Raw genomic sequence first — 115343 nt, 5'->3', positions numbered from 1 at the left:
GCCTTTGCCGGCGTACTGGTCATACATCTGATAGCGCGCACCGGCCACGAAGATCCACTGGTCAGTCAGGTGAATCGCGTCCTGGAAGAACAGCGAATCGCTGCGCAGCAGGTCGGTCTGGGCGCTGTCGGCGGCACTGACGGTAGTGCCCGCGACTTCGTTGCCGTACACCGGGTTGTTGTAGTTGAAGGTGCCGCGCGAGTTCTGGCGAATCAGGTCGGCGCGGTAGATCTTGCGGTACTCGTCGTCCAGGCCGAACACCAGGTCATGCTGCATGCCCAGCACATTGACCTTGCCTTCCAGGCTGGCTGTGGCGAAACGGTCAGTGGTGATCGCGCCCTTGGTCCCGTCCATCTTGCGGGTCAGTGTGCCGTTGGTGTTCACCGCGCTGACACGCACCTGGCTGGCGTCGTAGGTTTCACGGTTCCAGCTGTAGCCGAAATGGGCTTTCCAGTCGTCGTTCAAATCGTGGTCGGCTTCAAAGCGGTACAGGTCGGAACGGCCTTCCATGTTGTTGAACGGCTCGTCCAGACGGCGAGTGGCCGGGATGTCCAGCGGGTGGTTGGACTTGTCGATGGCCGTGCCGCGGTCGAACGGCGAGAGAAATTCGCGGTGTTCGTAGGCGAACAACAACTTGGTGGTATCGCCGTACCAGGCCAGGGACGGCGCCACCAGCGACTCGCGGTGGGTGCCGAAATTGCGCCAGTAGTCTTCGTCTTCATGGTCGACGATCAGGCGATAGGCCAGGCCCGAATCACCAATCGGACCGGTGGTGTCGAGGTTGCCGCCGCTGCCGTTCTTGCCGTCGCCGAAGGTGGAGCCGCGCACGGTCAGGGACGTGGCCTGGGTCAGTTGCGGCTTTTTGCTGACGATGTTGACCACGCCGCCCGGGTCCTGGATGCCATACAGCAGCGACGACGGGCCCTTGAGCACTTCGACCCGTTCTGCGGTTGAATTCAACGCCCGGCCCTGCACCACCGGCATGCCATCGCGCATGATCGAGCCGTTACGGTTATCGCCGAAGCCGCGCAGCATCACCGCGTCCTGGGTGCTGGCCAGGGTGTTGGCCTGGGTGATGCCGCTGATATTGGCCAGGGCGTCATCCAGGTTGCGCGGGGTCTGGTCGCGCAGCACTTGGGCAGGAACCACGTTGACGGTCTGCGGGGTTTCCAGCAGCAACGCGCGGGAACGCATCACCGAGCTGGTGGGCGGGGGCTGGTAGCTGGTGCTGTCCTCGGTTTGGCCGACCCCGCTGATGGTGGTGGCGCCGAGGTTCACCGCGCCATCGGTGGGCACCGGTTCCAGAGCCAGGGTGCGGGCGTCGATCTGGCGGAAGGTAAAGCCGGAGTTGCCCAGCAGACGTTGCAGGGCCTGGGTCGCACTCATTTGCCCGCTGACCGCCGGGGCACTGAGGCCATAGGGCGCTTCATCGGTGTAGACCACGCTGATCCCGGTAACCCGGCTGAAATCGCTCAAGGCCTGGGGCAACGGTTTGGCAGCCAGGGCAAAGGTGAACTGAGCGCTTTGCTGCTCCTGCGCCTGCGCCACGCCGAGGGGCAGCAACGCCAGCCCCGACACCGCCAATACCGAGGCTCCCAGCCACTGTTTAACCCAACCGCCCGCCGTCGACTTCATGCTGTGAAAACCCGTGTAGAAAACGCTGTTAATGCGAATAGATCGCAGTTTCAAGCACTACACGGATGGGCTGACGGTTTACCTCACCTTTATTTGCAAATATTTTTATTTATTGCGCCTGAATGCAAAAACCCAAGCGTGGGAAATGCACATGCACAGTGCCGGCGCGTTCATCGGTACGGCGCAGGATCAGCTCTTCGCGCCCGGCAAACAGCAGTTCACCGGCCACGGGGTCGGTGCCGTAGTCAGTGGCCGAGATGGTCACCTGCTGGCCGGGTTTGAAGCCGTTCAAGTCCTCGAAAACCTCATCGGACAGCGCAGTGGGCGTAGCGTTACGCGCCACTTCCAGCGCTTGCTCGGCGCTGATCTCACTGGCAGTGCCATGGCCAAAGCTCAATACGCGGTCCAGCCACGCCGCGACAGCGGGATACGCATCCACCAACGGCGCAGTCACCGATGAGCCCTTGAGAAACCACAGCGGATGGGCCAGGGCAAAGTCGGCAATCGACGGCTCACCGAACAGGAAGTCCCCCGTCGGGTGCTGCAATTGCTGATCGATACGATGGATGATCGCCGGCCATTGATGCTTGGCCTGGTCCAGTTGCACGCGGGCGGCGGTGCCACCGCTGAACAATTTACTGCGGTCAGCCACCAGCACCTGGAGCATCTGTGGCGGTACCTTGGCAAATTTGACGGCTAGGGATTCAGGCTGGAACACCAGCGCCACGGCATGGGAAAACACTACCGAGTCGGCCCAGGCGGCGAAGCCTTGGGTGACCAGCTCCAGGCCTTGGGGAAACAGCGCCGGGGCGGATTTTTCCTGCTCCAGGCGTCGGGCGATCAAGGCGGTGTCACAGTAGATGTCGGCACCGACCTGCAGCACCGGCGTCTTGCGATAGCCGCCGGTCAGGGCCGTAAGGTCAGGCTTGGGCATCACCGGCGAGATGCGCACGGAGTGCCAGGACAAGCCCTTGAAGCCCAGCATCAGGCGGGCTTTTTCAGCAAAAGGGGACTGCGGGTAATGGTGGAGAATCAACTCAGACATGCCAGGCTCCGCTCGATAGGTGAGCGGCTAGCTTAGCCTGCAAAACCCCAGGCGGGGACGATGGCAACCCATCAGTCAAATCAATGAGCCGCTCGCCGCCAGGCACTCCTTGGCGCTTTTCTTCAACCTCTTGATCAAGCGCTCCTGGCGCAACGCCTCGCCTTTGCTCGCGCATTGCTCCGTGTACACCAGGGCGACCGCCGGGCTGGACAGGAAAAACCGTGCGCCCTTGCCGCTCTGATGAGCGGCAAAACGGCGCACCGGGTCATTGCTGATGCCGCAATACAGCGCGCCATTGGCAGCGCGTACCAGGTACACAAACCAGGGTTTGGGTTCAGAAGGATCAGTCACGGGTCGATTCGGCAAACCAGAAGAGCGCCAAGCTTATCAACGACCGGCCTGGAATGCCCTGAGGCCTTTGAGCGCCTGGGCACGCACGGCGTTTTTCAGGGCCGGCGACCAGCCCAGCAACAGGCCCTTGAGGCCCAGGGCCTGGCGCGACCAGCGCCACAAATCGAAGTGGTCGTGGTGTTCGCAGATCTTGCCATCGCGAAACACAAACCGCGCGCCGATATCGTTGACCACCGTGTTACCGGTGGCGCTGAACAGGTAGGTCGCGACCCAATGCGCGCTGCCGGTGGTTTCATCGCTGCGCACATGATCGAACGTCAGGGAGAAATCCTTGGCCCGGGTGGTAAGCATGCGCCACATATCGCCGGCGTCACGCCCGCGCAACTCACCGAAGGCCGGGTCGCTGAACAGCACATCCTCGGTGTAGCAGGCCGCCATGGCCGCGGCATCCAGCCGCTGGAAAGCGCTGTAGAACTCGGTGATCAGGGCGTTGTGTGCGTCGCTCATGGGCAGGTTCCAGACCAGGGGTTGTAAGCCGTCCAAGATAGTCCGGGCGCCGGTAAAACTCTATCGCCATTTACACCGGGAATGCCCCACCCGGCGCTACGGCACCATGCCGCAGCTGCGTGCGTAGGCAAACAGGTCCACATCGGTGGAGATGCACAGCCGGCTCATGGCCGTGCTTTTCTGCTTGCTGATCGTGGAAATACTGCGATTGACCCGGGCCGCAATCTGGCTGACGGTCATGCCGCTGGCCAGCATCCTGACCACTTCGCGCTCCTTGCTGGATAACTGCGGCTGTTGCAGCTGATCGCCGGTGCCCGCCTCCACCAACTGCGCGCGCAGGCATTCACTGACAAATGTCTCGCCCTTGATCACGGTACCGATGGCGGTAGGCAGCTCCCGGGCCGAGGCACTCTTGGCGACAATCGCCCGTGCCCCGTGGGCAAAGGACGCACGCAGCGTCGCCACATTGGCAAACATGGTGACCAGAATCACCGGCAATGTCGGGTACTGGCGCCGCAACAGCCCCAGCAGTCCGTAGCCGTCGGCCTGCTGGCCGCCGGGCATGGCGAAGTCAGTCACCAGCACGTCACACGCCACGCTGCCCAGCAACTTGAGCAATTCATCGGGACCGTCGGCCTCACCGACCACTGTGCATCTACCGCCCGCCTCAATCACCACCCGTTGCCCGATGCGCACAATGGGATGATCGTCGGCAATAATTACACGCAACATAAATACCCACGAATGATGGCAACTTGGAATTAGCGCAAAATACCTGTGTCCTCTTGTTTCAACAACCACTCTACACAGCCGGCTCCGGATTGCGCCCAGCGTTTGATAGATGGCAACTTTACGCCTACAAAATAAAAAGAAATTACCTACATCCAAAACTTCCAACCAAAAGTAATAACTTCCTACAAACCTTTGAGTCCCGAAGACTCATAACCGGCTCAGATAAGCAATGTATACCCGCAAGTTGCGCTGGAAGGCTTGCAACCGCGGCGTATTCGCCACCACACCATCGGCCTGGACCCGCGCAATCAACTGTTCGCCGCAATGCTCCAGGTCGACTCCGCCGACAAAGGCCAGACTGCCCACCAAACGGTGCAATCGCTCCACCAGCAAGGGCGCATCGGCGCGGGCCTGCGCCAGGTCCAGCCAGGCATCGTCCTCCCGTGCTTCCTCAATCAGGCTGGCCACCGCCCGGTTCACCATCTCATCACTGCCGAAAATTTCGATCAGGCTGGCCCGCGTCGGCCATGCGATCACGCCTGGACGACGAGCCGGCGCCTCCACCAACGGTGGCAAGGGTGAGGGTGCCAACTTCAGGACAGGTACTTGCTTGGAAAATACCCTTGTCACCATGGTCACCTCATTGCGCTTACAGTAATGGGTCAGCCCATGAGCTCATCAAAACCCAAGGCACTCACATGACTGTCTACAAGCGACCATGAATATCCTTCCGGATATAAAAGTGGCGATACAACAACTACGAAAAATCCAACTTTCCTACAAAATATGAATATAAATTCTCACGCGCTTACGCCTGAATTCTGGCCCCCTCGATTGTCGTAATAGTTGTATTTCCCCCGCAGCACCGCGCGGCTAAATTGCCGCCACTCCGCAAAGACGGAACGGGCTCGCGGCCTTCTGCGACCCCAGCCAAATACAACCCGCCGCCTTGCTCGCCGCCTTCCCGCAAAGGCCGGACGATGCTGTGCGCGCTTCTATCAGCCAGCCCTGTAGTGGAACGTATTGAAATGAGCAAGTCCCTGACCCTGTCGAGCATCGCCCTGTTACTCGCCAGTGCTGCACCCGCCTTTGCTGCCAGTAACGTTGACCTGACCGTCAAAGGCCTGATCACCCCGAATGCCTGCACCCCGACGGTCTCGGCCGGCGGTGTTGTCGACCACGGGAAGATAGCCTCCAAGGACCTGGTCCAGAACAACCCGACGACATTGCCCCGAGTGACGTTGCAGTTGAGCATTGATTGCGATGCAACCATTCCCTTCGCCATCAAGCCCATCGATAACCGCAGCGGCTCCTCAATCAGCAGCACTAATTTCGGCCTGGGCTTTGTCAATGGCAACAAGAAATTGGGCAGGTTTTACCTGACACCAAAAAACATGGTCGCCGACGGCGTCGCAGTCCAACCCATTGCCTCCAGCGACGGCGGCCGCACCTGGTATGACGAGTGGGCCTGGGAACTGCAGACTCTGTGGGGCGCAGGCGCCATGGACGACGCCACCACGCTGCTGCCGATCAAGAACCTGGTGATGGGCCTGGAGGTCGGTACCCAGATCAACCGCGCAGACCAGTTTGATTTCAGTAACGAGACGCCCATCGACGGCTCCGCAACGCTGGAAGTGGTGTACCTGTAACTCAACCCCGTCCACACGGAAGGTTCTAACCATGCATTTTGCCCACGCGATTCCACTGACGGCGTTGTTACTCGCCGCCTCGCCACTGACACTGGCCGCCAGCACCACCGACCTCGCCGTCAAAGGCACCATCACCCCCAGCGCCTGTGCGCCGCTGATCGGCGGCGGTGGCACGATCGACTTCGGAAAAATGGCAGCCAAGGATCTGGAGGCCGATCAGTACACCTCGCTGCCCCACCAAAGCCTGCAGTTGAGCGTGCGCTGTGAGTCGCCGACGTTCTTCACCCTGACCACCGTCGACAACCGCGCCGGCTCCTCGGCCAACCACGCCAACTGGCACGGCCTGGGCATGACGTCGGAAGGGGAAAAACTCGGCGGCGCCGCCTTCCACCTGTATGCCCCGGTGGCGGACGGCGTTGCCGCACGCACCATTACCTCAGTCGATGGCGGCGTTACATGGGTACCCACCAGCATGCTCACCCACACCATGCTAACGGCAATCGCGGTAGGCAACCGACTGGTCCCCATTGCCGTGCAAGACTTCGATGCGCAAATCCGCCTGTACACCCACATCGCCCCCGCCAGCAGCCTGACCCTGACCGACGAAGTCCCCGTAGACGGGCACGCCACGGTCCAAGTCAACTACCTGTGACGCCCCCCAGACTCAATTGAAAGGAACTCGCCCCCCATGAAGCCCCTGTTTAACGCATTCGCCACCGGCCTGATACTGCTCGGTTCTACCACCGCTTACGCCGCGTCCACCGTCGACCTGACCGTCAAGGGCCTGATCGTACCGAGCGCCTGCACCCCCGTGCTGTCCAGCGGTGGCGTGATCGATCACGGCAAGATTTCCGCCAAGGACCTGAACACAAACAGCAGTACGGTTATTGGGAACCACACCTTGACCATGGTCGTCAGCTGCGACAGCGCGATCACCTTTGCGCTGCACTCGGTCGACAACCGGGCCGGGTCGTCCATCGCCTACTACGGCCTGGGCCTGATCAACGGCAACCAGAAGCTCGGCTCGTTTGATTTGATGCTCACCAACCCGATCGCCGACGGTGTTGCAGTGCAGCCGATTGCGTCCTTCAACGGCCAGGACAACTGGTTCAGCGAAAAATTCTGGGACCCGGGCCTGTACATGTCGGTGGCCAGCATGGCGGACGACAGTCAACCGGTGCCGGTCAAGGACTTGTCCCTGGAGTTGGTGGTTCAAACCTCCATCGCCCGCACCGACAGCCTGGACCTGAGCAACGAGGTCACCCTCGACGGCTCGGCCACCTTGGAAGTGAAGTACCTGTAACGCCCTGGGCGCCCATGCCTGGCAATCCATCACGGGCATGGGCGCTGTTTCTGTACCGCCCGTATTCAACTCGACCCGTGGCGCTCCCCATGAACACGCTCACTCAACGCCTGGCTGTATTGCTCTTGCTGACGACGACTCCTGCGGTGTTCGCCGCCGCCTTCGTCGACCTCACGGTGACCGGGCGGCTGACGCCGGACGCCTGTCACGTCACGCTGTCAGACCAAGGCACGATCGATCACGGAAAAATCCCCTCGCACACCTTGAACGCCAAAGAATTCACGGTGTTGCCCAGCCAGTTGCTGCAACTGAATGTGCAATGCAGCAGGCCGATGCTGTTTGCCCTGGTGGGGCTCGACAACCGCGCCGAGTCGTCACTGGCCCCCGGTTTTTTCTATGGCCTGGGCAGGAACATTCATGTGCCGGCCGAGCGCCTGGGATCCGTGGCCTTGTCCTACCGCAACCCCATCGGCGATGCGCAGTCCATGCAGGTGCTGGCCTCCAGTGACAACGGTGAAACCTGGTCGCCGGAACCGAATGCCTATCCCAAATCCTATGTGGGCTTCGCCCCACCCGGTGATCGCCAGCCCGACTTCATCGGCCAGTTGAGCGCCCAACTGCGCATCGACACCTCCATCAACTTCAGCCAGTACCTGACCCTGAACCAGGAGGTGCCGCTGGACGGTTCCATCGTGCTGGACCTGCGCTATCTCTGACCTTTTCATGCTGCCCCAATGGAAAACCCCGTCATGACGACGACATTGCTCAAAACCTCAACCTGCCTCATTGCCCTGACGCTGCTGTTTGGCAAGGGAGCGCAGGCCGACGGCATGATCCCGGACACCTCCGTGGTCATCGTCTACGAAGCCGAAGGTGAAGCGGCCGTTTCGGTCACCAACACCGACAGCCAACTGGCCCTGCTCCACGTCACCCTGGAAGACATTCCCGAAGACCGCGAGCCGTTGCTCGTCGTCACCCCGCCCCTGTCGCGGGTGGAGGCGTCCAAATCGCAACTGGTGCGGTTCATCCTGCAACGCCAACAACCGCTGCAGACCCAGCGGCTCAAGCGCGCGATCTTCGAAGGCATGCCCCAGGGTCGCCCGGCCACCGAAGCCGGGCATGCCCGGGTAGGCGTGACCGTGCGCCAGAACCTACCGGTGATCATTCATCCCAAGGGCCTGGCCCTCAATCGCACGCCCTGGACCCGCCTGGCCTGGTCGCAGCACGGCAACACGCTGCAGGTGCGCAACGACAGTCCGTACGTGGTACGTCTGGCCCAGGAGTTGCGCCTGCTGCCTGGCGACGGCAAGGCCATGTTGCCGCGCACCTACGTGTTGCCGGGGGAAACCCTGAGCGTACCGGCCACCGGTGGCACCGCCAGTAAAGTCCGGCTGCAGCCGGCCACGGTGTATGGCTTTGCCGTCGCCGCCTACGAAGCCCCCCTCACCTGACCAACACGACAGGCGCCCGGCGCCTGCATAACGAAGTGACGGCTCGAAGACCGTCACCGGGCGCACAGACGCCATTATTCGAGTGCCTTTCGTGAAAACAGTATTGAACTACCGTGACGGCGATGCCCTGCCCGACATTCCTAACCGCAGCGCCCTCCCCGCGCTGCTGCTGGCGTGCAGCCTGTTGCCCGCCGAAGCCTGGGGCGCAGAACGCACAGGCTTCGATGCGACTACCCTGCACCAACGCGGCATCGACCCGCAGCTGGCCAGCCTGCTGCTGGACGCACCGCGCTTTGCCGCCGGCCGGCACGCGGTGAGCCTGCGGGTCAACGGCCTGCCCCGGGGGAGGCTGGAGGTCGGTTTCGATCAACAGGGCCAACTGTGCTTCGATCAGGCACTGCTGGACGCCGCCAACCTGATCCAGCCCGGCGACAGCGGTCCCTGCCACGACCTGCTCGCGCTGTACCCCCAAAGCCTGGTGGAGCCCGACCCGGCCAACCTCACCGTGTCGCTGGTGGTGCCCACCGAAGCCCTGCGGCCACTGCAACAGGACATCTCCGGTTATCAGACCGGGGGGGTTGCCGCCCTGCTCAATTACGACCTCACGGGTTTCTATAACCGCTTCGAGGACGACGACAGTCGTTTCGGCTCCGCCAACACCGAGGTGGGCTTCAACGCGGGCGACTGGATCGTGCGCAGCCGCCAGGTGCAGACCTGGCAGGATGGCCTGTCGCGCAGCACTCATCTTGAGGCGTATGCCCAACGCACCTTTGCCAGCCAGCAGGCGGTGCTGCAAGCCGGGCAGATCAATCTCTACAACCCGGTATTGTCCGGTGCACAGATCACCGGGGTGCAGGTACTGACCGAACAGGCCCTTCAAGAACAAGGCCAGGGCGCGACCATCGAGGGTATCGCCAACAGCCCGGCCCAGGTCGAAGTGCGGCAGAACGGAGCGTTGATTCACTCCACCGTGGTGCCAGCCGGGCCGTTTTCCCTGACCGACGTGCGACGCCTGAACTCACGCTCGGACGTCGAAGTCACGGTCAAGGAAAGCAGCGGTGGCGAGCGCCGTTTCACCGTTCCCGCCGCCATGCTCGGCCTGGGACTGGCGGCGCCGGGGTACTCGGTGGCGGCGGGCCGCGTGCGCAATATCGGCGATGCCCAGGGTAATGATCCGTGGGTGGTCAGCGCGGGCTGGACCGGCGCCGTGCACCCGCAACTGTCCCTGGGCAGCGGTGTGCTGGCGGCCAGTGAATACCGTGCGGTGGGGCTGAGCCTGGGTTGGCTGCCATGGCTGGACAGTCAGGTGCAACTGGGCACCCAGGTCGCCGATACCCAGGCACGGGACAAGGTGCGTGGCGTGCAGACCGACCTGTCATGGTCTCAGCGCCTGAATGATCAATGGTCGTTCAGTGTGGCCAACTCCTGGCGTACGCCAGGCTATCGGGAGCTGGAAGAATCCACCTACGAATCCGACTCCACCCAGCAGCGGCGCTCCCGCTATCGCGATCAACAGAGTGCCACCCTGGGCTGGTCGCACCCGTGGCTGGGAGCGTTCAGTGCGGGCGTGTCGCGCTCCAGCAATTTTGATGGCGACAGCAGCAGCCGGGGCCTGGCGTCCTGGGGCACCAGCGTCGGGGGCGTGTCGTTGTCGGCCAGTGCCGAGTGGCAAATGGGCGGACGCCAGCAACAGGACAACGCGGTGTACCTGAATGTCAGCCTGCCCCTGGGCGAGAGTCGTCGCGTGCGCGCCTGGGTGCGCAACTCGGGCGGCGAACATCGCACGGGCCTGGGGCTGAACGAACAGCTCGACGATCAATTGAGCTATCGCGTCAGCGCCGAACACGACACCCGCGACCAGCAGGTGGAAACCACCCTCGGGCTCTCGGCCCTGCCGCGCTACAGCCAGCTCGATGTCAGCTACAGCCGCTCCGATGCCGAGCGGTCGAGCTATCAAGGCAGCGCCCGGGGTGGCGTGGTAGTGCATGGCGACGGTGTCACCTTTTCGCCCTATCCGGTACGCGACACCTTCGCCGTGGTCTCGGTGGGCGATATGGGCGGCATCAAGCTGAGCACCGCCAGCGGTCCGGTATGGACCGACTGGCAAGGCCAGGCCGTGGTGCCCCAGGTGAACGCCTATGGTCGCAGCCCGGTGGAAGTGCAGACCCGCTCACTGCCGCGCAATGCCGATATCAACAACGGCCTGGCAATGATCTCGGCAGGGCGCGGTGCGGTGGATCGGGTCGAGTTCGGGGTGACGTTGACCCGCCGAGTGTTGCTCACCGCCCGCACCGAACAAGGCGCACTGCTGCCCCGTGGTGCAGCCGTGAGCACCGCCGGCGGCGAGTTCGTGACCCTGGTGCAGGACGGCGGCCAGGTGTTCCTGCCCAATGTGCTGGAGCAATCCGGATTGTGGGTCAGCGCGCCAGGCTTGACCCGCTGCCGGTTGCAGTTCGAGCTGCCGGCCAAAGGCGATCCCCAGGTGTATTTCGAAACCGCGCCTGCGCGCTGCCACCCCCTATGAGGAAGATCGCCATGCCCCTTTTCCGCGCGCCCTGGCTGACGGCTGCATTGATGAGCGTCAGCCTCGTCACAGACGTCTTGGCCAACGACGAGTGCCAGTTGAACATCAGCGAGTCGTTGCTCGATTTCGGCCTGATGAAACGTCTTGCGCAAAACGACAGTGCCCCACAGCGCCTGCTCGGTGAACGCCGCTTGAGCCTGAACCTCAACTGCCCACAACCGGCGGACATGAGTGTGTTCTACCGCGCCCTCGCGGCCAGTGCCCAACGCCTGCAACTGACCGAGCACGGCACCTACGCCCTGCAGGTCAGCGACGGCGTGCTGGATGGCCAGGCAGTAGAGTTGGGATTGCTGCCCGCAGCCGGCCAGGCACCGGCCGTCGTCGGCACGGCATTGAATTGGCGACCCGGCCATGGCGTAGCACCGGTGCAAGGCGCCAGCGTGGTGCAGGGCAAGCATTTCGCTTTGCAGGTGAGCCTGAGCGCCTGGGCCGACATCGCCGCAACCCGGGTGCGCGAGGCGACCACCTGGGAAGTGTCCGGGACGTTCGACGCCCACCAGGGCAGCCGCTCGCGGGAACTCACCCTGCGCGCCCACTTCGCCCCTGCCGCCTGCACGCCGCAGCTGTCCAATGGCGGACTGGTGGACTACGGCACCCTGCTGGCCAAGGACCTGAATGCCACCAATGAAACACCACTGCCCACCCGCACCTTGCAGCTCTCGGTGAGTTGCGATGCCGCCACGCCCTTTGCCCTGAAGATGCATGACAACCGCAGCGGCTCGGCCACCGGCGGTATCGATGAAACCGCCTACGGCCTGGACCTGGACGCCAGCCAGAACAAGATCGGGCGCTACTACCTGAACATCGACCCGGCCGAATTCAGCGCCGACGCCCTCGGCACCCTGTATCGGACCGATTCCACCAGTGGCGGCGCAGCCTGGAGCAGCTCCAGTGCCCGGCAGATCCCCATCGCCGCCAACAGCCTGATGGGGTTTACCGACAGCCTCGGCAACACCCGTGGGCCGGTGCCGATCCAGCAACTGGCCGGGACAGTGCGCATCAAGGCCTACCTGGCGCCGACCCAGTCATTGGACCTGCGCAACGTGGTGTACATCAACGGCTCGGGCACCCTTGAAATCATCTACCTCTGACCTCTGGAGTTCGCCTTATGAACACGTACCGCATTGCCGTTTGCGCCCTGGTTTTACTGACCGGTGCCCCACATACACTGGCCGCCTCCAGCGTGGACCTGAGTGTCAAAGGCCGGCTGACACCCACCGCCTGCACGCCACTGCTGTCGAGCAACGGGTTGATCGACTACGGCAAGATTTCCCAGCAGGACCTCAACCTCGAAAAAGGCACTCGATTGCCGGTCAAGCACCTGCAAGTCAGTATCGGCTGCAACGCGCCGAACCGCTTTGCCCTGCGCATGCGTGACAACCGCGACGGCACGGCCATGGTCAACAGCGAGATTTACTACGGGCTGGGACTGGACAACAGCGGCAACCGTATTGGCCTCTATTCCCTGACTTTCGACCCTCGCCAGACCCAGGCGGACAGTCTCGCGACGGCCTACGGTACCGAATCCACCACCGGCGGCCTGGCCTGGCGCACCGCCAACCTCAACCCGATCGACATCGGCGCCAACAGCTACCTGGGTTTCACCGACACCGAAGGGAGTACCACCGGCCCCACGGCGATCCAGGCGTTAACCAGCACCGTCAAGATCGAGGCGGTGATCAATGCCAAGCAGAACCTGGACCTGAGCAGCGACACCTTGCTCGACGGCTCGGCGACCCTGGAAGTGCTGTACCTCTAGACTTTCTCGCTGCTGACCTGCACATACTGCGCCCGCCCCGCCCCGAGCCCGGCAACGATGGCGCCCAGGCCGATGACCGCGAAAATCCAGCCGATGGCCGACCAGCCGCCCGTCCAGTCGTGCACCAGGCCCACCGCAAATGGGCCAATGGACGCCAGGGTATAACCGAAGCCCTGGGCCATGCTCGACAGGTTGGCCGCCACATGGGAGTCGCGCGAACGCAGCACGATCAGGGTCAGCGCCAGGCTGAACGTACCGCCCTGGCCCAGGCCGAGCAGGATCGCCCAGCCCCACAGGCCGTCCAGCGGTGCATACAGGCAACCGAACAAACCGCCGAGGGTCAGCAACATCACCACTACGATCGCCAGGCGCTGGTCTTTGCCACGGGTGGCGAGCCAGGGTGCGGCAAGGGAACTGAACAATTGCATGACGATCGAGCCGGACAACGCCAACCCGGCTTCGGTGGCGCTCAGGCCACGACCGATCAGGATCGACGGCAGCCAGCCAAACACGATGTACGACAGGGACGATTGCAGGCCCATGTACAAGGTGACTTGCCAGGCCAACGGATCACGCAGCAGGCCCTTCACTCGGTAGGCGACCTGGTGGGTGGCGTGTTTGCGGCCGACCTGCGGTAACCAGAACAACGCCGCCGCCAACGCCGGCAGAATCCAGAAGCCCAGGCCGATGGTCCAGCGGTCGCCGAAGTAATGACTCAGCGGCACCGTGGCACCGGCGGCCAACGCCGCGCCCAGGCACAGGGCCATGGTGTAGACGCCGGTCATGGCACCGGCCTGCCTGGCGAAATCACGCTTGATCAAGCCCGGCAGCAAGACGCCGATGATGCCGATGCTCGCACCGGCGATCAGGCTGCCGGCGAACAATCCCACTTCGCCGAAAGCGCTGCGCAGGATGATGCCGGCGGCCAGGGTCAGCAAAATCCCCAACACCACCCGCTCGGCGCCAAACCGTCGGGCCAGGATCGGCGCCGTGGGTGCGAACAGGCCAAGGCACAACACCGGCAGGGTGGTGAGCAAACCGGCCTTGGCCGCCGACAACCCCAGGCTGCTGGAGACGTCGGCCAGCAATGGCGCCACGCTCGACAACGCCGGACGCAGGTTCAAGGCCACCAGGATCAGGCCCAGCAGCAACAGCCAGGGGCGACTCACCACCGGGTGGCTGCTTTGCACCACTTCGTCGTCGGCCTCGGCGTCGATCAACAGTTCGTCCAACTCGCTCGTACGCTTGGTTTCAGGGTTCATTGATCAACTGCCGGCAAAGGGATTTGGCGCGTTCCGGGTCCTGGTGTTCCACGGCTTCGAGCAGGGCGATATGCAGGTCGAACACCGCCTGGCGACGCGGCGAAATGTTCAGGGTCTGGCGCAACTGCGCGCCGACGATGGCGGAAAAGTACTGGTACAGCTCGCTCAATGCCGGGTTGTGCGCGGCGTCCACCAGGCGTTTGTGGAACACCAGGTCGGCGCTGATATAGGCCTCCAGGTCACCGTGGTACAGCACGGCACTTCTTTGCAGGGCCTCATGCAACCCCTGCAAGTCTTCCTCGGTTCGGCGCAGCGCTGCCAGGCCGATCGCCTCGGCTTCAAGGATCTGCCGCGTCTCCTGCGCCTGCTCCAGGGTGCAGTGGGATAACGCGCGCATGGCCCCCAGCGGGTCGGTCATCGAGCGCAGGTAACTGCCGTCGCCCTGGCGGATCTCGATCAACCCGGAAAACGCCAGCACGCGCATGGCCTCGCGCACGGTGTTGCGGCTGATGCCCAGCTCGGCGGCCAGCTCCGGCTCGGTGGGCAGGCGTTCGCCAATGGCCCACCGGCCTTCGCTGATGCGCCAGCGCAATTGCTCAAGGGCCTGGTCCACCAGGGAGCGTTTGATCAAGGGGGCGATGTCTGTCATGGGATGCAGGCTTTCGTCCAATCATAGGATGAATTTTCCTACAGCCTATTCAGAGTTGCCTACAAAGGCAACGCACTACGGTTCTTAGGCAGCAAAAGGAGCAGTATTTTCGATTGGTAAAATTACCCTCAAAGGGTAATTATTCGGCTCAGGTGTCTTATGGAAAAGCACACACCTCATTACGATCTGGCGGTGATCAAGGCGGATGTCAGGCGGCTTGGAGGCCGGGCATTTACGCTCGCAGCAAAGCAAACAGGCGCGCGGCTCGGCCTGAATATCAAGGAGATGCAAGAGGTCGTTTTCGAACTACAAAACAGGATGTTGTACAAATCGATGACCACGTATGCCGATCACCGGGTGTGGCAGGACGTGTACCACATCAATTCATACGGTCTGGAGATTTACATCAAGGTCACTTACTGCACAGCCGGTAACCCTCCAGTGATCTCCTTCAAGAAGAAGAGCTCATGAACACTCAACATTGCTTCATTTGCGGTGCACCCGACGCCATGACGCGCTTCGAAAGCCGCAGCGAAACCCTCCGTGTCAACGGTATGGAACGGCGTGTCGACGACCTGTCTGGCTGGGAATGCCAACTGTGCGGCGACGGCATGCATGACCCTGACAGCTCCGACCGCTATAGCGCCGCCAGCGATGAACTGGTCCGCACCGCGCGGACAATGATCGGCAACGACATGAAACGCATCCGTCGCAAGCTGCACCTTACGCAGAAAGAAGCCGTACAACTGCTGTCCGGTGGCGGTCACAACGCTTTTTCACGTTATGAACGCGGTGAGCTCCTGCCACCGAAGCCACTGGTTCTGTTGATGCGACTATTGGACCGTTACCCTCACCTGCTCGCCGACGCCAGGGTATTGGCCGAAGGCGCTGACCTGCGGGGCTTCACCCATACCGCGAACACAGGGCAGGAAGCGCTCAAGGCCTCCTGAACAGACAAAAATAAACCCGGCCAGGCCGGGTCTATTTTTTCAGGCATCGATCAATGCAGGATCTGGCTCAAGAACAGCTTGGTCCGGTCATTCTGCGGGTTGTCGAAGAAGTCATTCGGCGCCGCCTGTTCGACGATCTCGCCCTTGTCCATGAAGATCACGCGGTTGGCCACGGTGCGCGCGAAGCCCATTTCGTGGGTTACGCACAACATGGTCATGCCGTCTTCGGCCAGGCCGATCATGGTGTCGAGCACTTCCTTGACCATTTCCGGATCGAGGGCCGAGGTCGGCTCGTCGAACAGCATGATTTTCGGCTTCATGCACAGGGCACGGGCAATCGCCACACGCTGTTGCTGGCCGCCGGACAACTGCCCCGGAAACTTGTGGGCCTGCTCCGGGATGCGCACACGCTCCAGGTAGTGCATGGCGATTTCCTCGGCCTTGCGCTTGGGCATCTTGCGCACCCACATCGGCGCCAGCGTGCAGTTCTGCAGGATGGTCAGGTGCGGGAACAGGTTGAAGTGCTGGAACACCATGCCGACTTCACGGCGGATCGCTTCGATCTGCTTGAGGTCGTTGGTCAGCTCCACGCCATCGACCACAATGCGGCCCTGCTGGTGCTCTTCCAGGCGGTTGAGGCAACGGATGGTGGTGGACTTGCCCGAACCCGACGGGCCGCACAGCACGATACGCTCGCCCTGCTTGACGTTGAGGTTGATGTCTTTCAACACATGGAACTGGCCATACCACTTGTTGACGCCCTGCATCTGGATAATGCCTTCAGGGCTCACAGGCTGTTTGATCGCTTCGCTCATAACATCAACTCCTAACGCTTGTGGCCTGTGTCGAGCTTGTGTTCCAAATGAATGGAATAGCGCGACATACCAAAACAGAAAATCCAGAACACCAAGGCGGCAAACACATAGCCTTCGGTGGCCATACCCAACCATTTAGGGTCGGCGGCGGCTTGCTTGACGCTGTTGAGCAGGTCGAACAGGCCGATGATGATCACCAGGCTGGTGTCCTTGAACAACGCGATAAACGTGTTGACGATGCCCGGGATCACCATCTTCAGTGCTTGCGGGAGGATCACCAGGCCCATGCTGCGCCAGTAACCCAGGCCCATCGCCGCGGCCGCTTCGTACTGACCTTTGGGAATCGCCTGCAAGCCACCGCGCACCACTTCGGCCACGTAGGCCGACTGGAACAGGATCACGCCGATCAGCGCCCGCAGCAGCTTGTCGATGCCCATGCCTTCAGGCAGGAACAACGGCAGCATCACCGAGGACATGAACAGCACGGTGATCAACGGCACGCCGCGCCAGAACTCGATGAAGGTCACGCAGACCACACGAATCGCCGGCATGTTCGAGCGCCGCCCCAGCGCCAGCACAATGCCCAGAGGCAAGGCGCCGGCGATGCCGACGGTGGCGATGACCAGGGTCAGCATCAGGCCGCCCCATTGGCTGGTCGCCACATTGGTCAGCCCGAAGATCCCGCCGTGGAGCAGGAAGTACGCGATGATCGGGTACAGCACCAGGAAGCTCAGGCCATAGATCGCCTTGCGCGGGAAACGCGAGATGAACAACGGCGCCACGCCGACGATGGCCAGCCACACGGTCAGGTCCACACGCCAGCGCAGGTCGCCGGGGTAGTAGCCGTACATGAACTGTCCGAAACGCTGTTGGATAAACACCCAGCACGCGCCTTCCTTGGTGCAGTCGGCGCGGGTGGTGCCGACCCAGTTGGCATCGAGGATGGCCCACTGCAGGATCGGCGGCACCACCAGGTAGATCAGGTAAAACGCCAACAGCGTCAGCAAGGTATTGAGCCAGCTGGAGAACAGGTTGGCGCGCATCCAGGCCATCGGTCCGAAGACTTTGCTCGGCGGCGGCATATCAGGTTTGAAAGTATGCGAACTCATGTGCGTTTCCTCACCGCTCGATCAGCGCAATGCGCTTGTTGTACCAGTTCATCAGCAGGGAAATGCTGATGCTGATCGCCAGGTACACGCTCATGGTGATGGCAATGACTTCGATGGCCTGGCCGGTCTGGTTGAGCACCGTGCCGGCAAACAACGAAACCATTTCCGGGTAACCGATACCGGCGGCCAACGACGAGTTTTTCGCCAGGTTCAGGTACTGGCTGGTCAGCGGCGGAATGATCACCCGCAGGGCTTGCGGGATGATGACCTTGCGCAGCGTCGGCCCAGGGCGCAGGCCCAGGGAGCGCGCAGCTTCGGTCTGGCCGTGGCTGACGGACTTGATGCCCGAACGCACGATCTCGGCGATAAACGCTGCCGTGTACACGGTAAGCGCCAGGGTCAGGGCCAGCAGTTCAGGGATCAATACCCAGCCGCCGACAAAGTTAAAACCTTGCAGCTTTGGCATTTCCCAGTGCAGCGGCGCGCCGAAGATCAAGGCACACAACGCCGGGATCACGATAAACAGCGCCAGGCCCGCCCAGAACTTGTGGAAGGGTACGCCGGTCGCTTCAAAACGCTTGTTGGCCCAACGCGCCATCAGCACGATTGCCACGATGGCAACCACGATACTGGCCACAAACGGCCAGAACCCGTCAGCGGCCAGCGCTGCCGGCATGTTCAGGCCACGGCTGCTGACAAAGAAGGTGTCGCCGAAGTTATGGCTGTTGCGCGGCCCCGGCATGGTGAGGAACACCGCGAAGTACCAGAACAGGATCTGCAGCAGCGGCGGAATGTTGCGGAATACTTCCACATACACGGTCGCCAGCTTGTTGATCATCCAGTTCGGTGACAGGCGCGCCACGCCGATGATGAAGCCCAGCAGGGTCGCCAGGATCACCCCGATAAAGGTCACCAGCAAAGTGTTGAGCAGCCCGATCACAAAGACACGGGCATAGCTGTCCGATTCGGTGTAGTCGATCAAATGCTGCGCGATGCCGAAGCCGGCACTGCGCTCAAGAAAGTCGAAACCCGAGGTAATGCCCCGGTGCTGAAGGTTGGTCTGGGTATTGTCGAAGAGGTACCAGCCCAGCGAGATCACCGCCACAATCGTGATGATCTGGAAGAGCCACGCACGCACTTTGGGATCGCTGAAGCTGAGCTTCCGATTTGGTGCGCCGATTTGTTTTTGCATGAAGTGCCCCGGAAAGAATGGAACAGAACATCACCCGGCGGTTGGCCCACCGGGTGACAGAACCATCAGCGATCAGCGCACAGGCGGTGCGTATTGAATGCCGCCGTTGTTCCACAGCGCGTTCAGGCCGCGGTCGATTTCCAGCGGGGTGCTCTTGCCCAGGTTGCGCTCGAACACTTCACCGTAGTTACCGACTTGCTTGACGATCTGTACGACCCAGTCTTTCTTCACTTTCAGGTCTTTGCCGTATTCGCCGTCAGCACCGAGCAGACGCGCAACGTCCGGGTTCTTGGTGGACTTGGCTTCAGCTTCAACGTTTTTGGACGTGATGCCGGCTTCTTCAGCGTTGAGCATGGCGTAGCCCACCCAGCGCACGATGGCCAGCCACTCGTCATCACCGTTACGCACGACCGGGCCCAGCGGTTCCTTGGAAATGGTTTCCGGCAGAACCACGTAGTCCTTTGGCGAGGCCAGCTTGCTGCGCTGGGCGAACAATTGGGACTTGTCGGAGGTCAGTACGTCGCAACGGCCGGATTCCAGCGACTTGGCGCTTTCATCGGAGGTGTCGAAGGTGATCGGGGTGTATTTGAGGTTGTTGCCACGGAAGTAGTCGGAAACGTTCAGCTCGGTGGTGGTACCGGCCTGGATGCAGATGGTTGCACCGTCCAGTTCCTTGGCACTTTTGACGCCCAGCTTGTTGTTAACCAGGAAGCCGATGCCGTCGTAGTAAGTGATGAAGCCCGGGAATTTCAGACCCATGCCCGCATCGCGGGAGCTGGTCATGGTGGTGTTACGCGACAGGATGTCGACTTCGCCGGATTGAAGCGCGGTGAAACGCTCCTTGGCGTTCAACTGGCTGAATTTGACCTTGGTGGCGTCGCCGAAAACGGCAGCGGCCACGGCGCGGCAAACGTCAGCATCGATCCCGAGGATCTTGCCGCTGGCATCCGGTACCGAGAAGCCCGGCAAGCCGTCACTCACGCCACATTGCACAAAGCCTTTCTTCTGCACAGCGTCCAGAGTAGCGCCGGCTTGGGCGAAACCGCTGACACCCAGTACAGCCGCCGCGCAAACGATGGCCAGGGTGGATTTCAATACCTTCATTCAAACCTCCAGTTGCTCTTGTTGTGTCGAAGCTCCAACCTCAGCGCACCCTTATGAGGCGATATCGACCCGTGTTGGCTTTTTTTAGGGTCAAGCGGCATGAGGCTTTCGCGGTAATTCCAGCGGCTATCCCAGAAGCGGCAGTCACTGATAGTGTTACCGTCCAGGGAAAGTTCTGACATCGACCTACACATAGCAAGGCGCGTACCAGAGTGGTCGCTGAGTCGTTTCAGCCCATGGTCAATAGAAAAAGATTCAACCTTGCGACATTCTCTTAACAGATCAACCTGTCGCGCACCGTTCCGACGCACCCAATCGGAGCGCACGCACATATATGGAGCAGACATGACCGAACCCTTGATTCTTCAGCCCGCCAAGCCCGCAGACGCCTGCGTCATCTGGTTGCATGGCCTGGGTGCCGATCGCTACGACTTCCTGCCGGTGGCCGAGGCATTGCAGGAAAGCTTGCTGTCCACCCGCTTTGTATTGCCCCAGGCACCGACCCGTCCGGTGACGATCAATGGTGGCTACGAGATGCCCAGCTGGTACGACATCAAGGCCATGAGCCCGGCCCGCTCGATCAGCCTGGAGGAGCTGGAAGTGTCGGCAAAAATGCTGACCGATCTGATCGAAGCACAGAAGAGAACCGGAATAGACGCCTCGCGAATTTTCCTCGCGGGCTTTTCCCAAGGTGGCGCCGTGGTCTTCCACACCGCATTCCTGAATTGGGAGGGGCCATTGGGCGGCGTCATCGCCCTCTCCACCTACGCGCCCATCTTCAGCGATGAGCTTGAATTGTCGGCCAGCCAACAACGCATTCCAACGCTATGCCTGCACGGCCAGTACGACGAGGTGGTGCAGAACGCCATGGGGCGCACGGCGTATGAGCATCTGAAGAGCCGTGGTGTCACCGTGACATGGCAGGAATACCCAATGGGCCACGAAGTGTTACCCCAGGAGATACACGATATAGGGACTTGGTTGACCGCTCGCCTGGGCTGAACCCCACGTTTATGTAGCCGTATGACAGACGCACTACGCCGCGCCCGATTCTTGCATTACACTGGCCGGCGTACATTCCTTAACCAATTAATGAGATCACCGTGCTCAAAGCACTCAAGAAGATGTTCGGCAAAAGCGAGGCTGAGCCGCTCGCGCCTGTTCCCAGTGCTCCTGTCCCCTCCTCCGGCAGCCGCAATGACGGTCAACAGCCAGGCCGGACTGCACCTGTCGCCCAGCCGAAGACGCCGACGGTGACACCGCCCGAACAGGCAAAACCCGAGACGCAAGCCGCACCCGCCCCCAAGCCTCGCCGGGAACGCGCGCCCAAACCGCCGGTGATCCCGTGGAAACTCGAGGATTTCGTCGTCGAACCCCAGGAAGGCAAGACCCGCTTCCACGATTTTGATCTGGCCCCGGAACTGATGCACGCCATCCAGGACCTGGGGTTCCCGTACTGCACGCCGATCCAGGCGCAGGTACTGGGCTTTACCCTCGCCGGCAAAGATGCCATCGGTCGTGCCCAGACCGGCACCGGCAAGACCGCCGCGTTCCTGATCTCGATCATCACCCAGCTGCTGCAAACGCCGCCGCCGAAAGAACGCTACATGGGTGAACCGCGTGCGCTGATCATCGCGCCGACCCGTGAACTGGTGGTGCAGATCGCCAAGGACGCCGCCGACCTGACCAAGTACACCGGTCTCAACGTCATGACGTTCGTGGGCGGCATGGACTTCGACAAGCAGCTCAAGCACCTCGAAGCCCGCCACTGCGACATCCTGGTGGCGACCCCCGGCCGCCTGCTGGACTTCAACCAGCGCGGCGACGTGCACCTGGACATGGTCGAAGTGATGGTGCTGGACGAAGCCGACCGCATGCTCGACATGGGTTTCATCCCACAAGTGCGTCAGATCATTCGCCAGACCCCGCCAAAGGCCGAGCGTCAGACCCTGCTGTTCTCCGCGACCTTTACCGAAGACGTGATGAACCTCGCCAAGCAGTGGACCACCGAGCCGTCCATCGTCGAGATCGAAGCGCTGAACGTCGCCAGCGAAAACGTCGAACAGCACATCTATGCCGTGGCCGGTGCCGACAAGTACAAGCTGCTCTACAACCTGGTCAACGACAACGGCTGGGAACGCGTGATGGTGTTCGCCAACCGCAAGGACGAAGTGCGCCGCATCGAGGAACGCCTGGTGCGCGATGGCGTGAATGCCGCGCAGCTGTCCGGCGATGTGCCGCAACACAAGCGCATCAAGACCCTGGAAGGCTTCCGCGAAGGCAAGATCCGCGTGCTGGTGGCCACCGACGTGGCCGGGCGCGGGATTCACATCGACGGCATCAGCCACGTGATCAACTTCACCCTGCCGGAAGTGCCGGACGACTACGTGCACCGCATCGGCCGTACCGGCCGTGCGGGGGCTGCGGGCGTGTCGATCAGCTTTGCCGGGGAGGATGACTCGTATCAGTTGCCGTCGATCGAGACCTTGCTGGGCCGCAAGATCAGCTGCGAGACTCCGCCGACGCACTTGCTGCGGGCTGTAGAGCGCAAACGCCCGTAAGCTGAAATGCGATAAAAATGTGGGAGGGGCGGTGCGACGATTCGACTTGCCCCCGATAGCAGTGGATCAGTCGATACATAAATTGACTGACACCCCGCTATCGGGGGCAAGCCCCCTCCCACATTTGGTTAAGTGTTCGGCTGGTTATTTCCAGCGATCCGCCGCAGCGTGGTCGCTGTCCCGCCCTTCCACCCAGCGCGCACCCTCACGGGTATTTTCCTTCTTCCAGAACGGCGCACGGGTTTTCAGGTAGTCCATCACAAACGCACAGGCATCAAACGCGGCCTGGCGATGGGCACTGGCGGCGGCCACGAACACTATCGGCTCGCCAGGCTCCAGCGCACCGATACGATGCAGCACTTCGAGCTTGAGCAGCGGCCAGCGTTGCTCGGCTTCGACGGCGATCTTGGCCAAGGCTTTTTCAGTCATGCCCGGATAGTGTTCGAGGAACATCCCGTATACCTCTCGGCCCTCGTTGAAATCGCGCACATAGCCGACAAAGCTCACCACCGCGCCCACGCCCACATTCGCCGCGTGCATCGCGTTGACTTCCGCGCCGGGGTCAAAAGCCTCGACCTGTACACGAATGGCCATGCTCAGCCTCCGGTCACGGGCGGGAAGAACGCGACTTCATCACCGGCCTGCAACGGCTCGTCGAGAGCGCACAACTCCTGGTTGCGAGCACACATCAAGCTGGTTTCGTTGAGCACTTCAAAGCCCGGATCAGCGGCCAGCGCCTGGCGCACGGCATCGACAGTGGCGAATTCGCCTTCCATCTCAAGTGAATCCAGGCCTATTTTTTCGCTGTAACGCGCGAAAAACAGTACGTTGATGCTCATTGTCCATCCGCCTTGAAATGCCCGCTCTTACCGCCAAGCTTTTCCAGCAGGCGAATGTTTTCGATGGTCATGCCGCGATCCACGGCCTTGCACATGTCGTAGATCGTCAGCGCCGCGACACTGGCCGCCGTCAACGCTTCCATCTCCACGCCGGTCTGCCCCGAGAGCTTGCAGCGGGCAACGATGTGGACGGTATTTTCCCCTTCGGCGGCCAGCTCGACCTTGACGCCCGTCAGCATCAGCGGATGGCACAGGGGAATCAGATCACTGGTCTTTTTGGCCGCCTGGATCCCGGCGATGCGGGCCACGGCAAACACGTCGCCCTTGGGATGGGCGCCGTCGACAATCATTTGCAGGGTCTCGGGCAGCATGCGCACCCGCGCTTCGGCCACCGCCTCCCGGAACGTCACGGACTTGTCGGTGACGTCGACCATATGGGCGCGACCTTGGGAATCGAGATGAGTCAGCACAGGGATACTCCTGATCAGGAGCGGCGATTGTAAACCCAACACGCAATAAATGTGGGAGCAGCGGTGCGACGCACCGCCGCTCCAACGGTTACAGGTGCGACTCTGCGTATTCAGCCAGAATCGAGCGAGGCACCCCTTGCAGCGCGATATGCACGCCGTTCGGGAAGTCCTTGAAGCGTTCCGTCAGGTAGGTCAGCCCGGAGCTGGTCGCGGACAGGTAAGGGGTGTCGATCTGTGCCAGGTTGCCCAGGCACACCACTTTGGAACCGGCGCCGGCACGGGTAATGATGGTTTTCATCTGGTGCGGGGTCAGGTTCTGGCATTCATCGATCAAAATCAGGCTCTGCTGGAAGCTGCGACCTCGGATGTAGTTGAGGGATTTGAACTGCAACGGCACTTTGCTGAGGATGTAGTCGACGCTGCCATGGGTGTTTTCGTCATCCATGTGCAAGGCTTCGAGGTTGTCGGTGATCGCCCCCAGCCACGGCTCCATTTTTTCCGCCTCGGTACCGGGCAAAAAGCCGATTTCCTGGTCCAGGCCCTGCACGGAGCGGGTGGCGATGATGCGGCGATAGCGCTTGGTCACCATGGTCTGCTCGATGGCGGCAGCCAGGGCGAGGATGGTTTTACCGGAACCGGCAGCGCCCGTCAGGTTGACCAGGTGGATGTCCGGGTCGAGCAGCGCATACAGCGCCAGGCTCTGGTAGATGTCACGCGGTTTCAGGCCCCAGGCTTCCTGGTGCAACAGGGGTTCCTGATGCAGGTCGAGGATCAGCAGCTTGTCGACCTGGATCTCTTTGATCCAGCCCACGAAGCCCTGTTCGTCGACGATGAATTCATTGATATGCACGGCCGGCAGGTTGTCGATCAGTTGTACCTGGTGCCAGGTACGGCCATGGTCCTGACGGGTTTCGACCTTGCTGACACGGTCCCAGAACGAGCCGGTCATCATGTGATAACCACGGGACAGCATCGACACGTCGTCGACCAGTTGGTCGGTACTGTAGTCCTCGGCAGCGATCCCACACGCTCGTGCCTTGAGGCGCATATTGATGTCTTTGGTCACCAGCACCACGCGCAGGTCCTTTTCGCGAGCGTGCAGGTCGATCAATTGGTTGATGATTTTGTTGTCGTTCAGGTTTTCGGGCAGCAGGCTGTTGGGCTCGCTGCGCTTGCTCATCAGGATCGACAGCAAGCCCTTGGGCCCGCTTTTGCCGCGCTGGATCGGCACGCCGACCTCAACGTCCTCGGGTGACGCTTCGCCCAGGGTCTTGTCGATCAGGCGGATGGCCTGGCGGCACTCGGCAGCCACGCTGTGGTGCCCGCTTTTGAGTTTGTCGAGCTCCTCAAGCACGATCATCGGGATGGCGACGTGGTGTTCTTCGAAGTTAAGCAGTGCGTTTGGATCGTGGATCAGTACATTGGTATCAAGCACATAAAGGATTGGCTGGTCGGAAGAAGGGTTACGTCCATGATCATCCATACTCGGTCACCTTTGTGGGAGCCAGTCGACGCAATACCACAACAGTGCTGCGCCTCGATTCGACCACCGACTGCACCTGAGTGACGTCAAGCGCAGTGCCCACATGAGGAGTCTTGGAAGACGCCACCTGTGTTGCAGGTTTCGGCGATCTGACTTCGTAATACCGCAAAACCCATGACAGGAAAAAGTACTTTGACGCTTTTTTGAAGTTTATTTTTCAGGATGACGAATAGCACTAGCCGAGTGCCCCATGCACCGTTAAAGTCGGAAGTCCGCCTGCATCGAAATGTCGCACAAAATCAGCGTAAAAATGCCTCGCACCCAACAGGGCCGGGCACTTCATCCTTTTAACGAAACGCCTCCCGGCAGTCCTGCCAACCCAGCCCACTTTGCGCCGTTGCCTGCAGCAACATCGGCAATGCCACCCGCGCCTTGTCCTGGGTGTCGTGAAACACAATCACGCCTTTGCGCCACAACAGCATCAACGTCAGCACCCGTTGCGCCGACTCATCGGCCTTGAGCTTACCCGGCTCGTCCTGGGAATCGATGTCCCATAACGCCACCTGCAAGCCCTGGGACTGGAAGAACCCCTGGCTGTCCGCGCGCCGCTGCCCGTAAGGCGGACGGAACAGCGGCACGTAGTTTTCCGGCATCAGGTTCTGCACCAACTGCGCGCTGCGGGTGATGGAACTCTGCCAGTCCACCCAATGGCTGTGGGAACGGTACTGCCAGCCCTGGGTGCCGACGCACTGGCCCTGGTACAACGCCTCCACCTCAGCGGCGGAACTGCGCTCCACACGGTTTTGCAGGCTGCTGCCGAGGACAAAGAAGGTGGCGTTCATCTTCTGCTTGCGCAGGTAGTCGGCGAGCCAGTCGGTGTTGCCGCTGACCGGTGCAGGACCGCCGTCGAAGGTCAGCAGGAACAGGCGGTCGTTGAACTCGTCGCCGTTGCGTTCATGGTCGCCAAAGCGCGCGACTTCGCTGCTGATCTGTGGAAACAGCGCGGCCTTGCGCAGCAGTTCGTCCAGATAACGCTCATGGAAGGCATGGCTGGGTGCGGCCCAGCCTATATAGAAGGAGTCTTCACTGATCGCCAGCTTGCCGGCCTGCTCGCGCAGGTCGTCCATGTTCTCCACGAGGTAGCAGAACGAGGCGTCGACTTCGCAGCTCTGCTGGGCGAACGTGTAGTTCTCCAGCAGGCGCTGCCAAAGCTCGCGACGCAGGTCGTCGATGGCGGCCAGGTTGATGATCTTCAAGCCCAGGCGCTGCTTGAGTGCGGTTTCATCCTGGGACTCACTGGCCAGCAGGCTGTGGGCGAACATCAGGATTTCCGCACGCGAAGCCACATCGAACAGCGCCGGGCTACTGAGTTTTTCCGGCCAGGTGCCACGGTCCAGGCTGGCTACATCCACCGGCGCCGCCTGGGCATTCAGGCACAGCAGGCACGCCGACAACAAAAGCGCTATTCGCACACAGGGTCTCCCTCTCCAGAGTCACCGGCCATCATAGCGGATCGCGCCTATCGCCATCATAGGTGGAGTCAAATCGCCCAAGCCCCTAGAATCCCCGCACGATTTACAGGAGACGACTTCATGCTGATGGTGATTTCCCCCGCCAAGACCCTCGATTTCGAGACCCCAGCGGTGACCCAGCGCTTTACCCAGCCACAGTACCTGGACCATTCCCAGGCGCTGATCGAGCAACTGCGCGAACTGAGCCCGGCGCAGATCAGCGAATTGATGCACGTGTCCGATAAGATCGGCGGCCTCAATGCCGCCCGCTTCGGCAGCTGGACCCCGGCCTTCACCCCGGAGAATGCCAAGCAGGCCTTGCTGGCGTTCAAGGGCGACGTGTACACCGGCCTCAACGCCGAGACCTTCACCGATGCCGACTTCAGCTACGCCCAGGACCACCTGCGCATGCTCTCGGGCCTGTACGGCCTGCTGCGCCCCCTGGACCTGATGATGCCGTACCGCCTGGAGATGGGCACCAAACTCGCCAACGCCCGTGGCAAGGACCTGTACGCCTTCTGGGGCACGCGCATCAGCGAATGGCTGAACGAAGCCCTGGCCGAACAAGGCGACGACGTGCTGCTCAACCTGGCCTCCAACGAGTACTTCTCGGCGGTCAAGCGCATGGCCCTGAACGCGCGGATCATCAACACCGAGTTCAAGGACCTGAAGAACGGCCAGTACAAGATCATCAGCTTCTACGCGAAAAAGGCCCGGGGCATGATGAGCCGCTTCGTGATCGAAGAGCGCATCAACGATCCGGCCAGGCTCAAGCAGTTCGATGTGCAGGGTTACCGCTTCAATGCGGAGCAGTCCAAGCCGGACAATCTGGTGTTCCTGCGCGATCACGCACCGGAATAAGGCCGTACCAACCTCTTTCAGACAATGACATCCAAATGTGGGAGGGGGCTTGCCCCCGATTGCGGTGGTTCAGTCACGAATCTATAGACTGATGCACTGCCATCGGGGACAAGCCCCCTCCCACATTTTGTCCGCGCTCCACACCAAAAATCGTCATTTATTTGACGTCAAAAAATATCCACACACATCCCTAACATTTCTTTCACTCGACATTTCCAAAATTTTTTCGTAGTGGCACCACTTTTTTAAAACACTAGTGGCACAAAACTATCCCTTCGCGCCAACTACCTGTAACTACTGGCCCAAATAGCAAGTGCTATCAATATAGTACCAGTGCCATCTTTGCCTATATTTCAAGAAATTTCGGGAAACAGGATGAGCGGCCAGGAACTTCGTCCTGAAGCGCCGCTCATACCACCGGTAACGAAATTCTCTGTTTCTGTAGGAGATGACTTACAAGGCGGACCAACGGAAGTAGCGAAGTTGTCATATTGAACTTTGACTCAGTGGTCACATTACCAACCGATTAGTTGAGAGCGGCGATAAGGATCCATTGCCACGAACTATAAGGCCAAGGCTGTGCTTACCCTAATGGGTCAGTGAGACAACCCAAGGCATTGATATGTAAAGGCTTACAGCCTCTATCAAGGCCCTGCGGCACTGGCGCCAGGCCCTTCTCCCAGGAAGGCTGGCTGCATTTCAGGGCAGGCCCCAATAACAAGGCCAAGTTGCGCACAACTTGAGTGCAATAGTTAGTCACTCGTTATTCAACATGCCTGTACGCGGTAAGTCGGCGTCTATTCGCCCAACTTTCGCGGCATTTGTGACGCTTGCAAACATGAACTCCGGCCATCTAATGGCATGATTTAAATACAGAGGTAATTGCGATGCGCATCAGCATATTTGGTTTGGGTTACGTTGGCGCAGTGTGTGCCGGTTGCCTGTCTGCCCGTGGCCACGAAGTGGTCGGCGTAGACATCTCCAAGGAAAAGATCGACCTGATCAACGCCGGCAAATCGCCGATCGTCGAGCCGGGTCTGGGCGAACTGTTGAGCCAGGGCATCGCAAACGGTCGACTGCGCGGCACCACCAACTTCGCCGAAGCCATCCGTGATACCGACCTGTCGATGATTTGCGTCGGTACGCCGAGCAAGAAGAACGGCGACCTGGAACTCAATTACATCGAATCGGTATGCCGCGAGATCGGTTTTGTCCTGCGTGACAAGACCACCCGCCACACCATCGTGGTACGCAGCACCGTGTTGCCGGGCACCGTCGCCAACGTGGTGATCCCAATCCTCGAGGACTGCTCCGGCAAGAAAGCCGGCGTCGACTTCGGTGTTGCGGTCAACCCGGAATTCCTGCGCGAATCCACCGCCATCGCCGACTACGACCTGCCACCGATGACCGTCATCGGCGAATTCGACAAAGCCTCCGGCGATGTCCTGCAGTCGCTGTACGAAGAACTCGACGCCCCGATCATCCGCAAGGACATCGCCGTAGCCGAGATGATCAAGTACACCTGCAACGTGTGGCACGCCACCAAGGTCACCTTCGCCAACGAGATCGGCAACATCGCCAAGGCGGTCGGCGTCGACGGTCGCGAAGTGATGGAAGTGGTCTGCCAGGACAAAACCCTCAACCTGTCCCAGTACTACATGCGCCCAGGCTTCGCGTTCGGCGGCTCCTGCCTGCCTAAAGACGTGCGCGCCCTGACGTACCGCGCCGGCTCCCTGGACGTGGAAGCACCGCTGCTCAACTCGCTGATGCGCAGCAACGAGTCCCAGGTGCAGAACGCCTTCGACATCGTCGCCGGCCACGACAAACGCAAAGTTGCCCTGCTGGGCCTGAGCTTCAAGGCCGGTACCGACGACCTGCGCGAAAGCCCGCTGGTCGAGCTGGCGGAAATGCTGATCGGCAAGGGCTACGACCTGAGCATCTACGACAGCAACGTCGAGTACGCCCGTGTCCACGGTGCGAACAAGGACTACATCGAAGGCAAGATCCCCCACGTGTCGTCCCTGCTCAACTCGGACTTCGATGATGTGATCAACAACTCCGACGTGATCATCCTCGGCAACCGCGACGAGAAGTTCCGTGCCCTGGCGCAGAACGCGCCGCACGGCAAGCAAGTGATCGACCTGGTGGGCTTCATGTCCAAGGCCACCAGTACGACAGGCCGTACCGAAGGCATTTGCTGGTAACAGCAACGGTAAGTTTCGAGCTGCAGGCGTACCAATCCCCAGCGCTTGCAGCTCGAAGCCTTCTTCACCTTCGGATGACGCTTATGTCCAAGTTAAAACACGTACTGCTCCAATCCGCCGGCTGGCTGTTCTTTCTGAGCCTGCTGATGGGTCTCGCCCTGCTGTTGCCGGCGAGTACGTTCGACTCCGAGTCGAAGAATTTTATTTTCCTGATTGGCGCCGTCGGTATCTGGCGCTACTCGATGGGTGCTACGCATTTCTTTCGCGGCATGCTGTTCCTGTACGTGGTCTACCCGCACCTGCGCCGTAAAGTGCGCAAGCTGGGCAAGGCTGCCGACCCGTCCCACGTGTTCCTGATGGTTACCAGCTTCCGTATCGATGCGCTGACCACCGCGCAGGTCTACAGCTCGGTGATTCGCGAGGCCATCGAATGCGGCTTCCCCACCACCGTGGTCTGTTCACTGGTGGAAATGTCCGATGAGCTGCTGGTCAAGAGCCTCTGGGAACGCATGAACCCGCCGGATCACGTCAAGCTCGACTTCGTGCGTATCGCCGGTACCGGCAAGCGCGACGGCCTGGCCTTCGGTTTCCGCGCCATCTCCCGCCACCTGCCGGACGACCGCGCCGTGGTTGCCGTGATCGATGGCGACACCGTGCTCGCCGAAGGCGTGGTGCGCAAGACCGTGCCGTGGTTCCAGCTGTTCGGCAACGTCGGCGGCCTGACCACCAACGAATTCTGCGAAGTGCGCGGCGGCTACATCATGAGCGAGTGGCACAAGCTGCGCTTCGCCCAACGCCACATCAACATGTGCTCCATGGCCCTGTCCAAGCGCGTGCTGACCATGACCGGCCGCATGTCGGTGTTCCGCGCCAACGTCGTGACTGACCCGGGCTTTATCGCCGACGTGGAAAGCGACTCGCTGCAACACTGGCGCCTTGGCCGCTTCAAGTTCCTCACCGGTGACGACAAGTCCAGCTGGTTCAGCCTGATGCGCCTGGGCTACGACACCTTCTACGTGCCCGACGCCGCGATCCACACCGTGGAACACCCACCGGAAAAGAGCTTTATCAAGGCCAGCCGCAAACTGATGTTTCGCTGGTACGGCAACAACCTGCGCCAGAACTCCCGAGCCCTGGGCCTGGGTGTGCGTCGGCTGGGCCTGTTCACCAGCATCGTGTTGTTCGACCAGCGTGTGTCGATGTGGACCTCCCTGCTCGGCCTGACCGTGGCAATCATCGCCACCTTCAAGTACGGCGGCGCGTTCATCCTCGCGTACCTGCTGTGGATCGGCATCACCCGCCTGATCCTGACGCTGCTGCTGTCGTGCTCCGGCCACAAGATCGGCCCGGCTTACCCGGCGATTCTCTATTACAACCAGATCATGGGCGCGTTGGTGAAGATCTACGTGTTCTTCCGCCTTGATCAACAGTCCTGGACCCGCCAGGACACCAAACTGACCCGCGATTTGGCCAGCTTTCAACGTTGGTTCAACACCTGGTCGTCTCGGACCATGACCTTCTCCGCCGGCAGCATCTTCGTTGCCGTGTTGCTGATGATGGTCTGACCCTGCCAAGCCTGAATTAACCAAGGAATTACACCGTCATGAACAGCCAAGTAAACGCCAACGTTGTCCACGAGTCCGAAGCCCAGCGCCAACATGCCCGGGTCAAAATCCCGGCCAAGCTGCGCTTCTTCAACACTGACCGCACCCAGACCGAAGCGCGGGTGATCGACCTGTCCGCCGGCGGCCTGGCGTTCACCGCCACCCAGCCGTTGACCGTGGGTGAAGTGCACAAGGGTCGCCTGCAGTTCGTCATCGATAACCTCGGCCTGGCCATGGACGTAGAGCTGCAGATCCGCTCCTACGACCGCCAGACCGGCCGCACCGGTTGCCAGTTCCAGAACCTCGACGCCCAGGATATTTCCACCCTGCGCCACCTGATCACCTCGCACCTGTCCGGCGACATCGTGACCATGGGTGACGTGCTGGCGACCCTGCAACGCGACAACTTCACCAAGGCGCGCAAGGTCAAGGACAGCGGCAGCAACATGAGCGCCTTCGGTCGCCTGCGCGCCGTGACGTTCAGCCTGGCGATCTTCCTCGTCGGCCTGGCAGCCTTCGGTTTCGTGTTCAAATCGGTGTACGGCATGTACTTCGTCAGCCACGCCCAGGCGGGCCTGGTCAGCGTGCCCGGCATGAACGTGACCATGCCCCGCGACGGCACCGTGCAAAGCCTGCTCAAAGGTGACGCGGTGGCGGCCAAAGGTGCACCACTGGCGACCTTCAGCACCAGCATGCTGGATGTGCTCAAGGGCCACCTGGACGAAGACCAGCTGCAGCCGGCCAAGGTCGAAGAGCTGTTCGGCAAGCAAATGACCGGCACTCTCACCTCGCCGTGCGATTGCGTGGTCGCCCAGCAACTGGTCGCCGACGGCCAATACGCCAGCAAAGGCGACGTGATCTTCCAACTGGTGCCACGCGGCAGCCAGGCTAACGTCGAAGCTCGCTTTACCTATCGCCAGTTCGGTGACGTGCGCCCAGGCACCCCGGTGAGCTTCCAGGTGGCCGACGAAGAACAGACCCGCACCGGCACCATCGTCAGCAGCACCAGCCTGAACAGCGCCGACCTGTCCTCCGACATCCGCGTACAGATCAAGCCTGACGCCCCGCTGGACAGCGCCTACGCCGGCCGCCCGGTGGAAGTGACCAGCGACCGTGGCCCATCCCTGAACTGGCTGATCGATAAAGCCATGGCTGCGGGTCTTTAATCATGAGCGCCCTTCGAACCCTGCCGGTGCCCCTGGCGCTGGCCATCGCCCTCGCCGGTTGTGCCGGCCTGCCCGACCAACGCCTGGCCAATGAAGCGCTCAAGCGTGGCGACACCGTCACCGCGCAGCAGAATTACCAGCAACTGGCAGAACTGGGTTACAGCGAGGCCCAAGTGGGCCTGGCCGATATCCAGGTAGGCACCCGCGATCCGGCGCAAATCAAACAGGCCGAGGCCACTTACCGTGCCGCGGCGGATACCTCGCCGCGCGCCCAGGCCCGCCTCGGTCGCCTGCTGGTGGCCAAGCCAGGCTCCACCGAAGCCGAACACCATGAAGCCGAAGGCCTGTTGAAAAAAGCCTTTGCCAATGGCGAAGGCAACACCCTGATCCCGCTGGCGATGCTGTACCTGCAATACCCCCACAGCTTCCCCAACGTGAATGCCCAGCAGCAGATCAGCAAGTGGCAGGCCGCCGGTTACCCGGAAGCCGGCCTGGCCCAAGTCCTGCTGTATCGCACCCAGGGCACCTACGACCAGCATCTGGATGATGTGGAGCGCATCTGCAAGGCCGCGCTGAACACCACCGATATCTGCTATGTCGAGCTGGCCACGGTCTACCAGAAAAAAGCCCAGCCGGAAAAACAGGCCGAACTGCTCAAGCAGATGGAAGCCGGCTACAGCCGCGGCACCGTCACCGCCCAACGCGTCGACAGCGTCGCCCGCGTATTGGGCGACGCCACGCTGGGCAAGACCGATGAGAAAACCGCCCAGGCCCTGCTGGAAAAAATCGCCCCCGGCTACCCGGCTTCCTGGGTCAGCCTGGCGCAACTGCTCTACGACTTCCCAGAACTGGGCGACGTCGACCAGATGATGAAGTACCTGGACAACGGCCGCGCCGCCGATCAGCCGCGCGCCGAGCTGTTGCTGGGCAAGCTCTACTACGAAGGCAAGTGGGTGCCGGCGGACGCCAAGGCGGCTGAAGCGCACTTCCAGAAAGCCGTGGGCCGCGAAGTGGCTGCCGACTACTACCTCGGTCAGATCTACCGCCGTGGTTACCTGGGCCAGGTCTATTCGCAAAAAGCCCTGGACCACCTGCTGACCGCTGCGCGCAACGGCCAGAACAGCGCCGACTTCGCCATCGCCCAATTGTTTTCCCAAGGCAAGGGCACCAAGCCCGACCCATTGAATGCCTATGTCTTCAGCCAATTGGCCAAAGCCCAGGGCACGCCAGAGGCCAATGACCTGGCCACGCAGCTCGAAGCCCCGCTCACACCGGAACAACGCGCCCAAGGCCAACGCCTGGTGCAACAGGAACTGGCCGCCCGCGGCACCCTGGCCCAGAGCACGCTGCAACTGCACGCCCTGGAAGAAGAAGACGGCGAGGAATCCCTATGAAGCTCAATCCATTCGTGCAGGCCGGCATCGGCCTGACCTTCGCCCTGCTGTGGTCGTGCCCGACCCTGGCCGCGCTGACCGAAGCCAAGAATTTCGGCCTGGAAGTCAAAGTCACCGGCCAGTCCGAAGATGACCGCGACCTCGGCACCCAGAAAGGCGGCGACGTCAACGGTATCGGCCTCGACCTGCGCCCGTGGATCTACGGCGAAAGCGGCAACTGGAGCGCCTACGCCATGGGCCAGGCGGTTGCTTCGAGCGACATCATCGAGACCGACACCCTGCAACAGTCGGCGGATGACGAAAACCAGCAAACCACCAACAACGACCGCAAGACCAAGAAAAACTACCTGGCCATGCGCGAGTTCTGGGTCGGCTACAGCGGCTTCACGCCCTACCCCGGCGAGATCCTCAAACTTGGTCGCCAACGCCTGCGCAACGACGACGGCCAATGGCGCGACACCAACATCGAAGCGCTGAACTGGACCTTCGACACCACCCTGCTCAAGGCCAACGTCGGCGTCGCCGAACGTTTCAGCGAATACCGTACCGACCTCAAGGAACTGTCGCCCAAGGATAAGGACCGTCAGCACCTCTACGCCGACGCGTCCTACCAGTGGACGCCGGGCCAGTGGATCGGCCTGCGTGGCCACCACACCCATGACAACGGCAAGCTCGACTACCCGGAACCGGGCGTCGCCACCGACTCCCTGGACAAGCGCGAGAACGGCGACCTGACCTGGCTCGGCATCGAAGCCAACAGCGACGCCTACAACTGGCGCAACACCAACACCGTCAACTACTGGGCCAGCGTCACCGGCATGAAAGGCGACCGCGACTCGGTCAATGCCTTGAACGCCGACGGCACCCGCCCGACAGAGGCCAAGCGCAGCGATGACGTGAGTGGCTGGGCGACCGACCTGGGCATCCGCCTGCGCCTCGACCCGCAGTGGCAAGTGGGCGCGGCCTACTCCCGCGCCAGTGCCGAGTACGAGCAGAACGGCCTGCAAAGCAACCGTTCGAACTGGACCGGTACCCAGTCCCGCGTGCACCGTTTCGGCGAAGCGTTTCGCGGCGAGATGAACAACATGCAGTCCATGAGCCTGTTCGGTTCCTGGCAGCTGCGTGAGGACTACGACGCCAGCCTGGTGTACCACAAGTTCTGGCGCGTCGACGGCAACAAGCCAGTCGGCAGCAACGGCATCGACGCCGTGCAGAACAACACCGATGACGTCACCGGCGCGATCCTGTCCAGCACTTCCCTGCCCCTTGAAGACGGCAAGAAAGACCTGGGCCAGGAGATGGACCTTGTAGTCACCAAGTACTTCAAGACCGGCCTGCTGCCGGCCGCGCTCAGCCAGTCGGTTGACGAGCCATCAGCCCTGGTGCGGTTCCGTGCCGGTGTGTTCAAGCCAGGTGATGCCTATGGCAGCCAGGTCGACTCGTACATGCATCGCGCGTTTGTCGACGTGATCTGGAAATTCTGATGGGAGCCTGCGCAATGAATGCTCAAAGCCTACTCGTCGCGGCAATGCTGATGGCCAGTGCCACAGCGTTTGCCGATACGGCGGCCAAGGCGCCGACCATCGCCAAGGAACTGCAACAGGCCAAGACCTACACCATTTCCAGCCCGCCGACCGCGCCGCTGGAAATGGCCAAGCCTGCCCTGCCTGACCTGTCGGGTTATACCGCCGCAGCGATGGAAAAGAAGATCGTACGCACCAGGCCCGGCAAGATCAGCATCCGCCGCATGATGCAGGAAGACGCCCTCAAGGACTTTATCGGTGGCGACAACAAGATGGCCGAATGGGTGGTGCGCCAGCACGGCATTCCCCAGGCGATCTTTGTCGACGACGGCTACATGAACCTCAAGGACCTGCTCGGCAAAGTGCCCAAGCAGTACTTCAGCGAAACTTCGTCGGGCGTGTTCCTGGCCAAGTTGCCGATCGTGGTCGGGCGCAAGGGCATCCTGGACATCGATAAAAACACCCAGGAGCTGCGGCTGTCCCAGGAAGGCGGTTCGTTCCTGATCAACGACGGTCAACTGTTCGTGCGTGACACCAAAATCACCGGTTGGAGCGAAAAGGCCAATGGCCCGGCGCTGTTCAAGTCGCCCAAGGAATTCCGCCCGTTCCTGCTGGCCTGGGGCGGCACCGAGACTTACGTCTCCAAGACCAAGATGGCCAGTTTCGGCTATGCCAACAGTAAATCGTACGGGGTGAGTATTTCCCAGTACACGCCGAACATGGCCAAGGTGCTCAAGCGCCCCGAGCCGACCGGCTGGATCATCGATTCCGAGTTCTCGGACATGTGGTACGGCTTCTACTGCTACGAGACCACGGGCTTCGTGATCAAGGGCAATACCTACAAAGACAACATCGTCTACGGCATTGACCCCCATGACCGTTCCCACGGCCTGATCATCGCGGACAACACCGTCTACGGCACCAAGAAGAAGCACGGCATCATCATTTCCCGTGAGGTGAACGACAGCTTCATCTTCAACAACCGCAGCTACGACAACAAGCTGTCGGGCCTGGTGATCGACCGTAACAGCGTGAACAACCTGATCGCCGACAACGAGATCTACCGCAACCACACCGACGGCATCACCCTCTATGAGAGCGGCGACAACCTGCTGTGGGGCAACAAGGTGATCAGCAACCGTCGCCACGGCATCCGCGTGCGTAACAGCGTGAATATCAAGCTGTACGAAAACACCTCGATGGCCAACGGCCTGACCGGCGTGTACGGCCACATCAAGGACTTGACCGACACCGACCGCGACATCGCCCTCGACCCGTTCGACGCCAAGGTCTCGCTGATCGTGGTCGGCGGTGAACTGGCGGGTAACGGCAGCGGGCCGTTGTCCATCGACTCGCCACTGAGTATCGAGCTGTACCGCGTATCGATGCTGGCGCCGACCAAATCCAGCGGCATCAGCTTTTCCGGCGTGCTGGGCGATCGCCAGGAAGAAATTCTCGACCTGCTGGTGCGCCAGCAGAAAGCCGTGCTGATCGACCCTGTCGAACGCCAGACCGAAATGCAGGACTGAGGATGACCCTTATGCACCCACACATGATCAAACTGCTGAGCCTCTCGGGTCTGACCCTCGGCCTGCTCGCGGCCAGCCAGGGCGTGCGCGCCGACGAAATCAAGGCGCCGACCTTCACCGCCGAGCCCTGCTGCAGCCTGTGCCCGGCCGCCCATGACGCGAAGAACTACACCACGCGCTACCAGCAGAACTTCACCACCCTGGTGCAAGCCCAGGGCGACTGGCTGTTCCGTACCCAGGAAGACCTGCGCACCGAATTCGACACCAGCCCGGCCGGCTACAAGCGCATGCAACAACTGCACGACGCGTTCAAGGCCAAGGGCGTGGAACTGGTGGTGGTCTACCAGCCGACCCGTGGCCTGGTGAACCGCAACAAACTCAACCCCGCGGAAAAAGCCTCGTTCGATTTCGACAAGGCCCTGGGCAACTACAAGACCATGCTCGGCCGTTTCGCCAAGATGGGCTACGTGGTACCGGACCTGTCGCCGTTGACCAACGAGCAACTGCCGGACGAACTGCCGGCCCATGATTTCTACTTCCGCGGTGACCAACACTGGACCCCGTACGGCGCCCAGCGCACGGCGAAAATCGTCGCGGCCAAGGTTAAGCAGATGCCTGAATATGCCGAGATTCCCAAGCGCGAATTCGAGACCAAGCGCTCCGGGCGCATGGGCAAGACCGGCACCCTGCATAACATGGCCGGGCAATTGTGCGGCACCAGCTACGCCATCCAGTACATGGACCAGTTCACCACCGAGCCGAAAGGCGAAGCCGGCGACGGCGACCTGTTCGGCGATTCGGGCAACCCGCAGATCACCCTGGTGGGCACCAGCCACAGCGGCAAGAACTACAACTTTGCCGGGTTCCTGGAAGAAGAAATCGGCGCCGATATCCTCAACGTCGCCTTCCCCGGCGGTGGCCTGGAAGGCTCGATGATCCAGTACCTGGGCAGCGACGAATTCCAGAAGAGCCCGCCGAAAATCCTGATCTGGGAATTCTCGCCGCTGTATCGCCTGGACCAGGAGACCATCTACCGCCAGATGATGGCGCTGCTCGACAACGGCTGCGAAGGCAAGACCGCCCAGATGAGTGCCAGCACCTCGTTGAAACCCGGCAAGAACGAATTGCTGGTCAACAGTTCGAATAAAGACCTGCGCAACGCCAACCATCAGGTTGATATCCGCTTCGCCGATCCGTCGGTGAAAACCTTGCAAGCCACCCTCTGGTACATGAACGGGCGCCACGAGGACATCAAGATCGAGAAACCCGAAACATCCGAAACAGACGGGCGTTTCGCCTTTGAACTGCGCACCGATGAAGACTGGGCCTCGCAGAACTTGCTGGCCGTGGAAGTGCAGGGCCCCGAAGCGGGCGCTGCCGCGCAGAAGGTCGAAGCGAAAATTTGCACACGCAACGTATTCCCAGCGGGTGGTCAACAGACTGCCTCGACAGGGCAATGAGGTTACTTATGCAGAAGTTATGGATTCCATCGTTGCTGGGCCTGGCGATCTTCGCCGGTTCGGTCAACGCCGCCGCCCCGCTGCGTCCGCCCCAGGGCTACTTCGCACCGATTGAAGCGTTCAAGACCGGCGACTTCAAGGAAAACTGCGACACCATGCCGACGCCCTACACCGGGCCTCTGCAATTTCGCAGCAAGTACGAAGGTTCCGACAAAGCCCGTTCGACCCTGAACGTGCAGTCGGAAAAAGCCTTTCGCGACAGCACCGCCGACATCACCAAGCTGGAAAAAGACACCAGCAAGCGCGTGATGCAATTCATGCGCGACGGTCGCCCGGAACAGCTCGAATGCACCCTGAACTGGCTGGTGTCGTGGGCCAAGGCCGATGCGTTGATGTCCAAGGACTTCAACCACACCGGCAAGTCCATGCGCAAATGGGCCTTGGGCAGCATGGCGTCGGCCTATGTACGCCTGAAGTTCTCCGACTCGCACCCGTTGGCCAATCACCCGCAGGAATCGCAGCTGATCGAAGCCTGGTTCAACAAACTGGCCGATCAGGTGGTGAGCGACTGGGACAACCTGCCGCTGGAAAAAACCAACAACCACTCCTACTGGGCCGCCTGGTCGGTGATGGCAACGTCTGTCGCCACCAACCGGCGCGACCTGTTTGACTGGGCCGTCAAGGAATACAAGGTTGGCGTCAACCAGGTCGACGACCAAGGCTTCCTGCCCAACGAGTTGAAGCGTCAGCAGCGTGCCTTGTCGTACCACAACTACGCGTTGCCGCCGCTGTCGATGATCGCCAGTTTTGCCCTGGTCAACGGTGTCGACCTGCGCCAGGAAAACAACAGCGCGCTCAAGCGCCTGGGCGACAAAGTGCTGGCCGGGGTCAAGGACCCGGAGATCTTCGAACAGAAGAACGGCAAGGAGCAGGACATGAAGGACCTGAAGCAGGACATGAAATTCGCCTGGCTCGAACCCTTCTGCACCCTCTACACCTGCGCGCCGGATGTGATCGAACGCAAGCACGGGATGCAGCCGTTCAAGACCTTCCGCCTGGGGGGTGACCTGACCAAGGTCTACGACCCGACGCATGAAAAAGGCAACAAAGGTTCCTGAGCAAACTCGGTAAAAAATGTGGGAGGGGGCTTGCCCCCGATAGCAGGGTGTCATTCAACACAGATGGCGACTGTTACACCGCCATCGGGGGCAAGCCCCCTCCCACATTTTTGAGCCGGTTTCGTCAGTAGGAATGTTGTACCGCCCTCCCCGTTTTTTCGTGGGGGGTTTGGGGGGCTCTGGCCCTTGACTGTTGGTTAAACATGGAGAGATCGGGATGGTTTTCTCGTCCAATGTGTTCCTGTTTCTGTTCTTGCCGATCTTTCTCGGCTTGTACTACTTGAGCGGGCAACGCTATCGCAATCTGCTGCTGCTGATTGCCAGCTACGTGTTCTACGCCTGGTGGCGAGTGGACTTCCTGGCGCTGTTCGCCGCCGTCACGCTGTGGAACTACTGGATCGGCCTCAAGGTCGGTGCCGCCGGCGTGCGCACCAAGCCGGCCCAACGCTGGCTACTGCTGGGCGTGGCGGTCGACCTGTGCATTCTCGGCTACTTCAAGTACGCCAACTTCGGCGTCGACAGCATCAACGTCATGATGAAGTCGGCCGGCCTGGAGCCGTTCATCCTCACCCATGTGCTGCTGCCGATCGGGATCTCGTTCTACATCTTCGAGTCCATCAGCTACATCATCGACGTATACCGTGGCGATACCCCGGCGACCCGCAACCTCATCGACTTCGCGGCGTTCGTGGCGATCTTCCCGCACCTGATCGCCGGCCCGGTGTTGCGTTTCCGCGACCTGGCCGACCAGTTCAATAACCGCACCCACACCCTCGACAAGTTCTCCGAGGGCTGCACGCGGTTCATGCAGGGTTTCATCAAGAAGGTCTTCATCGCCGACACCCTGGCGGTGGTGGCCGACCATTGCTTCGCCCTGCAAAACCCCACCACCGGCGATGCCTGGCTCGGCGCGCTGGCCTACACCGCGCAGCTGTACTTCGACTTCTCCGGCTACAGCGACATGGCCATCGGCCTCGGCTTGATGATGGGTTTCCGCTTCATGGAAAACTTCAAGCAGCCGTACATCAGCCAGTCGATCACCGAGTTCTGGCGGCGCTGGCACATCAGCCTGTCCACCTGGCTGCGTGACTACCTGTACATCACCCTGGGCGGCAACCGTAAAGGCACGCTGACCACCTACCGCAACCTGTTCCTGACCATGCTGCTCGGTGGCCTGTGGCACGGCGCGAACATCACCTACATCGTGTGGGGTGCCTGGCACGGCATGTGGCTGGCGATTGAAAAAGCCATCGGCCTCAACACCGCACCGCGCAGTTTCAATGTCCTGCGCTGGGCCTTCACCTTCCTGCTGGTGGTGATGGGCTGGGTGATCTTCCGCGCCGAGAACCTCCACGTCGCCGGCCGTATGTACGGTGCGATGTTCAGCTTCGGCGAGTGGTCGCTGTCGGAACTCAACCGCGCCAACCTCACCGGCCTGCAAGTGGCAACCCTGGTGGTGGCGTACGCAACATTGGCGTTCTTCGGCCTGCGCGACTTCTACACCAACCGCCCTGCCGAGAAAACCAAGCCGGCCGACCCGAGCCTGATCAAGGCCGTGCCGGGCGACAACCCGGGCAGCATCCACGAGCCAGGTTTCACCGTTGGCCGTGACGCTGCCGTGCAACCGGCCTACTGGACCGCTGACTGGCCACGCTACGCCATGCGCGCTGCGGTGCTGCTGCTGTTCGTGGCGTCGATTCTCAAACTGTCGGCGCAGAGTTTCTCGCCGTTCCTTTACTTCCAATTCTGAGGGAGCCGACCATGACCCGTTCATTACGCGTCCTCTATATCGGCCTGTTCCTGGTGCTGCTGCTGGCCCTGGGCGCCTGGTCGCTGCGCAGCTTCCTGGGCTTCAGCACCAACGCCGACGCGACCGTGCTCAACGGTCGCTGGACCAAGGCCGTCGAGACCCATTACGACGAGGAGTTCCCGATCAAGCGATTGGGCACCAACCTCTGGGCCGCGCTGGACTACAAGCTGTTCAATGAAGGCCGACCTGGGGTGGTGCTGGGCCGCGATCACTGGTTGTACAGCGACGAGGAGTTCAACCCCGCCGTCAACGAAGACCAGAACCTTCAAGGCAACTACGCGCTGGTCGAAGGCGTACGCCAGAAGCTCAAGGCCCAGGGCATCCAACTGGTGATGGCGATCGTGCCGGCCAAGGTGCGCCTGTACCCGGAACACCTGGGTGAAGTGAAACCGGCGAGCATCCACGCCAACCTGTACCAGGACTTCCACGCCCGTGTGGCCGCCGACAAGATCATCGCCCCGGACCTGCTCGGCCCGCTGCAACAGGCCAAGCTGGGCGGCAAGCAGGTGTTCCTGCGCACCGACACTCACTGGACCCCGGACGGCGCCGAAATCGCCGCCAAGCAGTTGGCTAAAACCATCGCCGACAAGACCCCGCTCCACGGCGAGCCGCAGCGTTTTGTCACCGAGGCCGAGAAGACCGAGCCGCATAAAGGCGACCTGCGTCTGTTCCTGCCCCTGGACCCGCTGTTCGAAAACCTGATGCCACCGAAAGAGCCGCTGGAAAAACGCGTCACGCACCTGGCCGAAACCAAAGGCGACGACGCACTGTTCAGCGACAGCGAAACCCCGGTGGCCCTGGTGGGCACCAGCTACAGCGCCAACCCCAACTGGAACTTCGTCGGCGCCCTCAAGCAAGCCCTGGGCAGCGATGTGGTCAGCTACGCCGAAGACGGCCACGGCCCGATCCTGCCGATGCTCAGCTACCTGAAAAGTGACGACTTCAAGAACAGCCCGCCACAGGTGCTGATCTGGGAGTTCCCTGAACGCTATCTGCCCGTGAACAACGAAATCGGTGATGCCGACCCATCGTGGGTTGCGCAACTTAAACAAGCCGGTTCGCGCCAACAAAACATGGCACTGAACACCCCAGCTAAAAACCCAAAATCCGAGACGCCCGACCGGGCGCAAAACTGAAAGAGAGGTAACTCACATGACTTTCACTACTACTCCGCGTCGTCTCGCTAAGACTCTGGCCCTGGCTGCCGGTATGAGCTTGGTATCCCTGTCCGCCTTCGCCGGTGACGCTGCCTTGTACGGCCCAGTCGCACCGAAAGGCTCAAGCTTCGTGCGGATCTACAACGCCTCCAACCAGGAAGTCAGCGCCACTGTCGGCAGCACCAACCTCAGCGACGTGGCCCCGCTGGCCAGCAGCGACTTCAGCTTCATGCCCGGCGGCGACTACAGCGCCAAGGTCGGCAGCCAGACCGTGCCGGTCAAGCTCGCCCCGGACCACTACTACACCCTGGTCAACAACAACAGCGGCCAGCCGCAGCTGATCGAAGAGCCACCGTTCAAGAACAAGCAGAAATCCCTGGTGCGCGTGCAGAACCTCAGCGACAAGGCCCTGACCCTGAAAACCGCCGACGGCAAGACCGACGTGGTCAAGTCGGTGGCCGCCAAAGGCCGTGGCGAACGTGAGATCAACCCGGTGAAGGTGAGCCTGGCGCTGTATGACGGCGACAAGAAAGTCGGCGACGTGAAGCCAGTGGCCCTGGAGCGCGGTGAAGCAGCGGTGCTGTACGTCACCGGTTCGGGTTCGAGCATTTCGCCAGTCTGGGTAAAACGCCCGGTGTCGACCCGCTGAATGAATTTTCCGGGTCGGCTGCGGCCGGCCCGGACACGAGACAAAAACAAGAGTGAAACGACAAACCTTCGTAGCTCTGACCCAAATTGATTCAAGGAGAAACACATGATCCCAGTAATCCTTTCCGGTGGTAGCGGCTCACGTCTTTGGCCGCTTTCCCGCAAACAGTTCCCCAAACAATTCCTGGCCCTGACCGGCGAGCACACGCTGTTCCAGCAAACCCTGGAACGCCTGGTGTTCGAAGGCATGGACTCCCCGATCGTGGTCTGCAACAAGGACCATCGCTTCATCGTCAACGAGCAACTGGCCAACCGTAAACTGGAGTGCCAACGCATCCTGATGGAACCCTTCGGCCGCAACACCGCGCCGGCCGTGGCCCTCACCGCGATGATGCTGGTCAACGAAGGCCGTGACGAACTGATGCTGGTGCTGCCGGCCGACCACGTGATCGACGACCAGAAAGCCCTGCAACGCGCCCTGGCCCTGGCCACCGTGGCCGCCGAGCGTGGCGAGATGGTGCTGTTCGGCGTGCCGGCCACCCGTCCGGAAACCGGTTATGGCTACATCAAGTCCACCAACGATTCGCTGCTGCCCGAAGGCGTGAGCCGCGTACAGCAGTTCGTGGAAAAACCCGATGAAAAACGCGCCGTCGAGTTCGTCAAAAGCGGCGGTTACTTCTGGAACAGCGGCATGTTCCTGTTCCGCGCCAGCCGCTTCCTGGAAGAGCTGAAAAAGCACGATCCGGACATCTACGACACCTGCGTGCTGACCCTGGAGCGCAGCCAGCAAGACGCCGATACCGTGACCTTCGACGAAGCCACCTTCGCCTGCTGCCCGGACAACTCCATCGACTACGCCGTGATGGAAAAAACCCAGCGCGCTTGCGTGGTCCCCCTGAGTGCGGGCTGGAGCGACGTGGGTTGCTGGGCTTCGCTGTGGGCGGTCAACGATAAAGACGCCAACGGCAACGTCACCAAGGGCGACGTGGTGATCCAGGACAGCAAGAACTGCATGATCCACGGCAACGGCAAGCTGGTGTCGGTGATCGGCCTGGAAAACATCGTGGTGGTGGAAACCAAGGACGCGATGATGATTGCCCACAAGGACAAGGTCCAGGGCGTCAAGCAGATGGTCAACACCCTCAACGAACAGGGCCGCAGCGAAACCCAGAACCACTGCGAAGTCTATCGTCCGTGGGGCTCCTACGACTCGGTGGACATGGGCGGCCGCTTCCAGGTCAAGCACATCTCGGTCAAGCCGGGCGCGTGCCTGTCGCTGCAGATGCACCACCACCGCGCCGAACACTGGATCGTGGTCAGCGGCACCGCCGAAGTCACCTGTGACGAGAACGTGTTCCTGCTCTGCGAGAACCAGTCCACCTACATCCCGATCGCCTCGGTGCACCGCCTGCGCAACCCGGGCAAGATCCCGTTGGAGATCATCGAAGTGCAATCGGGCAGCTACCTGGGCGAAGACGATATCGAGCGGTTTGAGGATATCTACGGGCGCTCGACCCCGGTTGAACGTGGCGTGTCGGTGAAAACTATCGCGCAGTAAAACAGTCGTACAAGAAGCCCTCACCCAGCCCATTGCGTCCCCTATCCGCAGTGGGTTGGGTGGGGGCTTTTTCGTTCAATACCCGTCAAGGCGTACCGACGAACCAAGGCATGCTCTCATGCCTGGTTCTTAACGAGCCCAGTTACGCGGAGCAAAGGCGTTATAGTTGCCATGTTCTTTGGGCTCAGCATTTTTGTACGTGTTCTTGCCAATTTTCTCGGCAGCTTTGCCCCCCACATAAGAGCCGAACCGGCCACTTTCGAGGTAAGGCCGCCCGAGCCTGCCAGTTGCTTACCGGCCACTTTTGCCGCCGCCCCACCCACCGTCAACACGGCCCCAAAAGCTTTATTTTTAGTCGAGTCATTCATGTGAAGCGCCATGGATGGCAAAAAATGCGAACGGACTTGATCATTGATCCCTTGCAGTACAGTTTGCTTCAAGCTCGTGAGCCCCAGACTTTGCATTCGAGGTCCCGAGCGCGATTCGCCGGGGTCGGCCCCCGTTTGAGTGGCGCTTGCTGAGTGACTGGGCGCCGCAGAGGAAGCGGATACATTGAGAGGGGTGGACAGGCTTAAAGCAGCGTCTGAAACGTTCATAAAATAGTTCACCTGATATAAGTGTGAAGTGAGTTCCCTCTTGGACCAGCCAGACCTCCTTGCACAAACTCTGTGGAAAATTATTCAAGTCAGTTCCCAGTATCATCGGATGTAAATACCTGACCACGAGGAAAAAGCCCCCCCACGATAGGCAATCGGGTGAGCCCGCGAGTAGGATGTTTTATCCCTGTGCGAGGTTGTTGTTATGTTCTTCGGTGTTTTGCTGATCATCACCTGGCTGATCCTCCTGCTGCGCTACCCGGCCAAGGCCCTTCCAGTTTCCCTTGCTGCCTTGGCAGGCCTGGGTTGCGTGGCCGTCTGGGTGGTCTGGCTGGACAGCCGCGAAGCCTCGCAATTGGCGCGCCTGGAACTGCGCATCACCTACGCCCCGCAGGAGTGCCCGGCCGACCGCCCGCTCAAGCTGACCCTGAACAACGGCAACGACGTACCCCTCACCGAACTGCGCTGGCGCGTCGCCGCCTATGCGCCGGGCGATACGGTCAACCTGGCCGACAACGTCTACGCCGCCCCGCGCTATCGTGGCCCCGGCGAGTTGCAGGCCGGCGCCACTTGGGACGACTGCCTGCCCACCCCGCCCCTGCGCCCCGGCTACCGCGCGCAAACCCTGGAATTTCGCGCCGAGCACCTGCAAGGCAGCTTCTCGGACTGACAAAGGACTGATCCATGCCCAACGTACTCATCACCGGTTGCTCCAGCGGTATTGGCCGCGCCCTGGCCGAGGCCTTCAAATCCGCCGGTTTCAACGTGTGGGCCAGCGCCCGCCGCCCGCAAGACGTCACCGCCCTCGCCGCCGCGGGTTTCAATGCCGTCGAACTCGACGTCAACGACAGTGCCGCTTTACAGCGCCTGGCCGAACAGCTGGGCGAGCTGGATGTACTGATCAACAACGCCGGCTACGGCGCCATGGGCCCGCTGCTCGATGGCGGTGCCGAGGCGATGCAGCGCCAGTTCGAGACCAACGTATTTTCCATCGTCGGCGTGACCCAGGCGCTGTTCCCGGCCCTGCGCAAGCGCAAAGGGCTGGTGGTGAATATCGGCAGCGTTTCCGGCGTGCTGGTCACGCCGTTTGCCGGCGCCTACTGCGCGTCCAAGGCGGCGGTGCATGCGTTGAGTGATGCACTGCGCATGGAGCTGGCGCCGTTTGGCATCCGAGTGATGGAGGTGCAGCCAGGCGCCATCAATACAAGCTTCGCAAAAAACGCCGGCGCCCAGGCCGAACTGTTAATCAACGAAAAATCGCCGTGGTGGCCGTTGCGCGAGGGCATTCGCGCACGCAGCCAGGCCTCTCAGGACAAGCCCACCCCGGCCAGCGTGTTTGCAGCAGATGTGCTCAAGGCGGTGCAACAACCACAGCCACCGCGCCTGTTGCGTTCGGGCAATGGCAGCCGGGCGTTGCCGTTGATGGCTGCGTTGTTGCCCAAGGGATTATTGGAAGCCGTGTTGAAAAAACGCTTTGGTTTGAATGGGAGTTTGTAAATGATCGACTACAGCGATTTTTTTGAAGAAGTGATCCAGACCCACGTCGAGATCGAGCAATGGTTTGCCGGGGTTGCGCCAGAAGGCACCCTGCAAAGCCTGCTTGCGCGCTTCTCGCCCGAGTTCAGCATGATCGCCCCCGCCACCGGCACACGCGTCAATGCAGCCGGGGTCAACGCGCTGTTCACCCGCCTGGGCGGCATGCGCCCGGGGTTGAAAATCACCTTGAGTGAAATGACCGGGATTGACCGCCATGCGCGCGGGGCCACGGTGACTTATCGCGAACATCAGATCGATGCCAGCGGCACGCAGACGGATCGTCGCGCCACGGTGGTGTTTGAAAAGCAGGCCAGCGGCGCGTTGCTGTGGCGTCATCTGCATGAGACTTTTGTGCCTCAGGCTCGCAGCCAATAATGGCCAACTAGCACCTGTCAGATCTGACAGTAGACGCGGTATCACACCAAGACCAGACTGAAAACGTCGCCCGATTTGAACACTCAAGGTATCCACGCGGCAGACTTTCCTCTCCAACCAAAGAAGGAACGCGTTGATGCGTACGTCCAAAAAAACCTCAAAGACGCAACCCGGCACGCTGGATCCCGACTTCGGTATTGGAGGGGTGCAAGCCCTGGAAAAAATTCTCGAAGATCATGGTGATCTGAACGTTCGCTTTCGCTTCGGAGGACTTGCAACCGCGAAGGATGGCAAGCTTTTGTTCAGCGCCAGCGTGTATAGAAACCACGACGACCAGTACCTATACGGCTTGGGCCGCCTGAGCGCCGACGGCAGCCTGGATAAATCGTTTGGAACGAACGGGCTGGTCACCGGTGATTTTTTACCCTCGCTACCGGCCGGTGGTTCAAGGCTGACCGTACAATCGGCCGGCAACATCCTGATGCTGGGCTGGACATGGCGCAGTGCATCCAATGGCTGGGCGAACTTGGTGATTGCACGTTTCAACAGCGAAGGTAAGCCCGACACGAATTTTGCCGAGCAAGGGCGGCGCATTCTGCCCACCAAGGACTACGAAGAACTCATAGGAGAATCAGCGACAGTACACGTCCAGAGTGACGGACGTATTTTAGTGAGCGCCAACTATGTAGCCCACGACAATCCGGACCAGACAGTGGGTGTGCTGTTTCGCCTGCTGCCCAATGGTGCACTGGACGAAAGCTTCAACAAAACTGGCAGGCTGGAGTTCAAACTTGCCGGCTCCAATGTGGCCACGGCGGTCAACGCGTGTATCAGCCAGGGCAGTGATCACAAAATAGTGTTTGTTGGACATGCCCGGTTTATCCCCACCCTCAAGACCGCCCTGTTTGCCCGCCTCAACCCTGACGGCAGCCCGGACGCCGGCTTTGGCAGTCCCAAGACGCCGGGGTTTCATCCCATGGACAGTATCAAGGATCACACCACCTTCAACGCTCTGATCGAACGTGCGGAGGACAACAGCCTTGTTGGCGCCGGTCAAATTGGGCAGGGCGGCGCCGAAAGCACAAAAGGTCTCATGCAGGCCATTACCCCAAACGGCGCGGTGCACCAACTGTTCAATAACGGTAAACCCCTGATCAGCCATTTTGATGGCAGCCACGACAATGGCTGGCAATGCATCATGCAAACCAGCACAGGCAACCTGGTGACGGCCTCAACCGGCAACTGGATCTTCATCGCTCGATTCAAAACCCACGGCGTGCTGGACCTGGCCTTCAACAACCGGGGTTACAACGACATGCAGTCCGAACCCAGATCCCCCCCTGTGCTGCTGACCGAACGGGGTGACCAGCGAATCATTGCCGGTGCGAACGTCTTGGGTATCGATGAAAAGGGTGTAGGCCAGCTAAGGTGCTTATTCGGCTAAGGCACGCTATCGACAATCACCGTGCAGGTAATCCCCGCCGCCAACAACACCCCCTGCGGCACTTCATCAATATGAATCCGCACCGGCACGCGCTGGGCCAGGCGCACCCAGTTGAAGGTCGGGTTCACATCGGCGATCAGTTCGCGGCTCTCGGGGTTGTCGCGGTCGTAGATGCCGCGGGAGATGCTTTCTACGTGCCCCTTCAACGTCTCGCCGCTCATCAGCTGCATGTCGGCTTTGTCGCCGACTTTCACATGGGGCAACTTGGTTTCTTCGAAGAAGCCATAGACCCAGAACGAGTTCATATCCACCACGGCCATCTTGGCTTCGCCGATGCGCGCGTAGTCGCCGCGATGCACGTTGAGGTTGGTGACGTAGCCGTCCACCGCCGCCACGACCTGGGTGCGTTTCAAGTTGAGTTCGGCCGCTTCGAGTTGCGCCAGGGCGTGCTGGTAATCCGCCAGGGCCGAGTCGGCGATGTTGCTGGCGTCGTCGCGGTTTTCCCTGGAGATCACCAGGGCATCGAGATCGGCGCGGCGGTGGGCGTTGACCTTGCGCATTTCCCAGGTGGCCTTGCGCGAGGCGACCAGGGACTGCGCCTGCTTGACCGCGATGCGGTAGTGCTCGGGGTCGATCTGCATCAGCAGGTCGCCCTTTTTCACCAACTGGTTATCGCGCACCGGCACGTCGACCACTTCGCCGGTGACGTCGGCGGCGACGTTGATGATGTCGGCACGCACGCGGCCGTCGCGGGTCCACGGGGTTTGCATGTAGTGCACCCACAACGTGCGGCCAATCCAGATCGCCAAAGCCAGTACCAGCAAGGTCGCGAGCAGGCTGAAAAACTTTTTCATCGGGGCATTCTCAACGGTAGACGGTCAGCGCCAGGGCGCCGAACAGGCAAACGAACAGGCTCAGACGCAGCAGCGCCGGGTGCCAGAAAAACCGGTACAGGTCGAAGCCAGCCAGGAAGCGGTCCAGGGCCCAGGCCAACGCGGCCGCGATCAGGAACATCAGGGTCATGGTCGGCATGTAGATGCCGTGGAATGCTATTTCACGAGGCATTCGGGGTTCCTTTTAGGGCCGCCAGCGGTGATTGCGGGTCCAGCAACGAGGTGCGGATAAAGTGCAGGTAGCTTTTCACCCGGCGCAGGGCCGAGGTGTCGAAGTGCGGGGCAAAGGGTTCGTCGGTGGCCTGCACGCGGCTGATCGCGTGGTCGACGGCGATCAGGCCACGCTCCAGGTTACTGGCGCTGGGTTGCAGGAACAGGCGCACCAACGAACGCCCCATGACCCGGATCGCCTGGCGCCACGGCTGGGATTCGGCATAGGCCGGGTGCACCGGCAGGATCGCCTGTTCCTTGCGCAACTCGATGATCGCGTGACCGACCTCCAGCACCACGAACATCCAGCGCAGCAGGTCGCGTTGCACTTGCGGCTGGCCGACAGCGAGGCCATAGGCCTGGTGCAGCAGGTCTCGGGTGCGACTTTCGAAACTCGACGCCAACCCCTTGAGCTTGCCGCTGATGGCATACACCACCTGCTCGCGCAGGTCCTGCTCCAGGCGGCGCCACAGCCAGCGGCTGTTGGGCGGCAGGATGATCGCCCCCGCCGCCGCGCACACCAGCATGCCAATGATCATGGCGATGTAGTCGTTGATAAAGGTGTAGGGGTTGTAGACCGTGAGGTTGTCCGGCACCGAACCGGTGCTGAAGAAAATCAGCAGGCCCACGCCCACACCGGCGTATCGCGGGCGTGAGGCGAGGAACGCGCCGAGGATGATCACCGGGGCGAGCATCACGCACAACAGCGGGAAGCCGTCGATCCACGGGAACACGAAGAACATTTCCACAAAGCCCACCAACGCGCCGATCAAGGTGCCGCAGGCCATCTGGAACGCCATGCGCTTGGGGTTGGGCGTGGCGGCGGACAGGCCGACGGTGGCAGCGGCGATCAGGGTCATGGTGGCACCGCTGGGCCAGGCCGTGGCCACCCAATAACTGCCCAGCACAATCAGGATGAACGACGCGCGAATCCCCGAAGCGGCGCAGGCCAGCCAGTTGGTTTTCGGGCTGAAGGTTTCGTCCCATTGCTCCCGTGCATGGCTGTGATCGGCCAGGGAGGCATGGGTTTGCGCGTAGTTGTGCAGGTCATCGACGAAGCGGTAGAGCAGTTCATAAGCGGTGTGAAAATCCAGCTGTTCGGCCTCACTCGGGTTGCCCTCCTGGAAGGTCGCGCGCAGGCTGCGGACTTTGGCGGGCAGGCTGTCCTTGTAGGCGCTGAGTTGGCTGACCAGGCGCCCGGCGTCGGGGCTGGTGAGGGCGCGGCCGGAGAAGCCGTCAAGGACTTCGGCGAGGTCCTGCAGGCCCGGTTTGATCGCCGCCACCACGTGATCCGCGGCGTCCGTGCGCAGGCGTTCGAGCAACTGGTGCAAGGCATTGAAGCGGGTGGTGATGCTCATGAACTCGCTGTTGAGGCGACTGAGCCGACCATTGCGCCGGCGCATATGCGGGTCTTCGAACACCGTGAGGCTGCGCAGCCCTTCCAGGCCCACGGCCTCGGCGATAAAGCGCACATTGCTGGCCTCGAACCCCTCACGCTGGCTGCGCCCGCGCAGGCCATCGGTGACGAAAAGCGCGAACACGCCAAAGCGCTGATAGAGCGCGTTGCGCATCGCGGCACTGGAGGTCTGCGGCAGGATCGCCGCGCTGACCAGGGTGGAACACAGGATCCCCAGGGAGATTTCCAGCACCCGCCACACCGCCGCCATAAAGGCGCCGTCCGGATGGGCCAGGGCCGGCAGGCCGACCATCGCTGCCGTGTAACCGGCCAGCACGAAGCCGTAGGCGCGAAAGTTACGGTTGCGTGTCGCGCCAGCGGTGCAAATGCCGACCCAGATGGCCAGTGCCCCCAGGAACAACTCGGTGTTCTGCGCAAACAGCGCGATCAACACCACCATCACCGCCGACCCCGCCAGGGTGCCGAGGAAACGATAGAAGCTCTTGGCGAACACCTGGCCGCTCTGGGGTTGCATCACGATAAATACGGTGATCATAGCGGTGCGCGGTTGCGGCAGTTCCAGGCGCATGGCCAGCCACAGCGTGAGGAACGCCGCGATCAGCACCTTGAAGATGTACACCCAGGTCACGCCGTCGCTGCGTGCCCAGTCGAAAAAACCACGGCGCCACTCAAGGGAATGCAGCCAGCGCAGCGGTGCAGGCATTGGAGTCATTAAATCCTACTCAGTGACCAAACTATTCAGTGATCAAACATGGCAAGCGCCGCCGGGGTCTTGCTCGGGAGGGTCTTGGCGTCCTGCGGTAGGTCTTTGCCGGCGTCGAGACCGCCACCCAGTGCGGTCACCAGTTCGGCATGGGCGCCAAGCCGCGCAGCCTGGACCTGCTGCTCAATCTGTTGTTGGCGAAACAGCAGGGTCTGCGCGTTGAGCACATTGAGGTAATCGGTCAGGCCGCGCTGGTAGGCGATCATCGCGATATCGTAGGTCTTCTGCGCCGAGGCCACCGACTGCGCCGCAAATGCTGCTTGTTTGTCCATGGATTCACGGCGAATCAACTGGTCGCTGATGCCCTTGAGCGCATTCACCAGGGTCTGGTTGTAGCGCGCCACGGCGATGTCATAGCCGGCGCTGGCCTCACCCAGCTCCGCCCGCAGGCGGCCGCCGTCGAAGATCGGCAAGGTGATGGCCGGGCCGACGTTGTAGTTGAATTTCTTGCCGGCGAGAAACGCCAGCATGCCGCCGCCGGTGGCCATGTAGCCGAGGCTGCCGACCAGGTCGACGTTGGGGTAGAAACCGGCGTGGGCCACATCGATGCCACGGGCTTGCGCCGCGACCTGCCAACGGCTGGCGACCACATCCGGGCGCTGGCCGAGCAATTGCACGGGCAGGCTCGAGGGCAGTTTCAGTGGTGCGGCAAGGGACAGCGTCGGACGCTGCAACGTGGCCCCCTCCCCCGGACCTTTACCGGCAAGCGCCGCCAGTTGGTTACGGCTCAGGGCGATTTCTTCGTCCAGGGCATCCAATTGACGATGGGTTTCCGGCAGCGGCGTTTCGGCCTGGCTCACGTCGAAATGGGTGCCGATCCCGGCATCCAGGCGTTTGTTGGCCAGGTCGAGGATCTGCTGTTGCTGGGCCAGGGTCGCCGCGACGATATCGCGGTTGGCGTAATGCAACGACAGCTGGATATAGGCGCGCACCACGTTGTTCTGCAGTTCAAGCTGGGCCTGGCGGGCTTCGGCCGCGCTCATGTGGGCCAGGTCGACGGCACGCTCAGTGGCGTTGCTTTCGCGGCCCCACAGGTCGAGGGCGTAGCTCAGACCCAAGGACGCATTGTTGTCCCAGGTGTTGGCACCGCTCAACTCACCCGGGCCGTAGAACTGATCCTTGGGCCAATTGTGGCGTTTGAGGGTGGTATCAGCGTTGATCTGCAGCGACTCGGCCGACTCGGCAACCCCGGCCATGGCCCGCGCCTCCCGCACCCGCGCGGCCGCCATGGCCATGCTCGGGCTGCTTTGGGTGGCGAGGTCGACCCAGCGGTTGAGCTGGGGGTCGCCATAGGCCTGCCACCATTGTGCGGTGGGCCAATGGGCGTCCTGGGCGGCGCTGCGGATCGCTTCGTCGGTGGCCAGGGTAGTGGCATTGAGCGCCTGGCCTTGGGGGGCGATTCCTCCGGTTCCGATGCAGCCGCTGATTGCTAACGATAAAGCACAAACACTGAGAGCCTTCAGCCCTCTGTTAATGAGAGTCTTCAGCTCTCTGCTGATGCGACGCGGCACGGCGAACGAATTCCTGAGGTGGTGTTGCGGGGAGAAGTGGCGCAATTCTAGGCGGCGGCACGGAGCGCGATAAGCAGGTGTTCCTGTGAATCTTTATTACCGTTCCAGCGACAATCCCGGTTCGACGGGCGTGAGGTTCGGATATTTATCCCGGCATCTGCATCCTTGCCCTACATCGATCCGCGTAACCGGGCACCAGAGTAGTCAGCCGACTGCCCCCGGAGAGCGCCTCATGCTTTCAGCCCTCAATACGCGGTTGCCGACACAAGAGAGCGTCGATGCTCTGCGCAGGCAGCTGCACCTCGACCCTGTGGCTCTGCGTCCTGGGATGCGGCCTCTACAAAGGGATGTGCTCTGGATCGCCGACAGGGTCCTGGAAAAGCTGAGCCCTCTTGCAGGCGACCCTCGCGACCAGTTGGCAATAGAGGCACTCCACCACAGACTGTCCAACGGCCCACCAAGCCTGGAAGTGTCGGTTGAGGCGTTACCTGACTTGTACGCGTTTTTCAAAAAAGCCGAACACATGCTCAGCCGCCATCGATCACCTCAAAACCCGGACATCGAGGCCGATTACACACTGTGTCGTGCGCTCAAATGGCAGTTTCGCGCAGCCGTCAGCGAGGGAAACCACCAGCGCCTGACGCACAATCTGCTGCAGTCGCTGAGCTATATCCGCGATGGCGGCGAACGGATCAACCATCGTCATATCGGCTACGACATTGCCCTGGAATCGACGCGACAGATCAGTATCGGGCCACATCTGGCTGCCGACTCTCGCTTGGCAACCACGGCAGATCAGCGGATCAAGAGCACGCGCATCATTGCCCTGCAGGGCAAATTCAAATCAACGCTGTCACAACCGAGCGAGTCCCGGTCTCGTGCCCAACTTGGCCTCGGCTATGTATCGTCTCGTGAGTACTCGAGCCTGGAGCACTACGCCGATGCCCGCAGCCATTCTGTACGCACGTCGCTGAGCGAGAGCATCGGGCGCACCGCCAATAACTTGCGCAACCTGGTGAGTGACAGCTGCAATCTGCACAGGCACCGCGCTTACTCAACACAGAGCCAACCTTATGTCAGGGACACCCTTGCCCGCGCAGGCCTGGTCGACGTTGAACTGCCCTGCCTGCATAGTCCCTCCCAACCCATCATGACCGAAAGGGGCATCGCACTGACCATGCGAGGCAAGGTGGCGGTCGACTTCTTCAATTTCCTGAATGTGCACACCACGATCGAACTTACTTTGCAGCGCACCCGGCAACATAAAGCCCTGGATATTCTCGGCTTGCACGAAATGTCCCCGGCGCTGGCGAAGCAGCAAATGATCGCGCTCAAGCATCCCGATGACAGCCCCACGGCACTGTTGAATGACATGAAAAACCATGTCATTTCCAGCAGCCGGCAATTCACCCGGAGCGTCAGCAAGCCCGTGCCGGCGTCCGAGTTGAACGCCACCCTGCACACCAGCAACCGACAGGCAAGGTCACTGCTGGAGCGATATGTACTGCTCAAGACCGACTCACGCCTGGAGACGCACCTGGACAGCGAAATACGCGCGCTGATCGAGCGCAACCCTGCGCTGCTTCGCCCCGAAGCGTTAAGGACCTACACGCTGACAGCCCAGGCGCAAACACTGTCAGGCTCAGCCGGGGTCACGGCTTCGTCACGGGCCGAGGCAGGCGGTAAAGGGGTGTCCATCGAGTTCAGCCACCGCAAGAGTGATGATCCGCATCTGAGTGGCGATTACCTGACGATCGACATCGCAGCGCTCAAGTCCGTGGCGGTGGTACAAAAAACGCTGCGGCACGCATTGTCATCCATCGGAGACCAGGCGTTCGACTGGGAAAAGCTGGTCCGTTCGATCAGTGAATCGCTGCTCGACCCGGCCAGACCTTCGTCTACCCAGGTGCTGGTAAAGATCAAGCACGGCGAACCCGTGGTATTACTCACGCGCCATACGATGAACAAAGCGCGCAACCTGGGGCTGCCCAAGCCCGTTGAACAGTTCAGCGGCATTGATGTCCAGTCTTTGCGCACACGGCAAACCTTGCGCACAGAACGGTTGGGCACCGATTCGCTGGACCATCTTTTGCCAATCGCTCGCCGCTACCTGGGAAGCCCTGGTGAGCAGTCGGGTTGGGACGACTACATACAGCACCACGTCGATGACATTCATGCACTACTCGACGCCCTCGGCCGGCAGACACACGGTACGACACTGGCGGCCGATCTCGACGCGATCAAACGCATCAGCCCGGCACTCGAACGGGCGGCTGAGGACCTGACCCGGCAGGCCAACACCGCCCTTGAAGCGCCGACCGCCGAACACCGCGCCAGCGCACGGGAGGCATTCAATCACCTGCTGCGGGAATACCTGCCGCACTACCAGGCCAAAGTCAGCCAGGCTTGGACCTTGTCCTGAGCCTACGCCATCAATGTCCAGGCGGAGCGCGCCCAGCGGATACACACCTGCGCGCAACTTCATGTCACAATTTGGCATCTCCCCTGAGAACTCTCCATGGACACTTTGCAAAACATGCGCGCCTTCAGTTGCGTGGCCGAAGCCGGCAGCTTCACCGCCGCCGCCGCGCAACTGGACACAACCACTGCCAACGTCTCGCGCGCGGTCTCCAATCTTGAGGCCCATCTGCAAACCCGCTTGCTCAACCGCACCACCCGCCGCATTGCCCTCACCGAGGCAGGTAAACGCTACCTGCTGCGCTGCGAGCAGATCCTGGCCTACGTCGAAGAAGCCGAAGCCGAAGCCAGCGACGCCCACGCGCGCCCCGCCGGGCAGCTGAAAGTGCACACCATGACCGGTATCGGCCAGCATTTCGTCATCGACGCGATTGCCCGCTACCGCCGCACCCACCCGGACGTGACCTTCGACCTGACCCTGGCCAACCGCGTGCCGGACCTGCTGGACGAGGGCTACGACGTGTCCATCGTGCTGGCCAGCGAGCTGCCGGACTCGGGCTTCGTGTCCCAACGCCTGGGCATCACCTACAGCATCGCCTGCGCCTCGCCGGACTACGTCAAGGCCAAGGGCTGCGCGCAACGGCCCCAGGATTTGCTCAACCACGCCTGCCTGCGCCTGGTCAGCCCGGTGATCCAGCTGGACAAATGGACCTTCAACGGCCCAGAAGGCCAGGAAAGCGTGGCGATCAATACGTCGCCGTTCCTGGTCAACTCCGCCGACGCGATGAAAACCGCGATCACCAGCGGCATGGGCGTCGGCCTGCTGCCGGTGTATGCAGCCATCGAAGGCCTGCGCAACGGCACATTGGTGCGGGTCATGCCCACCTATCGCTCCCAGGAGCTGAACCTGTACGCCATCTACCCCTCGCGCCAGTACCTGGATGCGAAGATCAAGACCTGGGTGGAATACCTGCGCGGCTCGTTGCCGGAGATCCTGGCGGCGCACCAGGCGGAGCTGGTGGCGTATGAGTTGAGCGGCAGCCTCAGCGGTGCACGGCTGGCGAACTGATTTCTACCAGGCGATACAAGTCTTTAAATGTGGGAGGGGCGGTGTCCTGACAATTGCCGGCAGGAATGTTAGCGTGCTTGGCATTCTTCCGTAGTCGATGAGCCCGCCTGCAATGAAAAAGACCGTCCTCGCCTTCAGCCGTGTCACCCCGCAAATGATCGAACGCCTGCAACAGGATTTCGAGGTGATTGCGCCCAACCCCAAGCTGGGCGATATCAACGCTCAATTCAATGAAGCCCTGCCCCACGCCCACGGTTTGATCGGCGTGGGTCGCAAGCTGGGCCGCGCGCAGCTCGAAGGCGCGGGCAAGCTGGAGGTGGTGTCCAGCGTGTCGGTGGGCTACGACAACTACGATGTGCCGTACTTCAACGAGCGCGGGATCATGCTCACCAACACCCCCGACGTACTGACCGAAAGCACCGCCGACCTGGCCTTCGCCCTGCTGATGAGCAGCGCGCGCCGGGTGGCCGAGCTGGACGCCTGGACCAAGGCTGGCCAGTGGAAAGCCAGCGTCGGCGCGCCGCTGTTTGGCTGTGACGTGCATGGCAAGACCCTCGGTATCGTTGGCATGGGCAATATCGGCGCGGCCGTGGCCCGGCGTGGGCGCCTGGGCTTCAATATGCCGATCCTGTACAGCGGCAACAGCCGCAAGACCGCGCTGGAACAGGAACTGGGCGCGCAATTCCGCAGCCTCGACCAGTTGCTGGCCGAGGCGGATTTCGTCTGCCTGGTGGTGCCGTTGAGCGACAAGACCCGCCACCTGATCAGCACCCGCGAATTGGGGCTGATGAAGTCCAGCGCAATCCTGATCAATATTTCCCGCGGCCCGGTGGTGGACGAACCGGCGCTGATCCAGGCCCTGCAAAACCAGACCATTCGCGGCGCCGGGCTGGATGTGTATGAGCAGGAGCCGTTGGCCGAATCGCCACTGTTCCAGTTGAGCAATGCGGTGACCCTGCCGCACATCGGCTCGGCGACTCATGAAACCCGCGAAGCCATGGCCAACCGCGCGTTGGACAACCTGCGCAGCGCCCTGCTCGGCCAGCGTCCGCAGGATCTGGTGAACCCGCAGGTGTGGAAGGGCTGACACGGGCCCAGTCCGATACAAAATCGGGTTAAAGCCTGGCTCTCCCGAGTCGATAACCTTCAATAGAAGTTCGTCATCCCTGATCCACAGAAGGTTTTTATGTCCACCACCAAAGCCCGCGCAGACTCACTCTCGCTTCTGCTCTTTACCTTGCGCAGCGGTAAGCTGATGGCCATCAACCTGCTGAAAGTCAGCGAGATCATCCCTTGCCCGCCGCTGACCAAGCTGCCGGAGTCTCATCCCCACGTCAAAGGCATCGCCACCCTGCGCGGCAATTCATTGGCGGTGATCGACCTGAGCCGCGCCCTGGGGGAAATGCCCCTGGAAGACCCGAACGGCGGCTGCCTGATCGTCACCGACGTGAGCCGTTCCAAGCAGGGCCTGCATGTGCAGGCCGTGAGCAAGATCGTGCACTGCCTGACCACCGATATTCGCCCACCGCCCTACGGCTCCGGCGGCAACCGTGCGTTCATCACCGGGGTGACCCAGGTGGAAGGCGGCCTGGTGCAGGTGCTGGACATCGAAAAAGTCATCCATGGCATCGCCCCGGCGCCGATTGAGGCGGCGCCTACCGACCTGACCATGGAAGAGGCGGAAGTGCTCGGCAATGCGCGGATCCTGGTGGTGGATGACAGCCAAGTCGCCCTGCAGCAGTCGGTACACACCCTGCGCAACCTTGGCCTGACCTGCCACACCGCGCGCAGCGCCAAGGAAGCCATCGATGTGCTGCTGGAGCTGCAAGGCACCGCCGCGCAGATCAATGTGGTGGTGTCGGACATCGAGATGTCCGAAATGGACGGTTATGCCCTGACCCGCACCCTGCGTGAAACCCCGGACTTCCAGGATCTCTACGTGCTGCTGCATACCTCCCTGGACAGCGCGATGAACAGCGAAAAGGCGCGTCTGGCCGGTGCCAACGCGGTGCTGACCAAGTTCTCCTCGCCCGAACTGACCAAGTGCCTGGTGGTCGCCGCCCAGACCGTGGCGCAACAGGGGCTGTAACCGGTGGCGGAGCATTTCCAGCTGCTGCGCCGCGACCTCACCGGCAGCCTGCCTGCACCGCAATGGCCGGCCCATACGCAGTTGGATCATTACCGCGACGAGCTGGCCCCGGCGATCCATGCGGTGCTGCGCATGACCCAGGAGCAAGGGGGAGGCCGCGTTCCTCATCTGCACGCCTGGCAGCATCTGTTCGTCAGCGATGCCGAATTCGATCCCACGCTGTGTCTGGTGGTCAGCAACGGCGATGGCATTCTCGGCGTGGCGCAGTGCTGGACCAGCGCGTTTATCAAGAACCTGTCCGTGCATCCTTGCGCTCAAGGCCAAGGCTTGGGCCGCGCGTTGCTGCTGCACTGCTTCCAGGTGTTCAAGCAGCGTGGCGAACCCTATGTCGACCTCAAGGTGCTGGAGAGCAACCGGCGCGCCCGACAACTGTACGAAAGCGCGGGCATGGTCTTTGTGTTGCGGGATGTGGTCGCCGACGACTGACAGGCGCTGGCGCATAACTTGCTTCCAGAGCAGCACAACGGTGGATAGAGGTAAAAACCCGTCACTGTTCCTGCGTGCCCTCTGACCTAGCCTGGTGACAGATCCGCCATGAACACCCATTTTTCCTGCGTCGGTTGCGGCAAATGCTGCAGCGATCATCACGTACCCCTGACCCTCCAGGAAGCCCGCCAATGGGCGGCTGACGGCGGTAACGTCATCGTTCTGGTGGAGGGTTTCCTGAGCAATGGCCTGGGCCTGCCTCAACTGCAGCGCGAACATGCCGAGCGGCGTTCGGTGGTGGTGCCCAGCGGCAGCACCGAGGCGTTTGTGGCAATCACCTTTGCCGCCTACAACGCCGGGCGCTGCCGGAATCTTGACGCCGACAACCTATGCCGCATCTACGAGCGCCGCCCGTTGGTGTGCCGCATCTACCCGATGGAGATCAACCCGCATATCCCGCTCAACCCCGCCGCCAAGGATTGCCCGCCGGAATCCTGGGAACAGGGCCCGGTGTTGATCTTCGGGGGTGAATTGATGGACCCGGAGCTGGTGGAACTGATCCAACGCTCGCGCCAGGCCGACCGAGACGACGTGCAGACCAAGGAGGCGGTGTGCGCCTTGCTGGGCATTCGCACCACGGCGCTCAAGGGTGATGGGTTTACCGCGTACCTGCCGGACATGGGCGCGTTTGCCCAGGCGATTGAGCTGGCGGTGGACCGGCCGGCCGTGGCCAATGAGTGGGTGTTTCATGTGTCGGGGATGGACATCGCCGAACAGTTGCTGGATGCCGGCGCGCAGATTGCCACCGAGGTGCCGGCCAACTATGCGTTTATCTCGCTGCGGGCAGCGTAGACCTTGAAGGCCGCCGATCAGTGCTCGGCAGGAACGGCGTCAAGGCGGTAGGGCTGGATGATCCGCTGGTACTCGCCGCTCTGCTTCAGTTGTTCAAGGGCGCAGTTGAGTTCGTTGCGCAATGCGGTGTCAGGTTTGCGCACTGCGATGGCCACACCGTCGCCCAAAAGCTCGGACGAAATGGCAGGGCCGACGAAGTCGAAATCGTGGCCGTCTTCGGTGTCGAGCAAGGCTTCACGAATTTCTACCGTGCCTTGCAGGGTCGCATCAATCTCGCCGGCCTTAAGGCTGCTGACTAATTCATTGTTGAGCCAGAAACTCTTGACGATGACGCCATTTGGCGCCCACATCGAGCGGGCAAAAGCCTCACGATTACTTCCCAGCAACACGCCGACTCGCTTGCCCTTGAGCGACTTTACCCGCGGCTGCAAGTTGGACATCCGGCGCGCCACCAGGCGCGTGGTGAAGGGGTAGAGGTTATCGGTGAAGCCCACCCAACGTTGCCGCTGCGAGGTCGGCGCCATCCCCATGATCGCGTCGAATTTCCTGGCTTCAAGGGAGATGAAATCTTCGACAAGCACCTGGTCGACCCAGATGCAGCGTGCATTCAACTGCACGCACAGGGCGTTGCCCAACTCGATATTCAAGCCGACCAACTGCCCTTGCGGGTCGCGGCTCTGGAACGGGGGGAATTGTGCAGCAACGGCGAAACGGATTTCACGCTGCGGTGGATCATCGGCCGCAGAGGCATCCGCCGCAAGCAACAGGGCAAGCACTACACAGATGTGTATCAGAGCCAAGGGAGACGTCCTTTTCCGGAAAGACCAGCATCGCCCTGCTCCCCCCTGAAATCACAGGGGCAGAGCAAAGGCTGTGCAAGCTTTCAAGAAACGGTCGCAGGCCTACAATCAGAAATTTCAGCAGAGGCTGTAGGCAATAATCGACACGGTGTGCGACTTGTTAGTCTCAGCGTTTACCCATCGAACGACGAGTCCCCGGCGGAGCCATGCCTGGCGACTTGGTATGGCCGTTCTTGGCGCCGTTTTTGTACCACGGTTGGGCCGCATTCCTGGCCCCAGCCAGCTCACCCGGCTTGAACGGAAACTTGAACGCCGGGATCTCGGCTTTTTCAACGCCTTCGGCGCTGGCCGGATCGACGATGTCGGTCGCTTCAACAGGGGGTTGTGTCGGGGAAGTCATGAAAGCTCCGGGGCGTGCAAAAAATGATGCGGGGCCGGCTTGCGGGCCACACTGGCGCGCAGTATACCTGCGAGCTTCAGATCTTTAACCACCACCGGTACGAATGGTCGGAGTTTGCTGACAGCGCTGTCAGTTAGCCGTCACCGTGCTGACCGGGTTGAAGGGCTATAAAGGCCGCTCACTCTCCCCATCCTTTGCCCCGGCGCCTCCCCCATGCACATTCAACGAAAAACTGCCCTGATCGTGGGTGTCCTCGTGGTCGTGGCGGTTGCAGCCTGGGCGCTGACCCGCCCAGCCAAGGCCAGACTGGCAGCACCCACCGCGATCCCGGTGCGGGTGGTGAGCGTAGCGCAGCAGGACATTCCACGCTTTGTCAGCGGCATCGGTACGGTGTTGTCCCTGCACAGCGTGGTCATTCGCCCGCAGGTCGACGGCATTCTCACCCAATTGCAGGTCAAGGAAGGCCAGTGGGTCAAGGCCGGCGACCTACTGGCCAGAATCGATGATCGCTCGATCCGCGCCAGTCTCGACCAGGCCAGGGCGCAACTGGGCGAGAGCCAGGCGCAGTTGCAGGTGGCACTGGTCAACCTCAAGCGCTACAAGGAATTGAGCGTCGACGACGGCGTGTCCAAGCAGACCTACGACCAGCAACAAGCCCTGGTCAACCAGCTCAAGGCCACCGTCCAAGGTAACCAGGCCGCCATCGATGCAGCCCAGGTCCAGCTGTCCTACACCCAGATTCGCTCACCGGTCAGTGGCCGCGTCGGTATTCGCAATGTGGATGAAGGCAACTTCCTGCGCACCAGCGATACCCAGGGCCTGTTCTCCGTGACCCAGATCGACCCGATTGCCGTTGAGTTCTCTCTGCCGCAACAGATGCTGCCGACCCTGCAAGGCCTGATCGCCGCGCCTGCCAAGGCCAGCGTCGACGCCTACCTGGGTGCCGACACCGACGGCCAGACCGGCGACTTGCTCGGCGAAGGCCACTTGAGCCTGATCGACAACCAGATCAGCTCCACCACCGGCACCGTGCGCGCCAAGGCCGAGTTCAACAACGCCTCGCAACGCCTGTGGCCGGGGCAGTTGGTGACCATCAAGATCCAGACCGCCCTCGACAAAAATGCCTTGGTGGTGCCGCCGACCGTGGTGCAACGCGGCCTGGATTCGCACTTCGTGTACCGGGTCAGTGGCGACAAAGTGGAGGTGGTGCCGGTGCAGGTGACGTACCAGGACAGCGACGTCAACATCATCAAGGGCGTACAGGCCGGCGATGTGCTGGTCAGTGACGGCCAGTCGCGGCTCAAGGCCGGTGCCCAGGTGGAGGTGCTCAAGGAGCCACCGCAGGTGGTCCAGACCGTCGACGCCAAGGTGCAGCCATGAACGGCAGCCGTTCGCCCTCGGCCTGGTGCGTCGACCACCCGGTCGCCACCCTGTTGTTGACCTTCGCCCTGGTGCTGCTCGGGATCATTGCCTTCCCGCGCCTGGCCATCGCGCCACTGCCGGAGGCGGAATTTCCGACGATCCAGGTCACCGCACAATTGCCCGGCGCCAGCCCGGACACCATGGCCTCCTCGGTGGCGACGCCGCTGGAAGTGCAGTTCAGCGCCATCCCCGGCATGACCCAGATGACCTCCAGCAGTGCCTTGGGCTCAAGCCTGTTGACCCTGCAATTCACCCTCGACAAGAGCATCGACACCGCCGCGCAGGAAGTGCAGGCAGCGATCAACACCGCATCCGGCAAGCTGCCCAGCGACATGCCGAGCCTGCCCACCTGGAAGAAGGTCAACCCGGCGGACAGCCCGGTGCTGATCCTCAGTGTCAGCTCCGACAGCATGCCCAGCACCGAGTTGAGCGACTATGTGGAAACCCTGCTGGCGCGGCAGATCAGCCAGATCGACGGCGTCGGCCAGATCAACATCACCGGCCAGCAACGCCCGGCGATCCGCGTGCAGGCGTCCCCCGACAAACTCGCGGCCATCGGCCTGACCCTGGCCGATATTCGCCTGGCCATCCAGCAATCGAGCCTTAACCTGGCCAAGGGTGCGATCTACGGCGAGAACAGCGTGTCGACCCTGTCGACCAACGACCAACTGTTTCACCCGGAGGACTATGCCCAACTGATCGTGTCCTACAAGGATGGCGCCCCCGTTCAACTGCGCGATATCGCCAACGTCATCAACGGTTCGGAAAACGCCTACGTGCAGGCCTGGTCCGGCGACACTCCGGGGGTCAACCTGGTGATCTCGCGCCAGCCCGGCGCCAACATTGTCGAGACGGTGGACCGCATCCAGGCCGAACTGCCGCGCCTGCAAGGCATGCTGCCGGCTTCGGTGCAGGTCAGCGTGTTGACCGACCGCACCAAGACCATCCGCGCGTCCCTGCATGAAGTGGAAGTCACCCTGCTGATCGCCATCCTGCTGGTGGTGGCGGTGATGGCGCTGTTCCTGCGCCAGTTGTCGGCGACGCTGATTGTGTCCAGCGTGCTCGGCGTGTCGCTGGTCGCCAGTTTTGCGTTGATGTACCTGATGGGCTTCAGCCTGAACAACCTCACCCTGGTGGCAATCGTGATCGCCGTGGGCTTTGTGGTCGACGATGCCATCGTGGTGGTGGAGAACATTCACCGCCACCTCGAAGCGGGGCTCGACAAACGCGAAGCGGCGATCAAGGGCGCCGGCGAGATTGGTTTTACCGTGGTGTCCATCAGCTTCTCGTTGGTGGCGGCGTTTATTCCGCTGCTGTTCATGGGTGGCGTGGTCGGACGGCTGTTCAAGGAATTCGCGCTGACGGCCACCTCGACCATCCTGATTTCGGTGGTGGTCTCCTTGACCCTGGCACCGACATTGGCCGCGCTGTTCATGCGCGCCCCGACCCATCCGGCCCACGACAAACCGGGCTTCAGCGAACGCCTGCTGGCCGGCTACGCGCGCAACCTGCGTCGCGCGCTGGCCCATCAGCGCAGTATGGCCGCGCTATTCGTGGTGACCCTGGCCCTGGCCGTGGCCGGCTACGTGTTTATCCCCAAGGGCTTCTTTCCGGTACAGGACACCGGTTTTGTGCTCGGCACCAGCGAGGCGGCGGCCGACGTGTCATACCCGGACATGGTCGCCAAGCACAAGGCCCTGGCTGAGATCGTCAAGGATGATCCGGCGGTGCAGGCGTTTTCCCATTCGGTGGGCGTGACCGGCAGCAACCAGACCATCGCTAACGGGCGCTTCTGGATCGCCTTGAAAGACCGCGGTGATCGCGACGTGTCCGCCAGCCAGTTCATCGACCGCATCCGGCCCAAGCTCGCGAAAGTGCCGGGCATCGTGCTGTACCTGCGCGCGGGCCAGGACATCAACCTCAGCTCCGGCCCCAGCCGTGCCCAGTACCAGTACGTACTCAAGAGCAACGACGGCCCGACACTCAACACCTGGACCCAGCGTCTGACCGAAAAACTGCGCGCCAACCCGGCCTTTCGCGACCTGTCCAACGACCTGCAACTGGGCGGCAGCATCACCCATATCAGCATTGATCGCCAGGCCGCCGCGCGCTTTGGCCTGACCGCCACCGATGTCGACCAGGCGCTCTACGACGCCTTCGGCCAGCGCCAGATCAACGAGTTCCAGACCGAGATCAACCAGTACCAGGTGGTGCTGGAGCTGGACAGCCAACAGCGCGGCAAGGCCGAAAGCCTGAACTACTTCTACCTGCGATCAAAGCTGACCAATGAGATGGTGCCGTTGTCGGCAGTGGCCAAGGTCGACCCACCGACCCTGGGGCCTCTGTCCATCAGCCATGACGGCATGTTCCCCGCCGCCAACCTGTCGTTCAACCTGGCACCCGGTGTGGCGCTGGGCGACGCAGTGATCATGCTCAACCAGGCCAAGAATGAAATCGGCATGCCGACCACCATCATCGGCAACTTCCAGGGCGCGGCCCAGGCGTTCCAGAGTTCGCTGGCCAGCCAGCCGTGGCTGATCCTCGCAGCGCTGGTGGCGGTCTACATCATTCTGGGTGTGTTGTATGAGAGCTTCGTGCACCCGCTGACGATTATCTCCACCTTGCCCTCGGCGGGGCTGGGCGCGCTGATCATGCTGTCGCTGATGGGCCAGGACTTCTCGATCATGGCGCTGATCGGCCTGGTGCTGTTGATCGGGATCGTGAAGAAGAACGGCATCCTAATGATCGACTTCGCCCTGGAAGCCCAGCGCGTCAGAGGTATGTCACCGGAGGATGCGATCTACGAAGCCTGCGTGACACGGTTCCGCCCGATCATCATGACCACCCTCGCCGCCCTGCTCGGCGCGGTACCGTTGATGCTCGGCGCAGGCCCGGGTGCGGAAATGCGCCAGCCCCTGGGCATCGCGGTAGTCGGCGGCTTGCTGGTGAGCCAGGCGCTGACGCTGTTCACCACACCGGTCATATACTTGTACCTTGAGAAATTCTTCCACCGGCCCAAACCAGCGGCTGAGCTGGCGACCACACACTGAGGCCAAGGCACCGCCCTGGAGCAAAAGGCTCATGCGCGTACTGATTGTTGAAGATGAAGAAAAAACCGCCGACTACCTGCACCGTGGCCTGACGGAGCAAGGCTACGCCGTCGATGTGGCGCGCGAGGGTGTCGAGGGCCTGCACCTGGCGCTGGAAAACGATTACGCGGTAATCGTGCTCGACGTGATGCTGCCCGGCCTCGATGGCTTTGGCGTGCTGCGGGCGTTACGTGCGCGCAAGCAGACGCCGGTGATCATGCTCACCGCCCGCGAGCGCGTGGAAGACCGTATCCGCGGCCTGCGCGAAGGCGCCGACGATTATCTTGGCAAACCGTTTTCCTTCCTCGAACTGGTGGCGCGCCTGCAAGCCCTGACCCGCCGCAGCGGCGGCCACGAGCCGGTGCAAGTGACCGTCGCCGACCTGTGGATCGACCTGATCAGCCGCAAGGCCAGCCGCAATGGCGTGCGCCTGGACCTGACCGCCAAGGAGTTCTCGCTGCTCAGCGTATTGGCGCGGCGCCAGGGCGAAATCCTCTCCAAGACCTCGATTGCGGAAATGGTCTGGGACATCAATTTCGACAGCGACGCCAACGTGGTCGAGGTGGCGATCAAGCGCCTGCGCGCCAAGCTTGACGGGCCGTTCGAACACAAGCTGCTGCACACCATTCGCGGCATGGGTTATGTGCTGGAGAATCGCAGTGTCGGCTAACTCCATTGCCCTGCGCCTCAGCAGCATGTTCACCCTGGTGGCGGCGCTGATATTCCTGTTGATCGGCGGCGCGCTGTATCAGCAGGTGGACCGCAGCCTGGGCTTGCTGCCAGGGGCGGAGCTGGATGCGCGCTACAGCGTGTTGGAATCCTCTGTGAACCGCTTCGGCACACCGGACCATTGGGTAAAGATTCAAGCCAAGCTCAAATTACTCGGCGAGGAAGACAAGCGCATCCGCTTCTGGGTCGTCAGCAGCGATCCGACGTACGAGTACGGCAACCCCGATGCGCAGATCCGCGCCTTCGCCGAGGGCCCGACGGGCAAACGGGATCTGCGCCTGCCGGGGCGCGAGTACCCGTTCAAGGTGCTGGTCAGCCAGTTCCCGGCCAAGGACCAACGCCCGCCGCTGCGCTTCATGATCGCCATCGACACCGAAAACTTCCGCGCCACCCAACACCACCTGCTGGTGGCGCTGGTCAGCCTGGCGCTGGTCGGCGTGGTGCTGGCGGCGCTGCTGGGGTTCTGGGTGTCGCGCATTGGCCTCAAGCCGCTGGGCAAACTCTCGGATGAAGCACAGAAGCTGGCGCCGCCGAAGCTCTCCGGGCGCCTGCAACTGTCGCCGCTGCCGCCGGAGCTGAGTCAGTTCGTCAACTCGTTCAACTCCACCCTGGACCGCGTGGAACAGGCCTACTCGCGCCTGGAGTCGTTCAACGCCGACGTCGCCCACGAACTGCGCTCGCCGCTGACCAACCTGATCGGCCAGACCCAAGTTGCCCTGACACGCGGGCGCTCGGCCGAGCACTACTTCGAGGTGCTGCAATCCAACCTCGAGGAATTGGAACGCCTGCGTTCGATCATCAACGACATGCTGTTCCTCGCCAGCGCCGACCAGGGCAGCAAGGCCACCAAGCTGAGCGAAAGCTCCCTGGCCGATGAAGTGGCGACCACTCTCGACTACCTGGACTTCATCCTTGAAGACGCCCAGGTTCAGGTACGCGTGCACGGCGACGCCCGGGTGCAGATCGAAAAAGCCCACTTGCGCCGCGCCCTGATCAACCTGCTGAGCAATGCGGTGCAGCACACCGCGCCCGGGCAGGTGATCGACGTGAACATCGACATGCTGGAGCATCAGGTAGCAATCGGCGTGACCAACCCTGGTGACGTGATTGCCAGCGAACACCTGCCCCGGCTGTTCGAACGCTTCTATCGGGTGGATGCGTCACGCAGCAACAGCGGGGCGAATCACGGTTTGGGGCTGGCCATCGTCAAGGCGATAGCCTTGATGCACGGCGGTGATGTGTTCGTGCGCAGCGATGTGAGTGGCAATACCTTTGGCATTACCCTGCCGGTCTAGACATCTCCCCCATGGCCCCTGCATCACTGTTGCTGTTTTGGCAACAGTCATTATCTTGTTACACTCTGTATCGCAGCGCTCGCCTGCGTTAATTTGACGCATCGATGAGCGCGACGGCAAAGGCAGCTGACCCGCTTACCCGAATTTCCCTCGACTTATTTCCAGGGCTCTACACTGGGAATCTGTCTTAAAGCCGCTGACTTCAGCGGCTTTTTTTTGCGGTAAAAAAAGGCCAGGCACACCCCCACGACACTGGCCGTTTTCGATTGACCAAAGGAGCTCCACCGGTGAAGAACTCGCTGACGTTCACCCCGTTATTCCTCGCGATTGCAGCAACGATCGTTCCCCTTGCCCACGCGGCAGACACCACCCCCGCCGACGGATTCGTCGAAGGCTCGCACCTCGACATCAACACCCGCAACTACTACATGAACCGCGACCGGCGCGACCTCCACACCGATGACAGCAAGGAATGGGGCCAAGGTTTTATTGGCACCTTCGAATCCGGCTACACCGAGGGCACCGTCGGCTTCGGCCTGGACGCCCACGCGATGCTTGGCCTCAAGCTCGACGGCGGTGGCGGCACCGACGGTTCCAGCATCCTTCCCTACGGCAGTGCTGACGGCAGCGGCAAAGCGCCCGGTTCGTTTTCCACCGCAGGGGGCACCTTGAAGATGCGCGCCTTCGACACCGAGTTGAAGGCCGGTGACCTGTTCCTCAACAACCCGGTGATCGCTGGCGGCATGACGCGCATGCTGCCGCAGACTTTCCGTGGCGTGAGCCTGAGCAACCACAGTTTCGACGGCTGGATGCTCGAAGGCGGCCAGGCCAGCTTCACCAAGCTCTACAACCAGAGTGGCCACCGACGCATCGGCACCAGCTATGGCGCATTGCCCAGCAACGCTGACAGCCAGCACATGAATTGGGCGGGCGTGTCGTTCAGCGGCATCCCGGGAGTGACCAGCAACCTGTACGCCTCCGAACTCAAGGACGTGTGGCACCAGTACTACTACGACCTGGACTACACCTACGCGCTGAACGACCTGGTCAGCCTCAACCCGGGCCTGCACTACTACCACACCCAGGACACCGGCCAGTCGCTGCTCGGGGATATCGACAACAACACCTACAGCCTGCACTTCACCGTCGGCGTGGGCCACCACAGCGTCACCGCCGCCTACCAGCGGGTCAACGGCAACACACCGTTCGACTACATCAGCCAGGGCGACAGCGTGTACCTGGACAACTCCCAGCAATACTCGGACTTCAACGGCCCTAATGAGCGCTCATGGAAGCTCAAGTACGCCTACGACTTCGCCGGCCTCGGCATGCCCGGCCTCACCTCGGCGGTGTCCTACATCAGCGGCAAGACCGACCTGACCAAGGTCGACCCGCAAAGCCGTGGCTACAGTGCCTGGTACAGCGCCGATGGCAAGGACGCCAGACACTGGGAGCGGGATATCGATGTGAAGTATGTGGTGCAGGGCGGCAAGGCCAAGGATCTGGCGGTGCGCCTGCAATGGGCGACCAATCGTGGCAGTCATGGCTACTCGGCGGTGGACCGGGATGTGGATGAGTACCGAGTGATCGTCGACTACCCGGTCAACGTGTTCTAACGCGCAAATCTTTCTTTTTAACCGAGTATTTAATTTTCATCGGGTAGAACTAAACTGCCAGCATCCACATCGCTGAAGTCTGCCCGATGAGTCAACGCCGTGTCCTTACCCTGGCCGCACGCCCAGAACTGTTAATGGTTCTGGGCAGCGGTATCACTGTTGTCTTGATCGTGGTCATCGTCGCCGCGTTGCTGATCCGCGAACACGCCAGCACCCTGCAGGCCGCTACGCGCTCAACCACCAATATTGCGCAGTTGATCAATGCCGACGTGCTGCGCAACGTCGAACTCTACGACCTGGCCCTCAAGGGGTTGATTGCTGCCAGACAACGCGATGACCTGTCCCAGGTTTCCGCGAATATCCAGCACCTGGTGCAGTTTGACCTCTCCACCGCCGCGCCTTTCAAAGGTGAAGTGCTGTTGTTGGATGCCAATGGCGCGGTGATCGCTGACTCTTCGACCCTGCAGCCGACCCCGCGTAATTTTGCCAACCGCGATTACTTCCAGGTGCATGCCAAGGACGCCCAGGCCGGCTTGTTTATCAGCCGGCCGTTCAAGATTCATTGCAACTGCGAGCAGGTCTGGCGCATGGCATTCAGTCGGCGAGTGTCGGGGCCCAATGGTGAGTTTGCTGGCGTTGCGGTCGCGACCATGCGCCTGGCGTATTTCGACCAGTTGTTCAACACCGTGACCATCGGCAACGGCAGCAGCGTCAACCTGCTTAATAACCAAGGCTTTTTATTGGCCCAACAGCCGCTGCTCGAAAGCGACATGATCGACAAGGACCTGAGCGAGCGACCGAATTTCAAGAGAATACTGCGTGAAGGCAGTGGCACCTTCCAGGCCATCTCCGCCATCAGCGGCAAGGAGCGCCTGTACACCTTCACCAATGTCGGGGACCTGCCGCTGATTGTGGTGGTGGCCCTGTCCAGTGAGGATGTGTTCGCCCCCTGGAAGCGCGCCGCACTGCTGACCAGTGGCGCCACGGGCATCCTGTGTATCGGCTTGTTATGGCTGACCTGGATGCTGCGCCGGGAACTGCGCCGCCGTTATCGCGCAGAGCGCGTCCTGTCAGAACTGGCAGCCACCGACGCCCTGACCGGCCTGGCCAACCGCCGCATCCTCGACGAACGCCTGCGCCTTGAATGGGACCGGGCGCAACGTTCGCTCGAACCACTGACTGTGCTGATGATCGACGTGGACCACTTCAAGGCCTTCAACGACCGCCACGGCCATCATGGTGGCGATGCAGCACTGCGCACGGTGGCCCAGGTGATCAACAGCAATATCCGCCGCCCTGCCGACCTCGCGGCACGTTACGGCGGCGAGGAGTTCGCGGTTGTACTGCCCAATACGGACGCCAAGGGCGCGCGGGTCATCGCCGAGCATATCCGCAGCAGCATCGAACATTTGCCGCGGGTGGCGGGGGATGAGCGGCCGATCACGGCGAGCATCGGCATGAGCACCCGGGACAAGCGCAGTCGGATGTCCCTGGAGGCTTTGCTGCTCAGCGCGGACCGGGCGTTGTATGAGGCCAAGCACACGGGGCGCAATCGGATTGTGGATGCCAGTGAGGGTTCATGATCGATTCGACGCTGCGCGTGGGAACGAGGGACGCGCATCACAGGCACATAAAAAAAGGCCACCCGAAGGCAGCCTTTAAAAACTAAAGAAAGAGAGTTGTTACTTACACCGCCGCAACGGGACGCATGTAAGAGATCGGTGCGGTGCTGGCATCTTCGAAGGTCACGACTTCCCAAGCGTCTGTCTGCTCAATCAACTTGCGCAGCAGCTGGTTGTTAAGGGCGTGGCCCGACTTGAAGCCTTTGAACTCGCCTATCAGGCTATTGCCCAGCAGGTAGAGGTCACCGATTGCATCGAGGATCTTGTGCTTCACGAATTCGTCTTCATAGCGAAGGCCGTCTTCGTTCAGTACACCATCCGCGTCGACCACAATGGCGTTTTCAACGCTGCCGCCGAGTGCGAGGTTGTGCTTGCGCAGGTACTCGATGTCACTCATGAAACCAAAGGTACGGGCGCGGCTGACTTCTTTTACGAACGAAGTGCTGGAAAAATCCACGCTTGCACTTTGGGTGCGGTCACGGAATACCGGGTGATCGAAATCGATCTCAAAGCTCACTTTAAAGCCTTCGAACGGGACGAAGGTGGCGCGCTTGTCGCCGTCTTCTACTGTCACTTCCCGCAGAATGCGTATGAACTTCTTGGCTGCGTCCTGTTCTTCCAGGCCGGCAGATTGAATCAAGAATACGAAGGGTCCAGCGCTGCCATCCATGATCGGGACTTCGGACGCGGAGAGCTCGACGTAGGCGTTATCGATGCCCAAACCGGCCATGGCCGAGAGCAAGTGCTCCACCGTGTCCACTTTGACGTCACCGTTGACCAACGTGGTCGACATCGTGGTTTCGCCAACATTTTCCGCGCGAGCAGGAATCTGCACCACAGGGTCCAGGTCGGCACGCACAAACACGATGCCGGTGTCGACAGGTGCAGGCTTGAGGGTCAGGTATACCTTCTCCCCGGAGTGCAGACCTACACCTGTGGCACGAATAATATTCTTCAGGGTGCGTTGTTTAATCATGGCTTGGACCGCTTCAGCGCAAATTGCGAACTGGTATCAACAAAGGCTGGCGATAATAGCAGACCAGACCTTTGCTGAACACCAATCACCTTCATAGCCCTGATACATTCCATTAATCGGCCTGACGACGCAGGAATGCCGGGATGTCCAGGTAGTCCAGATCATCTTGCGGATTCGGGCTACGGGATGCCGCAGCACCGGCCTGAGCCTGGTTGCGCATCACGGTCGGACGATCCAGGTCACGGTAGTTCACCGACGGCAGTTCCTGGCGCGAAGGCGCAGGAGCGGCAGCCGCTTGGCTCGCGTGGCTGGCCTGGCTGTTATGCAGGGTGTTGTCGATGACCTTCACAGGCTTCTCGATTTTCGCGCCCAGGCCGGTGGCAACCACGGTCACGTGCAGCTCGTCGCGCATGTCCGGGTCGATAACGGTACCGACCTTGACCATGGCGTGCTCGGAAGCGAAGGCTTCGATGATGCTACCCACGTCGGAGTACTCACCCAGGGACAGGTCAGGACCGGCGGTGATATTCACCAGGATGCCGCGTGCGCCTTGCAGGTTCACGTCTTCCAGCAACGGGTTGCGGATGGCCGCTTCGGTGGCTTCGCGTGCACGGTTCGGACCGCTGGCGCAGCCAGTGCCCATCATCGCCATGCCCATTTCGCTCATGACGGTACGGACGTCGGCAAAGTCGACGTTGATCATGCCCGGGCGCTTGATGATGTCGGAGATACCGCGAACGGCACCGGCCAGTACATCGTCAGCCTTGGCGAATGCGGACAGCAGGCTCGCGTCCTTGCCCAGGATGGTCAGCAGCTTCTCGTTGGGAATGGTGATCAACGAGTCGACGCTTTCAGACAGCAGACGGATACCTTCGTCGGCGATCTGCATGCGCTTGCGGCCTTCGAACGGGAACGGACGGGTCACGACCGCAACCGTCAGAATCCCCATTTCCTTGGCCACTTCGGCAATGATCGGCGCTGCACCGGTACCGGTACCGCCGCCCATGCCCGTGGTGATGAACACCATGTTGGTGCCCTGCAGCACTTCGGCGATACGCTCGCGGTCTTCCAGGGCGGCTTGACGGCCGACTTCCGGATTGGCGCCGGCGCCGAGGCCCTTGGTCACGGCTGTGCCCAATTGCAGGATGGTCCGCGCGCCGATGCTTTTCAGCGCCTGGGCGTCAGTGTTGGCGCAGATGAATTCAACGCCTTCAATGTTGCTCTTGACCATATGGTTGACAGCGTTGCCGCCGCCACCGCCGACACCGATCACTTTGATGACCGGGCTGGCGGGGATGTTGTCTACGAGTTCGAACATGTTCCCTCTCCTTTCGTTTTCTCTAGTTTTTTCGCCTACTACTTGTTTCGGTGCTGCGGTGTTGCGGTAAATCTTTAGAAATTGCCTTTGACCCACGCCTGCAGCCGCTCGAACAACGGCGCCTTGGCCTCGTCGTCGCTGCGGTAGCTGTCACGGTTGCTCGGGCCCGACAGGGAAATGCCGTCGGTCTGCTTTTGCAGCCCGTACAACAGCAAGCCCACACCGGTGGAATAAATCGGGTTGCGCACCACGTCGCCCAGGCCTTTGACGCCATGGGGAACACCCAGGCGGACCGGCATGTGGAAGATTTCCTCGGCCAGTTCGACCGCGCCTTCCATCTTCGAGGTGCCACCGGTCAGCACGATGCCGGCCGGGATCAAATCTTCGTAGCCGCTGCGGCGCAGTTCAGCCTGGATCAGGGTGAACAGCTCGTCGTAGCGCGGCTCGACCACTTCGGCCAGGGCCTGGCGCGACAACTCACGCGGTGGACGGTCGCCCACGCTTGGCACCTTGATGGTTTCACCGGCACCGGCCAGCTTGGCCAGGGCGCAGGCGTAGCGGATCTTGATTTCTTCGGCGTACTGGGTCGGTGTACGCAGCGCCATGGCGATGTCGTTGGTCACCTGGTCGCCGGCAATCGGGATCACGGCGGTGTGACGGATCGCACCCTCGGTGAAGATCGCGATGTCGGTGGTGCCGCCGCCGATGTCCACCAGGCATACGCCAAGCTCTTTTTCGTCGTCGGTCAGTACCGAATACGCGGAAGCAAGCTGCTCGAGAATGATGTCGTCGATTTCCAGGCCGCAGCGGCGCACGCATTTTTCAATGTTCTGCGCGGCGTTGACGGCACAGGTCACCACGTGGACCTTGGCTTCCAGACGTACGCCCGACATGCCCAGGGGCTCGCGGACGCCTTCCTGGTTATCGATCACGTAGTCCTGCGGCAGGGTATGCAGCACGCGCTGGTCAGCCGGGATCGCCACGGCCTGGGCGGCGTCGAGGACGCGCTCAAGGTCGGCGGCGCTGACTTCGCGGTCGCGAATCGCCACGATGCCGTGGGAGTTCAGGCTGCGGATATGGTTGCCCGCCACGCCGACGAACGCCGAGTGAATCCGGCAACCGGCCATCAGCTGCGCTTCTTCGATGGCGCGCTGGATCGATTGCACGGTGGACTCGATGTTGACCACCACGCCCTTCTTCAGGCCACGGGACGGATGCGTGCCAATACCGACGATTTCGATCGTGCCGTCTTCCCCGACCTCGCCCACCAGCGCCACCACCTTGGAGGTGCCGATATCGAGACCGACGATCATTTTGCCGCTTTGCACGTTTGCCATGGGTCCTGCCTCTTCTTAATTCTTCGCGACAGCGGGTTGCGCTGCCGTGGGCGCAGCCGGTTCACGCCAGCCGACGGCAAGGCCGTTGGCGTAACGCAGGTCGACGCTCGCAATGTTCGTAATCTGTTCTTTCAAGGTCTTGTCATAGATGGCGATGAAACGGCGCATCTTTTCCACCAGGCGGTCGCGTCCCAGCAACAACTGGATGCCCGGGCCGGAACTGCCTGCCCCGGTCGTCAAAAACCAGCTGCCCCGTTCACGCAGTTCCAGGCGTGCAATGGAGAAGCCCATTGGCCGCAGCATCTGGCTCAGGGCCTGGTACTGCTGCATCACTTGCTGCTGCGCCCGCTGCGGCCCGAACAACTGCGGCAGGTGCTCGTAGTTGGCCAGCTCACGCGGGGTGAACGCCTGACCCTGGTTGTTCAACAGCGCCTCATCGCCCCAACGGGCCACGGGCAGTTGCTCTTCCAGGCGGATCGTCACCTGGTCCGGCCAGACGCGGCGGACTTCGGCGTGGGCGATCCACGGCATCTGCTCCAGCTCCCGACGCATACCGGCCAGGTCAATGGTGAAGAAGCTCGCGGCCAGGAACGGGCCGATACGCTGCTGCACCGCTTGCTGGCTGATGTAGCTCAGGTCGCCCTGCACGCTGATCTTGGTGATCGGCCGGTCGGCGTACGGCAATAGACGCTGCGCGCCCTCGTAAGTGCCGAAGCCCAACACCACCAGCATCACCGGCCAGAACAGCGCCTTGAGGAAACCAAAGTTGGCTTTCGGCAGGCGCGCCGACATCGGCTCTTTAGCCACCATTCGACTGGCACCCCGTGGCACCGGCTTGCGGCTCGGTGCTTGTGGGGGCTGATGACGAAGCGATGCGCCTTTCATGTCCTTAGCCTCTTGGCTCGATGCTGGCGGCCAGAATCGCCAGCACCAACTGCTGGAAATCCAGGCCGGCTGCGCGAGCGGCCATCGGTACCAGGCTGTGGTCGGTCATGCCCGGTGCGGTGTTGACTTCCAGGAACCAGAAATTCCCTTGGTCATCCTGCATCACGTCTGCCCGTGCCCAACCGGCGATACCCAACGCCTCACAGGCTTTCGCCGTGAGGTCCATCAATTCCTGTTCTTTGGTTGCGTCAAGGCCGCACGGGATCCGGTACTGGGTATCGGAGGCCAGGTACTTGGCGTCGTAGTCGTAAAAGGTGTGGGGCGTGCCCAATGCGATGGGCGGCAATACCTGGCCACGCAGGGTGGCGATGGTGTACTCGGGACCCTGGATCCACTGTTCCACCAACACTTGCGAATCGTAGGTACTTGCCGCTTTCCATGCGTCGATCAATTCGGCGGCCGAGTTCACTTTAGCCATGCCGATACTGGAGCCTTCATGGGCAGGTTTGACGATCAAAGGCAGGCCCAGTTCCTTGGCTGCAGAAATACAATCGTCTTCGCTGCACAGAACACTGTGACGCGGGGTTGGAATACCCAGGCTGTGCCACACCTGCTTGGTGCGCAACTTGTCCATGGCCAGTGCCGAAGCGAGGATGCCGCTGCCGGTGTAAGGGATACCGGCACACTCCAACAGGCCCTGCATGCTGCCGTCTTCACCGCCACGGCCGTGCAGGATGATGAAGGCACGGTCGATCTTCTCGGCCTGCAGGCGGGCGAGGAAGTCATCGCCCACGTCGATCCCGAACGCATGCACGCCGGCACTTTGCAGCGCTTCGAGCACGGCGTTGCCGGACTTGAGCGACACTTCGCGCTCGGCGCTCTTGCCGCCGAACAGCACGGCCACGCGGCCGAAGTCGGCTGGCGCGATTGTCGAAAACAGGGAGCCGTAGTCAGCAGTCATTTCGACGCCCCCTTCTTGGCGGCCGCAAACAGCGGGCTCGCCAGCAACTTAGGCGCAAGGCCGCCGATATCACCGGCGCCCTGGCACAGCAGGATGTCGCCGGCGCGCAGCAGCGGCTTGACGATCGGCGCCAGGTCCACACCGCGCTCGATGTAGATCGGGTCCAACTGGCCGCGCTGGCGGATGCTGTTGCACAGCTTGCGGCTGTCGGCGCCGGGGATCGGCTCTTCACCGGCCGGGTAGACTTCCATCAGCAGCAGCACGTTGGCATCGGCCAATACATTGACGAAATCGTCGTACAAATCGCGGGTGCGGCTGTAGCGGTGCGGCTGGTAGACCATCACCAGGCGACGCTCCGGCCAGCCACCGCGCACGGCCTTGATCACCGCGGCGACTTCGGTCGGGTGGTGACCATAGTCGTCCACCAGCATCACGTCACCGCCTTCCACCGGCAGTTGGCCGTAGACCTGGAAGCGCCGGCCAACACCGGCAAAGCGCGACAGGCCCTCGACGATGGCTTCATCGCTGACACCCTCGTCGGAGGCGATGCAGATGGTCGCTAGGGAATTCAATACGTTGTGGTTGCCCGGCATGTTCACCGACACATCCAGCGGCTCGCGGTCGGGACGCAGCACGGTGAAGTAGGTCTGCATGCCTTCCTGGCGCACATTGATCGCGCGCACGTCGGCGTCTTCGCTGAAGCCGTAGGTCACGGTCGGACGCTTGACCTGGGGCAGGATTTCACGCACCACCGGGTCGTCCAGGCAAAGCACGGCCAGACCGTAGAACGGCAGGTTGTGCAGGAACTCGACGAAGGTTTTCTTCAACTTGTTGAAGTCCCCGTCGTAGGTGGCCATGTGATCTTCGTCGATGTTGGTGACCACAGCGACCAGCGGTTGCAGGTGCAGGAAACTGGCGTCGCTTTCGTCGGCTTCGGCGATCAGGTAGCGGCTGGTACCGAGCTGGGCATTGGTACCCGCTGCATTCAGGCGGCCACCGATGACGAAGGTCGGGTCCAGGCCACCGGCGGCGAACACCGAGGCGATCAGGCTGGTGGTGGTGGTCTTGCCATGGGTACCGGCGACTGCGATGCCGTGGCGATAGCGCATCAACTCGGCGAGCATCTCGGCGCGAGGTACCACGGGAATGCGGCGCTCAAGGGCAGTGGCCACTTCCGGGTTGGAGGTGTTCACGGCGCTGGACACCACCAGCACGTCAGCCTCGGCAGCGTTCTCGGCGCGGTGACCGATAAAGATCTGCGCGCCAAAGGACTTAAGGCGCTCGGTGACCGGCGACTCTTTCAAGTCCGAGCCGGACACCTGGTAGCCCAGGTTCAGCAACACTTCGGCGATGCCGCACATGCCCACTCCGCCGATACCGACGAAGTGGATGCGACGGATGCGGCGCATTTCCGGTTGTGGCATGGCTTTCTGATTCTCAACCATGGGCCACCTCCAGGCAGATATCGACCACGGTGCGGGTTGCGTCAGGTTTGGCCAGGCGGCTTGCGGTGCTCGCCATGTTGTTGAGTCGTTCCGGTTGCATCAAAACCTCAGTCAGGCGTGCGGCCAAATCGGCGGCGCCAGTCGTTCTTTGCGGCAGCAGGAAGGCAGCGCCCTCCCCGGCCAAATATTCGGCGTTGCGGGTCTGGTGATCGTCGATGGCGTGGGGCAAGGGCACCAGCAAGGACGGCAGACCGGCAGCAGCCAGTTCACTGACGGTCAGCGCACCCGCGCGACAGACCACCAGGTCGGCCCAGCCATAGGCATGGGCCATGTCTTTGATAAAGGGCTGCACATTGGCCGCCACACCGGCGTCGCGATAACGCGTGGCGGTGACTTCATCGTGGTTCTTGCCGGCCTGGTGGAAGATCTCCGGGCGCAATTCCACAGGGAGTTGCGCCACGGCTTCCGGCAGCAATTTATTCAGTGGCTCGGCGCCCAGGCTTCCGCCCAGGATCAGCAGGTGCGCCTTGCGCCCTGCGAGTGCTTCACGGGCGATGTCCATAAACAGCTCGGTGCGCACCGGGTTGCCGGTGGTACGGCGCTTATCCGAGACGCTGAAGGTGTTGGGAAACGCTTCGCACACCCGCGCAGCCAACGGCACCAGCAAACGGTTGGCGGTACCGGCCACGGCGTTCTGCTCGTGCACGATCACCGGCACGCCGGCAAGTCTGGCGGCGACGCCACCGGGGCCGGTCACATATCCGCCAAAACCGAGCACACACACCGGCTGCAATTCACGGATGACCTTGCGCGCCTGCCACACCGCCTTGAGCAACACGAACGGTGCCTTGAGCAGGGACAACTTGCCCTTGCCGCGCAGGCCCGTGACGTTGATCAGGTGCAACGGCAAGCCGGCATTCGGCACCAACTCGTTTTCGATGCCGCGCGGTGTACCCAGCCAGTGCACGGTGTAGCCACGGTTCTGGAATTCCCGCGCGCACGCCAGGGCCGGGAACACATGGCCCCCGGTGCCGCCGGCCATGATCAGCACGTTAGCGCCCATGGGTCGGCTCCTCGGCGAAGTCGCTTTCGCTGAACTCCATCTCTTCGCTGCCCAGGTGGGTTCGACTCTCCCACTCGATGCGCAGCAACAAGCCAAGACAGGCGCAGCAGATCACCAACGAACTGCCGCCATAGCTGAGGAACGGCAAGGTCAGGCCCTTGGTCGGCAGCAGGCCGACGTTCACCCCGATGTTGATCAGGAACTGGCCGATCCACAGGAACGACAAGCCGTAGGCCACATAGGCGGCGAAATACTGCTTGGCCTTCTCGGCCCACAGGCCGATGTACATGCCGCGTACACACACGAACACGAACAGGGCGACGGTGCACAGCGAGCCGACCACGCCGAGTTCTTCGGCGAGTACGGAGAACACGAAGTCGGTGTGCGCTTCCGGCAGGTAGAACTGCTTCTGCACGCTGTTGCCCAGGCCCACGCCCAGCCATTCGCCACGACCGAAGGCGATCAAGGCCTGGGTCAATTGGTAGCCGGAACCGAACTGGTCGGACCAGGGGTCGGTAAAGGTGATCAGACGCGCCATCCGGTACGGTTGTGCCTGTACCAGGATGGTCACCGCCGCCACCGCCAGTACCACCATCAAGCTGAAGCGGAACAAGCCCACGCCGCCGAGGAACAGCATCGCCGCCGCCGCGCCCATCATCACCACAGTGGCGCCGAAGTCAGGCTCCATCAGCAACAGGCCGGCCATGGGCAACAGCACGATGAATGGCTTGAAGAAGCCCATCCAGCTTTCGCGCACTTCCTTCTGGCGACGCACCAGGTAACCGGCCAGGTAGATCACCACGAACACCTTGGCGATTTCCGACGGCTGCACGTTGAACGCACCGAAGCCGATCCAGCGCATCGAGCCGTTCACCTCGCGGCCGATGCCGGGCAGGATCACCATGATCAGCAAGCCGAACGCGCCGATCAGCATCAGCCAGCCCAGGCGCTGCCAGGTAGCGATGGGAATCATCATGGTGACGATGCACGCGCCCAGGCCGATGATCAGGTACACCAGGTGACGGATCATCATGTACAGGGTATTGCCCGATTGCACGGCGGCCACTTCGGAAGAAGCCGAGGTGATCATCACCAGGCCCAGGCCCAGCAGCGCGAGGCAACCGGCGAGCATCGGGAAATCAAGGTCGATGCCACGCCCGGTGATGATCGGCGACGGGTACGGCTTGATGATGTTTCTGAAATCAATGCTCATGCCAAGCCCTCCACGGCGCGGGCGAACAACTGGCCGCGCTCTTCGTAGTTCTTGAACATGTCGAAACTGGCGCACGCCGGCGACAGCAGTACCGCATCGCCTGGTTGGGCCAGGGCTTGGCACTGGGCAATGGCGTCGTCCAGGGAGGTGGCACGCACCTGTGGCACGGCATCGCCAAGCGCGGCGGCGATCAAATCGGCGTCGCGGCCCATCAACACCACGGCGCGGCAATGAGCAGCCACCGGTGCCTTGAGGTCCTTGAAATCTGCACCCTTGCCGTCGCCACCGGCGATCAGCACCAGCTTGCCTTCGATATCGGCGCCCAGGCCTTCGATGGCGGCCAATGCGGCCCCCACGTTGGTGGCCTTGGAGTCGTTGTAGTAACTCACACCATTAAGGTCGCGGACCCACTGGCAGCGATGTTCAAGGCCGCCGAAGGTGCGCAGGCTCGACAGCATAGCGTCGAACGGCAAACCCACGGCGTGTCCCAACGCCAACGCGGCCAACGCGTTGGATTGGTTATGGGCGCCGCGGATTTTCAGCTCGCGCACCGGCATCAGGTTCTGGAATTCGAAGGCCAAGTATTTCTCGCCATTCTCTTCACGAATGCCGAAGGCCTTGAAGTCGGGTTTGCCCAGGCCGAAGGTCCAGCACGGCATGCCCTCGCCCATCAGCGGACGGCTCAGCGCATCCTGGCGATTGACCACAAATTGCCTGGCACCGCGGAAAATCCGGTGCTTGGCCAGGTGGTACGCCGGCAGGCCGCTGTAGCGGTCCATGTGGTCTTCGCTGACGTTCAACACGGTGGCCACTTCAGCACCCAGGTCGTGGGTGGTTTCCAGCTGGAAGCTCGACAGTTCCATCACGTACAGCTCGACATCGTCGCTGAGCAGGTCCAGCGCCGGCGTGCCGAGGTTGCCGCCCACGGCCACGCGCTTGCCGGCCGCCATGGCCATCTCGCCGACCAGGGTGGTCACGGTGCTTTTCGCGTTGGAACCGCTGATGGCCACGATCGGCGCCTTCGCATTGCGTGCAAACAGGTCGATGTCGCCGGACAGCTTCACGCCACGGGCCGCTGCGGCTTGCAGGGCCGGTGTCGCCAGGGCCAGGCCGGGGCTCACGTAGAGCTCATCGGCGCGGCACAGAAACTCGACATCCAGCTCGCCACAACGCACTTCCACGTGCGGGTAGTCACGGCGCAGCGTGACCAGCTCCGGTGGATTTTCCCGCGTATCGGCCACGGCAAACGACGTGCCCCGGTTCGCCAGGAAGCGAACCAGGGACATGCCGCTCTTGCCGAGGCCGACAACGATGCGGAAGTGGTCTGAAGCGATCAGGGACACTCGTTTCTACCTCAGTTTCAGGGTGGCAAGGCCGACCAGGACCAGAATCACGGTGATGATCCAGAAACGGACAATCACACGCGGCTCAGGCCAGCCCTTGAGTTCAAAGTGGTGGTGAATCGGCGCCATGCGGAACACGCGGCGCCCGGTCAACTTGAAGGACGCCACCTGGATGACCACCGACAGGGTTTCCATCACGAACACACCGCCCATGATGAACAACACGATTTCCTGGCGAACGATCACCGCGATGGTGCCCAGGGCCGCGCCCAGCGCGAGTGCGCCGACGTCGCCCATGAAGACTTGTGCGGGGTAGGTGTTGAACCACAGGAACCCCAGGCCGGCACCGATCAAGGCACCGCAGAACACGATCAGCTCACCCGCGCCCGGTACGTAGGGGATCAGCAGGTATTCAGCGAATTTCACGTTACCCGACAGGTAGCAGAAGATACCCAGGGCGCCGCCTACCATTACCGTAGGCATGATCGCCAGGCCGTCGAGGCCGTCGGTCAGGTTCACCGCGTTGCTGGAGCCGACGATCACGAAGTAGGTCAGCACCACGAAGCCGATGCCCAACGGGATGCTGGCATCCTTGAGCATCGGGATGATCAAGGTGGTTTCCACCGCGCTTGGCGCCGTGGTGTAGAGGAAGATCGCGGCGGCAAGGCCGAACACCGACTGCCAGAAATACTTCCAGCGGCTTGGCAGCCCCTTGGAGTTTTTCTCGATCACTTTGCGGTAGTCATCGACCCAGCCGATGGCGCCGAACAGCAGGGTCACCAGCAGCACCACCCATACGTAGCGGTTGTGCAGGTCGGCCCACAGCAAGGTGCTGATACCGATGGACGACAGGATCAGCGCGCCGCCCATGGTGGGGGTGCCGGACTTGGACAGGTGCGACTGCGGGCCGTCATTACGAACCGATTGACCAATTTGCAGGTTCTGCAGGGTGCGGATCATCCACGGCCCTAAAAACAGCGACAAAGACAGCGCGGTCAGCACACCCAGGATCCCGCGCAGGGTCAGGTACTGAAAGACCGCGAAGCCTTTGTGGAACTGTTGCAGATACTCAGCCAGCAGCAGCAGCATTAATGTTTCTCCGTACTTGAGCCACACAAGGCCGCGACGACGTTTTCCATCACCGCGCTGCGCGATCCCTTGATCAAAATGGTTGTGTGTTTGTCTTGTTCTGCCACGCCCAGCGCCTGGATCAACTCGGCCTGGGTGGCGAAATGTCGCGCACCGGGGCCGAAGGCAGCCACGGCATGGGCCATGTTCGGGCCGACGGCGTAGAGGGCGTCGACTTTGCCTGCGGCATACGCACCGACTTCGCGATGACCTTGTTCGGCCCAGTCGCCCAACTCGCCGATATCGCCCAACACCAGCACCTTGCGCCCATCGAAACCTTTGAGCAGGTCGACAGCGGCGTTGACGGACGACGGGTTGGCGTTATAGGTGTCATCGATCACACGCATGCCGTTGCTCGCCAGTTGCGCAACAGTACGGCCCTTGACCGGCTGCACCGCGCCCAGGCCCGTAGCGATACCGAACAGCGACACGCCCAAGGCGCCAGCCGCAGCCGCAGCGGCCAGGGCATTGGCGACGTTATGGTTGCCGAGCAAATTCAGTTGCACGTGCTCGCTACCTTGCGGGGTATGCAACGTGAAGGACGGGCAGCCACGAGCATCGACGGTGATGTCGGAGGCATGGAAATCAGCCGCAGCGTTAAGCACGGCAAACGTCAGGACCTTGCGACCGGCGGCGCGTACACGCCAGGTATCGAAGGCCTTGTCGTCCAGGTTCAAGACTGCAGTGCCCGATGCAGCGAGGCCCTCAAGGATTTCCCCCTTGGCCTCGACGATTTTTTCCGGGCCACCGAACTCGCCGACGTGGGCCGTACCGGCGTTATTGATAATGGCGACGTGGGGCTTGGTCAGCGCCACGGTGTAGGCGATTTCGCCGATGCGCGAGGCACCCAGTTCGATTACCGCCGCCGTGTGTTCCGGGGCGAGTTCGAGCAGGGTCAGCGGAGCGCCGAAATCATTGTTCAGGTTGCCACGGGTGGCCAGCACGGGGCCGCGCGTACGCAGGATACCGGCAAGCAGTTCCTTGACCGTGGTCTTGCCGCTGGAGCCGGTGATGGCGGCAACGGGCTTGTCGAACGCGGCGCGGTTCAGCGCACCCAATTGACCGAGGGCCAGGCGGGTATCGGCGACCAGCAGTTGCGGCAAGGTGGAATCAGCCACTTCGCGCTGCACCAAGGCACCTGCGGCGCCTTTGGCGGCGACTTCGTTCAGGTAGTCGTGACCGTCGAAACGCGGGCCGGCCAGGGCGACAAACAGTTGCCCCGGCTGGATCGCGCGGCTGTCGATGCTCACGCCGCTGAAGCTGCAATCGCTCGACAGTACGCGTGCCGACAGGGCCTGGGTCAGTTCGCTGAACGTCATCGCCTTAAGCATGGGCAACCTCCCAGGCGGTCAAGGCATGATCGGCCTCGACCAGATCGGAGAAGGCATGACGCTCGCCGTTGATTTCCTGGTAATCCTCATGCCCCTTACCGGCCAGCACAACCACGTCGTCAGCACTGGCGCTGGCGATCAACCGGGCGATTGCCGCGCCGCGACCGGCGACGAAGGTGGCCTTGGATGCATCTTTGAAGCCGGTGCGAATGTCATCGAAAATCCGGCTTGGGTCTTCGCTGCGCGGGTTGTCGTCGGTGACGAGCACACCATCGGCCAGGCGTTCGACGATCTCGGCCATCAACGGCCGCTTGCCGCGATCACGATCACCGCCACAGCCGAACAGGCAGAGCAACTTGCCCTTGGCGTGAGGGCGCAAGGCTTCGAGGACTTTTTCCAGCGCATCCGGGGTATGGGCGTAGTCAACCACCACCAGCGGCTGCGTACCGCCACCCAGGCGCTGCATGCGACCGGCCGGGCCTTCCAGCTTCGGCAGCACCTTGAGAATCTCGTCCAGTGCGTAATCCAGGCCGAGCAGTGCGCCGATGGCGGCAAGTACATTACTCAGGTTGAAACGCCCGAGCAGGGTGCTGCGCAAGTGGTGCTCGCCCTGAGGCGTGACCAGTGTGGCGCGCACGCCTTCGTCATTGAACTGGGCTTCGCGGCAATACAGGTAAGCGCCGGCGTCTTCCAGGCTGTAGGTGATCAGGCGCGCTTCGCTGTCTTGGGCCGCCAGTTGGCGACCAAAAGCGTCGTCCAGGTTGATCACCCGGCACTTGAGGTCATTCCAGGCAAACAGCTTGGCCTTGGCGGCGGCGTACGCCTCCATGGTGCCGTGATAATCCAGGTGATCGCGGGACAGGTTGGTCATCACTGCCACATCAAAGGCCAGGGCGGTGACGCGGCCCTGGTCCAGACCGTGGGACGACACTTCCATGGCAATCGCCTTGGCACCGGCCTTTTTCAGGTCGGCCAGGGTCGCTTGCACGGCGATGGGGTTCGGCGTGGTGTGCAGGCCGCTTTGCAGCGCACCATAAAAACCGGTACCCAGGGTGCCGACGATGCCGCAGTGCTGGCCCAGCAGGTCAAGGGCCTGGGCGACCAATTGGGTCACGCTGGTCTTGCCGTTAGTGCCCGTCACGCCCACCAGATTGAGGTGGCGGCTCGGGTCGCCGTAAAAACGCCCGGCAATATCGGACAGTTGCTTGGCCAGCCCCTTGACCGGGATCAGCGGCACGTCGGTGATCGGCAGCACCGTGGCGCCTTCGACTTCATAGGCCACGGCAGCCGCGCCGCGCTGCAACGCGTCGGCGATGTGCGCACGGCCATCGAACTTGCCGCCCGGCACTGCCAGGAACAGGTCGCCAGCGCGCACGTTACGGCTGTCCAGGGTCAACTCGCGAATCAGCAGATCGCGGCCGGCGTGGGCAAAAATCTTGTTCAGGCTAAGAGACATCAGCCGCGCCCTCCATTGGCTTTTACTGCTGCGGCCGGTGGTCCGGCATTCGCTTGTTGGGTCGGCGGCAGGTTATCCGGGGTGATGTTCATCAGGCGCAGGGTGCCGGACATCACTTTGCTGAACACCGGCGCCGATACCAGGCCACCGAAGTAACCGGCTTTGCTCGGCTCATCGATCACAACGACGATGGCGTAGCGTGGATCGCTCATCGGGCCGAAGCCGGCGAACAGCGAGCGGTAGGAGTTTTCGGCGTAGCCCTTGGTGCCGACCGACGTCTTACGTGCGGTACCGGACTTGCCGGCCACGTGATACGCCGGCACCTGGGCACGGAATACGCCGCGCGGTGCTTCGATCACTTGTTGCAGCATGCCCTGCATGGTCTTGGCGACGTTTTCCGGGATCACCTGGGTGGCTTTCGGCGCTTCGTCGACGTGGATCAGGCTCAGCGGCACCATGCGCCCGTTATTGGCCAGCACGGAGAAGGCATGGGCCAGCTGGATGGCGGTCACCGACAGGCCGTAGCCGTAGGAAAGCGTGGCGGTCTCGGCTTTTTTCCAGTCGCGGTAGTTAGGCAGGTTGCCGACGCGCTCACCCGGGAAGTCCAGGCCGGTGGGTTGCCCCAGGCCGATTTTCTGCGCCAGGTGGTAGATGGTTTCACCACCGATATCGAAGGCGACCTTACTCATGCCCACGTTACTGGAGTTGATCAGGATACCTGTCAAATCCAGCACCGGACCTTCTGTACGGGACACGTCGCGAATGGTGTATTTACCCAGCTGCAAGGTACCCGGATACACCTCGACCTTGTCGCTGGGCTTCCAGCGTCCGGTTTCCAGGGCGGCACTCATGGAGATGGCTTTCATGGTCGAGCCCGGCTCGAACACGTCGATCATTGCGCGGTTACGCATCATCGCCGGTTGCAGGTTGCGACGGTTATTCGGGTTGTAGGTCGGCTGGTTGACCATGGCGAGGATCTCGCCGGTCTTCACGTCCATGATCACCAGGCTGCCGGCCTTGGCGCCGTTCTCGATGATCGCGTTACGCAGCTCGCGGTTCGCCAGGTATTGCAGGCGCAGGTCAATCGACAACGCCAAGGGCTTTCCGGCCTTGGCGTTTTTGGTGACTTGGACATCCTTGATCAACCTGCCGCGCCGATCCTTGATGACCTGTCGTTTTCCCGGTACCCCGGCCAACCATTCATCGTAGGCGAGTTCCACACCTTCACGACCATGATCGTCAATGTCGGTAAAGCCGACCATATGGGCAGTGGTTTCACCGGCCGGGTAGAAACGACGGAACTCCTCGATGCCGTAGACACCGGGGACTTTAAGGTCGAGCACCTGCTGGCCTTGTTCGGGGGTAAGGCCGCGAACGAGGTAGATAAATTCTTTATTTGCCTGGGCCTCGAGGCGCTCAGCCAAGGCTTTCGGATCCTGGCCCAGGGCGGCAGCCAGTTGCGGCCACTTGTCCTTGGCAACCTGCAATTCCTTGGCGTTGGCCCACAGGGTGGTCACCGGCGTACTCACCGCCAACGGCTCGCCGTTACGGTCGGTGATCAGGCCACGGTGCGCAGGGATCTGGATGTGACGCAGGCTACGGGCATCGCCCTGGCCGATCAGGAAGTCACGGTCGACCACTTGCAGGTCGATGATCCGCCAGGCAATCGCACCCACCATCAATGCCAGCAAGCCGAGCATCAGGCGGAAGCGCCATGGGTAGAGTGCGCCTTCGAGTTTCATCATGGCGCCACCATGCGCACTTCGGCCGCGCCCGGGATGTGCATTTTCAGCTGTTCGGTGGCCAGCACTTCGATACGGCTATGGGCCGTCCAGGTGCTTTGCTCGAGGATCAACCGGCCCCACTCCGCCTGCGCCTTGTCACGCACGCTCAATTCCCCATAGAGGGTATTGAGCAGTTGGCGGTTGTAATGGGCGCTGTAGGACACCGCAATTGCGGACACCAGCACGCCGACAAACAGCAGCAACATAAAGAAGCTGCCGCCCGGGAGGGGCTTGGCGAAAAGCTTGCTCACCGCAGCTTCTCCGCGACGCGCATGACGGCGCTACGGGAACGTGGGTTGGCCTTGAGTTCGGCTTCGGAAGCGAACTGCGCTTTGCCATGGATTTTGATTTTCGGCACAAAGGCTTCGAAACGTACCGGCAGGTTGCGCGGCAGGTTGTCGGACTCGCCCTTGACCAGGCGGCGCATGAACAGCTTGACGATGCGATCTTCCAGGGAATGGAAGCTGATCACCACCAGGCGACCACCCACTTCCAGCGCCTCGAGGGCAGCCTCGAGGCCAGCCTCCAGGTCGCCCAATTCGTTGTTGACGTGGATACGCAGGCCCTGGAACGCGCGGGTCGCCGGGTTCTTGCCCTTTTCCCACGCGGGGTTGGCGACTTTCAGCACTTCGGCCAGGTCGGCGGTGCGCTCGAACGGCTGGATTTCGCGACGCTCCACCACGGCACGGGCCATGCGGCCGGCGAAGCGCTCTTCACCGTATTCCTTGAACACACGGGCGATTTCTTCCACCGGCGCGGTGGCAATGAACTGCGCGGCACTGACGCCACGGGTAGGGTCCATGCGCATGTCGAGGGGGCCGTCGTTCATGAAGCTGAAGCCGCGCTCCGGGTCATCGAGCTGCGGCGAAGACACGCCCAGGTCGAGCAAAACCCCGGCCACCTTGCCCGCCATGCCGCGCTCGGCGACTTCGGCACCCAGCTCGGCAAAGCTGCGCTGCACAACGACAAAGCGGCCGTCTTCGGCCGCTAGCGCTTGCCCGGTGGCAATCGCTTGGGGGTCTTTGTCGAACCCGAGGAGTTTGCCGTCGGGCCCGAGCTGACTGAGGATCAACCGGCTATGCCCGCCCCTGCCAAAGGTACCGTCCAGATAGCAGCCATCCGCACGTACGGCGAGAGCCTCGACGGCTTCGTCAAGCAGTACGGTGATGTGGTTAAAGCCGCTATCAATAGTCACAGGATCAAATCACGCAGTTCATCAGGCATGGCGCCCGGTTGTTGAATAGCAGCCAGGTCAGCTGCAGAAACAGCATCCCAGGCATCTTCGTCCCACAATTGGAACTTGTTCAGTTGGCCGACCAACATTGCGCGCTTATCCAGCTTGGCGTACTCGCGCAAACGCGGGGGCACCAGGAAACGACCACTGCCATCGAGCTCGAGGTCGACGGCATTACCAATCAGCAAACGCTGCAGACGGCGGTTTTCTTCACGCAATGAAGGCAAGGCACGCAACTTGGTCTCAATCAACTCCCACTCATCGAGGGGGTAAACACATAAACAAGGGTCAACGGCATCGATTGTGATGATCAACTGTCCGGAACTTCGCGAAATCAGCTCGTCACGATACCGGCTCGGCATGGCGAGACGGCCTTTTGCATCGAGACTGATAGCGTTAGCTCCGCGAAACACAGATGCGTTTCTCCAAATTTTAGCGTTTTACGTTCAAAAAACCCACTTTGTGCCACTTTCCGCCACTTGCGCACACTATAGGAATGCGCCCACCACACCGTCAAGGCGCGGATTCAAGGAAAAGCCTTACAGATCGGAGATTTAGGAGCGTAAAAGGAGGAGAAACCAGAGTTCGGCGGTGTTTTTGGCTCGACAAGCACAAATAGCTCAATGAGCTACAGATCAAAGTTAAAGTGATTTATTAAGAGTAAGATTTTTTTGGTATTACGAAGATGCATCTGCCAATGATTTGGCAGGGAGGGATTCTTGCGTTACTACCGGTTTTCTGCCCGAGATTCAGACAGAAGGAAAAAGGTGGAGAGTCGATCTGTAAGCCGGGTTCTGTCTTGAACAGTCATTCGTCTACGATGGCCATCACTGGACATCTTTAGCAACCTACCCGGTCCCAGCGCGGGCCACGCCTTGGGACCCTATTTGGTCTTGCTCCAAGTGGGGTTTACCTAGCCACGAACTGTTGCCAGTCGTGCGGTGCGCTCTTACCGCACCTTTTCACCCTTACCGGCACCGAAGTGCTTAGGCGGTTATTTTCTGTGGCACTTTCCGTAGGCTCACGCCTCCCAGGCATTACCTGGCACTTCGCCCTATGGAGCCCGGACTTTCCTCCCCCCCCTAATTTTCATAGAGGGCAGCGACTGTCCAATCGACTCTCCGCCGCGCAGGTTAACGGCACGACGGCCTCAGGACAAGTATTAAAAGTGCAGCATTGCCATCACGTTCGGACGGAATACCGGTTTACCCCCGGAACTATTCGGCTTTCTGTTTATCCAGCGCGACTTGATACAACACATTCTTGCGTACCCCGGTGATTTCCGCCGCCAACGCCGCAGCGCGCTTGAGGGGCATCTCCTTGAGCAGCAGATCGAGGATACGCATGGCCTCGCTGCCGACGGCCTCTTCATTTTCCGGCGCGGTCCAGCCCGCCACCAACACCACACACTCGCCGCGCTGCTGATTACTGTCGCCCTCGACGAACGCGCGCAGCGCTTCCAGCGGCAGGCCCTTGAGGGTTTCGAAGGTTTTGGTCAGCTCACGGGCCAGCAGGGCCAGGCGCTCGCCGCCGAACACCAGTTCCATATCCTGCAGGCATTCAAGAATACGATGAGGCGCTTCGTAGAAGATCAGCGTGCGCGGTTCCTCTTTCAATGCCTGTAGACGCGCACGACGCCCCACGGCCTTGGCCGGCAGGAAACCTTCGAAAATAAAACGGTCCGACGGCAGGCCTGCCGCCGACAATGCAGCGATCAGCGCGCACGCGCCTGGAACAGGCACTACATTAATACCTGCGGCACGTGCCTGGCGGACCAGATGGTATCCAGGGTCGGAGATCAGCGGCGTACCCGCGTCCGAGATCAGTGCCACATCGTCGCCCGCCAACAACCGCACGATAAAGCGGCTGCCTTCTTCGCGCTCGTTATGCTCGTGACAAGCCGCCAATGGCGTGCTGATACCAAAATGCTGCATCAAACGCTGGGAGTGTCGAGTGTCTTCCGCCGCAATCAATTTAACCTCGCGCAACACTTTCAGCGCCCGGGCACTGATGTCGTCCAGGTTGCCAATGGGCGTCGCCACGACAAAAAGCGAGCCTGCAGTGGAATTCAAAGGACCTGGAGCAGTCAAAACGCACACCTCGATGGTTGGCAAAAGCCATAGTGTAGCGCGTAGGCGCCCCGGAAATATGCCATCACGGCCGATGGCTTTTCAGCCGTCCCTGGCTGATCGCAACATTTGCACGACCTAAATCGACGGTTTCACGCCAGTAACATCGCGCCTGGGCCAGTGCTTGGGTACAATTCCACGCTAATTTGATCGGTATCAGGAACACTTACATGATCGCTTGCCTGCGGCTGCTCTCCGCCCTCTGCCTCGCTGCCTTACTGGCCGCTTGCGCCAGCTCGCCCTCGTCCAGCCTTGGCGACCTTCCACGGACCCCGGACGCCAGTATCGAGCAACTGCTCGAACAGGCCACCACCGCCAAGACACCAGAAAAGGCCGCGTTGCTGCGCCTGAGTGCGGCAGACATGGCCTACCGCCAGAACAACCCTGGCCGCTCGTCGCAGATTCTTGCGCAAGTGTCCCTGGATGTCCTCAAGCCAGCCGCGCAAGTCTTTGCCAGCACCCTGGCTGCCGAATTGGCCATGACGCGCAACCAGCCCAAGGCCGCGTTGACCGCCTTGAACCATCCGAGCCTGCAAAGCCTGAAGGAGCTGCCGACCGAACAGCAGATCCGCACTGGCACCGTGCACGCCCGCGCTTATGAAGCCGATGGCCAGACCCTGGCCGCTGCTCGCGAGCGCGTTGCCATGGCGCCATTGCTCAGCGGCGATGCCGCCAAAAGCAATCACGAAGCCATCTGGACCTTGATTGCCGCACTGCCTGCAGAACAACTGCAAGCCAGCGGCAACCCGACCCTGGACGGCTGGATCACCCTGGCCCAAGCCGTCAAGGGCGCCGGTACGCTTGAGCAACAGCAGGCCGCTATCGACACCTGGCGCGCACAAAACCCGGGCCACCCGGCCGCCGTGCAACTGCCAACCCCGCTGACCAAGCTCAAGGAGCTGGCCAGCCAGCCCCTGAACAAGATTGCCCTGCTGCTGCCCCAGGATGGCCCGCTGGCCTCCGTCGGCAAGGCCCTGCGCGAAGGTTTCATGGCGGCGCACTACCAGGCTGAACAAGCCGGGCAGAAGCCACCGGTCATCGAGTTCTATGACAGCTCTCGTCTGGCCTCCATCGACGACTTCTATGCCAAGGCCCAGGCTGCAGGCGTGCAACTGGTGGTTGGCCCGCTGGAGAAGCCATTGGTCAAGCAGCTCAGCACGCGTCCTCAGCTCCCCATCACCACGCTGGCGTTGAACTACAGCGAAACCGATCAGGGTCCGGCGCAATTGTTCCAGTTCGGCCTGGCCGCTGAAGACGAAGCCCGGGAAGTGTCGCGCCGCGCCCGTGCCGATGGCCTGCACCGCGCCGCTGCCATGGTGCCCCGTGGCGAGTGGGGCGAGCGTGTCTACAAGGCCTTCCGCCAGGATTGGGAAGCCAACGGTGGCACGGTTGTCGGTGTCGAGTATGTCGACCAGCCGGTCGCCCTCGCCCAGCAAATTGCCGACCTGTTCCAACTGCGTAAAAGCGAAGGTCGCGCCAAGAGCCTGCAAAGCACAGTGGGCACAGACGTAGCGGCACAGCCGTCACGTCGCCAGGACATCGAGTTCATCTTCCTGGCCGTTACCCCGCAACTGGCCCAGCAGATCAAGCCGACCCTGAACTTCCAGTACGCCGGTGATGTGCCGGTGTACGCCACGTCCCACGTATTCAGCGCCAGCGGCGACAAGAACCAGTATCTGGACATGACCAACGTGATGTTCTGCGAAACCCCTTGGCTGCTCAACACCACCGACCCGCTGCGTAACCAGGTTGCTGCACAATGGCCGCAAGCCAATGGCAGCCTTGGCCGCCTGTATGCGATGGGCGTCGACGCCTACCGCCTGGCCCCGCGCCTGGGCCAGTTGAAGGCACTGCCGGATACACGGATTGACGGCCTCTCGGGCAACCTGGGCATCAGCACCAACCAGCGCGTCGATCGCCAGATGCCATGGGCGAAGTTCGTCGGTGGCGAGATCCAGCGCCTGCCGGACACCCCGCGCTGATGCCGGAGCGGTCTACTGCACAAAGCGGCAAGGATGCCGAACTTCGAGCATTGAAACACTTGCAACAACAGGGTCTGCGCCTGCTGGCGCAGAACTGGTTGTGTAAACGCGGCGAGCTTGATCTGGTCATGCTTGACGGCGATACAGTAGTATTCGTCGAAGTCCGCTACAGAAAACACGCACAATGGGGTGGCGCGCTCGCCAGTATCGACGGGCGCAAGCGTCAGAAGCTGATACTCGCTGCGCAGTTTTTCCTGCAAGAAGAGCATCGCTGGGCCGACGCCCCCTGCCGTTTCGATGTGGTTGCCATGGAAAGCACCCCGTCTGGTCAGGTTGATCTGAACTGGCTGCAAAATGCCTTCGACAACTGATTCACCGGACATCTTCACCACACACTTTTGCTCTTTGCTTTGCGGGCTGCACATTCCTGTGCCAAACAGCCGCGCTACTTAAGGTCACACAGATGGACATGCAATCCAGAATTCGCCAGCTTTTCCAGGCCAGCATCGACACCAAGCAACAGGCGATGGACGTACTTGCACCGCACATCGAGCAAGCCAGTCAGGTCATGGTCAATGCCTTGCTCAACGAAGGCAAAATGCTTTCGTGCGGCAACGGCGGTTCGGCCGGCGATGCCCAGCATTTTTCGTCCGAACTGCTCAACCGCTTCGAACGTGAGCGCCCGAGCCTGCCGGCCATCGCCTTGACCACCGATTCGTCGACGATCACCTCGATCGCCAACGACTACAGCTACAACGAAATCTTCTCCAAGCAGATCCGCGCCCTGGGCCAACCAGGCGATGTGCTGCTGGCGATCTCCACCAGCGGCAACTCGGCGAATATTATTCAAGCGATCCAGGCCGCACATGATCGCGAAATGATTGTCGTAGCATTGACCGGACGCGACGGCGGCGGCATGGCCTCGCTGCTGCTGCCCGAAGATGTGGAGATTCGCGTCCCGGCCAATGTCACCGCACGTATTCAGGAAGTCCACCTGCTGGCGATCCATTGCCTGTGCGATCTGATCGACAGCCAACTGTTTGGGAGTGAAGAATGACCGTTAACCGCCTCGGCCTTTTGGCCATTACGTTGTGCCTCGGCATCAGCGGCTGCAGCACGGCAATCACTGCGACACGTGACACCCCTATTCAGGATGACAAGGGCACCCGCACCTTCGGCAGCAAGATTGATGACTCGCTGATCGAAACCAAGGTCGAAGTCAACATTGCCAAAGCCGCCACGGACCTGGGCAACGGTGCTTCACGCATCGTCGTGACCAGCTTCAACGGCGTGGTACTGCTCGCAGGCCAAACGCCACGCGCCGACCTCAAGGCCCAGGCCGAACAGGCGGCATCGGCCGTACAGCGGGTCAAGAAGGTCCACAACGAATTGCAGGTCATGGACCCGATCACCCTGCTGGCCATCAGCAACGATGCCCTGCTGACGACCAAGATCAAGGCGCAGATGCTGACCGACAACGCGATTCCCGGCTCGCGGATCAAAGTGGTCACCGATAACGGCATCGTCTACCTGATGGGCCTGCTGACCCAGGCGGAAGCCACGCGCGCAGCCAACCTGGTGCAGGGCGTGTCCGGCGTACAGAAGATCGTCAAGGTGTTCGAGTACATCGATTGATGTAAGCGACAGCCATAAAAAAGGGCGCCATGCATTCACTGCATGGCGCCCTTTTTAGTGGTCAGCGTTTATTGGTATTGCTGGTACGGGTTGCCCTGGAACTGGTTGTTCTGCTGCGGCGCTTGCTGCTGCGCGCCAGGTTGGCCGTACTGCTGGCCGGGGATCGGGCCGAGGTTAACTTCAACGCGACGGTTCTGCGCACGACCGTTCACGTCGGCGTTGCTGGCAATCGGGTTATCCGGGCCGGCACCGCGTGCGCTGAGGTTCGCACCGTTGACGCCTTGGGACGTCAGGTAGTTGGCCACGCTCTGGGCACGGCGCTGGGACAGGTCCATGTTCAACTGGCGGCTGCCGGTACTGTCGGTGTAGCCGACGATCTGGATAGTGTTCTGGTTGAACTGCTTGAGGGAGTTGGCCAGGTTGTTCAGCGGCTGGTAGAAGCTGCTGGAGATCGCGTCGGAGTTGGTGGCGAAGGTGATGTTACCCGGCATGATCAGCTTGATCTGGTCGCCCTGGCGCTGAACTTCAACCCCGGTGTTGGCCATGCTCTCACGCAGTTTCTTTTCCTGCTGGTCGGCGTAGTAGCCGTAACCCGCGGCGCCGGCACCCGCAACCACTGCGCCGATCAGCGCGCCCTTGCCACGGTTGTTATGGTCGATGGCAGCACCCGCCAGTGCACCGGCCAGGGCACCCAGGCCACCGTACTTGGCGGTCTTGCTCATACCGCTGGATTCATTATTCGCCTGTCCCTGGCTGCCACCGCCATAAGGATTAGGTGAAGCGCAGCCGGACAACAGGGCTACGGCGGTAGCGACAACAAGCAGACGACGCGGAGTGAACATGAAGGGAGCTCCTACTTTTGCATTCTGTGGTGCAAAGGACATTGGCAATGGACCCGTGCCGAGTTTGGAACGCGACAAACGGTAAAAATTCCGTGGGCGCGCCCCGAGCTGTAACAAAACATTCGGGGCTTGCGTTGCTACATAAACCGTAGCAGACACATGCTGAACGCGGCCTGAGTTTTTGCTACAGCGGATTGCCGTTCGAACCATTGCTTCACGCCCGCACAAACGGGTTTTCACGCATCTCGTCACCCAGGCGCGTGTCCGGGCCATGGCCGGTCACCACCGTCGCGCCCTCGTCCAGCGTGTAGAGCCGTTGCTTGATCGAACGCACGATCGTCGCCTGGTCCCCGCCCCACAAGTCCGTACGTCCAACACCGCGCCGAAACAGCGTGTCCCCGGCAATCAGCAGCTTGGCATCGGCAAACCAGAAGCTCATCGAGCCTGGCGTGTGCCCCGGTGTATGCAGCGCCACACCGCACCCACAGGCCAACTCCTCATCATCGGCCAGCCAGCGATCCGGCGACGGCACCGGCGTGTAGGGCACACCAAACATCTGGCACTGCATCTCCAGGTTGTCCCAGAGAAACTGGTCTTCCTTGTGCAGGTGCAGGGTTGCACCGGTCTTTTCCTTCAATTGCCCCGAGGCCAGGAAGTGATCGAGATGGGCATGGGTGTGGATGATGCTCACCACTTTCAGGCCCAGGGCATCGAGGCGCGCCAGGATCAGTTCATGGTTGCCACCCGGGTCGACCACGATGGCCTTTTTGGTGATGGGGTCGCCAATGATCGTGCAGTTGCACTGCAACGGGCCGACCGGGAAGGTTTCGCGGATCAGCGTGGGCTTTTCGGCTTCCATGGGTGCTCCTGTAAAGTTAATGGCACATTTTTGGCACTGTGTGAAAAGCGATGACGAGTGATGTCAGCTGCTTTGTAAGCATTGAGCGCATGCCCGAGGAATGCGTTCATGTGCTCGCGGTCATGATCGTTGGCTGACAGTTTTTCAGAATGTGTTCCTATTGGATTGGCTACTGTAAGCCGAAGCTCAATGTAAGACGCTCGATATAGTCCCCCATGGCGCCTTTCAGTCCGATGGCCTTGAGATCGATCTCTTCGTTCGCCAAGAGCGCCAGAAACGCCCTCATGTCGGCCTGAATGCTTTCTGGCAGGTCGACGGGGTCATCCGTCAATTGGCCGCTCAGATTCAGTACATCATTTCGATGTTTTTTGAGGTTCTTGCTATCGACCTGTTCGCCAGCCTCCTTTCGCGCTGACAAATTGAGCCAAGCGTGCGCCTTGAGTGGGATCAGCCGGTCGGCACCGATGAAGGTCAGAACGTCATTGCGCTGCCGGCCCTCAAGGAGGAAATGATAGTAGGGGTCATCGAGCAAGATGGCGGACAGGCTTGATACCGATTCGTCTGTAGGAATAGGGGTCAGCGTGGCGTCCGCTGGGAGCGCGACACCCTCGGGAGCACGCGAGAACAATTCGATCTGGACGGGATAGGCCTCGTCCTCGGGGTGCTGGAACCGATAGAAAACAGGCCGCTGACCGTCAATCCCACCAACCTGCCGGATGGCGTACCGTCCGGCACGTATGAAAGCCCAGAACGCCCCGGCAAACTCGGCATTGAGCGCTTCGATAACCAGCACGATATCGAGATCCTTGGTTGCGCGGAACGATTGACCCGCCGCATCCATCGTGAGCCAGGAGGCAACACCGCCAATCAGCACATACTGATCACGAAAATCGCTGAAGTGTTGTCCGAATACATCTAGTCCTCTGATTTCAGCCAAGTCACTGCCTCCTTAAGTTCGTCTAAAGCCAACTGGACACGTTCGTCCGGGACGTTTTCCAAGCTCAGAAGCAATGACGCCTCATCTGCGATGTTTTTTCCTTCCTTTAGGCTTCGATAAGACCATATCTCCACCCATGCCCGGATCTCATCAACCGAGTCGGTTACCTTGAATGCCAGTTCCTGGACCATGTCGTCGAACTGCTTTTTGGTCATTCCAAAAACCGGTTGTATGGGACCCGCCAGCATCGTGCATTTGGCCAGAGCGGTCTCGCCGGCGAGAAATACGCCGCCGCCTGTGTGAAGCACTCGGTCGATCGCAACCTTCCGTTTAACGGGAGAGCGCATAAAGGGGCGAACATTTTTGAAGACACTGGCCGGAGGTGCAGCGAACGAATAGCAATTTTTGAACCCCTGACTTTGTGCAGGATGGACGATACCCAGCTTCAGTAACTGATCGATCACTTTGGCAAGTGTGACGCGGCTGTATTTGAAACCGTTCATGATGCCGTTGGAGTTGAAGATCGTATCGCTGTCCCATCCCTCATACAGGCGAGCCAAGACCATCGCTTGTGCAGCAGGAAGCAGGGCTGAAACGTCTTCCTCGTTTCGGCGCGTCCGAACGCTCTCGCGCAGGTCCATCGCCAACTCCGGGATGAACATCTGATAGCCAGGCTGGATGAAATTGATGTGGTTGGCGATCAGGCTACGCCGCTCCGGCACCGACAGTGACTGGCATACGTACACAACCACCTTGTCCGTGTTTTTTTGTACCTGAGCGATGTGCTTCCCAAGCGTTACGGCTCCCGGGTACTTATTTTCCACTGGAAGCAGTAGGAGCATCGGGAGCGTTTGTTTCGCCTTCGGCCCGACCACAAGGGCCAGATAGACGAGTTTGTAGGCATCGTTGATATGAAAGGGAACCTTCAGGCCTGAGGCTGCTTGAAGGTGCACCTCCAAGCCCACAGTGGATTCGAGGTAACCCTTAATATCATCCAGTAAAACCGGCATTTCACGCCACCTTGTTAACCACTTTTTCACACCGTAAACCATGACGATTAACAAGTCAAAAAAGTGGTTAACACTGCAGGAGGATTACCCACCCGGTCCTCTGTAGATCAACGTGAAGGCCAGTCACTCGTCATTGCAGTTGCACTGCAACGGGCCGACCGGGAAGGTTTCGCGGATCAGCGTGGCTTTTTCAATATTCATCGATGCTCCTGCGGGCGCTATGGCATATTCCACACAGTATGGTTGACGCGGTGCCAGACCTGAAGAGCAGCGACTGCTAAGCTTGCCCACGCCATCGAAAAACAACCCAGGCCCCCGCCACCGTGCCGCGTTGGAGCGATCCCCATGGCGAATCAACTGATCATCTGCGAGCACTGCGACTGCGTGTACGAAAAAGTCACGCTCGCCAGACATCAAAAAGCCCACTGCATACGTTGCGCAGGCGTGCTCCAGCGCTACAACGGCCTGACCGTGCAACAGCGTCTCGCCCTGACGCTGACGGCGGCGGTGCTGTGGACGTTCGCCAATTTCTATCCCGTGATGAGTATCAGCCTGCAAGGCCTGAAAAGCAGCGCCACGCTATGGGACTCGGTGGTAGCGCTGAGCCTGGGGCCGATCACGTTTATCGCGTTGGTGGCGGCCATTTCCATCATCATCGCGCCGGTGTTCCAGTTGCTGCTGCTGATGTGGGTCTTGAGTTTCGCCCTCGCGGGCAAGCGCTCACCGGCGTTCCGATTGTGCATGCGTTGGCTGGAGGCACTCAGGCCCTGGAGCATGCTGGAGGTGTGCCTGCTCGGGGCAATGGTGGCGGTGTTCAAGCTGGCCGGCATGCTTGATGTGATCCCCGGCACCGGCCTGTTTGCCCTGGCCGTGCTCAGCCTGTTGCTGATCCGCATTGCCGGGCGTGATGTGCGCGACCTGTGGGACAGCGTATGAGCACACCGCCGACGGCCAGCGAGCTCGGCCTGTGCCTCTGTCACAGTTGCGGATTGTCCTGCGACCTGCGCGCCGGGCCGACCGAATGCGAGCGCTGCGGCGCGCCCTTGCACCGGCGCAAGGTCAGTTCCCTGACACGCACCTGGGCCTACATGCTCACCGCGCTGGCGTTCTATGTGCCGGCCAATCTCCTGCCGGTGATGAACACCACCATGCTCGGCTCGGGGGCGGACAGCACCATCATGAGCGGGGTGCTGGAGTTCTGGCAGCACGGCGCGTGGGACATCGCGCTGATTATTTTCATCGCCAGCATCGCAGTGCCCGGCATCAAGTTTGTGTCCCTGGCCCTGCTGCTGGTCACCGTGCAGCGCAATAGCCTTTGGGCACGCAAGGAACGTTCGAAGCTGTTCCGCTTCGTCGAACTGATTGGCTACTGGTCGATGCTGGATGTCATCGTGGTCGCGCTGGTGGCCGCACTGGTGAAGTTCCAGGCCCTGGGCACCATCGAGCCGCGCCTGGGTATCCTGTTTTTCGGCCTGGTGGTGGTGTTTACCATGCTGGCCGCCATGAGCTTCGACCCGAGGCTGATCTGGGAAACCCCACACAACAAGGAGACCGCGGATGCCGTCACATCCCACTGACACCCCGCAACCCCCAGGATCGCCTGCGATCAAGACACGGCGCTTCAGCGTTTCGCTGGTGTGGATCGTGCCGATCGTCGCGGTGTTGGTGGGGATTTCGCTGGTGGTACACAGCGTCCTCCAGCAGGGCCCGACCATCACCCTCAATTTCAAGACCGGCAGCGGTCTGACCGCGAACAAAACCGAGGTCAAGTACCGCAACGTGGTGATCGGCCAGGTGACCGACGTCGCCTTGAGTGACGACCAGAAGAGCGTCAACGCCACGGTTCAACTGGCCAAGCAGGCCGAAAGTTTCACCCGCGCCGATTCGCAGTTCTGGGTGGTGCGCCCGCGTATCGGCGCCGGCGGCGTATCCGGCATCGACACCCTGCTCTCCGGCGACTACATCGGTGCCGACATCGGCCAATCGGAGACCCGTGCCAAGCAGTTTAAAGGCCTGGAAAACCCGCCGCCCATCACCTACGGCGAGCCTGGCAAGCGTTTCACGCTGCACACGCAGACCCTTGGTTCGCTGGATATCGGCTCACCGGTGTACTACCGCAAAATCGAGGTCGGCCAGGTGGTGGCCTACGAGTTGGATGCCGAAGGCAAGGGTGTCAATGTCGAGGTGTTCGTGCATGCGCCCAATGATGCCTATGTCACCGAAAACACGCGTTTCTGGAATGCCAGCGGGGTTGACCTGAGCGTCGGCGCCAATGGCTTCGCGCTGAAGACCGAATCGCTTTCGTCCATGCTGGTCGGCGGCATCGCCTTTCGGGCGCCGCCGTACAGCCCCAACGACAAACCGGCCGACGAAGCACGTACCTTTGAGCTCTTCGACGACCAGGACAGCGCCCTCGCCCCACCCAATGGCGAGGGGCAATACATGGCCCTGCGATTCGACCAGGCATTGCGCGGGCTCAAGGTCGGGGCGCCGGTGGAGTTCCTCGGCGTCGAGTTTGGCAAGGTGGTGTCGATCAACCTGGACTTCGATGCCAGTAAACGCAGCTTCCCACTCAACGTCGGTATCGTGATCTATCCACAGTTGCTCGGGCAGGCCCACACCAAACTGCTCAAGGTCATGAACCATGACCCCAACGATGAGGCCGCCGGCGTACGGCTGATCGGCTCGTTCATCGAAAATGGCCTGCGCGCCCAGGCACGCAGTGGCAACTTGCTAACCGGCCAGTTATACATCGCGCTGGACTTCTACCCGAAAGCCGAGAAGGTCAAATTTGACCCCAGCCTGCGCCCGGTCAGCATTCCAACCATTCCCGGCAACCTCGAGCAGCTGCAGGAAAAACTCGAGAGCATCGTCAACAAGATCAACCAACTGCCGATCGAACGCATTGCCGGCAACCTCGACAGCAACCTGGTCGAGCTGCGCAAAGGCCTGACCCAATTCAATGCCAAGACCCTGCCCGGCGTGCAAAACACCCTCGCTGACGTGAGCAAGACGCTGCAATCGGCCAGTTCGACCCTGGCCGAGGATTCACCGCAGCGCGAGCAACTGACCCAGACCCTGGATGAACTGGGGCGCATGTCGCGTTCCCTGCGCGAACTGTCGGACTACCTGGGCCGTCACCCGGAATCGCTGATTCGCGGCCGCCCCGACAACGCCGCGCCCCTGGACCTGCAAGGACCACCGCGCAAATGACCCCTGGAGCAAACGCCATGACGTTTCCGTTGAAAATCACAGTGGTCGGTATGCTGCTGTTGCTGGCGGCGTGCAGCAGTACGCCGATTACCTTTCATACGCTGACACCGGCGCACTGGAATACGGCCACGGGAGCCGACGCAGGCAGCATCCGGATTGAAAGCATCACCGTTCCCCCCCAGGTCGACCGACCGCAGATTGTGATCCGCCAGGGCGATAGTGGCGTGGCGATCCTGGAAACCCAGTGGTGGGCCGCGAGCCTCGCGGATGAGCTGAGGAGTGCGCTGGTGGACCAACTGGCCAGCAGCAACCCTCGACAATCGATGTTGTTGCGTCTTGAAGTGCAGCGCTTTGACTCCGTGCCCGGCCAATACGCATTGCTCGACGTCAAATGGCGCCTGCGCCCGGCCGGTGGCACCGAGCGCCCACCGCTGACCTGCCGGACCACGTTGCAGTCGCCCGCCGGGCCGAGCATCGACAACGTGGTGCTCGCCCATCAAAACAATCTCAAGCGCTTTGCCGCGCAGGTCAGCCAGGTGGTCGACCGGTCAGCCGGCCAGTGCCCGACAGCACCGTAAACCGACCGGCACTTACGCCAGCAAGCCCATGGCCTTGGCGCGCGCCACGGCTTGGGTGCGTCGCTCCACCCCAAGTTTGCTGTTGATGTGGCTGGCGTGGGTCTTGACGGTGTGCAGGGAGATAAACAGCTGGTTGCTGATTTCCTGGTTGGAGCAGCCTTGGGCGATCAGTTGCAGGACCGCCAGCTCGCGCGTGCTCAGGGTTTCGTGGCCAGTCGTGACCTCGGGCGTCACGACCGCCGGGAGAAGCGCGAGCAGGCTCTGGTGCAACACACCTTGCGGGTCTTTGCCCAATTGCTCACGCATCCAGTCCGGATGCCCGTCCAACAAGCGCTGGAACGGCTGTAACGCGCCCCCGGCGCCCGCCTCAAGCGCCTGGGCCAGCACCGGCCGCGCCCTGGCTTCCTGGCCGCACTCGAGCAGCAACTGGGCCTGCTGGGTCAGCGCCATCAGGGCAATCATCTGGCGCCCGCTGTTGCGGGCCTGTTGCGCCAGTGCTTCGAGCCGCTCCAGCGCCGCCTGGGGCTGATGGCGCACGGCATCGAGGGCGGCTTGTTGCAGCCCGATATGTTGCGGCAAGTGCAGGTGGAATTCCGGTGCAGCGGCGGCCTGTTCCCCGTGGTAAGTCTGCCCCAGGCGCGTCAGCCAGGCATCCGCGAGATCGGTGCGCCCCTGGGCCAGCCACAGTTCGCATTTGATCAGGGTAATCATCGCCAGGTAGTAGATCGGCGGCACATCCCAGATATGCATCAGGCGCTCGGCTTCGGCGAGTTCGGCGAAGGCTTTGGGAAAGTCATGGCGCCGCCCTTCGAAGCTGGCAATCACGCAATGGCCGATCAGCACGCTGATATCGCGGCAGGCCCGCGCCTCGGCCAGGCCTGCGCGCAGGAGGGCAATGCCGGCTTCGGGCTGGTTGCGCATCAACAGCAAATAGCCTTCGTAGAGCGACAGTCGCGCACGCACCGCATACAGTCGTTGCGGTGCCAGGCCGTGCAGGCGCTGCTGGCCCTGGCGCACCTCGTCGAGGGCGCGCAGGATTTCGCCACGGGCCTGCAGCACCCGTGCACGGTCGTAATGGGCCAGGGCTTCGAACAGCGGGTTGCCGACGCGCTGCGCCAGTTCCAGGGATTCGCGGTTCAGGCCACGGGCGCGCCACAAATCGCCATCGGCAATGGCCAGGTTGGACAGGGTCGACAGGCACACCAGGCGCTGGCCGTAACGCCGTTGCGGCAGGCTGTCCAACGCCTCGCTGCAATAGCGCTGCGTCAATTCACGGTCGCCGCGACCGCGGGCGATAATCCCGCTCAGCGCCAGCCATTGGGCCAGCATCGACTTTTGCGCGGTGGCAGACGGCGCCGGCAGGAAGCGACTGAGGTACGCGGACAGCTCCTGCGCCGCATCCAACTGGCAGGCCAGTGCCAATGCCCAGCTGTACAGCACAATCAGGCGCGGCGTACTGATCAGCAGGCTGTCGGGCAAGTCCATTTTCCAGCGCAGCAACATGCCGACATTCTGCTCGGCCAGCAGTTGTTCTTCGGACAGGTTCTGCACCAGGTTGGCCGCCACGTCGAGGTGCCCGGCGCGCAATGCCTGCTCCACCGCCTCGTCGATCAAACCCTGGGCGTTGAACCAACGGCACGCGCGCAGATGCAGGCTGGCGGCCGGCAATACATTGCTGCTCGCGCGGCGGGTGCGCAGCAGGTCGGAGAACAAATGGTGATAACGGTACCAGTGCCCCTGCTCATCCAAGGGCACCAGGAACACCTGATGGGCTTGCAGGTAACGCAGGATCTCGGCGCTGTCATGGGCTTCGCGCACGGCATCGCACAACTCACTGCAAAAACGCTCCTGGGGCGCGGTGTCGAACAGGAACGCCTGCACTTCGGGTGGCAGGCAGTCGATCACTTCTTCCAGCAGGTAGTCGCGGATCAGCCCTTCCCCACCGTGCAGGCTTTGCGGCAAGGCGTCCTCGCTGCCGGCTTCGGAAGCCGCCAGCAGCCAAAAGCGCAGGCCGGCCACCCAGCCTTCGCTGCGGCGGATGAGGTTGTCGAGGGCTTCACCACTCAAGGAACTGCTGTGGCGATCCAGTAACGCCTGGGATTCGGCATGGGTCAGGCGCAGGTCTTGCTCGTGCAACTCCAGCAAATGCCGTGACAACCGCAATCGCGCCAGATGCCAGTCCGGGCGCTGGCGGCTGGTGACCAGCACCACCAGGCCATCGGGCAAATGGTTGAGGAAGAATTGCAGGCAACGGTCCAGCACCGGTCCCTGGGCCAGATGGTAGTCATCCAGCACCAGCAACAATGGCGCACGGGTGGACAGGTGAACGGTCAGCTCATCGAGCAGGCCGTCGAGCCACTCTTCAAACGCAAAGGGTTGGTGACGCTGGCGCATTTTCAGCAAGCCCAGGGATTGGGCGCCGAGTGCCGGGAAGTAGTGCTGCAACCCTTCGAGCAGGCGCTCAAGAAAACGCCCCGGGTCGCTGTCTCGTGGGCTCAGGCCCAGCCACAGGCTGTGCCAGTGAGCCGGCAGGCCCTGGCAGAACTCCACCGCCAACGAACTCTTGCCGAACCCGGCCGGTGCGCAGACCAGCAGCAACCGCCCCTCCAGGCCGGCGCCCAGCCGTTCACACAGGCGCGGGCGCAGCACGTAGCCATCAGGCAGCGGAGGCCTGTAGAAGCGACCTTCCAGGGTCGGGATTACCCGGCTGGCAGGCCCTTGGATTCGGGACAGATCAGTCATCGCCGGGCTCTTGTAGAAGGCTGTTGTCGGCATTGCAGATGTCCGCAGACTAGCGGTAAAAGCGGTGGGTTTGTAGATCTTTGCAACATTTGCCTGAAAAAGAACTGAGACAAGAAATATCGCTGCAAACAAAAAGTGGAAGGGGGCTTGCTCCCGATAGAGGCGGATCAGTCAATGCTGCGCTGACTGTCACATCGCTATCGGGGGCAAGCCCCCTCCCACCTTGAGTTACTCGTGCAGCTTAGCGAACACCGTCCTGGCGCAGGGCCGCCGGGGTGAAGTCGCTGGTAGTGGCGGTGAAGCCGAAGTCATAGGCCTGCTTTTCTTCGTTCTTCATGCCCAGGGCCAGGTAGCGGCCGGACTGGAGGTCGTAGAGGGTTTCCAGGGCGTACCACGGCACTTGCTTGTCGTAGTAGTTCTCGGCATGGGCTTCGGCGACACGCCACAGTTGGCCACGGCCGTCGTAGTGGTCGATCACTGCGGCTTGCCAGGTGTCTTCGTCGATGTAGAAGTCACGCTTGGCGTAGATGTGGCGCTGGCCTTCCTTCAAGGTCGCGACCACGTGCCAGACACGGCGCAGCTCGTAGCGTGCCAGGTCCTGGTTGATGTGGCCGGCCTTGATGATGTCGGCGTACTTGAGCTTCGGATCGTCGATCTTGTAGCTGTTGGAGGCGATGTAGATTTCCTTCTTGCCTTCCAGTTTCCAGTCGTAGCGGTCCGGCGCACCGTTGTACATGTCGAGGTTGTCGGAGGTACGCAAGCCGTCGGCGGCGGTACCCGGCCCGTCATAGGACACTTGCGGTGCCCGGCGCACGCGGCGCTGGCCGGCGTTGTAGACCCACGCCGAACGCGGCTCCTTCACCTGGTCCAGGGTTTCGTGCACCAGCAGCACACCACCGGCCAGACGTGCCGGGGCGGTCACTTGCTGCTTGAAGTAGAACAGCACGTTACCCGGGTTCTTCGGGTCGAAGTCCTTCATCTTGTCGCGGAACACGAACTGATCGCGGAAGTACACCAGGCTGTAGGAGCCGTTGGTTTGCGGCGTGGCCTGGGTCACCAGGCGGGTCACGCTGCCACCGCGATAACGGGTGATGTGGTTCCAGATGACTTCCACGCCGCTTTTCGGGATCGGGAACGGTATGGCGGTTTCGAAGTTTTCCAGGCCGTTGCCGCCAGACACCAGGTTGGTGGTGGTGGCGTTCTTCTTGATGGAGGCGAACACATCGGCCGGTACGGTAGCGCCGCGATGGGTCGGATAGACCGGCATCTTGAAGGTTTCCGGGTAACGCTTGAACATCGCGTACTGCCCCGGTGCCAGCTTGTCCTTGTACTGCTCGACGTTCTGCGCGGTGATGGTGAACTGCGGTTGTTCGCTGGCGTACGGGTTGGCTAGGAACCCACGGGCGTCGACGGCACCGGCGTTGGTAGGCATTGGCGACCATTTCGGGATGGTGCCGGCCGCATTACCGGCCATTTCCGCACCCATCGGCGTCAGCGTCGTGCCCAGCTTGGCGGCTTCATCCGCCGACACTGCCGCCATGACATTGCTCGCCAGGATCGACAGCCCAAGCACACCCACGTGCAACAGACTTTTGGTTATTTTCATGTTCTGGTCTTCCTGAAAATACAGTGTGCTTAGAAGTTGGCGCCGAAGCTCAGGGCGACGAAGTCGCGGTCATTCACCGTAGTGAACTCGCCACCAAAGAAGTTGGTGTAAGCCAGGCTGGCGGTGTAGGTGTTCTGGTATTCGGCATCCAGACCCAGGCTGACGGCTTTACGGCCCTCTTCGAAGTTGGCGCCAGGGCCAGGAGCATAGCCCTTGACGTCATGGGACCAGGCCACGTTTGGCTTGAGGTTCACACCCGCGAAGACGTCCGGGTACTCCCAGATAGCCCGACCGCGATAGCCCCAGGAAGTGGCAGTGGTGAAACCATCATTGTTGCAGTTGGTGCTCAGGCCGTTGGCGTTGGCCAGCCCGGCCCCTTGTGCGGTTGAGGTGTTCAATGCGTTACAGGCATTGTTCGGCAGCGTGCCTGGACCAAAAACAGGGTCACGGCCATAGCGCACGTCCGACTTGCTTTCCAGGCCTCCCACGTGGGTCACGCCGACTTCGCCCACCAGCGTCAGACGGCTGGCGCCCATGACCTGGTCGAAGAAATGGGTAAACGTGGTTTGGAACTGGCTGACTTCCTTACGACGATAGCCATGCAAATCCTGGCCTGGAGCCCCGTTAAGCAACGAGGCATTTCCCAGCACCGGACCACCAAGAGGCTTCACGCCTGCAAACAGAATGTCGGTGGAGTTCAACTGCACAGGAGCGTTCGGGCGATAGCTCAACTCACCGCTCCAGGCCGTCCCTGTAGGCAAGGTGGTGGAAAAGCTCAAACCATACAGACGGATATCTTCCGGGTATTCGATGAAGTAGTTGGAGTTACCTGCTACTACCAACGGCGCCAATTGCCCGACTTGCGCCGCACTGGCGAATGCAGCCCGAGAAGCACCCTGCGCGCTGAAAATCGGCGCTCGACTATGGTAGTTCATGAAATACGCGCCGAACTCGGTGTCGAGCGGCTCGAAGTTGTAGTGCATCGCTGCACCCCATTGACCGCTGTCACGCGCGTCACGATCAGGGCCGCGTTTTACCAGGACACCTTCATTGTTGATATCAACTCCACGGGCTGCCAACGCGGGCAAGAACTGCGCCGGCACAGCGGAGCGTTTATTCAACACCCTCAAGTTGTCTTTGCAGCCATCGGACACGATATCTGGCTGCGAGAAGAACGTCCCACAGTTGTCCGTGACGGTCTGGTCCCATTCCAGTTGATAGAACGCTTCTGCCGACAGGTTATCGGTCAAGGTTTGCGACACATAGAACATGTTGACCGGAATCAAGCCTTCCTTGATTTCCGCACCCGGACGACGAAACGCAGACACGTCAATCGGGTTGATGGAGTTGATACCACCGCCGATGAAGGTACTTTCGCCCCAACTCACCACCTGCTTACCGAACCGCACGCTGCCCGGCTGATCGGCAATGGCATAGTTGTGATAGACGAAGGCGTCGAGAATCTGCCCGCCGGAAGACTTGGCGCCTTCCTTGCGATTGTTATCGCTGATGTCCTTGAACTCACGGCTTTCGTCCTTGAGTTCGAAGTCATACCAGTACTTGCCGCGCACGAATACGCCGGTGTCGCCGTATTTCAATTCCAGGTCATGGATGCCCTTGAAGATCTTCGAGAACGTTTCACCGCGCTTGAAGTTCAAGTGCCCATCATCGGAGGTCTGGGACAGACCTTTGCCACCGTTGTTGGCACCGATCAGATCCTGGTTCGGCTTGGCCGTCGACCAGCTCGCCCCCACAGACAGCGACGAGTCAAAACTCCCTTCGATTTCACCGATATTGAAACTGACGCCGAATGCGGGCCCGGCGAGCGTAGAAGCGAGACTGACGGCCAGGGGCAGTCTTGCCCGGCGCCAGAACTGGTTTACTGAGGTCATCGACGCTACTCCATGTGCATTATTGTTATGGCAGTGAGTTTGTTCTGTGATGCTTGTAACGGCCGGAATACAACGATTCCAATGCCGCCTGGCAACTGAACCTCCATGGCCCGAAGCGATGCATCCTTGAAAAACTCTGGGTGGGACTATAGCCAGCAGGGGGTACCGCTTGATCCCTCTAAAGTGTGATTTGCATCACCAACCCGTCTGCCACAGCCCTTTCGCCATGTCGGCGAAGGCCGACGCGGCAAGAATGGCTGAAAATTGGCAAATCACAAGTGAAGGCGCGAGATAGAGCATCGCCGTGCCACAAGGGCACGGCAAATCAGCTCAGAGGGTGGACAGGAAGGTGCTGTTGTTGGCCTGCCATTCAATGATGTCAATACGGATACGTTTTTTGTCGAGCTTGCCGACACTGGTCTTGGGAATTTCCGTAACAACGGCGATCTGGCTCGGAATCGCCCACTTGCTCAAATGGCCCAGTTCGACAAAAGGCTTGAGGTGTTCCTTGAGCTCGCGGGCCCCAATCTCATGGCCATCACGCACCACCAGCAACGCAAACGGGCGCTCGCCCCACTGCGGGTCGGCGATGCCCACCACCGCTACTTCGCGTACCGCCGGGTGACGGCTGACCAGGTCTTCGAGGGCCAGGGAGGAGATCCACTCGCCGCCGGTCTTGATCACGTCCTTGATGCGATCGCGGATATCGATCACCCCAAATGCATCGAGGGTGGCCACGTCGCCGGTGTGCATCCAGCCACCCGCCCACAGCTCGGCGCCCTTCTGCGGCTCGTTGTAATACCCCTCGGTCAGCCACGGCGCGCGCAGCACCAACTCACCCTGGGACTCGCCGTCGGCAGGCAGGAAATTGCCCTCGGAGTCCATGATCGCCGCTTCCACCAACGGCCCGGGCACGCCGGCCTTGATGCGGTAGCTGATGCGCTCGTCCTCGGTGCCGGCCATCAGCTCCTCGTTGAGGTGGGCGCAGGACACCAGCGGGCCGGTCTCGGACATGCCGTACGCGGCGGTGAGCTGAATCCCACGGGCCTTTGCCGCCTCATACAGCGTGCGGTTGAGCGCACTGCCGCCGATGACGATTTTCCAGCCGCCAAAATCGACGCCTTGGGCAGCCTTGGCGTTGAGCACCATTTGCAGGATGGTCGGCACGCAGTGGGAAAAGGTGACCTTCTCCTTGCGCCACAGCTCCACCAGGTATTCCGGGTCGTAGCGGCCGGGGTAGACCTGCTTCAGGCCAAGCATGGTCGCCACATACGGCAGGCCCCAGGCATGCACGTGGAACATCGGCGTGATCGGCATGTACACGTCGTTGGTGCCCAGCAGGCGCACACTATCGACGCTGCCCATGATGGTCGCCACGCCGATGGTGTGCAGCACCAGCTGGCGATGGGTGAAGTACACGCCCTTGGGGTTGCCGGTGGTACCGGTGGTGTAGAAGGTGGTGGCGACGGAGTGTTCGTCGAAGTCCTGGAAATCGTACTTCGGGCTGGCGGCGGCCAGCAGGGTTTCATACTCACCGACCAGGTTGGGCAACTCGGCGGTCTTGGCTTCGCCGTCGGTGAGCAGCAGCGTCTTGTCGACGGTGGTGAGCTGCCCGGCAATGGCCTGGTAGAGCCCCACGAACTCGCTGTTGACCAGCACGAAGCGGTCCTCGGCGTGGTTCATGGTGTAGAGAATCTGTTCCGGCGACAGGCGCACATTGATGGTGTGGATCACCGCACCGATCATCGGGATGGCGAACATGCATTCCAGGTAACGATGACTGTCCCAATCCATCACCGCCACGGTGTCACCGGCCTTGACCCCGGCTGCGGTGAGCACGTTGGCCAGGCGCGCAACGCGCTCGATCAAGGTCGGGTAGGTGTAGCGCAGCTTGTCGCGGTAGACGATTTCCCGGGTCTTCTCGTAACGGGTACCGGACATCAACAGGCGCTTGATCAACAGCGGGTATTGATACGCACCTTCGGCGGGCGGAATAACACGGGTCTGCAACATACGAATCCCTTTTATGACTGCACGGTCTTGGCTTGAAGACCTGCACTGTAGAGACGTTATGTGTCAGACAAATCAGCCAAAGGAATGATTTGCAGAGGCTGGGGAATGCTAGCTTTGAGCCATTATTCAGGGACAATGGAGGTCAAATGTGGGAGGGGGCTTGCTCCCTCCCACACTGGATTGTGTTTACTTGAGAACAGCGTTTATTTCGCGCTGGTAAACGCCAACTTCACCCCAATCGCAATCAACACCGCTCCCATGGTCCGATCAAACCAATGCCCCATCCGCGCAAACCCGGCGCGCACGCGCTGCTGGCTGAACAACATCGCCACCAGGCAGAACCACAACGCCGTCGCCACCGCCAGGTACACGCCGTAGCCGGCCTGGATCGCCAGCGGTGTGTGCGGGTTGATCACCACGGTGAACAGCGACAGGAAGAACAACGTCGCCTTGGGGTTCAGGCCGTTGGTGACGAAGCCTGCGGTAAACGCGCCGCGCGGGGTGCGCTCGCCCGCTTCGCGGTGCAACTCGCCCTCGACGGCAGGCTTGGCCGGTTTGGCGCGCAGGGCCTTGAAGCCGATGTACAGCAGGTAGGCGGCGGCGGCCCATTTCAGTGCGTTGAACAACACGATGGACTGGGACACGATCAGGCCGATGCCGAGCAACGAATAGCCCACGTGCAGGAAAATCGCCGAGCCCACGCCCAACGCGGTCCAGGTTCCAGCGCGGCGGCCGTGGGTCACGCTCTCGCGCACCACCACCGCGAAATCCGGGCCGGGGCTGGCCACCGCCAACAGGTGAATCAGGGCTACGGTCAAAAACTCGGCGGCGTACATACTCACTCCATTAAGTAACGGATTATTTCATCTGATAGGCTCGGCAGATTACGCCTTCGAACCCTGTCGCAAAAGGTACAGTTGATGACGAACAATCGCCGCGCCGTCTTCCTTGATCACCCGTCCCTGGATCTGGGCGACCTCGACCTCAGCGAGTTGCACGGCCGCTTCAGCGACTTGCAGTTGTTGACGGGCACCACACCGCAGAATGTGGTCGAGCGCCTGCAAGGCGCGCAGGTGGCGATCAGTAACAAAATCCCGCTCAACAGCGAGACCCTGGGGGCCTGCCCGGAACTCAAGTTGATCCTGGTATCGGCCACCGGCACCAACAACATTGACCTGGAAGCCGCCCGCGCCCATGGCATCACCGTGAGCAACTGCCAGGGCTACGGCACACCGTCGGTGGCGCAGCACACGATCATGCTGTTGCTCAACCTGGCGACGCGTTTGAAGGACTATCAACGCGATGTGAGCGCCGGCAAATGGCAAGAGGCCAAGCAGTTCTGCCTGCTGGACCACCCGATTGTCGAGCTGGAAGGCAAGACCCTCGGCCTGCTGGGCCATGGCGAGTTGGGCAGTGCCGTGGCGCGCCTGGCCGAAGCCTTCGGCATGCGCGTGCTACTCGGCGCGATCCCCGGGCGCCCTGCCCGTACCAACCGCGTGCCCCTGGATGAACTGCTGGCGCAGGTGGACGCACTCACCTTGCACTGCCCGCTCAATGAACACACCCGTGACTTTATCGGCGCCCGTGAATTGGCGCTGCTCAAGCCCGGCGCGTTTATCGTCAACACCGCGCGCGGTGGCTTGATCAACGAGCAGGCCCTGGCCGATGCCTTGCGCGGCGGCCACCTGGGCGGCGCGGCGACCGATGTGCTGAGTGTTGAGCCCCCGGTCAATGGCAACCCATTGCTGGCCGGCGATATTCCTCGACTGATCGTCACACCCCACAACGCCTGGGGCAGTCGCGAAGCGCGGCAGCGTATCGTCGGCCAACTGGCGGAAAACGCCCGGGGCTTTTTCAGCGGCGCCCCGCTGCGCGTCGTCAGTTGATAAACTGCGCCCCTTTTCAAGGAGCAGACCATGGATCCGCGCAGTGAAGTACTGCTTCGTCAGGCCGAACTTTTTCAAGGCAACCTGCTGCTGGTGGGCCTGCCCGCCGACGACCTGCTGGGTCGCCTGCCCAACGCCCACGGCTGGTGCTGGCATGCCGGCGACCAGGCGGCGCTCGACGCGCGCTTCCCGGAGCGCAGCCACTTTGGGGTGAATGCGCCCGAGCGCGGGTTCGATGCGGCGGTGATCTTCCTGCCCAAATCCAAGGACCTCACCGATTACCTCCTCAATGCCGTGGCAGCGCGACTGCCCGACGCCGAACTATTCCTGGTGGGGGAGAAAAAAGGCGGTATCGAAAGCGCCGCCAAGCAGATGGCGCCGTATGGCAAACCGCGCAAGCTCGACAACGCGCGGCATTGCCAACTGTGGCAAATCACCGTGGCCAACGCCCCGCAAGCGGTCGAGCTGGAAAGCCTGGCGCAGGTGTTCGATGTGCCGCTGGCCGAAGGCCCGCTCAAGGTGGTGAGCCTGCCGGGTGTATTCAGCCACGGCCGTCTGGATCGCGGTACCGAGCTGTTGCTGGAGCACTTGGACAAATTGCCGAGCGGCCATTTGCTCGACTTCGGTTGCGGCGCCGGTGTGTTGGGGGCGGCGGTCAAACGTCGCTACCCGCACAACAGCGTAACGATGCTGGACGTGGACGCCTTCGCCGCCGCCAGCAGCCGCCTGACCCTGGCCGCCAACGGGCTGGAAGCCGAGGTACTGACCGGTGACGGCATCGACGCCGCGCCGATGGGTTTGAACGCGATTTTGAGCAACCCGCCGTTCCATGTCGGCGTGCACACCGACTATTTCGCCACAGAGAACCTGCTGCGAAAAGCAGCGAAACACCTGGCAAAAGGTGGCGAACTTCGCCTGGTGGCTAACAGCTTCCTGAAGTACCAGCCGTTGATCGAAGAGCATCTGGGCGTGTGTGCGGTCAAGGCCGAAGGCAATGGTTTTCGCATCTACCGTGCCAAGCGCGGCTGATGGCCGTTTGAAAAAGAACGCTTGCCGAATGGATTTTGCCTAGGCAGAATCCGCTCCGTCCTAGGGGAGTAGTCTCCCACGAGCGCCACGCTCGTCCGGCATACGTCAACATACTTGGTCAACAGGCCATGGCGTATGCGACCCAGGAGTCCGCACAGACGGACCGGGGTTTGACAAGACCTATGACACGCACACCTTACCCGGGGCGGGAAGGCTGTACGTGTCATAGCCGTGTCGACCCGCCCCTGGAAACCTACCTGATGCTGGATTCATTGCTCGTTCCTACCGCAATCGTTGCCTTGGCCGAAATCGGCGACAAGACGCAACTGCTCGCGCTCATCCTTGCCGCACGCTTTCGCAAACCCTGGCCGATCATCGCCGGCATCGTCGCTGCGACCCTGGCCAACCATGCGGCCGCCGGTGCCGTGGGGGCCTGGTTCGGGAGTTTCTTCTCGGATGCGGTATTGCACTGGATTCTCGCGGCCAGCTTCTGCGCCACCGCGCTGTGGACCCTGGTGCCAGACAAACTCGACGATGACGAAGCCAGCACGACCCGCAAGTTCGGGCCGTTCCTGACCACGCTGATTGCCTTCTTCCTCGCGGAAATCGGGGACAAGACCCAGATCGCCACGGTGATGCTGGCGGCGCAATACCCGGAACTGTGGCTGGTGATTATCGGCACCACCCTGGGCATGTTGATTGCCAACGTACCGGTGGTTCTGGCGGGGAATTTCGCGGCGGAGAAATTGCCACTGACGTTGATTCGCCGATTGGCGGCAACGGCGTTCTTTGTCCTGGCGATTGTGGCGGTGTACAAGGCCATGCAGAGCAGTGGCTGGATCTAGCTGCAAGCTTCAAGTTGCAGGAAAAAGCAGTGCTTTTTCCTGCAGCTTGAAGCTTGCTACTTGTCGTTGAAGTCTTAGGACTTCTTGGCCTGCTGGTAGAGCGGCATCACCTTCGGAATCGCCGCCTGCAACGAGGCGATCCGGCTGTCGGAGGCCGGGTGAGTGCTCATGAACTCCGGCGGCGCGCCTTCCGAAGCCTTGGCCATCTTGTTCCACAGCGTGATCGCCGCGTTCGGGTTGTAGCCGGCGCGGGCCGCCAGTTCCAGGCCGATCAGGTCCGCTTCGTTTTCATTGCTGCGGCTGTTGGGCAAGGTCATGCCGTAGTTGGCCACGGTATCGGCCAGCGCCAGGCCGTCCTGGCCCAGGCCGAACAACGCGCCGGCGCCCTGCTTGGCCATCTCGATGCCGTAGGCCTTGGACATGGCTTCGCGGCCGTGCTCACGCAAGGCGTGGGCGATTTCATGGCCCATCACCGCGGCGAGTTCATCATCGGTGAGCTTGAGGTTGTCGATCAACGCGCTGTACACGAAGATCTTGCCGCCAGGCCCGCAGTTGGCGTTCATCTCATCGCTCTTGATCAGGTTCACTTCCCACTTCCACTGCGCCGCATCCGGGCGGAAGGTCGGCGCCTGGGCGATCAGTCGATTGGCGATCGCCTGCACACGCTTGGCATTGGCACTGGTCTTGTCCAACTGGCCTTTGCTGCTGGCCTCGCCCAGGGTCTGCTGGTAGGACTGGGCGTACATCTGGTCGACTTCCTGGCTCGACAGCATGCTGAACATATATTGCTTGCGCTCAACCCCAACGGCGCCGCCGCTGGTGGTGTTGACCGACTGACACCCGGCCAGCAACACGCCTGCCGCCAATACACTTACGACCAATGATTTCTTCATCAATACACTCTCCCTGAAAAGACGCCCTGAAAACATGGCGCGTATCGTAGGCGCTCATTTGTATCGGCGCCAGATACAACAGACGTGTAACCGATGAATTTCGGACACATCTCACACGCCCGGCAACTTCAGTGAGCAACCGGCCTCAGGCTC

The 115343-nt window shown here is 61.4% G+C and carries 104 protein-coding genes, 1 other RNA gene and 1 riboswitch (2 of these 106 cut by a window edge); of the genes, 52 read left to right on the top strand and 53 right to left on the bottom strand.

Translation table 11 applies throughout. The features are described 5' to 3' along the window. From NIBR502773_RS20690 to NIBR502773_RS20665, 6 genes are all read right to left on the bottom strand, one after another. Positions 1 to 1635, bottom strand: the 5' portion of a protein-coding gene (locus NIBR502773_RS20690) for a TonB-dependent receptor (RefSeq protein ID WP_141156821.1). Its footprint begins 783 nt before the window's first position; 1635 of the gene's 2418 nt are visible here — the first part of the coding sequence; it begins with the start codon at positions 1633 to 1635; the stop codon falls past the left edge of the window. 109 nt (positions 1636 to 1744) lie between these two features. Next, positions 1745 to 2680: a glutathione S-transferase family protein gene (locus NIBR502773_RS20685; RefSeq protein WP_141156820.1), complete on the bottom strand. Its 936-nt coding sequence runs from the start codon at positions 2678 to 2680 to the stop codon at positions 1745 to 1747. Positions 2681 to 2755: 75 nt separating this feature from the next. After that, positions 2756 to 3031, bottom strand: a complete 276-nt coding sequence (locus tag NIBR502773_RS20680; RefSeq protein WP_141156819.1) for a GIY-YIG nuclease family protein — start codon at positions 3029 to 3031, stop codon at positions 2756 to 2758. 36 nt (positions 3032 to 3067) lie between these two features. Beyond that, a complete protein-coding gene (locus tag NIBR502773_RS20675; protein WP_141156818.1) occupies positions 3068 to 3538 on the bottom strand; it encodes a nuclear transport factor 2 family protein in 471 nt (156 codons plus the stop codon). Between the two features lie 96 nt (positions 3539 to 3634). Beyond that, positions 3635 to 4270: a response regulator transcription factor gene (locus NIBR502773_RS20670; protein ID WP_065938609.1), complete on the bottom strand. Its 636-nt coding sequence runs from the start codon at positions 4268 to 4270 to the stop codon at positions 3635 to 3637. A 207-nt stretch (positions 4271 to 4477) separates the two neighbouring features. Next, entirely contained in the window at positions 4478 to 4903 is a 426-nt protein-coding gene (locus NIBR502773_RS20665; protein WP_141156817.1) for a hypothetical protein, read from the bottom strand. A gap of 395 nt (positions 4904 to 5298) precedes the next feature. On the opposite strand from NIBR502773_RS20665, the gene NIBR502773_RS20660 reads away from it, so the two are divergent. The 8 genes from NIBR502773_RS20660 to NIBR502773_RS20625 all read left to right on the top strand — a co-directional run bounded on the left by NIBR502773_RS20660 (position 5299) and on the right by NIBR502773_RS20625 (position 13016). Continuing rightward, a complete protein-coding gene (locus NIBR502773_RS20660; protein ID WP_065938607.1) occupies positions 5299 to 5919 on the top strand; it encodes a DUF1120 domain-containing protein in 621 nt (206 codons plus the stop codon). Positions 5920 to 5950: 31 nt separating this feature from the next. Next, positions 5951 to 6571: a DUF1120 domain-containing protein gene (locus NIBR502773_RS20655; protein ID WP_141156816.1), complete on the top strand. Its 621-nt coding sequence runs from the start codon at positions 5951 to 5953 to the stop codon at positions 6569 to 6571. Between the two features lie 36 nt (positions 6572 to 6607). Beyond that, positions 6608 to 7222, top strand: coding sequence for a DUF1120 domain-containing protein (locus NIBR502773_RS20650; RefSeq protein WP_141156815.1), 615 nt, complete (start codon positions 6608 to 6610; stop codon positions 7220 to 7222). A gap of 89 nt (positions 7223 to 7311) precedes the next feature. Continuing rightward, positions 7312 to 7938, top strand: coding sequence for a DUF1120 domain-containing protein (locus tag NIBR502773_RS20645; RefSeq protein WP_141156814.1), 627 nt, complete (start codon positions 7312 to 7314; stop codon positions 7936 to 7938). Positions 7939 to 7971: 33 nt separating this feature from the next. Further along, positions 7972 to 8673, top strand: a complete 702-nt coding sequence (locus NIBR502773_RS20640) for a fimbria/pilus chaperone family protein (protein WP_141156813.1) — start codon at positions 7972 to 7974, stop codon at positions 8671 to 8673. Between the two features lie 91 nt (positions 8674 to 8764). Next, positions 8765 to 11197 carry a fimbria/pilus outer membrane usher protein gene (locus NIBR502773_RS20635; RefSeq protein WP_257228035.1) on the top strand — a complete coding sequence of 811 codons (2433 nt, stop codon included), beginning with the start codon at positions 8765 to 8767 and terminating at the stop codon, positions 11195 to 11197. A 50-nt stretch (positions 11198 to 11247) separates the two neighbouring features. After that, complete coding sequence (locus NIBR502773_RS20630) at positions 11248 to 12348, top strand: DUF1120 domain-containing protein (protein WP_257228300.1); 1101 nt, start codon at positions 11248 to 11250, stop codon at positions 12346 to 12348. A 17-nt stretch (positions 12349 to 12365) separates the two neighbouring features. Next, positions 12366 to 13016 (top strand): DUF1120 domain-containing protein, encoded by a 651-nt coding sequence (locus NIBR502773_RS20625; RefSeq protein WP_141156811.1) that lies wholly within the window; start codon positions 12366 to 12368, stop codon positions 13014 to 13016. On the opposite strand, the gene NIBR502773_RS20620 is transcribed toward NIBR502773_RS20625, so the two are convergent. Both NIBR502773_RS20620 and NIBR502773_RS20615 read right to left on the bottom strand, forming a co-directional pair. Next, on the bottom strand, positions 13013 to 14278 hold the full coding sequence (locus NIBR502773_RS20620; protein ID WP_141156810.1) for a CynX/NimT family MFS transporter: 1266 nt from the start codon (positions 14276 to 14278) through the stop codon (positions 13013 to 13015). The genes NIBR502773_RS20625 and NIBR502773_RS20620 overlap by 4 nt on opposite strands. Beyond that, positions 14268 to 14927 (bottom strand): FadR/GntR family transcriptional regulator, encoded by a 660-nt coding sequence (locus NIBR502773_RS20615; RefSeq protein WP_141156809.1) that lies wholly within the window; start codon positions 14925 to 14927, stop codon positions 14268 to 14270. Before NIBR502773_RS20615 ends, NIBR502773_RS20620 begins: the two co-directional genes overlap by 11 nt. A 159-nt stretch (positions 14928 to 15086) precedes the next feature. Here NIBR502773_RS20615 and NIBR502773_RS20610 point away from each other — a divergent pair, with 159 nt between their 5' ends. Beyond that, positions 15087 to 15398, top strand: coding sequence for a type II toxin-antitoxin system MqsR family toxin (locus NIBR502773_RS20610; RefSeq protein WP_141156808.1), 312 nt, complete (start codon positions 15087 to 15089; stop codon positions 15396 to 15398). Beyond that, entirely contained in the window at positions 15395 to 15877 is a 483-nt protein-coding gene (locus NIBR502773_RS20605) for a type II toxin-antitoxin system MqsA family antitoxin (RefSeq protein WP_141156807.1), read from the top strand. Before NIBR502773_RS20610 ends, NIBR502773_RS20605 begins: the two co-directional genes overlap by 4 nt. Before the next feature lie 50 nt (positions 15878 to 15927). Here NIBR502773_RS20605 and NIBR502773_RS20600 read toward each other — a convergent pair whose 3' ends face one another. The 4 genes from NIBR502773_RS20600 to NIBR502773_RS20585 form a co-directional block, all read right to left on the bottom strand. Beyond that, positions 15928 to 16692 (bottom strand): amino acid ABC transporter ATP-binding protein, encoded by a 765-nt coding sequence (locus tag NIBR502773_RS20600; protein WP_003171943.1) that lies wholly within the window; start codon positions 16690 to 16692, stop codon positions 15928 to 15930. Positions 16693 to 16703: 11 nt separating this feature from the next. Beyond that, positions 16704 to 17801, bottom strand: coding sequence for an amino acid ABC transporter permease (locus NIBR502773_RS20595; RefSeq protein ID WP_065938599.1), 1098 nt, complete (start codon positions 17799 to 17801; stop codon positions 16704 to 16706). Between the two features lie 10 nt (positions 17802 to 17811). Further along, entirely contained in the window at positions 17812 to 18993 is a 1182-nt protein-coding gene (locus NIBR502773_RS20590) for an amino acid ABC transporter permease (protein ID WP_092487160.1), read from the bottom strand. 72 nt (positions 18994 to 19065) lie between these two features. Then, positions 19066 to 20097, bottom strand: a complete 1032-nt coding sequence (locus tag NIBR502773_RS20585) for an amino acid ABC transporter substrate-binding protein (RefSeq protein ID WP_092487157.1) — start codon at positions 20095 to 20097, stop codon at positions 19066 to 19068. A gap of 345 nt (positions 20098 to 20442) precedes the next feature. Here NIBR502773_RS20585 and NIBR502773_RS20580 point away from each other — a divergent pair, with 345 nt between their 5' ends. Both NIBR502773_RS20580 and rhlB read left to right on the top strand, forming a co-directional pair. Continuing rightward, positions 20443 to 21099 (top strand): alpha/beta hydrolase, encoded by a 657-nt coding sequence (locus NIBR502773_RS20580; protein WP_141156806.1) that lies wholly within the window; start codon positions 20443 to 20445, stop codon positions 21097 to 21099. Positions 21100 to 21194: 95 nt separating this feature from the next. Beyond that, a complete protein-coding gene (gene rhlB, locus NIBR502773_RS20575) occupies positions 21195 to 22658 on the top strand; it encodes an ATP-dependent RNA helicase RhlB (RefSeq protein WP_168209044.1) in 1464 nt (487 codons plus the stop codon). Between the two features lie 144 nt (positions 22659 to 22802). Here the strand turns inward: rhlB and moaE are convergent, their stop codons facing one another. From moaE to NIBR502773_RS20550, 5 genes are all read right to left on the bottom strand, one after another. Continuing rightward, complete coding sequence (moaE, locus tag NIBR502773_RS20570) at positions 22803 to 23252, bottom strand: molybdopterin synthase catalytic subunit MoaE (protein ID WP_141156804.1); 450 nt, start codon at positions 23250 to 23252, stop codon at positions 22803 to 22805. A gap of 2 nt (positions 23253 to 23254) precedes the next feature. Then, positions 23255 to 23497, bottom strand: coding sequence for a molybdopterin converting factor subunit 1 (gene moaD / locus NIBR502773_RS20565; protein WP_027604720.1), 243 nt, complete (start codon positions 23495 to 23497; stop codon positions 23255 to 23257). Further along, positions 23494 to 23967 (bottom strand): cyclic pyranopterin monophosphate synthase MoaC, encoded by a 474-nt coding sequence (gene moaC / locus NIBR502773_RS20560; protein ID WP_141156803.1) that lies wholly within the window; start codon positions 23965 to 23967, stop codon positions 23494 to 23496. Before moaC ends, moaD begins: the two co-directional genes overlap by 4 nt. Positions 23968 to 24055: 88 nt before the next feature. Continuing rightward, on the bottom strand, positions 24056 to 25450 hold the full coding sequence (locus NIBR502773_RS20555; RefSeq protein WP_115486687.1) for a PhoH family protein: 1395 nt from the start codon (positions 25448 to 25450) through the stop codon (positions 24056 to 24058). A 347-nt stretch (positions 25451 to 25797) separates the two neighbouring features. Further along, positions 25798 to 26922, bottom strand: coding sequence for a polysaccharide deacetylase family protein (locus tag NIBR502773_RS20550; RefSeq protein ID WP_141156802.1), 1125 nt, complete (start codon positions 26920 to 26922; stop codon positions 25798 to 25800). A gap of 120 nt (positions 26923 to 27042) precedes the next feature. On the opposite strand from NIBR502773_RS20550, the gene yaaA reads away from it, so the two are divergent. The 13 genes from yaaA to NIBR502773_RS20480 all read left to right on the top strand — a co-directional run bounded on the left by yaaA (position 27043) and on the right by NIBR502773_RS20480 (position 44993). Beyond that, a complete protein-coding gene (yaaA, locus tag NIBR502773_RS20545; RefSeq protein WP_141156801.1) occupies positions 27043 to 27822 on the top strand; it encodes a peroxide stress protein YaaA in 780 nt (259 codons plus the stop codon). Between the two features lie 887 nt (positions 27823 to 28709). After that, positions 28710 to 30026, top strand: a complete 1317-nt coding sequence (locus NIBR502773_RS20540) for a nucleotide sugar dehydrogenase (RefSeq protein ID WP_065924229.1) — start codon at positions 28710 to 28712, stop codon at positions 30024 to 30026. An 83-nt stretch (positions 30027 to 30109) separates the two neighbouring features. Next, a complete protein-coding gene (alg8, locus tag NIBR502773_RS20535) occupies positions 30110 to 31591 on the top strand; it encodes a mannuronan synthase (RefSeq protein ID WP_161985711.1) in 1482 nt (493 codons plus the stop codon). Positions 31592 to 31629: 38 nt separating this feature from the next. Beyond that, positions 31630 to 32796 carry an alginate biosynthesis protein Alg44 gene (locus tag NIBR502773_RS20525; RefSeq protein ID WP_027604726.1) on the top strand — a complete coding sequence of 389 codons (1167 nt, stop codon included), beginning with the start codon at positions 31630 to 31632 and terminating at the stop codon, positions 32794 to 32796. A gap of 2 nt (positions 32797 to 32798) precedes the next feature. After that, entirely contained in the window at positions 32799 to 34190 is a 1392-nt protein-coding gene (gene algK, locus NIBR502773_RS20520) for an alginate biosynthesis TPR repeat lipoprotein AlgK (RefSeq protein ID WP_141156800.1), read from the top strand. Beyond that, positions 34187 to 35674: an alginate export family protein gene (locus NIBR502773_RS20515; RefSeq protein WP_141156799.1), complete on the top strand. Its 1488-nt coding sequence runs from the start codon at positions 34187 to 34189 to the stop codon at positions 35672 to 35674. The genes algK and NIBR502773_RS20515 overlap by 4 nt, the downstream gene beginning before the upstream one ends. Continuing rightward, positions 35674 to 37242 (top strand): mannuronan 5-epimerase AlgG, encoded by a 1569-nt coding sequence (algG, locus tag NIBR502773_RS20510; protein ID WP_141156798.1) that lies wholly within the window; start codon positions 35674 to 35676, stop codon positions 37240 to 37242. Before NIBR502773_RS20515 ends, algG begins: the two co-directional genes overlap by 1 nt. Before the next feature lie 11 nt (positions 37243 to 37253). Continuing rightward, complete coding sequence (locus NIBR502773_RS20505; RefSeq protein ID WP_141157858.1) at positions 37254 to 38702, top strand: alginate O-acetyltransferase; 1449 nt, start codon at positions 37254 to 37256, stop codon at positions 38700 to 38702. 8 nt (positions 38703 to 38710) lie between these two features. Next, a complete protein-coding gene (locus NIBR502773_RS20500) occupies positions 38711 to 39820 on the top strand; it encodes a mannuronate-specific alginate lyase (RefSeq protein WP_141156797.1) in 1110 nt (369 codons plus the stop codon). A gap of 217 nt (positions 39821 to 40037) precedes the next feature. Further along, positions 40038 to 41570, top strand: coding sequence for an MBOAT family protein (locus NIBR502773_RS20495; protein WP_141156796.1), 1533 nt, complete (start codon positions 40038 to 40040; stop codon positions 41568 to 41570). An 11-nt stretch (positions 41571 to 41581) separates the two neighbouring features. After that, the gene (locus NIBR502773_RS20490; protein WP_027604733.1) at positions 41582 to 42766 is read left to right on the top strand and encodes an alginate O-acetyltransferase; all 1185 of its coding nucleotides are present in this window, start codon (positions 41582 to 41584) and stop codon (positions 42764 to 42766) included. A gap of 16 nt (positions 42767 to 42782) precedes the next feature. Then, complete coding sequence (locus NIBR502773_RS20485) at positions 42783 to 43436, top strand: alginate O-acetyltransferase AlgF (RefSeq protein ID WP_027604734.1); 654 nt, start codon at positions 42783 to 42785, stop codon at positions 43434 to 43436. Positions 43437 to 43541: 105 nt separating this feature from the next. After that, on the top strand, positions 43542 to 44993 hold the full coding sequence (locus tag NIBR502773_RS20480) for a mannose-1-phosphate guanylyltransferase/mannose-6-phosphate isomerase (protein ID WP_027604735.1): 1452 nt from the start codon (positions 43542 to 43544) through the stop codon (positions 44991 to 44993). 116 nt (positions 44994 to 45109) lie between these two features. On the opposite strand, the gene NIBR502773_RS20475 is transcribed toward NIBR502773_RS20480, so the two are convergent. Continuing rightward, positions 45110 to 45433: a hypothetical protein gene (locus NIBR502773_RS20475; RefSeq protein WP_141156795.1), complete on the bottom strand. Its 324-nt coding sequence runs from the start codon at positions 45431 to 45433 to the stop codon at positions 45110 to 45112. Positions 45434 to 45794: 361 nt separating this feature from the next. On the opposite strand from NIBR502773_RS20475, the gene NIBR502773_RS20470 reads away from it, so the two are divergent. The 4 genes from NIBR502773_RS20470 (at position 45795) to NIBR502773_RS20455 (ending at position 48944) form a co-directional block, all read left to right on the top strand. Continuing rightward, on the top strand, positions 45795 to 46259 hold the full coding sequence (locus NIBR502773_RS20470) for a multidrug transporter (protein WP_115486682.1): 465 nt from the start codon (positions 45795 to 45797) through the stop codon (positions 46257 to 46259). A gap of 14 nt (positions 46260 to 46273) precedes the next feature. Then, positions 46274 to 47086: an SDR family oxidoreductase gene (locus NIBR502773_RS20465; RefSeq protein ID WP_141156794.1), complete on the top strand. Its 813-nt coding sequence runs from the start codon at positions 46274 to 46276 to the stop codon at positions 47084 to 47086. Continuing rightward, positions 47087 to 47500 carry a DUF4440 domain-containing protein gene (locus NIBR502773_RS20460; RefSeq protein WP_141156793.1) on the top strand — a complete coding sequence of 138 codons (414 nt, stop codon included), beginning with the start codon at positions 47087 to 47089 and terminating at the stop codon, positions 47498 to 47500. Between the two features lie 136 nt (positions 47501 to 47636). Next, the gene (locus NIBR502773_RS20455) at positions 47637 to 48944 is read left to right on the top strand and encodes a hypothetical protein (RefSeq protein ID WP_141156792.1); all 1308 of its coding nucleotides are present in this window, start codon (positions 47637 to 47639) and stop codon (positions 48942 to 48944) included. Here the strand turns inward: NIBR502773_RS20455 and NIBR502773_RS20450 are convergent. From NIBR502773_RS20450 to NIBR502773_RS20435, 4 genes are read right to left on the bottom strand one after another with little or no spacing between them, the layout of a single operon-like run. Beyond that, positions 48941 to 49798 (bottom strand): HlyD family secretion protein, encoded by an 858-nt coding sequence (locus tag NIBR502773_RS20450; RefSeq protein ID WP_141156791.1) that lies wholly within the window; start codon positions 49796 to 49798, stop codon positions 48941 to 48943. The two genes, NIBR502773_RS20455 and NIBR502773_RS20450, sit on opposite strands and share 4 nt — an antisense overlap. A 10-nt stretch (positions 49799 to 49808) precedes the next feature. Then, complete coding sequence (locus NIBR502773_RS20445) at positions 49809 to 50009, bottom strand: DUF1656 domain-containing protein (protein WP_027604741.1); 201 nt, start codon at positions 50007 to 50009, stop codon at positions 49809 to 49811. After that, positions 49999 to 52176, bottom strand: a complete 2178-nt coding sequence (locus NIBR502773_RS20440) for an FUSC family protein (protein ID WP_141156790.1) — start codon at positions 52174 to 52176, stop codon at positions 49999 to 50001. Before NIBR502773_RS20440 ends, NIBR502773_RS20445 begins: the two co-directional genes overlap by 11 nt. Positions 52177 to 52202: 26 nt before the next feature. After that, on the bottom strand, positions 52203 to 53738 hold the full coding sequence (locus NIBR502773_RS20435) for an efflux transporter outer membrane subunit (RefSeq protein ID WP_141156789.1): 1536 nt from the start codon (positions 53736 to 53738) through the stop codon (positions 52203 to 52205). A gap of 232 nt (positions 53739 to 53970) precedes the next feature. On the opposite strand from NIBR502773_RS20435, the gene NIBR502773_RS20430 reads away from it, so the two are divergent. From NIBR502773_RS20430 to NIBR502773_RS20405, 6 genes are all read left to right on the top strand, one after another. Further along, on the top strand, positions 53971 to 56160 hold the full coding sequence (locus NIBR502773_RS20430; RefSeq protein ID WP_141156788.1) for a hypothetical protein: 2190 nt from the start codon (positions 53971 to 53973) through the stop codon (positions 56158 to 56160). Positions 56161 to 56256: 96 nt separating this feature from the next. Next, a complete protein-coding gene (locus NIBR502773_RS20425) occupies positions 56257 to 57225 on the top strand; it encodes a LysR family transcriptional regulator (protein WP_027604744.1) in 969 nt (322 codons plus the stop codon). Between the two features lie 112 nt (positions 57226 to 57337). After that, positions 57338 to 58312, top strand: coding sequence for a D-glycerate dehydrogenase (locus NIBR502773_RS20420; RefSeq protein ID WP_141156787.1), 975 nt, complete (start codon positions 57338 to 57340; stop codon positions 58310 to 58312). Between the two features lie 99 nt (positions 58313 to 58411). Then, a complete protein-coding gene (locus tag NIBR502773_RS20415) occupies positions 58412 to 59314 on the top strand; it encodes a chemotaxis protein CheV (protein WP_027604746.1) in 903 nt (300 codons plus the stop codon). Positions 59315 to 59317: 3 nt separating this feature from the next. After that, complete coding sequence (locus NIBR502773_RS20410) at positions 59318 to 59800, top strand: N-acetyltransferase (protein WP_141156786.1); 483 nt, start codon at positions 59318 to 59320, stop codon at positions 59798 to 59800. A gap of 108 nt (positions 59801 to 59908) precedes the next feature. Further along, the gene (locus NIBR502773_RS20405) at positions 59909 to 60652 is read left to right on the top strand and encodes a YkgJ family cysteine cluster protein (protein ID WP_141156785.1); all 744 of its coding nucleotides are present in this window, start codon (positions 59909 to 59911) and stop codon (positions 60650 to 60652) included. Between the two features lie 17 nt (positions 60653 to 60669). Here the strand turns inward: NIBR502773_RS20405 and NIBR502773_RS20400 are convergent, their stop codons facing one another. Further along, on the bottom strand, positions 60670 to 61452 hold the full coding sequence (locus NIBR502773_RS20400) for a transporter substrate-binding domain-containing protein (RefSeq protein WP_141156784.1): 783 nt from the start codon (positions 61450 to 61452) through the stop codon (positions 60670 to 60672). Between the two features lie 166 nt (positions 61453 to 61618). Continuing rightward, entirely contained in the window at positions 61619 to 61852 is a 234-nt protein-coding gene (locus tag NIBR502773_RS20395) for a hypothetical protein (protein WP_027604750.1), read from the bottom strand. A 213-nt stretch (positions 61853 to 62065) separates the two neighbouring features. On the opposite strand from NIBR502773_RS20395, the gene NIBR502773_RS20390 reads away from it, so the two are divergent. The 6 genes from NIBR502773_RS20390 (at position 62066) to NIBR502773_RS20365 (ending at position 71586) form a co-directional block, all read left to right on the top strand. Further along, positions 62066 to 63232, top strand: coding sequence for an efflux RND transporter periplasmic adaptor subunit (locus NIBR502773_RS20390; RefSeq protein ID WP_141156783.1), 1167 nt, complete (start codon positions 62066 to 62068; stop codon positions 63230 to 63232). Continuing rightward, positions 63229 to 66324: a multidrug efflux RND transporter permease subunit gene (locus NIBR502773_RS20385; protein WP_141156782.1), complete on the top strand. Its 3096-nt coding sequence runs from the start codon at positions 63229 to 63231 to the stop codon at positions 66322 to 66324. The genes NIBR502773_RS20390 and NIBR502773_RS20385 overlap by 4 nt, the downstream gene beginning before the upstream one ends. 31 nt (positions 66325 to 66355) lie before the next feature. Next, entirely contained in the window at positions 66356 to 67033 is a 678-nt protein-coding gene (locus NIBR502773_RS20380; RefSeq protein ID WP_027604753.1) for a heavy metal response regulator transcription factor, read from the top strand. Next, positions 67023 to 68387 (top strand): heavy metal sensor histidine kinase, encoded by a 1365-nt coding sequence (locus NIBR502773_RS20375; RefSeq protein WP_141156781.1) that lies wholly within the window; start codon positions 67023 to 67025, stop codon positions 68385 to 68387. The genes NIBR502773_RS20380 and NIBR502773_RS20375 overlap by 11 nt, the downstream gene beginning before the upstream one ends. A gap of 287 nt (positions 68388 to 68674) precedes the next feature. Beyond that, positions 68675 to 70003 (top strand): OprD family porin, encoded by a 1329-nt coding sequence (locus tag NIBR502773_RS20370; protein ID WP_115486668.1) that lies wholly within the window; start codon positions 68675 to 68677, stop codon positions 70001 to 70003. An 86-nt stretch (positions 70004 to 70089) separates the two neighbouring features. After that, a complete protein-coding gene (locus NIBR502773_RS20365) occupies positions 70090 to 71586 on the top strand; it encodes a sensor domain-containing diguanylate cyclase (RefSeq protein WP_141156780.1) in 1497 nt (498 codons plus the stop codon). 103 nt (positions 71587 to 71689) lie between these two features. Here the strand turns inward: NIBR502773_RS20365 and lpxC are convergent, their stop codons facing one another. The 18 genes from lpxC to rsmI form a co-directional block, all read right to left on the bottom strand. Beyond that, positions 71690 to 72601: a UDP-3-O-acyl-N-acetylglucosamine deacetylase gene (lpxC, locus tag NIBR502773_RS20360; RefSeq protein ID WP_003171886.1), complete on the bottom strand. Its 912-nt coding sequence runs from the start codon at positions 72599 to 72601 to the stop codon at positions 71690 to 71692. A 112-nt stretch (positions 72602 to 72713) separates the two neighbouring features. After that, positions 72714 to 73919 (bottom strand): cell division protein FtsZ, encoded by a 1206-nt coding sequence (gene ftsZ, locus NIBR502773_RS20355; RefSeq protein WP_017526184.1) that lies wholly within the window; start codon positions 73917 to 73919, stop codon positions 72714 to 72716. A gap of 74 nt (positions 73920 to 73993) precedes the next feature. Further along, complete coding sequence (ftsA, locus tag NIBR502773_RS20350) at positions 73994 to 75256, bottom strand: cell division protein FtsA (RefSeq protein WP_027604757.1); 1263 nt, start codon at positions 75254 to 75256, stop codon at positions 73994 to 73996. Between the two features lie 15 nt (positions 75257 to 75271). After that, a complete protein-coding gene (locus tag NIBR502773_RS20345; RefSeq protein WP_027604758.1) occupies positions 75272 to 76141 on the bottom strand; it encodes a cell division protein FtsQ/DivIB in 870 nt (289 codons plus the stop codon). Positions 76142 to 76145: 4 nt separating this feature from the next. Further along, the gene (locus NIBR502773_RS20340) at positions 76146 to 77102 is read right to left on the bottom strand and encodes a D-alanine--D-alanine ligase (protein ID WP_141156779.1); all 957 of its coding nucleotides are present in this window, start codon (positions 77100 to 77102) and stop codon (positions 76146 to 76148) included. Further along, positions 77099 to 78547: a UDP-N-acetylmuramate--L-alanine ligase gene (murC, locus tag NIBR502773_RS20335; RefSeq protein ID WP_027604760.1), complete on the bottom strand. Its 1449-nt coding sequence runs from the start codon at positions 78545 to 78547 to the stop codon at positions 77099 to 77101. The genes NIBR502773_RS20340 and murC overlap by 4 nt, the downstream gene beginning before the upstream one ends. Beyond that, entirely contained in the window at positions 78540 to 79610 is a 1071-nt protein-coding gene (gene murG / locus NIBR502773_RS20330) for an undecaprenyldiphospho-muramoylpentapeptide beta-N-acetylglucosaminyltransferase (protein ID WP_065949002.1), read from the bottom strand. The genes murC and murG overlap by 8 nt, the downstream gene beginning before the upstream one ends. Next, entirely contained in the window at positions 79600 to 80823 is a 1224-nt protein-coding gene (gene ftsW / locus NIBR502773_RS20325; RefSeq protein ID WP_065924256.1) for a putative lipid II flippase FtsW, read from the bottom strand. Before ftsW ends, murG begins: the two co-directional genes overlap by 11 nt. Beyond that, positions 80820 to 82166 carry a UDP-N-acetylmuramoyl-L-alanine--D-glutamate ligase gene (gene murD, locus NIBR502773_RS20320; protein ID WP_115486664.1) on the bottom strand — a complete coding sequence of 449 codons (1347 nt, stop codon included), beginning with the start codon at positions 82164 to 82166 and terminating at the stop codon, positions 80820 to 80822. The genes ftsW and murD overlap by 4 nt, the downstream gene beginning before the upstream one ends. A 6-nt stretch (positions 82167 to 82172) precedes the next feature. Next, positions 82173 to 83255 (bottom strand): phospho-N-acetylmuramoyl-pentapeptide-transferase, encoded by a 1083-nt coding sequence (mraY, locus tag NIBR502773_RS20315; RefSeq protein ID WP_003171875.1) that lies wholly within the window; start codon positions 83253 to 83255, stop codon positions 82173 to 82175. Beyond that, positions 83255 to 84625 (bottom strand): UDP-N-acetylmuramoyl-tripeptide--D-alanyl-D-alanine ligase, encoded by a 1371-nt coding sequence (murF, locus tag NIBR502773_RS20310; protein ID WP_141156778.1) that lies wholly within the window; start codon positions 84623 to 84625, stop codon positions 83255 to 83257. Before murF ends, mraY begins: the two co-directional genes overlap by 1 nt. Further along, entirely contained in the window at positions 84618 to 86081 is a 1464-nt protein-coding gene (locus NIBR502773_RS20305; protein WP_141156777.1) for a UDP-N-acetylmuramoyl-L-alanyl-D-glutamate--2,6-diaminopimelate ligase, read from the bottom strand. The genes murF and NIBR502773_RS20305 overlap by 8 nt, the downstream gene beginning before the upstream one ends. After that, a complete protein-coding gene (locus tag NIBR502773_RS20300) occupies positions 86081 to 87823 on the bottom strand; it encodes a penicillin-binding protein 2 (RefSeq protein ID WP_162844256.1) in 1743 nt (580 codons plus the stop codon). Before NIBR502773_RS20300 ends, NIBR502773_RS20305 begins: the two co-directional genes overlap by 1 nt. Further along, positions 87823 to 88116: a cell division protein FtsL gene (gene ftsL, locus NIBR502773_RS20295; RefSeq protein WP_003216203.1), complete on the bottom strand. Its 294-nt coding sequence runs from the start codon at positions 88114 to 88116 to the stop codon at positions 87823 to 87825. Before ftsL ends, NIBR502773_RS20300 begins: the two co-directional genes overlap by 1 nt. After that, positions 88113 to 89060 (bottom strand): 16S rRNA (cytosine(1402)-N(4))-methyltransferase RsmH, encoded by a 948-nt coding sequence (rsmH, locus tag NIBR502773_RS20290; RefSeq protein ID WP_010213048.1) that lies wholly within the window; start codon positions 89058 to 89060, stop codon positions 88113 to 88115. The genes ftsL and rsmH overlap by 4 nt, the downstream gene beginning before the upstream one ends. Then, positions 89057 to 89512, bottom strand: coding sequence for a division/cell wall cluster transcriptional repressor MraZ (gene mraZ / locus NIBR502773_RS20285; protein ID WP_003171868.1), 456 nt, complete (start codon positions 89510 to 89512; stop codon positions 89057 to 89059). The genes rsmH and mraZ overlap by 4 nt, the downstream gene beginning before the upstream one ends. Before the next feature lie 354 nt (positions 89513 to 89866). Then, an RNA gene (rnpB, locus tag NIBR502773_RS20280) (RNase P RNA component class A) lies at positions 89867 to 90220 on the bottom strand. Between the two features lie 96 nt (positions 90221 to 90316). Continuing rightward, on the bottom strand, positions 90317 to 91189 hold the full coding sequence (rsmI, locus tag NIBR502773_RS20275) for a 16S rRNA (cytidine(1402)-2'-O)-methyltransferase (protein WP_027604767.1): 873 nt from the start codon (positions 91187 to 91189) through the stop codon (positions 90317 to 90319). 209 nt (positions 91190 to 91398) lie between these two features. Between rsmI and NIBR502773_RS20270 the strand changes: the two genes are divergently transcribed. From NIBR502773_RS20270 to NIBR502773_RS20255, 4 genes are all read left to right on the top strand, one after another. Continuing rightward, entirely contained in the window at positions 91399 to 93210 is a 1812-nt protein-coding gene (locus NIBR502773_RS20270) for a penicillin-binding protein activator (protein ID WP_065938555.1), read from the top strand. Further along, a complete protein-coding gene (locus tag NIBR502773_RS20265) occupies positions 93210 to 93581 on the top strand; it encodes a YraN family protein (RefSeq protein ID WP_141157857.1) in 372 nt (123 codons plus the stop codon). The genes NIBR502773_RS20270 and NIBR502773_RS20265 overlap by 1 nt, the downstream gene beginning before the upstream one ends. 92 nt (positions 93582 to 93673) lie before the next feature. Then, entirely contained in the window at positions 93674 to 94267 is a 594-nt protein-coding gene (locus NIBR502773_RS20260; RefSeq protein WP_007904374.1) for a phosphoheptose isomerase, read from the top strand. After that, positions 94264 to 94845, top strand: coding sequence for a BON domain-containing protein (locus tag NIBR502773_RS20255; protein WP_027604770.1), 582 nt, complete (start codon positions 94264 to 94266; stop codon positions 94843 to 94845). The genes NIBR502773_RS20260 and NIBR502773_RS20255 overlap by 4 nt, the downstream gene beginning before the upstream one ends. A gap of 68 nt (positions 94846 to 94913) precedes the next feature. Here NIBR502773_RS20255 and NIBR502773_RS20250 read toward each other — a convergent pair whose 3' ends face one another. The 4 genes from NIBR502773_RS20250 to NIBR502773_RS20235 all read right to left on the bottom strand — a co-directional run bounded on the left by NIBR502773_RS20250 (position 94914) and on the right by NIBR502773_RS20235 (position 98493). Next, entirely contained in the window at positions 94914 to 95687 is a 774-nt protein-coding gene (locus NIBR502773_RS20250; protein WP_027604771.1) for an OmpA family lipoprotein, read from the bottom strand. Positions 95688 to 95901: 214 nt separating this feature from the next. After that, positions 95902 to 96546: an MBL fold metallo-hydrolase gene (locus tag NIBR502773_RS20245; protein ID WP_141156776.1), complete on the bottom strand. Its 645-nt coding sequence runs from the start codon at positions 96544 to 96546 to the stop codon at positions 95902 to 95904. A 169-nt stretch (positions 96547 to 96715) separates the two neighbouring features. Beyond that, positions 96716 to 97483 carry a hypothetical protein gene (locus NIBR502773_RS20240; RefSeq protein ID WP_115486659.1) on the bottom strand — a complete coding sequence of 256 codons (768 nt, stop codon included), beginning with the start codon at positions 97481 to 97483 and terminating at the stop codon, positions 96716 to 96718. Beyond that, positions 97462 to 98493 (bottom strand): hypothetical protein, encoded by a 1032-nt coding sequence (locus NIBR502773_RS20235; protein ID WP_141156775.1) that lies wholly within the window; start codon positions 98491 to 98493, stop codon positions 97462 to 97464. Before NIBR502773_RS20235 ends, NIBR502773_RS20240 begins: the two co-directional genes overlap by 22 nt. A 345-nt stretch (positions 98494 to 98838) precedes the next feature. On the opposite strand from NIBR502773_RS20235, the gene NIBR502773_RS20230 reads away from it, so the two are divergent. Genes NIBR502773_RS20230 through NIBR502773_RS20215 form a run of 4 tightly spaced genes read left to right on the top strand, consistent with a single transcriptional unit; the run spans position 98839 to position 102284 of the window. Next, on the top strand, positions 98839 to 99429 hold the full coding sequence (locus NIBR502773_RS20230; RefSeq protein WP_115486657.1) for a paraquat-inducible protein A: 591 nt from the start codon (positions 98839 to 98841) through the stop codon (positions 99427 to 99429). Next, complete coding sequence (locus NIBR502773_RS20225; RefSeq protein WP_141156774.1) at positions 99426 to 100070, top strand: paraquat-inducible protein A; 645 nt, start codon at positions 99426 to 99428, stop codon at positions 100068 to 100070. The genes NIBR502773_RS20230 and NIBR502773_RS20225 overlap by 4 nt, the downstream gene beginning before the upstream one ends. Continuing rightward, complete coding sequence (locus tag NIBR502773_RS20220) at positions 100051 to 101706, top strand: intermembrane transport protein PqiB (RefSeq protein ID WP_141156773.1); 1656 nt, start codon at positions 100051 to 100053, stop codon at positions 101704 to 101706. The genes NIBR502773_RS20225 and NIBR502773_RS20220 overlap by 20 nt, the downstream gene beginning before the upstream one ends. 17 nt (positions 101707 to 101723) lie before the next feature. Continuing rightward, positions 101724 to 102284, top strand: coding sequence for a membrane integrity-associated transporter subunit PqiC (locus NIBR502773_RS20215; protein ID WP_141156772.1), 561 nt, complete (start codon positions 101724 to 101726; stop codon positions 102282 to 102284). Positions 102285 to 102296: 12 nt separating this feature from the next. On the opposite strand, the gene NIBR502773_RS20210 is transcribed toward NIBR502773_RS20215, so the two are convergent. From NIBR502773_RS20210 to NIBR502773_RS20190, 5 genes are all read right to left on the bottom strand, one after another. Further along, positions 102297 to 105026 (bottom strand): LuxR C-terminal-related transcriptional regulator, encoded by a 2730-nt coding sequence (locus NIBR502773_RS20210; RefSeq protein WP_141156771.1) that lies wholly within the window; start codon positions 105024 to 105026, stop codon positions 102297 to 102299. 241 nt (positions 105027 to 105267) lie between these two features. Next, complete coding sequence (locus NIBR502773_RS20205) at positions 105268 to 106632, bottom strand: DUF1329 domain-containing protein (protein ID WP_141156770.1); 1365 nt, start codon at positions 106630 to 106632, stop codon at positions 105268 to 105270. Positions 106633 to 106661: 29 nt separating this feature from the next. Continuing rightward, on the bottom strand, positions 106662 to 108524 hold the full coding sequence (locus NIBR502773_RS20200; protein WP_141156769.1) for a DUF1302 domain-containing protein: 1863 nt from the start codon (positions 108522 to 108524) through the stop codon (positions 106662 to 106664). A 330-nt stretch (positions 108525 to 108854) separates the two neighbouring features. Further along, entirely contained in the window at positions 108855 to 110537 is a 1683-nt protein-coding gene (locus tag NIBR502773_RS20195) for a fatty acid--CoA ligase (RefSeq protein WP_141156768.1), read from the bottom strand. A gap of 203 nt (positions 110538 to 110740) precedes the next feature. After that, positions 110741 to 111373, bottom strand: coding sequence for a LysE family translocator (locus NIBR502773_RS20190; RefSeq protein WP_065924273.1), 633 nt, complete (start codon positions 111371 to 111373; stop codon positions 110741 to 110743). Positions 111374 to 111457: 84 nt separating this feature from the next. On the opposite strand from NIBR502773_RS20190, the gene NIBR502773_RS20185 reads away from it, so the two are divergent. The 3 genes from NIBR502773_RS20185 (at position 111458) to NIBR502773_RS20175 (ending at position 114297) form a co-directional block, all read left to right on the top strand. Then, complete coding sequence (locus NIBR502773_RS20185; protein WP_141156767.1) at positions 111458 to 112423, top strand: 2-hydroxyacid dehydrogenase; 966 nt, start codon at positions 111458 to 111460, stop codon at positions 112421 to 112423. Positions 112424 to 112453: 30 nt separating this feature from the next. Further along, the gene (locus NIBR502773_RS20180) at positions 112454 to 113452 is read left to right on the top strand and encodes a class I SAM-dependent methyltransferase (protein ID WP_141156766.1); all 999 of its coding nucleotides are present in this window, start codon (positions 112454 to 112456) and stop codon (positions 113450 to 113452) included. Positions 113453 to 113503: 51 nt separating this feature from the next. Beyond that, a riboswitch (yybP-ykoY riboswitch) is annotated at positions 113504 to 113623 on the top strand. A gap of 89 nt (positions 113624 to 113712) precedes the next feature. Continuing rightward, positions 113713 to 114297 (top strand): TMEM165/GDT1 family protein, encoded by a 585-nt coding sequence (locus tag NIBR502773_RS20175; protein ID WP_005784895.1) that lies wholly within the window; start codon positions 113713 to 113715, stop codon positions 114295 to 114297. Positions 114298 to 114371: 74 nt separating this feature from the next. Here NIBR502773_RS20175 and NIBR502773_RS20170 read toward each other — a convergent pair whose 3' ends face one another. Further along, a complete protein-coding gene (locus tag NIBR502773_RS20170) occupies positions 114372 to 115190 on the bottom strand; it encodes a M48 family metallopeptidase (RefSeq protein ID WP_141156765.1) in 819 nt (272 codons plus the stop codon). Between the two features lie 151 nt (positions 115191 to 115341). Continuing rightward, positions 115342 to 115343, bottom strand: partial view of an SOS response-associated peptidase gene (locus tag NIBR502773_RS20165; protein ID WP_141156764.1) — a 2-nt sliver only. It continues 619 nt past the right edge of the window; only 2 of the gene's 621 nt are visible here; the start codon falls outside the window, past its right edge; its stop codon straddles the right edge of the window (only 2 of its three bases are visible, at positions 115342 to 115343).

The organism is Pseudomonas sp. NIBRBAC000502773 (genome assembly GCF_006517195.1).
Classification (GTDB): domain Bacteria; phylum Pseudomonadota; class Gammaproteobacteria; order Pseudomonadales; family Pseudomonadaceae; genus Aquipseudomonas; species Aquipseudomonas marginalis.
The sequence above is the reverse complement of the archived record's forward strand: the minus strand, read 5'-3'. Positions and strand labels throughout refer to the sequence as shown.

Excerpts from the sequence above, each read along its gene's own strand:
- NIBR502773_RS20685 (WP_141156820.1), bottom strand. The coding sequence starts at position 2,680 with ATGTCTGAGTTGATTCTCCACCATTACCCGCAGTCCCCTTTTGCTGAA.
- NIBR502773_RS20675 (WP_141156818.1), bottom strand. The coding sequence starts at position 3,538 with ATGAGCGACGCACACAACGCCCTGATCACCGAGTTCTACAGCGCTTTC.
- NIBR502773_RS20670 (WP_065938609.1), bottom strand. The coding sequence starts at position 4,270 with ATGTTGCGTGTAATTATTGCCGACGATCATCCCATTGTGCGCATCGGG.
- NIBR502773_RS20665 (WP_141156817.1), bottom strand. The coding sequence starts at position 4,903 with ATGGTGACAAGGGTATTTTCCAAGCAAGTACCTGTCCTGAAGTTGGCA.
- NIBR502773_RS20660 (WP_065938607.1), top strand. The coding sequence starts at position 5,299 with ATGAGCAAGTCCCTGACCCTGTCGAGCATCGCCCTGTTACTCGCCAGT.
- NIBR502773_RS20655 (WP_141156816.1), top strand. The coding sequence starts at position 5,951 with ATGCATTTTGCCCACGCGATTCCACTGACGGCGTTGTTACTCGCCGCC.
- NIBR502773_RS20650 (WP_141156815.1), top strand. The coding sequence starts at position 6,608 with ATGAAGCCCCTGTTTAACGCATTCGCCACCGGCCTGATACTGCTCGGT.
- NIBR502773_RS20645 (WP_141156814.1), top strand. The coding sequence starts at position 7,312 with ATGAACACGCTCACTCAACGCCTGGCTGTATTGCTCTTGCTGACGACG.
- NIBR502773_RS20640 (WP_141156813.1), top strand. The coding sequence starts at position 7,972 with ATGACGACGACATTGCTCAAAACCTCAACCTGCCTCATTGCCCTGACG.
- NIBR502773_RS20630 (WP_257228300.1), top strand. The coding sequence starts at position 11,248 with ATGAGCGTCAGCCTCGTCACAGACGTCTTGGCCAACGACGAGTGCCAG.
- NIBR502773_RS20625 (WP_141156811.1), top strand. The coding sequence starts at position 12,366 with ATGAACACGTACCGCATTGCCGTTTGCGCCCTGGTTTTACTGACCGGT.
- NIBR502773_RS20620 (WP_141156810.1), bottom strand. The coding sequence starts at position 14,278 with ATGAACCCTGAAACCAAGCGTACGAGCGAGTTGGACGAACTGTTGATC.
- NIBR502773_RS20615 (WP_141156809.1), bottom strand. The coding sequence starts at position 14,927 with ATGACAGACATCGCCCCCTTGATCAAACGCTCCCTGGTGGACCAGGCC.
- NIBR502773_RS20610 (WP_141156808.1), top strand. The coding sequence starts at position 15,087 with ATGGAAAAGCACACACCTCATTACGATCTGGCGGTGATCAAGGCGGAT.
- NIBR502773_RS20605 (WP_141156807.1), top strand. The coding sequence starts at position 15,395 with ATGAACACTCAACATTGCTTCATTTGCGGTGCACCCGACGCCATGACG.
- NIBR502773_RS20600 (WP_003171943.1), bottom strand. The coding sequence starts at position 16,692 with ATGAGCGAAGCGATCAAACAGCCTGTGAGCCCTGAAGGCATTATCCAG.
- NIBR502773_RS20595 (WP_065938599.1), bottom strand. The coding sequence starts at position 17,801 with ATGAGTTCGCATACTTTCAAACCTGATATGCCGCCGCCGAGCAAAGTC.
- NIBR502773_RS20590 (WP_092487160.1), bottom strand. The coding sequence starts at position 18,993 with ATGCAAAAACAAATCGGCGCACCAAATCGGAAGCTCAGCTTCAGCGAT.
- NIBR502773_RS20585 (WP_092487157.1), bottom strand. The coding sequence starts at position 20,097 with ATGAAGGTATTGAAATCCACCCTGGCCATCGTTTGCGCGGCGGCTGTA.
- NIBR502773_RS20580 (WP_141156806.1), top strand. The coding sequence starts at position 20,443 with ATGACCGAACCCTTGATTCTTCAGCCCGCCAAGCCCGCAGACGCCTGC.
- moaE (WP_141156804.1), bottom strand. The coding sequence starts at position 23,252 with ATGGCCATTCGTGTACAGGTCGAGGCTTTTGACCCCGGCGCGGAAGTC.
- moaD (WP_027604720.1), bottom strand. The coding sequence starts at position 23,497 with ATGAGCATCAACGTACTGTTTTTCGCGCGTTACAGCGAAAAAATAGGC.
- NIBR502773_RS20555 (WP_115486687.1), bottom strand. The coding sequence starts at position 25,450 with ATGGATGATCATGGACGTAACCCTTCTTCCGACCAGCCAATCCTTTAT.
- yaaA (WP_141156801.1), top strand. The coding sequence starts at position 27,043 with ATGCTGATGGTGATTTCCCCCGCCAAGACCCTCGATTTCGAGACCCCA.
- NIBR502773_RS20540 (WP_065924229.1), top strand. The coding sequence starts at position 28,710 with ATGCGCATCAGCATATTTGGTTTGGGTTACGTTGGCGCAGTGTGTGCC.
- alg8 (WP_161985711.1), top strand. The coding sequence starts at position 30,110 with ATGTCCAAGTTAAAACACGTACTGCTCCAATCCGCCGGCTGGCTGTTC.
- NIBR502773_RS20525 (WP_027604726.1), top strand. The coding sequence starts at position 31,630 with ATGAACAGCCAAGTAAACGCCAACGTTGTCCACGAGTCCGAAGCCCAG.
- algK (WP_141156800.1), top strand. The coding sequence starts at position 32,799 with ATGAGCGCCCTTCGAACCCTGCCGGTGCCCCTGGCGCTGGCCATCGCC.
- NIBR502773_RS20515 (WP_141156799.1), top strand. The coding sequence starts at position 34,187 with ATGAAGCTCAATCCATTCGTGCAGGCCGGCATCGGCCTGACCTTCGCC.
- algG (WP_141156798.1), top strand. The coding sequence starts at position 35,674 with ATGGGAGCCTGCGCAATGAATGCTCAAAGCCTACTCGTCGCGGCAATG.
- NIBR502773_RS20505 (WP_141157858.1), top strand. The coding sequence starts at position 37,254 with ATGCACCCACACATGATCAAACTGCTGAGCCTCTCGGGTCTGACCCTC.
- NIBR502773_RS20500 (WP_141156797.1), top strand. The coding sequence starts at position 38,711 with ATGCAGAAGTTATGGATTCCATCGTTGCTGGGCCTGGCGATCTTCGCC.
- NIBR502773_RS20495 (WP_141156796.1), top strand. The coding sequence starts at position 40,038 with ATGGTTTTCTCGTCCAATGTGTTCCTGTTTCTGTTCTTGCCGATCTTT.
- NIBR502773_RS20490 (WP_027604733.1), top strand. The coding sequence starts at position 41,582 with ATGACCCGTTCATTACGCGTCCTCTATATCGGCCTGTTCCTGGTGCTG.
- NIBR502773_RS20485 (WP_027604734.1), top strand. The coding sequence starts at position 42,783 with ATGACTTTCACTACTACTCCGCGTCGTCTCGCTAAGACTCTGGCCCTG.
- NIBR502773_RS20480 (WP_027604735.1), top strand. The coding sequence starts at position 43,542 with ATGATCCCAGTAATCCTTTCCGGTGGTAGCGGCTCACGTCTTTGGCCG.
- NIBR502773_RS20470 (WP_115486682.1), top strand. The coding sequence starts at position 45,795 with ATGTTCTTCGGTGTTTTGCTGATCATCACCTGGCTGATCCTCCTGCTG.
- NIBR502773_RS20465 (WP_141156794.1), top strand. The coding sequence starts at position 46,274 with ATGCCCAACGTACTCATCACCGGTTGCTCCAGCGGTATTGGCCGCGCC.
- NIBR502773_RS20460 (WP_141156793.1), top strand. The coding sequence starts at position 47,087 with ATGATCGACTACAGCGATTTTTTTGAAGAAGTGATCCAGACCCACGTC.
- NIBR502773_RS20455 (WP_141156792.1), top strand. The coding sequence starts at position 47,637 with ATGCGTACGTCCAAAAAAACCTCAAAGACGCAACCCGGCACGCTGGAT.
- NIBR502773_RS20450 (WP_141156791.1), bottom strand. The coding sequence starts at position 49,798 with ATGAAAAAGTTTTTCAGCCTGCTCGCGACCTTGCTGGTACTGGCTTTG.
- NIBR502773_RS20445 (WP_027604741.1), bottom strand. The coding sequence starts at position 50,009 with ATGCCTCGTGAAATAGCATTCCACGGCATCTACATGCCGACCATGACC.
- NIBR502773_RS20440 (WP_141156790.1), bottom strand. The coding sequence starts at position 52,176 with ATGACTCCAATGCCTGCACCGCTGCGCTGGCTGCATTCCCTTGAGTGG.
- NIBR502773_RS20430 (WP_141156788.1), top strand. The coding sequence starts at position 53,971 with ATGCTTTCAGCCCTCAATACGCGGTTGCCGACACAAGAGAGCGTCGAT.
- NIBR502773_RS20425 (WP_027604744.1), top strand. The coding sequence starts at position 56,257 with ATGGACACTTTGCAAAACATGCGCGCCTTCAGTTGCGTGGCCGAAGCC.
- NIBR502773_RS20420 (WP_141156787.1), top strand. The coding sequence starts at position 57,338 with ATGAAAAAGACCGTCCTCGCCTTCAGCCGTGTCACCCCGCAAATGATC.
- NIBR502773_RS20415 (WP_027604746.1), top strand. The coding sequence starts at position 58,412 with ATGTCCACCACCAAAGCCCGCGCAGACTCACTCTCGCTTCTGCTCTTT.
- NIBR502773_RS20405 (WP_141156785.1), top strand. The coding sequence starts at position 59,909 with ATGAACACCCATTTTTCCTGCGTCGGTTGCGGCAAATGCTGCAGCGAT.
- NIBR502773_RS20395 (WP_027604750.1), bottom strand. The coding sequence starts at position 61,852 with ATGACTTCCCCGACACAACCCCCTGTTGAAGCGACCGACATCGTCGAT.
- NIBR502773_RS20390 (WP_141156783.1), top strand. The coding sequence starts at position 62,066 with ATGCACATTCAACGAAAAACTGCCCTGATCGTGGGTGTCCTCGTGGTC.
- NIBR502773_RS20385 (WP_141156782.1), top strand. The coding sequence starts at position 63,229 with ATGAACGGCAGCCGTTCGCCCTCGGCCTGGTGCGTCGACCACCCGGTC.
- NIBR502773_RS20380 (WP_027604753.1), top strand. The coding sequence starts at position 66,356 with ATGCGCGTACTGATTGTTGAAGATGAAGAAAAAACCGCCGACTACCTG.
- NIBR502773_RS20365 (WP_141156780.1), top strand. The coding sequence starts at position 70,090 with ATGAGTCAACGCCGTGTCCTTACCCTGGCCGCACGCCCAGAACTGTTA.
- lpxC (WP_003171886.1), bottom strand. The coding sequence starts at position 72,601 with ATGATTAAACAACGCACCCTGAAGAATATTATTCGTGCCACAGGTGTA.
- ftsZ (WP_017526184.1), bottom strand. The coding sequence starts at position 73,919 with ATGTTCGAACTCGTAGACAACATCCCCGCCAGCCCGGTCATCAAAGTG.
- ftsA (WP_027604757.1), bottom strand. The coding sequence starts at position 75,256 with ATGGCAAACGTGCAAAGCGGCAAAATGATCGTCGGTCTCGATATCGGC.
- NIBR502773_RS20345 (WP_027604758.1), bottom strand. The coding sequence starts at position 76,141 with ATGAAAGGCGCATCGCTTCGTCATCAGCCCCCACAAGCACCGAGCCGC.
- NIBR502773_RS20340 (WP_141156779.1), bottom strand. The coding sequence starts at position 77,102 with ATGACTGCTGACTACGGCTCCCTGTTTTCGACAATCGCGCCAGCCGAC.
- murC (WP_027604760.1), bottom strand. The coding sequence starts at position 78,547 with ATGGTTGAGAATCAGAAAGCCATGCCACAACCGGAAATGCGCCGCATC.
- murG (WP_065949002.1), bottom strand. The coding sequence starts at position 79,610 with ATGGGCGCTAACGTGCTGATCATGGCCGGCGGCACCGGGGGCCATGTG.
- ftsW (WP_065924256.1), bottom strand. The coding sequence starts at position 80,823 with ATGAGCATTGATTTCAGAAACATCATCAAGCCGTACCCGTCGCCGATC.
- mraY (WP_003171875.1), bottom strand. The coding sequence starts at position 83,255 with ATGCTGCTGCTGCTGGCTGAGTATCTGCAACAGTTCCACAAAGGCTTC.
- murF (WP_141156778.1), bottom strand. The coding sequence starts at position 84,625 with ATGCTTAAGGCGATGACGTTCAGCGAACTGACCCAGGCCCTGTCGGCA.
- NIBR502773_RS20305 (WP_141156777.1), bottom strand. The coding sequence starts at position 86,081 with ATGTCTCTTAGCCTGAACAAGATTTTTGCCCACGCCGGCCGCGATCTG.
- NIBR502773_RS20300 (WP_162844256.1), bottom strand. The coding sequence starts at position 87,823 with ATGAAACTCGAAGGCGCACTCTACCCATGGCGCTTCCGCCTGATGCTC.
- NIBR502773_RS20270 (WP_065938555.1), top strand. The coding sequence starts at position 91,399 with ATGATCGCTTGCCTGCGGCTGCTCTCCGCCCTCTGCCTCGCTGCCTTA.
- NIBR502773_RS20265 (WP_141157857.1), top strand. The coding sequence starts at position 93,210 with ATGCCGGAGCGGTCTACTGCACAAAGCGGCAAGGATGCCGAACTTCGA.
- NIBR502773_RS20260 (WP_007904374.1), top strand. The coding sequence starts at position 93,674 with ATGGACATGCAATCCAGAATTCGCCAGCTTTTCCAGGCCAGCATCGAC.
- NIBR502773_RS20255 (WP_027604770.1), top strand. The coding sequence starts at position 94,264 with ATGACCGTTAACCGCCTCGGCCTTTTGGCCATTACGTTGTGCCTCGGC.
- NIBR502773_RS20250 (WP_027604771.1), bottom strand. The coding sequence starts at position 95,687 with ATGTTCACTCCGCGTCGTCTGCTTGTTGTCGCTACCGCCGTAGCCCTG.
- NIBR502773_RS20245 (WP_141156776.1), bottom strand. The coding sequence starts at position 96,546 with ATGGAAGCCGAAAAGCCCACGCTGATCCGCGAAACCTTCCCGGTCGGC.
- NIBR502773_RS20235 (WP_141156775.1), bottom strand. The coding sequence starts at position 98,493 with ATGCCGGTTTTACTGGATGATATTAAGGGTTACCTCGAATCCACTGTG.
- NIBR502773_RS20230 (WP_115486657.1), top strand. The coding sequence starts at position 98,839 with ATGGCGAATCAACTGATCATCTGCGAGCACTGCGACTGCGTGTACGAA.
- NIBR502773_RS20225 (WP_141156774.1), top strand. The coding sequence starts at position 99,426 with ATGAGCACACCGCCGACGGCCAGCGAGCTCGGCCTGTGCCTCTGTCAC.
- NIBR502773_RS20220 (WP_141156773.1), top strand. The coding sequence starts at position 100,051 with ATGCCGTCACATCCCACTGACACCCCGCAACCCCCAGGATCGCCTGCG.
- NIBR502773_RS20215 (WP_141156772.1), top strand. The coding sequence starts at position 101,724 with ATGACGTTTCCGTTGAAAATCACAGTGGTCGGTATGCTGCTGTTGCTG.
- NIBR502773_RS20210 (WP_141156771.1), bottom strand. The coding sequence starts at position 105,026 with ATGACTGATCTGTCCCGAATCCAAGGGCCTGCCAGCCGGGTAATCCCG.
- NIBR502773_RS20205 (WP_141156770.1), bottom strand. The coding sequence starts at position 106,632 with ATGAAAATAACCAAAAGTCTGTTGCACGTGGGTGTGCTTGGGCTGTCG.
- NIBR502773_RS20200 (WP_141156769.1), bottom strand. The coding sequence starts at position 108,524 with ATGACCTCAGTAAACCAGTTCTGGCGCCGGGCAAGACTGCCCCTGGCC.
- NIBR502773_RS20195 (WP_141156768.1), bottom strand. The coding sequence starts at position 110,537 with ATGTTGCAGACCCGTGTTATTCCGCCCGCCGAAGGTGCGTATCAATAC.
- NIBR502773_RS20190 (WP_065924273.1), bottom strand. The coding sequence starts at position 111,373 with ATGTACGCCGCCGAGTTTTTGACCGTAGCCCTGATTCACCTGTTGGCG.
- NIBR502773_RS20185 (WP_141156767.1), top strand. The coding sequence starts at position 111,458 with ATGACGAACAATCGCCGCGCCGTCTTCCTTGATCACCCGTCCCTGGAT.
- NIBR502773_RS20180 (WP_141156766.1), top strand. The coding sequence starts at position 112,454 with ATGGATCCGCGCAGTGAAGTACTGCTTCGTCAGGCCGAACTTTTTCAA.
- NIBR502773_RS20175 (WP_005784895.1), top strand. The coding sequence starts at position 113,713 with ATGCTGGATTCATTGCTCGTTCCTACCGCAATCGTTGCCTTGGCCGAA.
- NIBR502773_RS20170 (WP_141156765.1), bottom strand. The coding sequence starts at position 115,190 with ATGAAGAAATCATTGGTCGTAAGTGTATTGGCGGCAGGCGTGTTGCTG.